Here is a 114,697-nt window from a genome sequence, read left to right as displayed (position 1 = left end):
ACAATGTTCGTGCGCACAGCCGGATGTGATTATTCCTGCTCTTGGTGCGATTCCAAATTCACTTGGGACGGCACCGGCACGAGCGTCTCGAAAAAGCCTGAACAAATCATAGAAGAATTGAAAGCAATCGGCGGCGGCGCTTTTTCGCACGTCACGATTTCCGGCGGCAATCCGGCACTCCATAAAGGCATCGGCCGATTGGTCGAGCTTTGCCATGAAAACGGCTGGAAAGTCGGCGTGGAAACGCAGGGTTCGTTTTGGCAGGACTGGATGCGCGAGATTGATGACATCACCTTATCGCCGAAGCCCCCAAGTTCCGGCATGCAGACCGATTTCACGAAACTCGATTACTTCATTGAAAACTTGGCCGATGCCAATGCGACTTTAAAAGTTGTCATATTCGACGAAGAAGATTTCAAATATGCAGAAGATCTCCACCTGCGCTATCCGGCAGTCCCTTTCTTTTTGCAGACGGGCAACAGCGACACCGCTACAACGGACGACGCCCGGTTGACTGCATCGTTATTGGAACGCTACGAATGGCTGATCGATCTGGCTGTCCGCTCCCATATTATGAATGATGCCAAAGTGCTCCCGCAGCTTCATACCCTGGTTTGGGGCAATAAACGCGGCGTCTAAATAAAAATGAACTTTTTACCCCGCTTTGGGCATGGCTCCCGCTATGAGCCGGGAAAAACACCCGTCTCATAGCTTCGCCCGGCCCGTGGACGCGCCGGCGCTGGTTTCGCTCTTTAAAAGCTGGTAACTTTATCCGTTTTAACAGTGCTAACTGAGATATGGAGCAAAACAGCGGAGAAAACCGTACTGCTCCTGCGCAAGCTCGTCGCAAAGACTTGCCCTCGCAGGCTTCGGGTAAGTCTTGCCTGCGGGACAGCGAGACAGCCGAGACCCCGCAGGGAATGGTTGAGCAAATGGAATTTGCTCAACCATTTGCGACGAAGCTAGCGAAGCGATGCAGGAGCACAAGGTTTTCGAAGCGACTGAGGAGGCTTGGCGCTCGCCAGCGGCAAAGAGATGGCTCTAAGGAAGTTTGAGCCATCTCTTTGCGACGAGCGCATAGCGCGCAGGAGCACAGGGGTTTTACGAAGCTGCTTTGCGAAATATCGATTAAGAGACAAGTATTTTATTTCTTTCTCAACAAGCTAAAAAACGTGAAATCAGCTTGCCGATTTCACGTTTTTCTATGTTCTGCTGCCGAAATAGTTTTTTGCTTGAAGAGAAAGGCTATACGCGGAGTAGCGACTCCGATGAGCGCCAGGATTCCGCCGAGAATTGAAAGCAGGGTTGGAAGTTCCCCGAGCCAAAGCCAGGAAATCATTATCGCCATGACAGGGACGAGGTAAAGGAAACTGGTCGCTTCAGATGCCCCTTGCCTGGAAGTCGCATACGCGATGGCGAAATAAGGGATCACTGTCGGAAAAAGGCCAAGATACAGGATGGTCAAAGTACTTTCAACGGAAGCCTGCCCGACGGCAGTACCTAAACCGCCTGCAAATGGAAGCATGAATAACGTTCCGGCAAAGATTGCATAAAATGTAAATGGCAGAAAACCGTATTTTTGAAGATAGGAAGACTGGAAGACAAAATAGAAGGCCTCTCCTAACGCCCCTGCTAAAATCACAAGTACTCCCCACTCAATCTGGAAAGTTCCGCCGGATAGTGAAATAACCCCAACGCCGATGAAAGCGATCAATGATCCAATCCAACCGGCAGCGCCAAATTTCTCTTTCAGAAAAATGACAGCGAGCAAAGCTGAAAGAAGGGGCACCAGCGAAATCAGCAAACTGGCTGTGCCTGCTTCTACAGTTTTTTCTCCGATACTGAGAAATGTATGATAAACCGAAAAACCAAGCCCGCCTAATAGAAGGATGGCCGGGACATCTCTAAGTGCCGGCGGTTTCATCTTCATTTTCAGCGCAATGAAAAACAGGACAAAGGAAGCGGTCCCCATGCGCAGAAGTGCGACATGTTCCGGACTATACGATTCCAGGGCGACCCTGATTCCTGGAAATGCCGAACCCCAAAGAATGATTGCCATTCCATAAGCGAATAAAATGCGAATATCCAATTTGGGCCTCCTTCTGTCAGTTGACGTACTCTTGCTAACAAAAAAAGGAACCTTAGCGATTCCTTTTTGCCTGTTTACCTAATCATTTAATGCTTTTCAGCGCTTGTTTTACAGTTGAAAACGATTCGATTTTCGACATGTTGATGCCGCTGTTGACGATGGTTTGGGCAAGGTCCGGACGGAGTCCTGCCGACAATACATGGATTCCCATCAAACGGAGTGTACCACCAATCTGCTGCATGGCTTCAGCCACTTTTTCATTGATTGTCACCACTCCGGAGAAGTCTGTAATGACGTAATCGATGTCCATATCTGCCACTTGCGGAATTACATTCTGCAGAATATGCTGTACCCTTTTTTCATCCAGAAAGCCGATCAGCGGAATGACCGCAACGCCGTCTTGGATCGGCACAATCGGAGCAGAAAGTTTAACAAGCTCCGCCTGGGTCTCTTCTTGCTTTTTCTTTGAAAGCCGTTCAAAAGCGGAGAATGTTTCAATCAAACTGACATCCAAGAGATTATTGATCCGTTTGATGACGAAAGCATTTTCCCGGACCGTCAATCCGAATTCGACAGACAGATCGGTAAACAACTCTGTAAAAACATCACGGGTCGGCGGATAACGGACAACGATCAATGAGATGTCTTCATCCAGCGAAACAACCATTTCGGCATTTTTTCTGCTCCACTCGATCAAGGCAGCCGGTACAGCTTCTGCTTGCTCCTTTTCCAGAACATCTGCAAGGAACTTCAGGAATGCTTCATACATGCCAACTGCTTGTCCGCGCTCTTCAGGCATTATTTCGATATTCAACCTCCCGATTACCTTGTTGACGATTTCATTGGCCATCGGTGCCAGATGTTCGTGTATGTGCTGCGTAAAATCGTTGAGTGCGTTCATCCAAAACCTTCCTTTGCAATATCTGATAATTGAATTCCTTAAGGGTCTTCATTCCAGCGGTCCGCGCATTCAGCCCATCCGCTTGAGAATAAAGGTTGAAGCAGTCCGCCCCGAATATAATGCTTGCTGAGTCCATAGTGCTATATTCAAAATTATAAGCTATCTCTCCAAATAAAGGAAATGGTTCTGCGTTACATTTCCACGGCTTTTGCTTTCATCCGGCGATTTCCCATGTATTTGACAAAAGGCACGACTACGGCGGACAAGAACAGGATGCGAAACAATTGAAAAGCCGTGACGACAGTTACATCCGCATGTACAGAAGCCGCGATAATGCCCATCTGGTCCAGCCCCCCGGGTACAACGCTCAAGAAACTTGTCGAGAAACTCAAACCGTATAAATCCTGCAATATGAAGCTTACCCCGTAGGCTGCAGCTATCAGCATTGCACTCGAGATAAAAGCATAGAGAATGAGCTTGTTTGAAAGCTTCAGGTTCTCTTTTTTCAGCAGCAGCCCGATATAGATACCGATCATCCCCTGTGCCAGATGCAGAAGCGAAGCAGGCATCAGCGGAACTTCGATGCCGGCCAAATTCAGCACCATGATGAAAAAGATCGGACCTAGAAGAAAAGCCGTGGGAACCTTCAACTTATGGCTCACCATGCCGGCTACATAACTGACGGCCAGAAGCCCGATCAGCGGGAACGAAATATGCGCCTCAGCCACATTCTGAGCATTTGCCGCATTTCCGCCAGCTACGATAAAAGGCACAATCGCCACAATCATCAGTACGCGCAGGAGATGATAAAAAGTGACCGCCGTTAAATCGATGCCCTTCTGTTCTTCGGCGAAAGCGATGATTTGGGAAAACCCGCCAGGAACACAGCATGTCATCGCTGTTCTTTTATCCACTTTCGTCCGGCGTTCCATCACGGAACTGATCAATAAAAACAGAAAGAAAAAAGCGATATTGATCACCAGCATCGCTGCAAAGTATTGCTTCATTCCTTGGATCGCCTGTAACGTAAAGGCGATGCCGATGACATATCCGGCTGCGACCAATCCCGCATTCCGGAACCCGCTGTACCATTTCAAAGGAATCGGCGTAAAGAGCTGTACCGCGAGGACCGCAAAAAGCGGACCCAAAAGATAAGGCATCGGCGCCCCCGCCAGATTAAACACCCAAGCACCTGCCAATCCGACAAGGAAAGCTGTAGCCAGAGGATAGTATTTCATTTGTTCATCTTCTTTCATTGTAGATAAAGTTCATATTCTATTATAGCGCTAAGCGCTTGGAGGAAAAGCGGTTCACATTAAAAACAAAAAAACCTGCCATAAAGGCAGGCAACGGACATATACCGGATGCTTCTCAGGAAATCGCTTGTTCCTCGCGATATGGCATTAAATCTTCTGTCATGTTGCGGCATTTCGCTAAAAACAACGCTGTTTCCCTCGAGAGCCTCATTTCTTGCCCGGCCATCTGCTGGCGCAGGCTATCAATGATCTTATAGCCGGTTTCTTCCCCGGGGTAGGATGGATTGACTGATAGATGCAAAATGACATAATGGCCATCTCTCTTTTCGACCCCAATCAGGCCGGTGATGTTCTCTCCTTCTTTCCAAAAGAACAGCTGCCGTTCAGGTTTTTCTTCATAAGATAAAATCAGTTCCTGCAAATCTTTTACGCTTTTTCGGGACGCTACTAAAGACAGGAGCCCCATTGCCACTTTTTTATATGTTTTCTTGTATTTGGTTAACATCTCTCATCTTCCCTCATTCTCTCTGTTGTCTTGCTGTTCATCTAGAACCGCATATCTACTGCAAGGCAAAAAAATTCAAACCTTTTTTGTTAATCCCCTTTTTGAATAAAAGCTAAACATAAATTACGGCTTTTTTTTATTCATTCAACTATATCATGAACGGCAAAGAGCCAAAAAGCTTCAACACTCTTCTCCCAGCCGCCAGCATCACTCATCCCGATTTAACATGTCTAAAAGAAACTCCGCACTTTTGCCCTCTTCAGCAGATTAGTCCCTTTACGTTTTTATCTTAAGACTCGACTTAAAAGCAAAACCTACGCACAAAGTAGTATACGAACTATCCTTAAGTTGAATAGACTGGGAGATTTTAAATTGTTCTAATGGAATTAGTTGAAAAATTAAATTTTTCCAGATGAAGGGATGAAGACGATGCCGAAGAAGAAAAGTTTAGCGTTGCTTAGCTCCATATTGATTGCAAGCTCTGTTTTTTCCATTTCCCCTGCCTTTGCAGTCACCGATGAGAATCAGAACAATAGTGATCCGCATGTACATGCAGATGAAATCGTCGATGTCCGAAAAGCGCTGTCCGAAGTCCTGCCCTCCCGCTCCCAACTTGAGGCTGCGGACAAAATCGTGGAAGCTGCAGGGACTGGAACAAAAATAAACTGGAATAGAAAGTTCGGCACTCCATCCAGCATCATGAAAGATAAGGGCTATTTATCGCCTGCAAATACTGGCAGTGCTGAAACGATTGCCCGTAATTGGCTTTCTGCAAACAAGGCAATCTTCGGTTTAACGGAGCAAGATGTTACGGAATTAGCAGTCATTCGGAGCCAAAAAGTTCCAGGCACCAATCTTTCCCCGGTCACCTTCCAGCAAACTGTTGCAGGCATTGAATCGGTTTTTGGCGGCCGTATAATCGTGGCAGTCAATGAACAAGGGCGCATTCTTTCAGTCGTAAGCGACGCTTCTCCTTCAGGTGAATTCACTGGAGAATTCCAATTGACTGCAGAAGAAGCACTAGAAGCTGTTGTCAGTACTTTTCTTCCGGGCCTCGATATTACTCCTAAAGCTTTAGAAGATGAAAAAGGATGGAAAGTGTTTGATGGGATGGGTGTGCTTCCGACAAAACAGCGTGTCAAACCTGCAGCCTTTTTCACTGCTGATGGCATTCGGCCTGCTTACCGCGTCTTGTTCATCGAGAAACTGAATGAAGCTTATGAAGTAATTATCGATGCTGAAAACGGCGAAACGTTATATCGCCGTTCACTGGTAGATTACCTGAATCCGGAAGGTCTTATTTTTGAAAACTATCCGGGTGCTCCTGCCGGCGGGCAGCAAACCGTGAAATCATTTAAAGGCGATCCTGCTGCATCTCCTAATGGCTGGCTGCTGCCAACTAGCGACCTCGGAGCTACGACATTGGGCAATAATGCAAGTTCTTATGCAAACTGGAGCAATTTCCTGGTTCCCGCTGACACATTAATCCGGCCGGTGAGCCCCCTTGGGAAATTCAATTATCCATTCTTGAATGCCTGGCAGAAAAACAAAGGAGCAATCCTCCCTCCTTCTTATGCGGAAGACGTCAACAGCGCAACAGCCAATTTGTTCTACCATCATAATTTGTTCCATGATTATTTCTATAAACTGGGCTGGACCGAAGACGCTGGCAATTTGCAGGCAGATAATTTCGGCAAGGGCGGCATGGGCGGCGACCCGATTTTAGGACTGGTCCAAGCCGGTGCAGCCAGCGGCGGAAATCCGACCTACACCGGGCGCGATAATGCCTATATGCTGACGCTGCCCGATGGCATTGCGGCTTGGAGCGGCATGTTTCTTTGGGAGCCGATCCCTGGTGCATTTGAAGGGGCGTACGCAGATGGAGATTATGATGCCGGAATCATTTACCACGAATATTCCCATGCCCTTTCATCGCGGTTGGTCGCAGGAGGAGAGGCGCTTGGCAGCCACCAGTCCGGCTCAATGGGAGAAGGCTGGGGAGACTGGTTTGGCATGAACTACTTGGTTAAAAAAGGATTGCAGGATGAGCCGGTCGTTGGCGCATACGTCACCGGAAATGCTGAACGCGGAATACGCAACTGGTCTTTGGCTGAAGCACCGATCAATTACGGAGATGTCGGCTATGATATTATCGGACCGGAAGTCCATGCGGATGGAGATATTTGGGCTGCCATCCTTTGGCATGCACGCGAAGCTTTAATAGCCCAATTCGGGGAAGCCGAAGCGATAACAGTGCTGGAGCAGCTGGTCGTTGATGCTATGCCGATTGCGGTTCCGAACCCTTCCATGGTCGACATGCGCTCAGCCATCATGGCTTCAGAGTTTGAACGGTACGGAGGCAAATACCAAGAGGTCCTATGGAAAGCCGTTGCCCAAAGAGGGCTTGGGGATGATGCCTACTCCAACGGCGGGGATGATACGGATCCGCAGCCAGCATTCAACCATCCGGACGACTCACTGAACGGAAAACTTTTAGGGAAAATTGTTAATGGCCAGACGAACAAGCCGATCGAGGATGTTCGTATCTTTGTCAGCCAATACGAAGCCCGTACTACGCCAGTAGCGACCACTTCCAATAAAGGAGGTTTTGCAATTGAACTGGCAGATGGCACCTATGATATCACGATCCAAGCAAGAGGCTATGGTTCACGGACGATTGAAAATGTCCGCATCACTGCCGGGGAAAGCGAACGCTGGAATGTCCAGCTTTCACCAAACGTTGCGTCTTCCTTCAATGGAGCCTCTATTGCAAGTGCATCTGATGTCTCTGCGAGCAATCCGGCAAAATTGGCGATTGACGATACCGAAGCTAGCGTATTTGCTTCCGAACAAAAAGAAGCTGGTTTCACTGGTTCTGAACTCATTGTGGATCTTGCAGGAGACGAACCGCTTTTCATTTCTGAGCTGCATATCAGTGCAATGAAAGACGTAGCGAAAGGGCGCTTTGCCACGCTGAAGGATTTTGAAGTCCAAGCATCTGTTGATGGAAAAACTTGGACCACGATTCTAGAGGATCGTTTCTCCGCCGGAAAACCGCGTCCTGCGACGCCGGACCTGGATTATCAAGAATACCAACTTGAACAGTCCGCGCAAGCAACGCAGCTGAAATTCATTGCAAAATCGGCGCAGGACAATGCTGCAGGCTATATCCAAGTTGCAGAAATTCAGGCGTTCACAACGGATAAAGCCAAAATTTCGCCACTTGATTTGGAAACTGAAGCGCCATTCACCGCTTCTGGAACGATTCAATTGGGAAATGCAGGAACTGGAGCAGGGTCGTTGGCAGGCGTTGACGAATTGTCCCTGGCCGCAACGCAGAACGAATTTGTCACTACCCAAAACCCTGAACCCGCTTCACAAGGCGTGGATGGATATGTAGTTAGCCTTCCAGAACAATATGGGGATGGCATCCATAACATTTCAGTAACCGGAACAAGTGAAACTGGGCATGATATCGACCTTTACTTTTACGATGCAGGCTTCAATGTCATCGGAAGCGTCGCCACTTCCGCAGCCGATGAATCAGGAGTTGTTCCAGGTGGTACAAAATATATCTATGTCGGTCTTTATAACGGAACGAATGTGAACTTCAACCTAAATGTGACGAGCCCCTATTAAGAAAACCGGAGACCAAAAACCCCTGGAAATGAAGAAATCCTTCATTTTCAGGGGTTTTTAATATTCCATCTAAGACCAGTAATTTCCGTTCACTTCCGCTTCAGCAAGAGTTCGAATTCCTCATGGACGAGGGCCGTGAACCTCTCCTGCTCTTTGTTGTCTTCCAGCAGCAAATCGGCATTTTTTTCATTGCTCAAATACTTCCGGATCTTCCCGTTGTGCTCAATGATATGATTATAGCGGTAATCTTCCCTCAGCGTCCGGAACCATACTTCTTGATCCAGCTTTTCAAGATTGGCATTCAGCTTGGATGGCGATGCCAAATAGGACTCGATTGTACCTCCCGCTTTCAATAACAACACGCCGCCCACAGCGCTGGCGATGAATTTAAGCATGGCCGATCCCCCTTACTCTCTTTATACAATCAGTATACCGCATCAAGTGTCTTCCTCCGCAAGGGGATCTTTCCGCTTTTCAGGCCAATTCACAAGGAAAATGCCGGCGAAAATCAGTGCTCCTCCTGCAAGGAGTGTAGTGCCGATCTTTTCATCAAGTATCAGCCAGCCGGAAATGATGCCGAAAAAAGGTGCCAGGAATAAGAATGCACTGACTTTCCCCGGATTGCCGTTTTGCAGCAAGTAGAACCAGACAGCAAACTGGACGATGGATGCCGGGATGGCAAGCCATAAAATAACCGCGACCGAAACCGGGTTGAGAGCCAATTGCTGATCTTCCAAGACCGTGCTCAGCAGCAACAGGACGAGTCCTCCGAAAAGCATCTGGTAAGCTGTCAGCACCCAGACATCATACTGCTGGCCCCACCGTTTGATCAATAATGTACCGACAGCCCAGAACACCGCACTCGAAAACCCGAAAACCGTTCCAATTTCAAATTGCAGCTGTCCGCCCATTGTGATGAAAACTCCGATAAAACCGAGCAGCACCCCTGCCCATTGAATAAACCGGTAGCTCAGCTTCAATGCAAGCGTTCCGAAAACGACTACAAGCAAAGGATTCATGAACGTCAGGATTGCCGATTCTCCGGCAGTAATGGTGCGCAAACTGAGAAAGATGCAGCCCATGACGCCGGCTGTCTGGCAAGCACCGATGATAAAGATACGGAGCCAATTCCGTGTGCCTATCGGATGTGGGCGTTTCAACAGCAAGACGAGGGCAATCATCAAGATTCCCGCCAGCACGAACCGCGTCCCAACCAAAAGAAGCGGTGAAACGTGTTCAAGCCCGATTTTTCCGACTGCAAAAGAGGAGCCCATCAAACTGGTGGTTAAAACGACTAAAAATGCGAAGGTGAATTTACTTTTGATATCGGCTGCCCCCTCTATGAAATACATTTTGGTTTTGTGCTAAAAGATGCTAGTTCTCTTTTATGTATTTTCTAATGGAGATATCCATTTCTTTAGCCAAAATCATGCCAATAAATGCGCTTTTTTCTGCTGTATATGATACCCGGCTTTCTGCTCTTTCAGCCAGATCCCTTTTCAACTTTCCGTATTCTATAGCACTATCTCTATGCTTGCGCAAATGGTTGCGGAATGCAATATGGCGCATGAATTCATCACTATCTGTTGAACAGACATAGAGGTGATGGTCCATTGCCTGCCTCCTGAAGGCTTCAAAAAACAAAGCTTGGTTCACTAATTTGAAAGCTTCACGGCCAGCTATGCCCAGGTCCCCTTCATGAAGGTATCCCATCCTGGCCATCTTCTCAATGACGGTCGGCAATCTGTCCCAGTCAGAGAGGACAATATCAATATCCAAAATCGGTTTTGCGCATAATCCCGGAACGGCCGTACTCCCGACGTGCTCGATCGCCACAACCTCACCAGCCAATGCTGAAGTGTACACCGAAGATAATTCTTGAAATTCTATTGGCCATAAAGGATTGTAATCTTCAATGGCAATTTTGGTTTTCATTTTTCTATTGGCCATCGGGCTGATCTGTGCTGATATAATTTCCGCCCATAACCTTGCCTTCACTTTCCTTCACTGCCTGGGGAGCATGGACTACCCGATTTGAGATCCTTGAGAGCTTGTCGTTGATTTTATTTAATAAATACAGCGCTCTAAACAAACAGCCTGCAAGGATTACAAATGCAAAAAAACTGCCTAAGGTAGGTCCTGCGGGAAGCAAAAGAAGAGCTAAAGATGCGCTGACTAACATGAAAAAGATTAAATTCATTTGATTTCTCCTTTTGTTTATTTTTGGTACTCTATTCCATCAGCCAGGCTTGATCTTTGGCTCGGACGGATCTTTAGTTGAATCGCGATGCATTCCTCACCGTTTGCCTATGCAAAATATAAGGGATTGTAGGACCCTGGCCTTGCTGTTTTCCTAGGAATGTATAATCTTTAGCCATCTCGATGTCCATCCACACCACTTCTTCAATCTCCTCTGGAAAAGCGATTTCCAGATGGCCTCCGACCACTTCGCCTATGAACGTAAAAAACACCGCATGGTGGTTCCGGTCTTCAAAAAACTTTTCACTGACGGAAAGGATGCCCCCGATCGAAACATCTAACCCCGTTTCTTCTTTGGCTTCCCTTATTGCAGCTTCTTCCAGGGTCTCCCCTTTTTCCACAGCACCACCCGGCAGCGTATAATACGAATCGCCCGCTCCGAAATTCTTCACCATCAGCACTTGGTCTTCAGTCTTATTTGACAGATAGACATACACAACATCGACTCTTTCCATGTGGGCCTCCTTCTTTTAGCTCGGCCGTCCATAAAGGACCCCGTGCCAATGTTCCAGATTTTCAGTGATCCGTTCTTTTGTATCCGGATTTTCGCCACGGAACACCAACCTGAAATAAAGGGTTTTGGCGAAGTTAAGGATATTGGTCTTGTTCCGGAAAAATTCTGCCGAGTATTTTTCTTTCTCATGGATTTCCTGCAGTTTTTCGAAAACAACGGCAATCCACTCTGCAAGCCGCTCGTCCGAAAGGCCTTTGGCGATCAAGGCTTCAATGACGAAAATGAGCCTGTCATCTTCTTCATTGTTGTATTGGCCTTGCTTGAAAAGGCAGGATTCGACCGCCGCCAACGATTCTTCGGCACAATCCAAATCAATTCCGGGATGCCCTGCCGCTTCTGCCAGCATGTCCGCGCCGTGCGCAATGCTGTGCGCCCAACCCTTTCCTTCAACAAACCCGCGGATGTCCTGTTCCCGCTGCAAATACTCTACGCTCCGGCGGAAAACTTGTTCCACCTTGGCTGTCGGCGGGAACTTCCGGGTTTTGTCTTGAAACAGCACCAAAGCGATCACTAGGGACGAGAAAGAACGCGTGAAAACCGCATCTTCCGAAGGTTCACTAATCTTGAGGAACAAATGGTTTTCATCCAGGCATACATCTAAAATGGACGCCAGCTCCCGATCCGTTAATACTTCCTCCGCAGCAAGCCTAAAAAATGTAGAATAAACGAGCTCATCCCGTAATTCTTCGTCTATAGAACCGATCTCTTCTAGCATAGCGGCCGTCAACTCGGCTCTTTGCTGCCCATTGAGGCGTTGCAGTTCCTCCATCGGCATGGCGTTGATTTCCTTTAAGCGCTCTTTCAGCATTGGCGTTCTCCTTTAAAATTCTACTCTTTTATATACTGCAAAGCAGTATGCAGATATGTCCCAATTTCTTCGCCAGAGTCCACCCGGATCCATGGTTGCCCTTCCGGTTTTTTGCTGCTGGCTAACGCTCTTGTGAAAATGCTCTCCGATTCCACTTCTGGAATCTGGCTCAGCAGCCGTTCCCGGTTTCTCAGCCGTTGGTTGATTTCCGTGAAATCGTTCAAATAGCATTCAACATATTTATAGGAAGCGCCGTATTTATGCGCCAGCTTTGTCCCTTTCTCGATCATTTCCTCATACAGGCAAGGACTGTCGAAAATGACGCTTTTTCCTTGTGCCAACTGGAACTCTATAGACGCCCAATCGACGCCGTAAGCTGCCTTCCCTAACGTCCGGGCGTCAAGCTTACTTTCGTCCAGTGAAGCCAAAAGCGCACTTTTGGAAGTATCGTGGTCGATGATGACTGCTCCCGTCTCAGACGCCAGCTTTTTGGCGAGCGTCGATTTTCCGGAGCCAGGAAATCCGGACATTTGCAGAAAAAACATGCTTCCCCTTCTTTCAATCTTTATTTTGCAGAGCAAAAAATTCATACACAGTCTTCAAATTCCGTTCCATGCCATTGATGCCCCGCCAAGCATGGTATTCAGCGGGGACCTGGAACGCCGAGATAAATTCTTCAACCGGCTTACCTGAAACAGCCGCTCCTCTTGAGGAATCGATCAGAAGATCCAAATAGCCGGCGAGCGGCGGCAGCAAGTCTTTGGTGCCGACGTTCCCATGGCCCGGGACAAACGTTTCTGCTTCCAACTTGGCCAGCGCCTCCAGAGCAGCGCGGAAAGCCGGTGGATCTGTGACCGGCACATGCAGGTTCTCTGTCACCAGGTCGCCTGCAAATAAAACCCCGGCATCCGGCACATACATGACTGCGTCGCTTGCCGTATGTCCGCTGAAACATTGTAATTCCACTCGGCGTTTGACTCCGTGGATCGTCAAGCGTTTTTCAAAAACCAGAGCGGGCTTCACCATTTTGAGTCTGTGCAAATCCGCTAGCAGCTGTTCCATTTCGAGGTGCTGATTGATCAGGCTTTCTCGGCGGATGCCGGGTTCGGCTGCTGAGATTTGCTTCTGCAGTACTGCCAAGTAGGCAGCTGTCTCTTTTTGCTCTTCCGCTGGATTCCCCATGATATTTTTTTCTTCAAACCATTCCCTGGTAGCTCATGTCGAAACAATTACAGCATCAGCGAAGGCCTGGTTGCCGAAAACATGGTCCCCGTGGTAATGGCTGTTGACAACATATGTCGCCTTTTTTCCGGTCAGGTTTTCAGCTTGCCTTTTCAGTTCTTCTGCAGCAGCCGGCGTGTTGAAAGTATCAAAGACCACGAGCTCAGCGCCCAGATCCACAAACCCCGAATTGCTCCATGCTCCCTGGCCGGGTTTGGCGACAGCGGCAAAGACTCCTTCTGAAAGTTCCTGCAAAATGAAATGGGGTGTTTCTCTTACGATTGGCATCCGGCTGCCCCCTTTGCGTCTGCGCTGCTGTTCAGAGCAAACGCTTCGATGATTTTCTCTGCTGTTTCTGCCGGTTCCAAGTATGTATTGTCGATCCGGATGTAGTTGTCCCCCCGGATTTCCCCGGGCAAAGAATTTAACCGGTGCTGCTCCATCGACTCAAGGAGGTTCTTCTCCGATTCTCCGATATTGCGTTTGGTCGGTTTGTGCTGAAGGCGGCGTTCAGTTTTATTGCGCCCGATACGGGTTTCTTTGTCCGCTTCGAGTTCTGCAAAATACACTTCGTGCCCTTCCTGTTCAAAGATGCTGCAGACCTTTTCGACAAACGCTTTATCCTCTTCCCTATCGAATGCCCAAACGTATGTGAATATGATGCCCCGAATATCACTTTTAGCCATCGATTTGAACATCTCCTCGCGTATCAGAGCCGAGAGCCGGAACGTTTCTGCGGTGAAGCCGAAAAAAGGATGCAGCAGTTCAAGCGTCATATGGTTATGGAACAATTTCAACCCTGTCCCTTTTTCAAGTTCCTGCCCGACCGTCATCTTCCCGACAGCTTGTGGTCCGAATAATAAAATGAGTTTCATGTCTGCTCCTTTCCTGCTCTCCATTCATCTTCCAGGATGCTGTACAGGAGCGAATCCCGCCAGCCGCCATTCATCCGGAGCGCATCGCGGATCCGCCCTTCCTGGAACATGCCGAGTTTTTCCAGCAATTTTTTTGAACGGGCATTGTGGGGCGAACAAGTTGCCTGGATCCGGTGAAGGCGCTTTTCCTCAAATCCGAATGCCAAAAGCAGGCCGGCAGTTTCCCTTGCGAGCCCTTTGCCCCAATGGTCCGGATGGAATACATAACCGATTTCGCCTGCCAGGTTGTCGTAATCGTGGAACCAGATTTCGCCTGCGCCGATGACTTCTTCCTCCTCTTTCAGGATGACGGCAAATACAAACCGGATCTGCGGCAGTTCTTCGGCATCAACGAGAACATCTTCAATATATGCTTTTGTTTCTTCCCAGGAATTCGGCCCCCACGGCTGGTGCTCGGAAACGCTTTCCAACGAGGCATAGCTGTGGACCGCGTCCAAGTCTTCTGCAGCCATCGGCCTAAGATAGATGCGCATCCCTTCGATTCTTCGGCTCATGCTCCCCCTCCATTCTTTAGAATCTTTCGCTATATAAGTTGAACTAATATTCTTTCACTACCGATATTCCGCAAAACAGCTGCGCTTGCCGCGGGCGAGCGCCAAGCCTCCTCAGTCGCTTCGAAAACCTTGTGCTCCTGCATCGCTTCGCTAGCTTCGTCGCAAATGGTTGAGCAAATTCCATTTGCTCCACCATTCCCTGCGGGGTCTCGGCTGTCTCGCTTTCCCGCAGGCAAGACTTACCCGAAGCCTGCGAGGGCAAGTCTTTGCGACGAGCTTGCGCAGGAGCAGTACGGTTTTCTCCGCTGTTTTGCTCCATATCTCAGATAGCACTGTTAAAACGGATAGAGTTATCAGCTTTTAAGATAGAAACCAGCGCCGGCGCGTCCACGGGCAAGGCGAAGCTATGAGACGGGTGCTTTTCCCGGCTCATGGCGAGAGCCTAGCCAAGAGCGGCCGAAGCGGAGTATTAAATTTTGACCTTTAAATTCAAATTATATAGTTTTTTTATTCTATCATAAGTTCTGTCCGTTTATTTCGACATCCGTTAAATTTTTCCAATAAAGCCCCTCAGCCAAAAGAGGCAGAGGGGCTTTGCATCAGGAGACATTGGACAGTTCAATTTCTGGCGCTTTTTCTTTCCGGACGAACAATCCGCTGTAAACCAGAGCTGTCCCAACCAGCAGCAGAACGCCCATATAGACGGACATCATCGCCGGTGCCAGATAGGCGCCGAGGATGATGGACGAACGGGCCAGCATATCTGCGCCGCTGAAAGAGATTCCTGAGAACGCGGAGTAGGAGCCCCGCTTATCATCCGGCATCATATTGGCTTGTTCCGTGTTGCGCACCGGCGAATAGACCAATTCCCCGATGGTCGCCAGCAGGTTGAACGCGAGTAGGACATACCAGACATTCGCAGACGTGATGGCAATATAGCCGATGCTGTAGAGAAGCAAGCCGCCTAGCAGCACGTGCTGTTTTTTGAACCGGTCTGCTGCCCTGCTGACCAGAAACGTGAAACAGACGACCAGCAGCATGTTCTGGATATTCAATAAGCTGAGCATGCGGACGCCATCCAGTTCAAAACTGCCGATGCTGACCGGTTTGAAGGTCTGTGCCAGCCGAACGCCGATATAGCTGTTCAACGTGAATTCGGCCGCAAAAATGAAAGTCGAACCTGCCACTACTTTGACAAATGGCGCGTCCCGAAAAGCGACCCTATAGCTTCCGATAACATCCAGCAACACGTTTTGATGCCGCTTTTCAAGAAGCCGCACATCCTTGTCGTCCGTCAGCCAGATGGCATAAGCGATCGGCAGGCAGACAGAAGTGAACGTCAGCAGCGCGAAAAGCTCCAGCTGGTGGCTGACATACAGCAGGCCGCCAAGCGCAGCACCGATCGCCATCGATAAATTCGTTAGCCAATATTCCAGTGTGTAGACCGCTTTCCGGTTTTCCGGCGTCGTCGAATCAATGATAATTGCGTGGATAGCCGGCCGGCCCAAGCTGCTGGTGACGATAAAGGCCGCATAGGCGAACGCGAACAGCCAAATCAGCGGCTCTTCCGTCACCAGGCTGATGGTCATCGCCAGGAACATCGCTGCACTGAGCGAAGCGGTCCAAATGACCACTTTCTTCCGTTGGAACCGGTCGGAGATATAACCGCCAATCAAATTGATGATAAAACTTATGGCCACGGTGAGCATCAGGAACGATCCGGCCCATACTTTTCCCATGGCGTCGGCAAAAAACAAGGCCATGAACGGCATGACTGCAGAAAAAACTGCCCGGTTGAAAAAAGATGTGATCAAGCGGACTTTGATATTACGGGGATATTGTTTCCAGTTCATATTGCCAACCTCCTCTTGTCTATGTATATTAAACTAGACTCATGATTCTAAAAATGGACAGTTTAATTCAATATGTCCAGTTTTATAAAAGGAGACGGCTTATGGACAAGAATTTATTGGCTCTGTGGCATTCCGTGCCTTCCGGGAATATTAAAAAAGAGGAAATGGCGGATGTCCTCGGCCTGAGCCTGAAACAGACCAGCCGCTATATCGGAAAATGGGCGTCTGAAGGCTGGTTCGATTACACTTCAGGTCGCGGCAGAGGAAAGATTTCGACGCTTCACTGGCGGAAGAATGTGGAAGAGGTTTTTGAACGGGAAGTGATGCACCTGATCGACCAGGAAGCGGTTGAGAAAAGCAGCAAATACCTGGTCTACGATTGGTCCCAGGATGCCAAGCTGCGTCTGCTCGACCGCTTCCGTTCCAAGTTCGGCTTTTCCCAGGATAGCCGGGAAAACGATAAGTTGATCATTCCGAGACGCTATAAATTGATGACCATGCATCCACAGGAAACCGCCGATGTCCATAGTGCCAATTTTGTCGCGACGGTCTTCAACCGGCTTGTCTTTGTCGATTCCTGCGGCGGTATCTTGCCGGAACTCGCACATAGCTGGGATCTCTCGCCGACGCGTTTGCGCCTTTATTTGAAAAAAGGTGTGAAGTTCCATGACGGCTCCACTTTAAATGCCGAAGATGCCGCTGCTTGCTTGAACCGGCTCCGGCAGCACCCAAATTTCACGGAGCTGTGGGCACCGATCAAGCAAATTTCTGCGCCAGCACCGCTCGTGCTCGACCTGGTGTTCCCGAATGGCTGCAGCTATTGCCTCCAACTGCTCGGGATGATCACTTCAAGCATCTACAAGGGAGCGAACGGCAAGCTTTTGGGGACGGGAAGCTTCTATGTGGATGATTCGCATGAGCTGAAAACGGTTCTGCTGGCGTTCAACGAGTTTTTCGGAGAACGGCCGCTCCTGGATGCCATCGAGTTTGTCCAAGTCCCTGAAGACTTCGATATCGCTTACCGGTCATCCCGGCACCAAAGCGAAGATGAGACATTCCTGGTCGAAAGCGATTCCGGCGTCGGCATGCTGTTCATGAACGTATTCCGCGATTCCCCGATTAACAGAAAAGAAGTGCGTGATTATATCCATTGGGCCATCGCAAAGCACCGCAGCACAATCAGCAAAATCGATTCCCGAATCTTGCCCAATGCCAATGGCATGCTGATCGGCCGAAGCAATGATTATGAAATGCCACCTTCTGAAAAGCCGGAGTTCGATATGCCGATTATGATCAAGACGACAGGCTATCTGGCCGGGAGTTCGGAATGGCTCCGCGACGTCCTGCTGCAGGAAGGGATTCCCGTGGAAATGTATGAGATGCCGTTCCATGAGTATTTGACGGATAACGGAACCGGACAGCAAGCGGACATCTTTCTACATGGGGAGGTTTTCGAGATGAACCAGGACTTTTCATTCTATTATTTCCTAATCAATGGACTGTCCCCCCTAAAACCGATGATTGCCAGCGACCCTTATCTATCGGATTTATTGAAGCAATATGTCGGCACACCTTTTCCGGAATGGTCGAGGCTGAACCTGGAAGTGGAAAAACATTTGATTGCTTCATCGGTCATGGTGCCGCTGTATTATGCCAAACGGCAAATTCCATTCTCAACCGATCTGAAAAACATCAATCTGTCCCATTTCGGCTATGTCGATTTTTCGAAATTATGGGTCCGGCCGAATTTATGATTTTTATAATAATATTATGTAATCTGAAGAAATGAAATAAAGCCCGAAACCATTCGGGCTTTATTTTTGTATCCAGCTATAATAAATAAAGTGGGCGTCTTCTTTTCCGCTACTGATTCCCCCAAGGCTGTTTTCGGTCATCTCAAAGCCATTTTTCTCCAGGACTCGCTGGGAGGCGACATTGTTCTGTGTGGTTTTTGCGTCCACTCTTTTCACGCCGAGGGCCGGGAGCTCATCGATCAACAATCCGACTGCTTTTGCAGCGATGCCTTTTCCGCATTGGTTTTCACTCATGCGATATCCCAGGCTCCCGCACCTTGCTTTCCTGTCGATATCAACCAAGTTGACCCTCCCCAAGATTCCACCTTTTTCATCTTTGATCAAGTAAAAAAACGACTCGCCTTTTTCTTGCTCATCAAGCAGCATTTGATGCCGTTCCAAGAAACCTTCCGGCTGATAGTAGCCATCGCCTCGCCCTGGCACCTGCGATTCAAAAAACGTCCGGTTTTCAAGCTCAAAAGCCAGCAGCGCTGCCGCATCTTCCTCGGCTAATAACTCCAACTGAATGTTCACTTTTCCTCACCTCTTTCTTCCAGCGCGACGTTGCCATCCGAATAGATGGCGAGCATTTCTTTCATCAGCCGCTCGATCTGATTGCCGTCTTGCACATGGGACATCATCCATTCAAGTTCCTCCGAAATGAATGCACACAGCATGACCACTGCTTCATGATGGCCTGCCGGTGTCGTCAAGTCGGCTATCGCCTTTGCCTGGCGGTATTGGGCTTCCGGCAAGTCCGTTTGCAATGCTTTCAATCCTAATTGGGCCCGACCAGGTGCATACCGGTACAGCAATGCCCGCGCCAGATGCTCCATGGAATTCGACAGCATTTTCGCAGCCCAGAGGCTGTTGCCGCGGGCTGCTGCCTTTTTGTATTGGAACAGGAACCATGCAATATCGTTGACGTGGTCCCGGTATTCTGATGGCGTCAGTTCCAAGCCTTGCGTTTCTGCAAACCCCTCCAAAATGCCTTCCGGATCGAAGAGCACTTTATAAAAGTCTTTCCCGGTGAACGTATCGGCTGTCACCGTAAAAAGGTCGATATGCAGAAAATCATCAAAAACTGCTATCAGCTGCGGCGCGACGATGAAAATATCATCCATGAAAATGATTTCGCGATAAGCGCTTAAATGGCGGAAACGCTCTGACAGGAAGCCATCTAGCCCTTTTCGGTCGACCAGGCAATAAAGGTCGATATCGGAATGCTCATCATGCTCTCCCCGTCCCATCGACCCTTTTAGAAATACCGCTTTAACGCGCGGATCGCCTTTCAGGCTTTCGCATATTTGTTGTACCGCTTTTTCTTGTGCCAGCATGGTTTCTCCCGCTTTCATCCTAAAAGTCTCTTGGTTTTTTTGCCCAATGCGCAGGCCGGACCAGCTGCACGGGCAGCTTCGTATTGCAATCGCCGATTGCTGCATTGGCCTGGGTCTGTGTCAGGAACAGGCTTGAGGACAAATCGGCGCCGCTGATGTCGGCATCCCGGAAGTCTGCCCCCAAAAGGTCTGCAGAAGTGAAATCCGCCTTCCGCAAATTCGCCGCGATAAAATAAGCTCCCCGAAAATCCACGCCAGAAAAGTCTGCCCCTTTCAGTTCGGCACCCATCAGATCCGCATTTCGCCGGTCCAATTTTTTCTTGCTTTTCTTAAACCGCTTCCGCACAACCCCGCTCGTCTCCATCAGTAGCGCGCTCACTTCCTGCCGATGCGCCGCGATGTCCACTCCGAGAATCCCTTCAGGGCCTAAAGAAGTTAGCCGCTCCGTTTCCTCTTCAAACTGGACCAGTTTCCCGGCCAGCGGCTCAGGTGGGCCAGCTTCGATTGCTTCCGCCAAATACCAGAGGATTTCATGCAGCTGGGTCATCAGCGGGAACACCCGGAACATCTGTGCAGCGGTATCCGGACTGCTGCGCCAATCCAGTCCCTGAAAAGTTTCCTGGACCATTTTCTGTCCGGAGCCGAAGCAGTCGAAAACGGTACATCCTTTAAAACCCGAACGGCGGAGCTCGCTATGGATGCCGCAGCGGAAATCAGACTGGAGGTTCGGGCATGGAACGCCCGCCTTTTTGCTGAACGCAAAATCCGCTGAAGCAGCATATGCCAGTCCAACACAGCAAAGGGCTGCACATTGGCTGCAATCCGCCCGCAAAGCACTCCGATCTCTAATCTGCTTCGGATCATTTACCATATCCGCCACCCCTTAAGAGAAGTCTCAAATCCACGCTTTATAAACAGTATAGATTAAAACCGCCCCAATGAAAGAGAAAAAACCGGACTCTCGCCTTCGGAATCCGGTCCTTAGCTATTCGGCAATTTCAGCCTTCTCCAAATGCTTGATGCAATTGTACAGCGGGCAATCCCAGTTGTTTTCACTGTACTGCAAAAGGGTGAGGGATGTGTTTTCAAGGTTTGTTTTCCTGAAACGCTCCGGCAGAAGTTTTCGCAGGGTGATGCCGATCCAACCGCCGTGGCTGACGACCAATACGCGTTTCCCTGCAAAATCAGCCGAAATGTTTTCAATGAATTCCACGCCGCGCTGGGCGACCGCTTCTTTGCTTTCCATGCCAAGGTCGAGCTGGCGCCAGTGAGCGCCCCATTTTTCCACGCGCTGCTCTTCCGTCGTCCCTTCGATTTCACCGCCGTTCATTTCCCGCAGCCGCGTATCAAAAAAACTGATCGGCAACGCTAATTTTTCTGAAATGATTTCAGCTGTTTCTTTTGCACGAGCCAGATCGCTTGAAACGATCATGTCCCACGGCTCTTCCCCTGCTAAACGCTGCGCAACTGCCATCGCCTGTTCTCTTCCAGCGTCATTCAAAGGCACATCTGCGCTGCCTTGGGCAATCCCTTTTATATTCCAGTCTGTAATGCCGTGCCGCACAATACCGATAATTGTCATATCCATTTCCCCTTTGCTTATTAATTTCCAGAATTCCAGTTTACAGTTCTTTCAAAAAACTTGCCACTACACAATACCGCATAAAAAAGCCCGGCGCTCGGCCGGGCTTTCCCATTACACGCCCATTTTGCGGCGGGTGTTGCTGACTTTTTTCGTTTGTTGGCTTTTCAGCTTTTTCGCTTCCTTTGAAGCACCGTTATTGCTTTTGCTGTTGGCCGCCTGGTTCTTTTTCGCTTCCAGCTGGCGCTTCACCGCTTCCTGCAAGCTAACTTTTTTTGGAGTTTCGTTTGTTTCTGTCACGTCGATCCCTCTTTTCTGATTGGAAATAATTGCGAGAGTTTTATGACCTCAATTATACCACAAAACTTGCCCCTCATTGCTTGTTTTCTTTAAACCACGCGCTGACTTGGCCGAAGAATTTGGCCATGCTGTTAGGGTTCGACATGTTTGGAACACGGGCCAGCAACACTTCTTTCGGCGCTTTGACGCCTTCTTTTTTCTTCTGAAGCACGAGGATCCCTTTGGCATGCGCCGAGTTCTTGAAGAGCGATTCCGGCAATTCCATCACCGCTTGGATATAAGCAGCTTTTTTCAGGAATGCGTGGAGCTGCGGCGCCTGTGGGGATTCAAACAAGGCTTTCGGCACGACGAAGAACAGATAGCCACCTTCAGCTGCATGCTTGATCGCTTGCTCGATAAAGAGATGGTGCGCATAGGACATGCCTTCTTCCGCTTTCAGTTCATATGCGGAAGCCGCTTCTTCGTCCGGATAATAGCCGACCGGAAGATCCGACACCACTGCATCGACGGGATCGATCAATAACGGCTGCAGGGCATCCTGCCGGTAGAATGTGACCGGCTGTTCCACAAGGTCCGCAGCAGATGCTGCCAACCGGATGAGCAAATCGTCGATTTCAACTCCGGTACCTGTTACGCGGCCGTCCAAATAATTCATGACGGTCAGCAGGAGGTTGCCGGTTCCAAGCGCCGGGTCCATCAACGTGAATTCCTTTTCCTTCACGAACAATTCCACCAGATAGCCGACAAGCAAACCGAGCGTGTCCGGCGTCATCTGATGATGCGGCTGGACATGTTCCTTCATGCCCTTTAAAACAGCCAGCTGGATGGCTTTCCGGATATCCTCTTTGCCGGGTTCCGCTTCAGGCTTGATATGGCCGTCAAGCCAGCTTTCAACCGTTTCGAGCAGGCTCTCCAAATACGGAAGGTCCCGCTCTTTCTGGTATTGCGTTGTGTGCTGGTCAATAAAATTAAAAACTTTTTCCATAGATGAATTCATGCAGTTCTCCGTCCTCAATAAGGAAACCCACTCGATTGGAGTGGGTTTCCGGTTTTAGTTTGTCAGTTCTTTTACTGCTTGGAGCGCTTTCTCATAGTTCGGGTGGTCGGTTCCTTCCGGCACGTATTCCACATACGCCACTTTGTCATTTTCATCGATGACAAAAATCGAACGGGCCAACAAGCGCAATTCTTTCATTGCCGTCCCGTAAGCCTGCCCGAAGGACAAATCGCGATGGTCTGACAATGTAGTGATTGAATCCACGTTATTGATCTCTGTCCAACGTTTTTGGGCGAATGGCAAATCTGCCGAAATCGTCAATACTTCTACGTTTTCCCCAAGTGAAGCCGCTTCCTCGCTAAACCGTTTTGTCTGATCCGAACATACTCCCGTATCCAATGAAGGAACAACACTGATCAACCGGACTTTCCCGGAAGTGTCCTCCAATGTCACAGGGCTCAAATCGTTTGCAAGTGCAGTGAAGTTCGGTGCCTGGTCTCCAACTTTGACTTCATTCCCCGGCAAAGTGACCGGGTTATTCTTAAACGTGATCTGTACCATCAAAACGCCTCCCTTTCTTTCTCCATCTTACTAGAACGCCCGGGTCTCATGCAACTCAGACCTTTCTTCCTGCGGTTTCCGAAACTCTTTATGCTTTTGGTAGGCCGCTTCATGGATGACGGTCGTATCCGCAATAAAGTCATGGACGCCTTGCTTTAATCGGGTGAATCCCACAATCCAATAAAGCGGCAGGATTGTCACCGACAAAAATCGTCCGATCCATTCCCTGAACAGCAGCGTCCCCCAGGACAGCCCTTCTTCCTTCAGAGAAAAAACCCGGATCCCGAAGATCATCTTGCCGACTGTCTGCGAGAAGAATTTCGTCATCAGCACGAAATAGCCATAGAAGAAAATTGCGGATACAATGGCATACGGCGCATACCAGGCGCCATCAGCCGTATCGATGCCAAGCAGCAGGAAAACCGGTTTCGCCAGAATGGATGTGACCGACGCTACAACCAGCAAATCGACCAGATACGCCCAGAACCGAATCCAGAAACCAGCCGGCATCCGTTCGTAATAAAGCACTTCTTCATAACGCTGAGGCTCAGGACGGGCTTGCCCGGTCCGCTCCTCAACGGAAGGTGTTCCGCTTGTTTGGTCCGCCATGCTTATCGCCCCTTCCTCAGTTCTCGCCATACAAATACATCATGCGCGGCGCGCTGTAATCTGTCAGCAATTTTGCAATCATTTCCGACTCCAAGTCCGGTTTGAACATCGATTTCACTTTCATCGAAAACAATGAGCCCAGTCCTTCGGAAGCTCCGTATTCAAACGCTTCAGCGTCCCCAAGATCGAAGTCCGCGCGGAGTGCAGCCAGAACGTCTTCTTCAAAACCGAAATCATCGGCCAAATTGGCTTCGACTGCCTGGCGGCCATTCATGATGCGGCCGTCTGCAACTGCCTTCACTTCCGCTTCTGTCATGCCGCGCCCTTCTTCAATGACATCGACAAACGACTCATAAGACTGGTTCAGCATATCTTGAAGAATCTTCTGCTCTTCTTCGGTCATATCCCGTGTAGGGCTGCCGATGTCTTTGTACGGGCCTGATTTGATCGTAACGAAATCGACGCCGTATTTTTCTGCTAAGCCATCGTAATTCATCAGCTGCATGATGACGCCGATGGATCCCGTGGTTGTTTCTTCGTTGACATAGATTTTTTCAGCCGGTGCGGAGATGTAATACCCGCCTGATGCTGCAGTAGCTCCCATCGAAACGTAAAACGGCTTTTGTGTCTCCGTCTGGATTTCCGTGATCTTGTCATAGATTTCTGCGGATTCCACTACGCCGCCGCCTGGCGAATTGACCTTCAGCATAACCGCTTTCACGGTATCGTCTTCTTTGATTTTCTCTAATTGCTCCATGAACAGGTCATGGTTGTAGCCGGTTGTCCCGAAAAAAGATGCGGCTTCGCCAGTATCCTGGATTGCCCCTTCTACGTTAAGGACCGCAATCCGGTTGTTCATATCTCCTGGCTCAATGACTGTTTCGGCCAGCTCGCCTTCAGCGGGCGCCACCCATTCATCCAGTCCTGTGCCGAAGCCGCTCTGGAAAATCGCGAATGCCGAGTTGATGACAATGGATACTCCCAGCAACACCACGGCCGCAATCACCGCAATCCATCTTTTTGTATTCATACGCCTTGATTCCCTCCTTTTGTTTCTACTCCATATTATACGGAGAACCGGTCCAAAAGTTTCGTCTCAACCCTTTTTGAAATCAATGCCCTGAATTGAGCCGGCCTCTTCTCACTGTCCGCGCCTCCATCACTTTGGAAGTTGTAAAGATGGCGAGGGCCACCCAGACAAAGGAAAATGAAATCAGGTTGATGCGGTTGAATTCCTCGCCGTAGACCAATACGCCCAAGATCAGCATCAGCGTCGGCGCAATGTACTGAAGGAATCCGACCATGTAAAGCGGGATCAACGGTGCACCTGTCGCAAACAGGAAGAGCGGAAGCGCCGTTGCGGCTCCGCTGATAATGAGCAGGATGTCCGTTGTCACGCCGGTATGCAGGAAATGCGCATCGCCGTTGGCAAACAGGTAGATATAATAAGCCACAGCAACCGGCATGACAAACAGCGTCTCAAGCGCTAGCCCGCGGAGCGCATTCAGTTTGATCGTTTTTTTAATCAGCCCATAGAAAGCGAAACTGAACGCCATCCCGAAAGCGAGCCACGGCAATGTCCCGTAGGAAACGGCCAGAATGGTCACTCCGGTCGCAGCCAGGATAAATGCGAATTTGATTGCAGGCGACAGTTTTTCTTTCAGGAAAATGACGCCAAGCAGCATCGAAACGAGCGGGTTGATGTAATAGCCGAGGCTCGTTTCAACGATCCGGTCGTTCGTTACTGCAAAAATGTAAAGGAACCAGTTTAACGTGATCAGGTAGGAGGCAATCATCAACGTGAAAAATGTCTTTTTTGATTTCCATAAATCCTTTAGATCCGATAAGAGCATCTTCCGCCCCTTGATCAGGAAAATGAATGCCACGGTCAAAAACAGCGACCAGACGATCCGCGATGCCAAAATTTCATCGCTCGGCACCTGGTCGAGCAGCTTCCAGTAGATCGGCAAAAATCCCCATATTGTGTATGTCATCGCTGTGTAGAGGATGCCTCTTTTTTCATCATTCATTGTCCGCTTTCACCATTCTCTCTAGATATTTTGTTGCACGAAATAATAGACTAATTATATGCCCGGGGAATTTCAAAGTAAACCTTCGAAGCCCGATTGGCCTCTTCGATTTTCAATCTTTCCAAAGGAGAGCAGGCAAAAGAAAAACAGCCGGTAAAACCGGCCGCCAGCATGTTGAGAAAGATATAGATTTAATTTCTTGTAAAATGATAAACCGATATTCCGCAAAACAGCTGCGAAGCTATTGGCCGAAGGTAGTTCGGCCGATAGCTTTGCGACGAAGCGCGTAGCGATGCAGGAGCATATATTTTAGCCGCGGGCTCGCGCAGGTGTCTCCGCTGTTTTGCTTCATATCTAAGAGAAGTTTAATGAACCAGGTTGAGGTGAGAAACATTTCTCTTCTAGAAAGCCTATCCAGCGCCGGCGCGTCCGTGGGCTAAGCGAAGCTATGAGACGAGTGTCCTTCTCGGCTCATGGCGAGAGCTAAAGAGGTGCACAATGTCTTTGGGCACCTCTTTTGCGACGAGCTTGCGCAGGAGCAATCGTCTTTGCCCTTCCCCAAGCGACCGAAGCGGTGTGAAAAGTTCATTTCTTTTATGAACTCGGCTATAGAAAGTTCTAGACAGCCTCACGGCCGGTAAAACCGGCCGCCGTTCATCGTTTATTATTTTCCTGCTGGCGCAGCTCCACGCGGCGGATTTTCCCGGATGCCGTCTTCGGCAGTTCCGGAATGAATTCCACAGCCCGCGGATATTTATAAGGGGCGGTCAATTCCTTGACGTGCTCCTGCAACTCCTTCACCAGTTCATCTGATGCCGCGTTCTCATCCACCAGGACGACGAATGCTTTGACGATCGTGCCGCGGATTTCATCTGGTGACCCGACCACCGCACATTCCTGGACAGCGGGATGTTTGACGAGCGCATCCTCCACTTCGAACGGCCCGATTGTGTAGCCGGATGAAATGATGATGTCGTCGCCTCTTCCTTCAAACCAGAAATAGCCGTCATCGTCCTTCGATGCTTTATCGCCGGTCACATAATAGTCGCCGCGGAACTGCATCTTGGTCCGTTCGTCGTCTTTGAAATAACCTTTGAACAGAGCAGGCGTATCGACGTGGACCGCAATATCGCCGACTTCTCCTGCCGCCACCGGCTTGCCGAATTCATCGATAATTTCCACTGTGTTCCCGGGTGTCGGCTTGCCCATGGAACCGATGCGGATTTCCATTTCTTTCATGACCCCGACAAGCAGTGTGTTCTCGGTCTGGCCATAGCCGTCGCGGACGTTCAAATTGAAGTTGTCCTTGAATACATTGATGACTTCGGCGTTCAGCGGCTCACCTGCTGAGACCGCACTCTTCAACGAAGACAAGTCAAAGGAAGCCAGGTTTTTCTGCTTCGCCATCAAACGGTATTCCGTCGGGGTGCAGCACAGTACGTTGATCTTGCGGCGCTCCAGAATCTGCAGGTAGACTTCCGGGTCGAATTTGCCGTTATAGACATAGCCGGTCGCCCCGCTGCCGAGCGTCGCCAGAAACGGACTCCAGATCCACTTCTGCCAGCCCGGGCTCGCAGTCGCCCATACAAGGTCTCCTTCTTTCGCCCCCAGCCAATGTTCAGCCGATGTCCGCAGATGCGCATAGGCCCAGCCATGGCTGTGGACCGCCCCTTTCGGATTGCCTGTCGTGCCTGAAGTATAAGACAGGAATGCCATATCGCCGCTTTTCGTCGCTGCCGCTTTATACTCATCGGATGCGCCTGCCATCTCGTCGGTCAATGATATCCATGAGCTATCGCTTTTTCCGATGACAAATTTGACGACGCGATCCATTTCCTTCACTTCGGCAAACTGGTCCATGAACGGCTCATATGCGATAACAGCCTTTGCGTCACTATGGTTCAGCCGGTAGGAAATGTCTTTTGCACGGAGCATCTCCGAACTCGGAATGACAGCAAGCCCGGCCTTCAGTGCGCCGATATAAGCCACGTACGCCTCGATCAGGCGCGGCACCATGACCAGCACGATATCGCCTTTCGCGAGGCCAGCTTTTTGGAAGCTATTGGCCGCTTTGTTCGCGCGTTTCATCAATTCGTCATATGTAACTTCCTGCGTTTCGCCTTTATCGTTTTCCCAGATGATGGCCTTCTTGCCATCCCCCACTGCGAACCGTTCGATTTCTTCCACTAAGTTGTACGATTCCGGTGCCAGCAATTCTTCTCGCTTCATCTAAAATCCTCCTTGGCGTTAGTTTAAATAAATCCTTTTCATTATATCGCAAAAATTTTAGTATTCAAAATAATTCCTCTATATCGAAGTGTGAAAAAAACGGCATGGAAAAGTTCCATGCCGCTCCCTTATGCTTCTTATTCGGTTGTTTCATTCCCGGTTACAGCAGGTCATCGAATGCGGCCGCTTTGGCCCGTGGAAATTTGATCGTTTCCCGTTCAGCTGCCGCTTCCCGGATCAGCTCGTCAAAATCCACGAAGTTCTCATAATACTCGACTTTCTCGAGCTTCGGCTTTGTTTTCGGATTCGCCGGCGTGAAAATGGTGCAGCAATCTTCAAACGGCCGGATTGAAATGTCATACGTATCAATGGCCTGGGCTGTTTCGATGATGTCCAGCTTGTCCATCGCAATAAGCGGCCGGAGCACCGGTGTTTTGGTGACCGCATTAATGGCATGAAGCGATTCAAGCGTCTGGCTGGCCACCTGCCCCAGGCTTTCCCCAGTGACAATGGCCTGGCACTTGGTTTCTTCCAATACCAGGTCCGCCACACGCATCATCATGCGCCGCGTCGAAGTCATCGTGATGTTATCCGGCACCTGCTTATGGACTTCCTGCTGCAGCTTCGTGAACGGGATGATGTGAAGGTTGACCGAAGAGCCGAACCCGCTCAGCTTTTCAGCCAGGTCGAAGACTTTTTCCTTCGCCCGTTCATTGGTGAACGGGGGGCTGAAGAAATGGATCAGCTCCAGGCGGACGCCGCGCTTCAGCATATGGTAGCCGGCAACCGGGCTATCAAGACCGCCTGACAGCATCAAAAGTGCCTTGCCGCCAGCACCGACCGGAAGCCCGCCTGCACCTTGGATCGTCTCGGCCATCATGAACGCGCCTTCTTCGCGCACTTCGATCTTCAAATCGATGTCCGGGTCTTTCATCTGGACAGACAAGCCAGGATAATTCCGCAGCACTTGGGAACCGACCGCTTGGACAATCTCCGGCTTTTCGTGCGGAAATGCTTTATTGGGCCGCTTGACGGAAACCTTGAAGCTTTTCTGGTCCGTATCCAGCTTTTCCATCACTTTCATCGCCGCTTCCTGCATCGATTCGAGCGACAGTTCGGCCTGGGTGACCGGACTGAACGTCTGGATGCCGAATACCCGGGGCAAGCGCGCCAAAACCTGTTCCATGGCAGCTTCATCATCCAGGTAGATGAACATCCGGTCGCGCTCCGCTTTGACGCGGAAGCCTTCGATATCTGAAAAGGTCTGGCGGACATTGTCGCGGAGCCGGCCGATGAACGAGCTCCTGTTTTTGCCCTTCGTTGACAACTCGCCGTAGCGCACGAGAATCTGGTTTGTTTTCATATATTAAACTCCTTCGATAATTTCATAGACTTTGGTGAATGCCCGTTTCAGGCTTTCAATTTCTTCCTGGGTAGTGAATGCGCCCATGCTGATCCGGATGACGCCATCCTTGAATTCACGCGGCAAGCCGATGGCCTCGATGACATGGCTGGTGCTTTTGCTTTTTGACGAGCAGGCGCTTGATGTGGAGACGATGACCCCTTCCTGCTGGAGCCCCGACACAAGCACTTCGCCTTTGACGCCTTTGACAGCCACCGATAAAATATGCGGCGCGGCTCCTTTCGGACTGACGAGACGCACTTTCGGAAAGCCTGCAAAGAAACTGCGGAGTTCCCGGTTCCAAGCCGCGTATTCATCTCGCGGCGCTGCGAGCCGCAGCGCTTTTGCCAAAGCTGCGGCGTTCGGCACGGAAACGGTCCCGCTCCGGATTCCCGCTTCCTGCCCGCCGCCGTGGATTTGGGGCGACAATTCCGCTTGGCCTCCAAATGCCAGGACACCGCTGCCCTTCAATCCGTGTATTTTATGGGCTGATACTGTAAACAAATCCGGCATTTCTTTCGGCAGAGCAATCTTCCCGATGCTTTGGACCCCATCGACATGCAAGAGCGTCCGCGTGCCGTCCAAGAGCTTCTTCACTTGTGCTACAGGGTGGATTGTCCCGATTTCATTGTTCACGTGCATCAAGCTCACAAGAATCGTATCCTGTCTGAGCGCGCTCTGCAATTCATCCAGCTTGATCTTGCCTTCCGCGTCCACAGAGAGGCGCGTGATTTCGAATCCCCGCACCTCGAGCACTTCCATCGCTTTCAGCACGGACGCATGCTCTGTCGCCGCAGTGATCAAATGCTTCCCGCGATGGCGGAGCGATTCAGCGGTGCCGATGATCGCCAGATTGTTCGACTCGGTGCCCCCAGATGTGAAGAGGACCCGAGGCATTCCTAAGAGGCCGGCGACTTGTGCCCGCGCTCCTTCCAGCAGATCTTCCGCTTTGTTTCCCAACGCATGGATCGAAGCCGGATTGGCATAAAAATCGTTGTTCGCCTTGACGAACGTGTCGAGCACTTCAGCTCTTGGTTTTGTCGTTGCGCTATTGTCCAAGTAAATCATTTGTCTACCTCCGAAAAGAAAACCACCAGCCCGGGGCTGGTGGTTTTTGTATGATTTTATACGCGCCATGCATCTTCTTTGACCAGCACTTCGATGCGCTTCATCGAGCCGGGTTCAAAGTTTTCGACTGCCGTCGCTGCTTCTTCCAATGCTTTTGAATATCGAAGCTGGCGGAACGATTCTTCAGCTTCCATCAACTTGGCATTCATTTGCGGGTTGGTTTTGCGGTAACGGTTTCCGTACTGGATGATCCGTTCGATCAGCAGTACATTCTCCACCATTTCCTTCGCTTTATCTTCCACTTCATCAATGCATTTTTCCGCTTTTGTCAAGTAGCTGTCAACGAGCTTCATGTTCAGCGGCACTTCCTGCAAGCCTTGCATTGCTACGAATAAATGCTCTTCGGCTTCTTCCAGGCGGACATCCATCTCTTCCGGAATCCCTGGCATGTTCGCTTTGTGGAGCAATCGATCCGTTTCCTGCAATTGGCGCTTCAGGCCTTCGACTTTCGTCCGGGCTGCCGTTTCATCGATGCGCAAGTTCTTCAGTGAAGAGGCGAATTCGCTTTGAGCCGTATCCGTTTCCGCCAATTCTTTGCGGATCGCACGCAATTCTTCTTCCAGGCTTGAATACGCGGATTGTTCTTCCTGCGTACGCGAGATCAAAAGGTCGAACCGGCGCTGCAGCTCTTCCAGCTTGTTCAAGCAAGTTCTTGGAATTGCCGCTTCGCTTTCCGTGATCTTATAGCTTTGCTGCACCACAGCACATTCGTCGAATGTATCGCGGGTTTCACGGGTGATCACTTCCAGCTGGCGTCCCGTCTCCCCTTTGTACTGATCGACATAATGCTTCGCAGCAACTTCTTTTTCAAGCAATTCGTAGAATGAATCGATCCGATCCTTCATTTCTTCGGCTTTCGCTTTGGTTTCAGCAATCTGGAGTGCGGCAATCTGGCCTTTCATTGCTGCGAGCTCCTGTTCCATTGCATCCAATTGGCCTGTCAGTTCAAGATGGTTCAGGTAATAGGACTGCGCTTCCATTTCACGCACGCCGCTGCGCAGCTCGTTGATGGATGCCGGGATTTTCGACTGGACATCCGCTAAAAGCGGCGGAATGTCGTCAATCAATGAGAAGACATAATCAGCTTCATCGGATAAGCTCATAACAATTTCACGAGCCTTCAAATAATTCCCTGATTCTGTCAACTCATCGTATTCAGCGAACATCGGTGTGAACGTTTCCAGCTTTTTCTCAAGCGGTCCGGCTGCTGCCCCATAGGAATGCTGATGGGCAAGCAGGTTCTTGCGGGCCTGGCGATAATGGTCTCTCATAATGTCCATTTCGCTGCGGTTCTTCTCTTCGCTGCCGATCAATTCACTCAATTCCGTCAGGATCTTATTCATCTCCTGATCGACATTTTCGATGCGGGTTTCAATATCGCGTTCGATCTTTGTCGCTTTTCCGAAGTTGAACCGGTCGATTGCGTCCTCTGCGTCGAACAGGGCTGCATCGATTTTCGGAATATGTACATCCATGATTTCAGTCCAAATGCCGCGCCAGCGCTCAAACATTTCTTCTGTCTGGCCGTTCATGTTCAGCTGTTTCACTTTTGTCAGTTCTTCGAGTATCGGTTTGTTTTGTATTTGCAGTTTTAACTGTTCCAAGCGTTCAATTTCCGCGTTGTGTTTCTTTCGAAACATGAATCCGACGATAATTACCGCTAATAGAATGATGACCGCAATGATGATATACTTCATCATAAGTCATTAGCCCCCTGTTCCAAATCACATTTCCTCTATATAAATGTATTCATGATTCTATTATTTTAACATGTATTGAAGTGTTATGTTGGCCAAAATAAAAGAAATGGCATAAAAATTTTTATTCCCTAAAGAAAGTTGGTTTTTTTATGAAACGAGACGGCCATATCCATACGCCTTTTTGTCCGCACGGCACGCCAGATGCCTTGGATGCTTATATTGAAAAAGCGATCCTTTCAGGTTTCAGCGACATTTCATTTACCGAGCACGCTCCCCTTCCACCTTCCTTTACGGATACGACCCCGATGAAAGACAGCGGGATGGACTTGGAGGTGCTGCCGCTTTATTTAGACGCCGTGGCAAAGGCAAAGGATGCATACAAAAACGACATCCGGATCCGCGTCGGCCTGGAAGTCGATTTCATCGAAGGCTATGAAGCGGAGACCCGCGCGTTTCTCGACAGCGTCGGCCCTTCGCTCGACGATGCCATCTTGTCCGTCCATTTCCTGAAAGCCGGGCCGTATTATTATTGCCTCGATTACAGCAAGGAGGTTTTCATGGAACTTGCATCCGCAGCCGGCTCTATCGAAGCAGCATACGATCTGTATTATGACACCGTCGAAGCGTCGATCGATGCCGATCTTGGCCCTTATAAGCCGAAGCGCATCGGCCACCCGACGCTTGCCCATAAATTCCAGTTGGCGCACGGCACAGCAGTCGACGACGGGGACCGGATCAAAGGAGTGCTCGAGCATATGGCGCGCGCCGGCTTCGAACTTGATGCCAACAGCGCCGGCTACTCAAAACCGGATTGCCTCGAGCCTTATCCGCCACTGAAATGGCTGGCATACGCTGAAGCATTGAGGATTCCGCTTGTATTCGGCTCCGATGCCCATAGCGTAAATGGCTTGCATAAAGATTACGGCAGACTTTATAATAAATGAATCTTATCCAACGAAAAGAGGGTTTTCATGTTCACTCAAACCGATTACAGCGGTACACGTGCCAGCCAATATGCATTGCTCGGCAAACAGCTCGACGCTTTACTAGAAGGCGAAACGAATCAAGTGGCGAACTTGAGCAACGCTTCGGCGTTATTGAACCAATTTCTTGACCGCATCAACTGGGTCGGCTTTTATCTGATGGAAGGCGGCGAGCTGGTTCTCGGTCCGTTCCAAGGATTGCCGGCTTGCGTGCGCATCCAAGTCGGGCGCGGTGTTTGCGGAACAGCGGTTTCTGAAAAGAAAACCATGCTGGTTGAAGATGTCCACGCATTCCCCGGCCACATTGCCTGTGATGCAGCTTCACGTTCTGAAATCGTCGTACCGTTGATCAAAGACGGAGAAGTGATCGGCGTCCTGGACATCGACAGCCCGGAACTCAGCCGTTTCACAGAAGAAGACCAGGACGGACTCGAAAAATTCGCAGAAGTTTTGATCAAACATATCTAATCTCAAAAGAACGCCCGGCTCTCTTTGGAGAGCCGGGCGTTTAGTTAGTTGAAAAAGATATAAAATGCTTGTCTTTTAAACGATATTCCGCAAAACAGCTGCGCTTGCCGCGGGCGAGCGCCAAGCCTCCTCGGTCGCTTCGAAAACCTTGTGCTCCTGCATCGCTTCGCTAGCTTCGTCGCAAATGAGTGGGCAAACCCCATTTGCCCACTCATTTCCTGCGGGGTCTTGGCTGCCTCGCTTTCCCGCAGGCAAGACTTACCCGAAGCCTGCGAGGGCAAGTCTTTGCGACGAAGCGCGCAGCGCTGAAGGAGCAGTACGGTTTTCTCCGCCGTTTTGCTCCATATCTCAAATAGCACTTCGAAAAAGGATAAAGTTACCAGATTTTAAAGAGCGAAACCAGCGCCGGCGCGTCCACGGCTAGGCGAAGCTATGAGACGGAGGTCCTTCACGGCTCATGGCGAAAGCCATGCCCAAAGCGGCCGAAGCGAAGTATGAAGTTTATTTCGTTTTTTAACTTAGCTAAAGAGGTTTATCTACAGCCTGAACGCCCGGCTCTGATTGAAGAGCCAGGCGATTTTTTTATGCTTCCTGGAGTTTCGGTTTGACTGCTTCAAATGCGGCAGCAAGGTCGCCGATCAAATCGTCGGAATGTTCTAGGCCGACAGATAGGCGCATCAGTGATTCGGTGATGCCCATCTTTTCCCGGCTTTCCGGCGGCACCACAGCATGCGTCATTGACGCCGGATGCTGGATCAGTGTCTCAGCGTCCCCGAGGCTGACAGCAATCTGAATCAGAGACAGTGCGTTCATGAAGGCTTGCGCTTCTTTTCTGCCGCCTTCGATTTCGAACGAGATCAAGCCTCCGCCTGCCCGCATCTGGCGTTTGGCGATGTCGAATTGCGGATGGTTTTCATCGAACGGATAAAAGATTTTCTTCACAAGCGGTTCCTGTTTTAAGAACTCCAGGACCTGTTTGGCATTTGAAATATGGCGATCCATCCGCACGTGCAAAGTTTTCATCCCACGCAGGAGGAGCCAGGCATCAAACGGCGACATGATTCCGCCTACATCTTTTTGCACCGTCATCCGGATTTCCTGCATTTCGTCCGCATCCTTGCCGACCAATATCCCGCCGACCACATCCCCATGGCCGTTCAGATATTTCGTTGCGCTGTGCAGGACGAAATCCGCTCCGAGCTGTAGCGGGTTCTGGAGATACGGGGAGCTGAATGTATTGTCCACCACTACCTGCAGGCCGTGCTTCTTGGCTACCTTGACAGCCGCTTCCAGATTGACCAGCTCCATTGTCGGGTTGATCGGCGTTTCAATGTAGAGGCAAACAGTCTCCGGCCGGACGGCGCTTTCGATCTCTTCTTCTGTCGTCATTGAAACCAGATCATGGCTGATGGCGTATTTTTCTTCCATCATTTCAAGCAAACCAAAAGTACAGCCGTAAATTCCGCGGGAACATAGTACGTGGTCGCCTGACTTTGTAAGGTGGATCAAAATGGCGCTGACCGACGCCATCCCTGATCCGAAAGCCAAAGCGCCGCCGCCAGATTCGAGTTCTGCCATCCGCTCTTCAAGCACACGGACTGTCGGATTTCCGAGCCGCGAATAGATGTTGCCCTCACAGTTCCCGGCAAACCGGTCCTCCCCTTCTTCCGCTGTTGAAAACGAAAATGTTGACGTCTGATAGAGCGGTGTGGCCAAACTGTCATGATGCTGCTTGCTGTCATATCCTTTGTGTATGATTGCGGTTTCCAAATTCACTGATGGTTTTTCCATTTCTGATACACCCCTTATTAAAAATAGAAAGCGCTTACATTCGATCTCCTTTCATTTTACCTTGAACAAATGAAAAAAGAAAGCCGGCTTCTAACCGTGACTTCTTTCTTTCCGTTGACTTTCCATATAAGATTCGGTTATACTATAATTTGTGTAAAATAATCGCAGCAGTTGTATGTGCGTGTTCGTCCATTTTGTTCCTATCTTAATGACTAGGTGTATCGCGTAACTCTTGGCTGCTGAGCGAAGGTACATGAAAACAAAATGGCTTGCAGCATGAATGCATCTGGTTTTTATTTTACTTCAAAAACCAAAAACAGAGGAGGAGACATATATGTCTCGTTATACAGGTCCATCATGGAAACTGTCCCGTCGCCTAGGAGTTTCTCTTAGCGGAACAGGTAAAGAATTAGAAAAACGCCCTTACGCACCAGGTCAACACGGTGCTAACCAACGCAGAAAAGTTTCTGAGTACGGTTTGCAACTTCAAGAAAAACAAAAACTTCGTTTCATGTACGGAGTAAACGAACGCCAGTTCAGAACTTTGTTCAACAAAGCCGGCAAAATGCCTGGCAAACACGGTGAAAACTTCATGATCTTGCTTGAAGCTCGCCTTGACAACGTTGTTTACCGCTTAGGCCTTGCGCGCACACGCCGCCAAGCTCGCCAAATCGTAAACCATGGCCACATCCTTGTTGACGGCAAACGCGTTGACATCCCGTCATACAGCGTAAAACCAGGACAAACAATTGCTTTCCGTGAAAAATCAAACAACCTTGATGTAGTAAACGAAGCAATCGAAGTGAACAACTTCGTTCCTGAATACGTTACTATCGACACAGACAGCAAAACAGGCACATTCACTCGCTACCCAGAACGCAGCGAATTGTCTGCTGAAATCAGCGAACAGTTGATCGTTGAGTACTACTCACGTTAATTGGTTCATAAGAAATGCTCCGAAGCGGCGACACCTCGGAGCTTTTTTTGTTTAAAACCCCTGTGCCTTCTTTAATAGAAGTTCAGGGGTTTTATATTTTTACCTTCTCAGCATTTACCGAAATGGGCTTCTAGGACCAAACGAGCAGCTCCCTTCAGTATTCAATTTGAAAAATCTCTAATTCCTCTCCATTATCCGTAAAACGAATCGTTCCATCATCGGTACGGATATAAGCGGAAGTCGATTCCAATATCCTATCCAAAACGTCTTCATCGGGATACTCAATGGCATTTTTGCCTACAGAAACGATCGAGTAAAACGGGTTCACTGCAGCCAGGAATTCGGCTGATGTCGCCCCAGCCCCACTGTGCCGAGAGACTTTCAACACATCTGCATGCAAGTCTGTTCCCTGGGCTAGTAATTGATCTTCCACTTCATAGCCGACGTCACTCGCCAATAGATATTCATGTTCTCCAAAAATGACTTTAAGTACAATCGATCCGTCATCTAAATTCCGGGCTTGCTGGTCGACAGATAACACTTGGACAGATGCATCACTGTACCCAGAGAAATCATCGCCAATTTCAGCAATGCTATGAGCCGCCCCACTTTGTTCGACCGCTTTTTTGTATTCCGCATATGACTCGTTTGCTGCTGTTTGTCCACTATCGATCACTTCACTCACTCCATAGTTTTCAATCACGTAGGCAGCACCGCCGATATGTTCTTCGTCGGGATGGGTCGCGATAAAGGTATCGATTTCCCTGATCCCATTTTCAATCAGCGCGTTTAAAATAGCACCGGATGAAGGACCCGCATCCACTAACGCATTTTCGCCGTTCGGATATTCGATATAAGTGGCATCCCCTTGGCCGACATCAAGAAAGATGACCTTCAAATCGCCAGTAGCAAAATTATCAGCGAATCTTTCCGGATCTATAGCCCGCGCTAAAAAAGCAGAAAACTGTTCTCGGTTCAATTCGGTCTCCGGATAAAAATTTCCATCCTCATATCCGCGGACCACTCCATAAGAGCCCAGGATGCCGATTGCTTTAAAAGCACGCATGTTTGTTCCGACGTCCGGAAAGCGCATATAATGGCCGCCCCTTGCTTCTGGATAGAAAGCTCGCTGAAGAACGATCGCCATTTCCCCGCGATTCATCGTGGCATCAGGCCGAAACAATCCGTCCGGGTACCCACTCATGATTCCATTCTCAACCGCTTCTGCAATATAGCCGCTTGCAGCTTGAGCCGCATTGACGTCCGGGAAGTCAGAATCCCGCGGTGTGCCATCATAGCCTAAAGCTCTTCCAAGCATAATCGCTGCTTGCCCCCGCGTCACTTCTGCTTTCGGCCTTAATGTTCGGTCTGGAAAACCGGAAATGACTCCTTTTTCGATAAGGAACTGGATTTCATCGTAAAAAAGGTTGTTCTCTTGCAGATCCGTAAAATTCCCCTGCCCTAAAACAACGGATGATGAAAAACCGCTGAAGAATAAAATAAATACCGTTGATACCGCAATCTTCTTCATTAAATTACCTCCTTTTTACCATCATAGACTGAAAAGATAATTTTTTCCAATTTTCAGTGAATGAGTCGAAGAAATAAAATCAGAGTGCCCGGAGCTTCGACTCCTTCCCAATATGAAAAAGTATCCGAAACCCCGATAGCCAAAGTTTTTCCCATAAAAAAACCCCTTGCGCTTAAAAAGCGAGGGGCCATTTCCTATAGGTTACTTCTCCAGAAATTCAATATCATTCTGCTTTAGCGCTTGGGCTAGCGTATTATATACTTCGATATCGATAAACTTGATGCCGAGATGAACTGCAGTTTGCGCAATTACTGGGCTGATACCTGATAATGCCGTATGGACGCCGATAATTTTCAAGCCGCTGATCAGCTGAAAAATTTGCTGGGCAACCATGGTATCGATAACCGGAACGCCGGATAAATCAATAAAAAGCTTTTCAAGATTATGCTTTGAACTTTGTTCCAAGGTTTTTTCGAAAACAATTTGTGCCCGGTGTGAAGTGATTTCCCCAATCAATGGCAACAAGCCGGTGCTCTTTGTCAATAAGATGACCGGTGAACTCATTTCAACAATGATCTGCTGCTGTTCCTGCAATCGTTTTTGAGCAGCACTGGTACTCTGTTTTGTGAATTTTAATATGATATCACTGATTGTCCTTACAACTGCTAAATTCCAAGTTCTCAATTGATCAAAAGTCACTTTATCCTTGTTTTGTGCTGCATAATCCCCTACTAGCTCCAAATATTGTTCTTGCGTCCGCAAGAATTCCCCCATTACACTAGCAAGCGGTGTGGATAAATGTTCTTCATCTTCTGCAATTTCTTGGATCCACTCCTGAAAATCCTGCAAGAAATCCTCTTTATCTTTAAAGAACATATCGCAAAAACGGACATGAAAAGCATGATTCTGCTGTTTCAATGTCTCAATTTTTTCGGGATCTTTTGAACTGTATATCCCGCCTTGGCTTTTATCCAAAGTTTCATACCATTGTTCTGTCAGGTCCCATGTTCGGTCACATATATATTCATGCAATTCTTTATCAATCAGCATAATTTCTCTCCCTTTGCTTGTCCGTTGGCACATTTCATCGAATCGGTCAGGCTTTCAGCATCGAGGAATTTATCGGCGAAAGTTCCTTTGCTTTACTATAATACATAATGCTAAAAGGTGCATTAATTTTAGCAATAATTGCTATTCATTCTGCAGTATACCGCACACCCACCGATTCAGCGGATATGCTAGACTAGAGTCAAGTGGAGGTGCTAACTTATGCGAATAGTTTCAATCTGTCCCAGCAATACCGAACTGCTCGCTTTTTTGGATGCGGAACATATGCTGGTCGGTATCGACGATTTTTCGGATTGGCCGAAAAACATTACCGGTTTGCCAAGGCTCGGTCCGGATCTATCCATCCGGATGGACGAACTGGAAGCTCTGGAGCCGAACTTAGTGCTTGCTTCCCTGAGTGTACCGGGCATGGAGAAGAATATCGAGGAATTGGAGAAACGCAAAATCCCCCATCTGATCCTCAATCCCCAGTCATTGGATGAAATCGGCGAAGACCTGCTCTCTGTCGGACGCGCCTGCGGCATTGATGCGGAAAAGGTGCACCAACAGTATCAGTCGGTGATTGAAGAAATCAAAGACCGTTCGAGTCAAGTGTCCGCTCGCCCTTCTCTTTACTGGGAATGGTGGCCAAAACCTGTTTTTACGCCCGGCCGCATAAACTGGCTCACTGAAATCAGCGATATTACAGGCGGACGCAATGCCTTCGCCGATTTGGAGTCAGCGAATATCCAGACCGATTGGGAAGATGTGCGGAAGCGCAATCCGGAGTTCATTCTCCTCGCCTGGGTCGGCATCATGACTTCGAAAGTCAAACCGGAATTGGTCCGAAAGCGCCCTGGCTGGGACGGCATGCAAGGATACGGCAACATCCACATCATGGAAGAAGAGCTGTTCTGCCGCCCCTCTCCACGCCTGATCGAAGGGGCGATCCGCTTAGGAAAGCTGATCCATCCGGCCCTTTACAAAGATATGGAACTGCCCGAATTCATCCGCAACAAACAATCGTGAAAAAAGCCAACCTGCGAAGGTTGGCTTTTCGTTTGCTTATAATCCTGCACGCCCACGTTTGGATGGGTCATCACGGTCATCGAACAACGGATCTCGATCGCCTCTGATCGTCGTATCGCCTTCGCCGCCGACCAATGGATCACGGTCGCTGCGATTGTCCGAACCAAGGCGCCGGTCGGTATCGCGAAGCAAGCCGTCATCGCTTCCTAGCCCGCTGCTCCGGTTGCTGTCATCCAGCATATCCCGATTGCTTCCAAGTCCAGCAGTCCGCGCCTCGTCGTCAAACAAGTCGTGGTCCTTGCGGCCGGTAAGACTGCTGTCGCCGCGTTCACGGCGGACATCGCCGTCGCTTCCGATAATCGTGCGGTCGGCTCCGAGCGTTGTATCACGATCGCTCCCTGTAAAGCGGTCGCGGTCATTATGGTCGGGAATTGATGAGCCGTCGTCATTGACCATGACCAAAATCCGGCCTTCATTGAAATGGCCTTCGTATTCTTTTGCCTCATCTTCCGGAATGCCAGCGCCGATCAAGGCACCCGCGAGACCGCCTACACCTGCTCCTGCTGCTGCGCCAGTCAATCCTGCAACAATCGGCCCGGCTGCGACAATCGGCCCGATTCCCGGAATTGCCAATGCGCCAATGCCTGCCAGCACGCCGCCAAGTCCGCCAAGCGCCCCGCCTGTCAAAGCGCCGGTTGCTGCACCTTCGCCTGCATGCGTCCCGGTTTCTTCTGTTACATGCCGGGTTTCTCCTTTATCTTTGCTGAGCACCGAAATATCTTCTGAGCGGTACCCTTGTGCTTTCAAATCTTCAATTGCGCGAATCGCTTCATTTTCTGAATTGTATGAACCTACCATTCTTGACATCTTCTTAACGCCTCCTATAAATTTGGATTTATTAATTTGTGCCTAGTGAATGGTTACCCGGCGATTGAATATTTAAAACATTCGGTTTCCAGAAAACAAGAAAAAGGGCAGGCTTTTAGGCCTGCCCCCCGTTCTGCAATCCGCTCAATTGAATTGGATCATATGGTATTTCTTCTTGCCGCGGCGGACGATGGCAAACGCATCTTCCAACCGGTCTTTTTCATCCACGATGTATTCAAGATTGGTAACTTTCTCGCCGTTGACTGAAATCGCTCCGTTTGTGACATCTTCGCGCGCTTGGCGTTTGGAAGATGTGATGCCGGCTTCAACGATCAGATCCACGATGGAAGTCGGGGATTTCGCCATTTCCACGGATGGCACGTCTTTGAAGGCTGCTTTCATTTCCTCGGCGGACAAAGCTTTCAAATCTCCGCTGAACAGCGCTTTTGTGATGCGCTGGGCATCTTGGAGTGCCTCTTCCCCGTGGATCAATTTTGTCATTTCTTCAGCGAGAACCGTCTGCGCTTTGCGCAGATGCGCTTCGTTCTGGACGGAAGTTTCCAGCGCCTCGATTTCTTCACGGCTGATGAACGTGAAGATTTTCAAGTACTTGATCACATCCGCATCAGCGGTATTGATCCAGAACTGGTAGAACTCGTACGGGGATGTCTTTTTCGCATCAAGCCACACTGCACCGCCTGCTGACTTGCCGAATTTTGTGCCGTCCGCTTTTGTCACCAATGGAATCGTGATGCCGAATGCTTTGGTATCTTCAGTGTCGTGCGTCTTGCGGATGACTTCTAGGCCCGACGTGATGTTCCCCCACTGGTCCGAACCGCCGATCTGCACGCGGCAATTGAAGTGGTCGTACAAATGATTGAAGTCGATCGCCTGGATCAGCGTGTACGAGAACTCGGTAAATGAAATGCCGGTCTCAAGGCGAGATGCCACTGAGTCTTTCGCCAGCATGTAATTGACCGAAATGAGCTTCCCGTAATCGCGCAGGAACTCGATGACGCTCATCGCGCCGATCCAATCCCGGTTGTTGACCATCTGTGCACCGTTCTCCGTCTGGAAATCGAAAATCTGCTGCATCTGCACTTTGATGCCTTCGACGTTCTGATCGATCTGTTCAGTCGTCTGGAGCTGCCGTTCCTCATTGCGGCCGGACGGGTCGCCGATCATTCCGGTTGCGCCCCCCACCAACAGGATCGGACGGTGGCCGTGCATCTGGAATCTGCGCAGCGTCAAAAGCGGCACGATGTGCCCGATATGCATGCTGTCAGCCGTCGGATCCACACCGCAGTACAACGAAATCTTTTCTTTCTCAAGCAAACTTGCAAGCCCTTCTTCATCGGTCTGCTGGTATAATAGGCCTCTCCATTTCAGATCATCCAATAATTCATTCGCCATTCTAATTCCTCCTTTTGATAATGAAACAATAAAAAAAGCCCCTGCATGAATGTTCATGCAGGGACGCTTTTGCGCGGTACCACCCAGCTTGGAGAATCCGATTCTCCCGACTCAAAATGTGCCGATCGGGGCACTTCCGCAAACTCCAAGCCTGTAATTCAGCCAATGCGCTTTGACCGGTTTGCACCACCCACCGGCTCTCTAGACAAAGATCACATGCCCTACTTCGGACTCTTCTTCGTTTGATTTAAAAACTATAAAATTTAGTTTACTTTATTTTGCCATCTTGTCAATCTTTTTCGTTGATATTACGAGAATATGCTATAATGGAACGAGATTTTAGGGGGGGAAAAACGTGCAAGAAAAGATGAAGAAATATCTCAGCCAAGCTGAAGCGGCATACAATAAATGGACGGCAACCAAATGGTATAGACGATTGAATATCACGACAGGCGTGTTCTGGAATCTCGCCGTACTCTTGGCGATTATCCTGGTCACCGGCGGCGTGTTTGCAGCTTCAGTCGGAGCCGGCTATTTCGCTTCCCTGGTGGATGAAGAAAAGCTCCGGTCTCCAGATGAAATGCGGACCGAAATCTACAGCTATGAAGAAACATCTGAAATGTTTTTCGACAATGAAGTCTATATCGGCAAGGTATCAACCGATTTGGAACGGAAGGAAACATCCCTCGACAAAGTGTCGAAAGTTGCTGTGGATGCAGTCCTAGCCACTGAGGATGAATACTTCAATGACCATGACGGCATTGTTCCGAAAGCGATCATGCGCGGGCTGTTCCAGGACGTATCGAACTCCGACAGCCAGACGGGCGGCTCTACGCTGACCCAGCAATTGATCAAGAACCAGATCCTGACAAATGAAGTCTCCTACGAACGGAAAGCCAAAGAGATCCTGCTTGCGCTCCGCCTGGAGAAATTCATGACCAAGGATGAGATCATGGAAGCCTACTTGAACATCATTCCGTACGGACGGAATTCTTCCGGCGCCAATATCGCAGGAATTGAAACCGCCGCAAATGGTTTGTTCAATGTATCGGCAAGCGAATTGAACTTGCCGCAGGCGGCATTCATCGCCGGCATTCCAAAGGCTCCTTTCCGGTACACGCCTTATTCTTCAGGCGGCGGACTGAAAGAAGCTGAAGGCCTGCAGCCCGGTATCGACCGGATGAAAACGGTCCTTTACCGGATGAAGGAAACCAATTACATCACTGAAGCGGAATATAACGAAGCTATAGCTTATGATATCGTCAAGGATTTCCGGTTGGATGAACAGCGTTCTTATGAGAAATATCCGTTCGTCACAGTCGAACTTGAAAAGCGCGCTGCCCGGATCATCATGGATGTTCTCGCAGAGCAAAACGGCATCGACCCGAAAGAATTGGAAGAGAACAACAAACTTTATGAAGAATATGCCATCTTGGCTGACCGCGCTGTCCGCTCGAACGGATACCGCATCCATTCTTCTTTGAACAAAGAGATGTACGATGCCCAGGAAAAAGCGAAAAATGCTTACCAGAGCTACGGCACCACATTGACGGTGCCTATCACGAATGAAGACGGCGAAGAAGAAATGAAGCCTCTTCCCGTCCAGGTCGGATCGATGACCATCGAGAACAAGACTGGCCGCATCCTGAGCTTTGTCGGCGGACGCGACCATGAAATCGAGAAATTGAACCACGCCACTCAGGCATACCGTTCAATCGGGTCAACGGTTAAGCCATTGCTCGTTTACGGACCGGCATTAGAATTTGGCAGCATCGGCGCAGGAAGCCCAGTGGTCGATGTGAAATTTACAGTGATGGATAACGGCACGCCTTATGAACCGGCGAACTTTGTGCCAACAAGCGAGCAAGGCATCATGCCAGCGCGTGACGCTTTGGCACAGTCCCAGAACTTGCCTGCTTTACGGCTTTATGCTCAAATCAAAGAAAAAATGCCGATTAATTATTTAATGAAAGCTGGATTCTCGACAGTTGAAGAAGCAGAGAATTACAATGCTTCTGCCGCACTTGGCGGCGGTATCGAAGGTTCCGTTGAAGAACTGACAAGCGGATACGCCACTCTTGCCAACGGCGGGAAGCGGATCGAACCGCATATGATCGACCGCATCGAGGACGCGGATGGAAACATCGTCTTCGAACGCAAAGTGGAACCGTCAGAGATTTACTCGCCGCAGACGGCGTATATCCTGACCGACATGCTGCGAGACGTATTCAATAACGACCGCGGGACAGCAAACCGCGCAAACGGCTTGCTTAAATTCAACAGCGATTTTGCCGGCAAGACCGGTACGACGCAAGAAACACGCGATGTCTGGCTGGTCGGATACAACCCGAACATCACCATGAGCGTCTGGCTCGGCTATGACAAGGAAAAATATTCCCTTGATAACTTCAAGAACTCGAATTTGATGCCATCTGTGCGCGTGAACCAATTATGGGCCAGCCTGGCGAACAGTTCTTATGATGCAAATCCTGAACTTGTCGGCACGAAAGACACCTTTAAAGCACCGAAAGGCGTCGTCACCCGTTCGTTCTGCGGCATCTCCGGACTTGCTCCGGGCGGTGCATGCTCGGCTGCAGGATTGGTCGAATCGGATCTGTTCAATGCCAACGTTATGGTACCGTCAAAACCGGATGACAGCTTGACGTCCGGAACGTATACGACGATCAACGGCAGCCGTGTCGCTGCGCTTCCTAGCACGCCTAGCGAGTTTGTCAGCGGCGGAGGCACCGGCGTTTCGAAAGACTTTGTGGAACGCATGCTGGCGCCATTCGGCGGAGACGGCAGCAAGCTATTCCCTGGAAACTCCAGATTCTCATCCGTTGTTTCCGCGACAAGCATTACACCGAACGGCGTAGCGCCTTCTGGCGTGAGCGCCAGCATCGACGGCCGCACCATCACTTGGAGCGACTCTTCGTCCAATGATGTTGTCGGCTACCGGATCTATCGAAGCGGCGGATCTTCCATCGCTTCAATCTCAGAAGCGCGCGGCAATTCCTATCAATTGCCGAGCCCTGGCAGCTATATTGTTGTAGCTGTCGACATCACCGGCAAACAATCCGGCCCATCCAATGCTGTGAGCATTGCTGAACCGAAGCCGGAACCAAAACCGGAACCGGAAAAACCGGAAGAAACGACTCCGCCAAGCAGCGGTACCCCCCCTCCTCCAGAAGAGGAGCCGGACGAGCCTGCTGAACCGGACGAGCCTGAACCAGAGCCGGAAGAACCGGAGGAACCGGAAACGGATGAGCCTGAAGAACCGGAAGAACCAGAGGATCCTGAAGCAGATGCAGCTTGATCCACAAAAAAAACGCCTCAGCTGAGAAATCAGCTGAGGCGTTTTTGCTTTTCGCTTAATCTTCCATTGTAGATAAGTCACCCGTCGGCAAGTCCAGTTCCCATGCTTTCAAGACGCGGCGCATGATTTTCCCGCTTCGTGTCTTCGGCAGCTTGTCTTTGAATTCGATTTCTTTCGGAGCTGCGTGTGCAGCCAGTCCTTTTTTCACGAATTGCTGGATGTCCTGCACCAGTTCCTCAGACGGCTCATAGCCTTCATTCAGCGCCACAAATGCCTTGATCACTTCACCGCGGACCGGATCGGGTTTTCCGATGACGCCCGCTTCCGCGACAGCCGGATGTTCCAGCAGCTTGCTTTCGACTTCGAATGGCCCGACACGTTCACCGGACGTCATGATCACGTCATCTACACGGCCCTGGAACCAGAAGTACCCTTCTTCATCCATGTAGGCGGAATCTCCTGACACATACCATTTATCGTTCAAGAAATATGATTCGTATTTGGCCGGGTTGTTCCAGATCTGGCGCATCATGGACGGCCAGCCTTTCTCAATTGCCAAGTTGCCCATCTGGTTCGGCGGCAATTCGTTTCCTTGATCATCGACAATCGCCACTTTGATGCCCGGCACCGGTTTGCCCATCGAACCTGGTTTGATGTCCATGGATGGGTAGTTGCAGATGGTTTGCGCCCCGGTCTCTGTCATCCACCATGTATCGTGGATGCGCTTCCCGAATACCTGCACACCCCAGCGGACAACTTCCGGATTCAACGGTTCGCCGACAGAAAGCACATGGCGGAGCGTTGAGAGATCATATTCTTTGACCAGTGCATCGCCAGCTCCCATAAGCATGCGGAAAGCGGTTGGGGCACTGTACCAGACCGTTACGCCGAAATCCTCGATCGCTTTGTACCAAGCATCCGGAGAGAAGCGGCCGCCCAAGATGACCGTCGTCGTCCCCGACAGCCACGGTGCGAATACGCCGTACGCTGTGCCTGTCACCCAGCCCGGATCAGCCGTGCACCAGTAAATATCCTGTTCTTTCAAATCAAGCACCCATTTTGCTGTCTGAAGCTGTTGGACCATGGCGTACTGGGCGTGAAGGACACCTTTCGGCTTGCCGGTCGATCCCGATGTATAATGCAGGACCAATCCGTCTTCCTTGTCCAGCCATTCCATTTCGAATTTGTCTGAAGCGCCTTCCAGATGCTTCATGAAATCGACCATCCGGTTATCTTCCTCGACTTCTTCGCCAACAATAAAGACCGTTTTCAGATTCGGCAGGCGATCGACCGGGATGCGCGGCAGGAGCTCAGGCGTCGTAATGATCGCTTTGGCATCACTGTCGTCCAGACGGTCGTAGATCGCCCCTTCCATAAAGGCCTCAAACAACGGCCCTACGATCAAGCCCATTTTCAAAGCGCCGAACATGGCAAAATACAGTTCCGGCGAACGCGGCATAAAGATGAACGCGCGGTCCCCTTTTTCCAGATCCGAATGGGCTTTCATCACATTCGCCGCCCGGTTCGTCATCCGTTTCATTTCGTAGAATGTATAAGCCTCATGGCGGTTTGCGTCTTTATAGTAAAGCGCAACTTTATTTTTCCGGTCTGATTCTGCATGGCGGTCAATCGCTTCATACGCCATGTTCACTTTCCCGGTAGCCGACCAGCTGAATTCTTTTTCGACATCCGCCCAATTGAAGTCCGATGAAACGTCTTCATAATTATGTAAGTTATGTTCACCTGGCACTGCTGCAATCGTTTCCACTTTCATCCCCATCATCCTTTCGTGTTGATTCTCTTTCATTCTACAACATTCTGCCAATTGATTGCGAATAATTTTAATTTTTTAGAATATTGGACAACCGTTTCGCTTTGCCTATAATTCCAATTGCGATTCATGTATAATGTACCTAATTGTACCTAATAGGCGGTGAAATGATGGAACATAAGAAGACCTATAACGCATTGGAACTGAAGACGAAGCACGGCCCGATCATCATTGAAGGACCCGTTCCTTCAAAAGAATTGAAAGCGCTTGAATTCCACGAAGACCTTGTTGCTTTCCGGCCACCCGCCCAGCAGCATAAGGCAATCACGGATATCGCCGATTTGCCTGAAGGGCGCATTCTGATCGCCAGGGACCGCAACATGATTGTCGGCTATGTGACGTTCCTGTACCCGGATCCGCTTGAACGCTGGTCTGAAGGAAATATGGAAAACCTAATTGAACTGGGCGCCATCGAAGTCATCCCGAAGTTCCGCGGCACAGGCGTCGGAAAATCCCTCCTGAGAGTTTCGATGATGGATGATGCTTTGGAAGACTTTATTGTCATCACGACGGAATACTATTGGCATTGGGATTTGAAAGGCACCGGATTGAACGTCTGGGAATACCGCAAAATCATGGAGAAGATGATGCAAGCCGGCGGATTGGAATATTATGCGACAGACGATCCGGAAATCAGCTCCCATCCGGCAAACTGCCTGATGGCAAAAATCGGCAAACGCGTCCCGCCGGAGTCGGTCCAGCAATTCGATCAGCTGCGCTTTAAGAACCGCTATATGTACTGAATCTGAGGAGGGGTAAATCCATGCTAATTGAAGAAATCATGAAAACGGATGTCCATACGCTCAATCCGGAACAGACGGTCCAGGATGTTCTGGATCTGTTTGAAAACGAACGGATTCGCCACGCACCAGTCGTGGACGGTGGAAAAGTGGTGGGAGTCGTAACTGAACGCGACTTGAAAGACGCCCTTCCCTCCCGGTTCTCAGTGGCCCCTAAAATCAATGCCTATGAAAAAACCGTGGCAGAGATCATGACCAAAAATCCGGTAACCGGCCATCCGATGGATTTTGTCGAGGAAACCGCATTGACGTTCTACCACCAGAAAATCGGCTGCTTGCCGATTGTCAGCCACGACAAGCTTGTAGGCTTTTTGACTGAAACGGATTTATTGTACAAATACATTGAATTGACCGGAGCCAATCAACCCGGCTCCCATATTGAAATTCGGGTGCCGAACCGCTCGGGTGTCCTATACGAAGTTTCAAAGGTCTTTTATCAGCACCACGTCAACGTATTGAGCGTCCTTGTCTACCCCGACAAAGGCAATAGCTCCAACAAAATCCTGGTATTCCGGATCCAGACCATGAATCCGCTTGCGATTATTGACGACTTACAAAAAGAAGGTTTCGATGTCTTATGGCCAAACACACCACAAATGAACGAATGAAACATGCGGTTTTTGTTTTTTCGGAAGACCAATTGGGGTATAAGTTTTCGGAAACTCATCCGTTCAACCAAAAGCGGCTAGTCCTGACCGTGGACTTGCTGAGAGAAATGAATGCGCTTCCAGAAGAACTGGTGGTTCCGGCGCGCATAGCGACAGATGAGGAATTGCTGCTCGCGCACGACCAACGCTATATTGAAATAGTGAAAAAAGCAAGTGCCGGAGAAATCACACCTGAAGAAGGCGAAAGCTACGGCATCGGCACAGAAGATACACCGATATTCGAGAATATGCATGAAGCGAGCGCACGACTTGTCGGCGGTACGCTCACGGCAGTCGATTGGGTCATGGAAGGCAAAGCCCAGCACGCCCTCAATCTTGGCGGCGGCCTTCATCATGGATTCCGCGGGAAAGCTTCCGGATTCTGCATCTACAACGACGGCTCCGTCGCCATCAATTACTTGAAAAAGAAATACGGTGCACGCGTCTTGTATATCGATACGGATGCCCATCACGGAGACGGCGTCCAATGGAGCTTCTACGACGACCCGGATGTCTGTACCGTGTCAATCCACGAAACCGGAAGATATCTCTTCCCCGGCACCGGAAACATCAATGAGCGCGGCAGCGGCCAAGGCTATGGAACAACCTTCAATTTCCCGATCGATGCCTTTACAGAAGATGAATCTTTCATTGAAATCTATCGCACCGCCATGAAGGAAATTGTCGAATTTTTCAAACCGGATGTCATCGTCAGCCAGAATGGCGCCGACGCCCATTATTTGGACCCTCTCACGCATCTTTATGGCACGATGGCGATTTACCGGGAAATCCCTAAAGTGGCCCATGAGCTTGCCCATGAGTATTGTGAGGGCCGCTGGATAGCTATTGGCGGCGGCGGTTACGATATCTGGCGGGTGGTACCGCGCGCCTGGTCGCTTCTATGGATGGAAATGAACAATATCCCCCTTCCAACTGGCAATTTGCCTGCCCGCTGGATTGAAAAATGGCAGCCAGAGTCACCGGTCAAACTAATCGGCACTTGGGAAGATCCTGAAAACATGTACCAGGCCATCCCGCGGAAAGAAGAAATCACTGAGAAGAATAGCGAAATGCTGAACAAAGCATTGTACATGATCCGCAACGCATAAAAGCTCCCTTTCGGGAGCTTTTATGCGCCAGCTTGTAGACAAAAGAATATTTATCCCTCTTTAAGAATGAAGGTGCATTTGAGAGAAGCTATCCCGGATCCTCCACTTCAGGCGGACGCTTTCCGCGGGCTCGCGCTGAACTAACTCGGACTAGCGTCCGAGTGGATTTCGGCACTTCGCTATCCCGCAGGCAAAACCGGTGCTCCTGTCTCTGCATCGCTGCGCTAGCTTCGAGACATGAAAGGGCGTTGCATCGCTTCGCTGCTTCGTCGCAAACAAGTCGGCCGAACTGCCTTCGACCAACTTGCTCGCCGCCTTCCGTTCCGGACTTGAAGCCAGTAGCATTTACTCAGCAGGTCAAAGCAGCTCAGCTTTCTTACCTTACCTATTTGATACAGGTGACGCTTCCGACCGGGCTGGCCACGGAGACTCCTGTGGGAGCAGCGAAGCGACTCGAGCTGAAGACACTGGACTGAGCGTAGCGAGGGAAGCGGCTGAAGCCGAGCCCACGGAAAGCGAAGTGGCCAGCCCGGTCGGGCTTATACATCTCTATTCATTATAATTAAACTTTGTACATAGTCTAACGCATAAAAGCTCCCTTTCGGGAGCTTTTATGCGTTCTTTGTCGATTGGCGTTCTTCGATCCGATAAGGCAGGATCACTTGTTTTTCTTCGATTTCCTCTTTGTTCATATACTTCGTCAATAAGCGCATGGAGACAGCACCGATATCGTAAAGCGGCAAAGCCACCGATGTAAGCATCGGGCGGGCCATACGGGACAATTTGGAGTTCTCATAGCTGATGATTTCAACGTCTTCCGGAATCTTCTTGCCGTTCGCTTCCACGCCGTGGATGACTCCGATAGACATTTCATCATTGCTGACAAAATAAGCTGTCGGATCTGCATCGGCCAAGGTTTTAACCGCTTCGATCGCTTCATCGTAAGAATTGTCGCATTCGACGATCAGCTTTTCATCATATTCGATGCCCGCATCGTTCAATGCATTCTGATAAGCTTTCAATTTATAGTCTTTGTTCACCTTGGATGTCAGCGGTCCGCTCAAGAAAGCGATCTTCTTGTGGCCGTTGCTGATCAATTTCTGCACCGCTTCGTAAGCTGCTCCGTAGTAATCGATGTTCACGGAAGCAATCGAATCGGAGTCGTCAATTGAACCTGCCAATACGATCGGTGTCGGCGATCTCTGCATCTCATACAGAAGCTCGCTGGAAATCACATCGCTCATGAATACAATGCCATCCACTTGCTTTCCAAGCATCGTTTCGAGCAATTGCAATTCCTTGTTCTCGTTTTGGTCAGAGTTCGACAAGATGATATTGTAGCGGTACATTGTCGCAATGTCCTCAATTCCACGGGCTAGTTCGGCATACATGCTATTTGAAATATCCGGAATGATGACGCCGACCGTGGTGGTTTTTTTGCTTGCCAACCCTCTTGCTACTGCATTGGGGCGGTAACCAAGCTCTTCAATCACTTTCAATACTTTTTTCCTGGTGGCAGGCTTGACGTTCTGGTTTCCATTCACTACACGCGAAACAGTAGCCATGGATACATTCGCTTCTCTTGCCACGTCATAAATTGTTACGGTCACGATGCGCCCTCCTTCCTCTATATCTTTTATCATACGATAAAAACTTTCATGATATCAACTAAAAAAAGAAAAGCCGGGTGGCATCCCGGCTCTTCGGTCTTACATTTTCAATTCGTATTGCTTCATGAACTTCATCAATGCATCGTAGTACTCATCGAATTGGTTCAAGTCCATTTGCTGAGCGGCGTCCGACAATGCAACTGCAGGATCCGGATGGACTTCGGCCATAACGCCGTCAGCTCCGATGGCGATTGCAGCTTTGGCAGCCGGCAGAAGAAGGTCACGGCGTCCGGTAGAATGCGTTACATCGACGAATACCGGAAGGTGCGTCTCTTGCTTCAAGATCGGCACTGCAGAAATATCGAGTGTGTTGCGGGTCGCTTTCTCGTATGTGCGGATACCGCGTTCACAAAGGATGATCTGGTCATTTCCGGAAGCGATGATGTATTCAGCAGCATTGATGAATTCGTCAATCGTTGCTGACATCCCTCTCTTGAGCAATACCGGTTTGTTGATTTGGCCGACTGCTTTCAACAATTCGAAGTTCTGCATGTTGCGCGCTCCGACTTGGACGACGTCAAGGTATGGCAGAGCTTCTTCTAAATGGTGAGGCGTTACGATTTCAGAGACAACAGCCAAATTATACTGCTCGGCTGCAGCTTTCAGCATTTTCAAGCCATCCAGCCCAAGGCCCTGGAAGTCATACGGAGATGTACGCGGCTTGTAAGCTCCGCCGCGGATCATGCGCAGGCCTTTCGCGCCGATCGCTTCAGCGACTTTCGAAACTTGCTCCTGTGATTCAACTGCACATGGTCCGAAGATGAACGAAGGTGTACCGTCTCCAACGCGCTCTCCGTTGATTGTGATGATGGTATCTTCCGCTTTCTTTTTACGGGAAACGAGAAGAGCTTTGCGGTGATCTTCTTCTTGCATATCCAAAGCGGATTTGAAAATCTCTTTAAAGATGTGGTCAACGGTCTTTTGGTCAAGCGGACCGTTATTATTTTCTTTCAGTAAGTTCAGCATATGGCGTTCGCGCAAAGGATCATAGCGGTTGACACCTTGTTTTTCCTTGATTTTACCAATTTCCTGGATCACTTTTGCCCGTTCGTTGATCAATGAAAGAATTTCCAAGTTGACTGCGTCTACTTTTTCTCTAAGTTGCTCTAAATCTAAATGGCTCATTCCATATTGCTCCCTTCGTATTTCACCGTGCTTTGTGCTTCATCTTAACACGTTTAAACTATTATAAGCAAAGGAACAAGGAAAGTCACGAATTTTATTTTAGCGCTTCAACGCGCTAAAGTGGTTTATGCAGCAAAAAGCCGAAGCACAAGGGCTTCGGCTCTTATTTAAGCGATAAATTCCTGCATCGCTTTGCTTGTAATACCTCCATGGGAAGCTTTCCAGTCAACCTTTTGGTTGGCAAAGTGGAAAAGCTGAGGCGATTCATGCTTGACTTGCGTCAATGCCTCGATATTTTTCGAAAGTTCACGGTCTTCCTGGACGACAAGGAACAGGAAGAGCTGGTTCGGGTGCAACGAACAGTATTCATTGTACTCGTTCCAAGCTGCTGCAGATACAGGGCATGTGCTGCTGTGCTTGAACAGCCAGTAATGCTCAGTATGGGCCGTGGCTTGTTTTAAACTGTCCAAATCTTGAACACGCACTAGATTTTCCATTCAATCCGCTCCCAGATTATTTCGATGATTTATTGTTCGGGTTGTTCTTGTTTGAATTATTGTTGTTTGAATTGTTATTGGAATTATTCTTGTTAGAGCTGCTTCCTGCAGAACCGGAAGTGCTGCTGTTTGAACTGCTTCCTGCACTGCCTGAAGTGCTGCTGTTCGATGTGTTTTTGTTTGAGTTGTTATTCGAGCTATTGCTTAAGCTGCCCGACGTCTTGTTCGAATTGCTGCCGGAAGTGTTCGAGCTGCTGCCAGAAGTATTCGGGCTGTTGCCTGTCGATTTATTCGCAATGCTTCCAGTAGTGGTTGTGCTGCTCGACGGGTTTGTTGAACCGCTCGTGTTCTGCGCTTTCTTCTCGTCTTTTACTTCTTCAACCGCTTCTTTCAAAGCATTGGCTGTCGATGTGAATGCTTCTTGGCCTGAAGAATGGGCTTGGTCCACAGATCCTTGGACCGTATCAAGCATTGCGATTGTCTCTTCGCCTTCGGAAGAAGCAGTGCCGTCGTCCATAGGAGACTGGCCGCCTTTCATGCCTTTAACCTTATCCACTACTTTTGAAGACTGTTCTTTGACTTGCTGTGTCAATCCGCCTGATTTTTCTTTTGCGGTTGATGTATAAGTCGATGTTTTCTCTTTTAGCGTTCCGGCATGTGTGTTCAGATCAGAACGCAATTCCTTGCCTGGTTTCGGAGCCAGCATCAATGCAGCTGCGGCACCGATGATTCCACCTACGATTGCGCCAAGCAGGAAGCCTGAAGATGAAGATTCTTCTTCATAATCGTAAAGGTCGTCATAGCGGTTGCCCATTCCATATGATTGCGGAACGAAAGCGCTTTGCTGAGAGCCGTATTCATTTTGGCCGGAATAATACGAATTTGTGTAATCAGGTTCATAGTTCGGTTTACGGTAATTATTGCTCTGGTAGTTGCCATTGTTATTGTTCTGAGTCATAAGTGATTCCTCCAATTTTTTGTTAGTCGATTAGAATCGATCGTTATGCGGCAATTGCTTCTGCCCTTCTACGGGTGCATATGAAGAAGCAGCGCGCGTTTCATAGATTTTGCGCTCTTTCCATTTGTCGCGGATGCCCAATGCAACATTGCCCCATTGAACAACTTGCGCAATCTTTTCCTCGTTATTTTCTACTTGCGACGACACGGTTGTCGTAATGCGGCGAACAGAGGCGTTCAAATCAGTAACTGCACTGCCGACTCCTCTTACAGCATCCACCACCGTATTCAATTTTTCTGATTTCACTTGGATATCCTCTGCCAATTCATTTGTCTTATGCAGAAGATTCGTTGTTTCCAACGTAACACCCTGTAATTGGTTTTCGAGTCCTGAAACAGTCCCGGAAACTTCCTTCAGTGTGTTTTTGAGGGAGTTTAATGTCATAGCGAGCGCTACGCATAAAATTAAAAATCCTACAGCTGCTACGATAGCCGCTATGTAAAGCAATATTCTCCAATCCATTCTGTTTCCTCCTTTTTAAATACTGGTATATCTCTTTTGTACCCTGAGCTATCGTGGTATAAACACAGGGTCTTTAGATTTATTCAACAATGTCCCGTTTTTTTCCTTCTTTCCTTATACAAAGACCTGCCGGAAAAAGTGCATGTGGCAAAAAAAAAGCAGTTCGACCCGAGGGTCAAACTGCTTTTTCCGAGTTGATCAAGTTCTCGAAGGCTTCTTGGAATTTCGTGACATCCCCTGCGCCCATGAATAAGAACACGGCGTTTCCATGTTCGAGAAGCGGTGCCACATTATCCGCCTGGAGAATGCGGCTGCCGGAAATCTTCTCTTCAAGGTCATGGATCGTCAAGACGCCCGCTTCTTCCCGGGCTGATCCGAAAATATCACAAAGATATACATAGTCCGCCTCACTCAGGCTGTCTGCAAACTCCTGCAGGAAAGTCTGTGTGCGCGTAAATGTATGCGGCTGGAAAATCGCGATGATTTCCCGGTCCGGGAACTTCTGGCGCGCCGACTGAAGCGTCGCCCGGATTTCCGTCGGGTGGTGGGCATAGTCATCGATCAGAATGCGTTCACCGAGCTCCGTTTGCGTAAAGCGGCGCTTCACTCCTTCAAAGTCGGCAAACTGCTGCTGGATGATTTCTGCCGGAATGTTCTCGTAATGGCACAGTGAAATCACGGCCAATGCATTCAGTATGGCATGGTCGCCGAACATCGGGATCGTGAACGTATGGAAAAATTCATTGCGGATCATGACATCGAACGTCGTTCCCGAAGTCGATTTGACGACATTGCGCGCCTGAAAATCGTTTTCCTGGCCGAAGCCGTAGTATACGACCGGCACAGGCGCCTGGATGCGCTGCAAATATTCGTCGTCTCCGCAAGCGATGATGCACTTCTTGACTTGCTTCGCCATTTCTTCAAAAGCGTTGAAGACATCGTCGATGCCTGCAAAATAATCCGGGTGATCGAAATCAATATTTGTCATGATGGCATAATCCGGATGGTACGCCAGGAAATGGCGGCGGTATTCACAAGCTTCAGCAACAAAGAAATGCGAATTCTCCTTGCCGTATCCGGTGCCGTCGCCGATCAGATATGATGTTGGTTTGAACCCGTCAAGCACATGGGCCATCAAGCCGGTTGTCGACGTCTTGCCATGGGCGCCGGTGATGGCGACAGAAACATACTGTTTCATTAAATCGCCTAAGAATTCATGGTAGCGGATGATGGTCGCACCTTGCTCCCGTGCCCGGATGAGCTCCGGATGGGCGTCGTTAAAAGCGTTTCCGGCAATGATGGTCATGTTCGGATGGATATTCTCAGGGTCGAAAGGCAGAATCGTGATGCCTCTGTCCCGAAGCCGCTCCTCCGTAAAGAAGTGCTGGGCAATATCGGATCCTTGGACTTGTGCGCCCATATCATGCATGATCTGCGCTAATGCACTCATACCCGATCCTTTGATTCCGGTAAAATGTAAAACTGTCATAAATGAACCTCCTGTGGAAGTTGAAAAAGCTTTCTGTTTTCCTGAAGGAATGTTTCCAGCTCGTCAACGCAACATAATCAATAGATTATATCATTATTTAATAGTTTGTCGATATACCCGATATTTCCTGTTATTGTGCGCCAGTTGGGCACTTTTTACTGAAAGACGGTTTCTAAATCTTCTTCTGTGATCAAAACAGTACGCGCTTTGCTGCCATTCTGTTCGGAAATAAACCCGTGCTGTTCAAGCAGATCCATAAGACGGGCTGCGCGATTATAGCCGATATGGAACTTCCGCTGCAAGAGCGAGGTCGATGCACTGCCTTGGGACATGATGAACCGGCAGGCCTCTTCGAACAGGTCGTCCTGGATATCTGAAGCATCGCTGCGCCGGATCAGTTCATCTTCTTTGAAAATGTATTCCGGTTCTCCTTGGGCGCGGACATGTTCGATGACGTCTTCAATCTCATCATCCGTAACGAACGTGCCTTGGATGCGGACCGGTGCGGACATTCCGTTTCCAAGATACAGCATATCCCCTCTTCCCAGCAGCCGCTCTGCTCCTTGTGAATCCAGGATTGTCCGGCTGTCCACTTGGGATGACACGGAAAAGGCAATACGGGTCGGGATATTCGATTTGATCAACCCGGTGATGACATCCACTGACGGGCGCTGAGTCGCAATTACCAGATGGATGCCACAGGCTCGCGCTTTTTGCGCAATACGGCATATCGCATCTTCTACGTCGGATGGCGACATCATCATCAAGTCGGCCAGCTCGTCGATGACGATCAAAATATATGGAAGGTGCTGGGCATGATCCCCTTTTTCTTTAACCATCTTATTGTAGCGGCTGATGTCCCGCACCCCTGTATGGGCAAACAATTGATAGCGGCGCTCCATTTCCTCGACCGCCCATTTCAAAGAGGCCGTTGCCGCTTTGACGTCCGTGATGACCGGGCTGATCAGATGAGGGATATGGTTATACGGCGCAAGCTCCACCATCTTCGGATCGATCAAAAGCATTTTCAAATCTCTTGGCGACGATTTGTACAATAAACTGACCAATAAAGAATTGATGCACACGCTTTTTCCAGAACCGGTCGCTCCGGCAATCAGGCCATGCGGCATCTTGCGCAGGTCCAGCGTCACCGGTCTGCCAGTCAGATCCAGGCCGAGTGCCGCTTCGAGCGGAGAATCCGACTCCTGGAAAACACGGCTTTCGATAACTTCCGAAATGCGGACTGCCCGCGACTTGCGGTTCGGGATTTCGATGCCGATCGAGCTTTTGCCTGGTATCGGCGCCTGGATCCGGATGTCTTTTGCGGCCAGCGCCAATTTCAGATCGTCCGCCAAGTTGCGGATTTTACTGACTTTGACCCCTTGTGCAACGGTAAGTTCGAATTGCGTCACGGCCGGCCCCTGGACAATGCCCAAAATGGAAGCCTGAATCTGGAAATGTGAAAGGGCTTCGATCAGCCGCTCCCCTTGCTCTTCCATCCATACTTCGTCAATCAGATCATTTTCTGGCGCACGCAAAAAACTGCTTTTCGGCTGTTCATAGACCGCAGGTGCTGCCGGCTCTTCACTTGTTGCTTCCTCTTGGATGGCGGCTGGGGCTGCCGAATTTCCGGACTCCGCAGGAATAGCCGCTTCTGTCACTCTTGCCGGTTCATGTATTTTTATTGGTTCAGGCTCAGTTTCCTCTTTTTGCTGCGGCGCATCAAAATCGGACATCATCTGTTTTTGCACTTCCATCTTCTTCGGCTGGGCTTCTGTGCGCTGAGCAGGTTTAGCAGCCGCTGGTTTGGAAAGCCGCTGCTTATCCGACTTCAGCATTAGCACATTGAATGGAACCGTCTTTTCTTTTTTCTCTGCCGGCTTCGCTTCTGCTGTCGTCTCCGGGCGTTTCGTTTCTTCAGCCACATCCGGTCCGGGAAGTGTGGATACCGGTTCTATGCTTGTTTCCGTAAGTTCCGTCGTGCGTTCTTCCGCTGTTTTCGGTTGCGCGCTTGGCAGCTCCTCTGTATCAGCATCCACTACCGGCACTTGTTCCGTTTCGATTTGTAAGACCGGCTGTTTTTGTTCAATTGCTTTCTCCGGCTTTTCCGCTTCAGCCGGTGCTTGATCCTGCGCAGGAAGGATTGCCTCTTCGATCTGATCAGTCTGTACCGTTTCTTCGGTGCTTAGCTGAATTGGGTCTGCAGTTTGCTGAATTGGCGCTGCCGCTTTCGGAAGGGCACCCTCCAATTCCAATGAGGAAGAAATCTTTTTGTTCGTCAAAGAAGCTTCTATTGCGGAAGCTCTTGATGACAAATAAGGTTGTTCATTTACATATGCTTTTTTCTCAAGCAGGTTCATGACTGGTTCCGGGCGTGTCTCGTTATAGCCGTGAATCGGCGAAGGGACACGCGTCGGCTCAAATGGCCGTGTCTTTTTCATGGCCGGTTCCGCTGTCCGGCTTTTCGGCAATTTAGGTGTTTCTGAAATGCGCGGCCGATATGGGCGCGGTGCGAGTGTTGACTGCGGTTTCCGCGGTGCCGGCGCATTGTATGTACGCGGTGCTCTTGGTTCTAGCGGCTTTGGTTCGCGCACAGGCGGCACGTCCCGCGGCACAAAGGCATTCGTTTTGGGCGGTTCATAGCCTCTTGCCTTGTTCAAGACAGGGCTTGACGGCCGCCGTCTCGGCGCCGGGGGTACCGGTGCCGATTCCGATTTCACGAATTTCTCTTTTTCATTGTCCGAAATCAACGGGAAACGGAACGGCGCCTTTTTCGGGCGTTCAAGTTCGGCAGGATGCGGCTCGCGGACCGGCTCCACTGCGTCTTCTTCCGTCCCTTCGGTAAACAGGCGGCTCCAGACTTTTTTAACCCAGCTCATCGGGCGTCACGCCCCTACTTCGAAAGCGGAACCGACTTCTGCATCTTCCGGCAGAACAAGGATCCCTTTTTCTTGAGGTGCGTCCGGCAAAGCCAGTTCCTTGGCAGAACAAATCATGCCGCTTGACGGCACGCCGCGAAGTTCCGCATCTTTGATCAACATTCCGGATGGCATGACCGCTCCGACTTTCGCCACCACCACTTTCTGCCCCTGCTCAACGTTAGGGGCACCGCAGACGATCTGCAGTTCTTCACTGCCGACGGAAACCCGGCAGACATTCAACTTGTCAGCATTCGGATGCTTTTCTTTTGATTCAACATATCCGACGACGAATTTCGGCGAGAGATCGACTTCCAGCGTAAAATCCACGCCGTTTTTCTCCAACGCATTTTGGAGCGCTGTGACCAGGGCTTCTGAAACTTCGACTTTGTCGCTTTCAGCCAATTCGATATAAGCCGAGGCATTGAACAGGTTGAACCCGGCAATTGTGCCTTCCGCGTCTTTGATCAACGTAATATCGCCGAATTGCTCGGTATGGATTTTTTCAGGTGTTTCCGTCTGCAATTGAACCAATAGGACATCGCCTATTCCGTGTTTATTGTAAAATGCATTCATTTTTTATCCTGCTCCTTGGTCGGTTGATTTTTTGCCATGATGAATATCGGCTCCAGTTCCCCATTTTCATAGATGAACGACAATGAGGTAATCGGCACTATGCCGTTGGTGAAAAAGTGCATTGCCATCTGGGCCAGGACATCATAGCCGGTTTCGTTGCGGATGTCGCCGATGATCAGCACATCCTGATGGGGTACAGAGACGGTCATGTCTCCGGTAATTTTCGATTTCATGTCTTTCAGGAAATTTTCATTTAATATGCGGGAAGCGTCGTACCCGTCGTTTTCGTTCAGGAAATAGAAAACATTTCCTGCCACTCGATCTTCTTTTACTGCAGTCTTCAGTTTCTTCACCTGGAATCTGGCGATTTCTTTGACCTGCTCGTCTGTCAGACTTAATGAATTTAACATATTTTCATCAATTAAGCGATAGGTAGTGCCGGCATCAAGAGCATAAAAGATGCGAGTTTCGGCGGTATGTTCGCTTGTCAGGAAGGCATGGCCTTCCTTGGATTCCTGCGGAAATGACGTTGACCGGATCACAGGATAGATGTGTTCTGACGATTTCAGGTGCCCTTTCGCTTCCAGCTCCATGGCATTGAACGTTTCGTTGATGGTATAGGCGATTTCATCGATTGCACCATCCCCTTTTGCCGTTACGCGGTTGAGTGCCTGGGGCAGAGCGATCGTCGTACTGTTTTTCAGCTCCGTGTGCCGGATGTTCAATTGGTCTTTTTCCCGGTCGTAATGCCAAACGAGTTTCGGATTCTGTATGCGTTCTTTCAGCTTGTTTACCAGTTCAGTCGATTTCATGACAGATTCCTCCTTTTCAAAAATAAACGGCTCGGCCAACGAATGGCGAACCGTCATGGATTTATTTGGGCAGATTCGACAGGAAATTCTCGATTTCCTGCTGTGTTTTGCGGTCCTTGCTGACAAACCGGCCGGCTTCTTTGCCGCCGTTATACACCAGAAAGCTTGGAATGCCGTAGATATTCTTTTCGATGCAAAGATCGATGAATTCATCCCGGTCCACTGAAACAAAGGTATATTCGTTGAATGATTCTTCAATCTCCGGCAGAACCGGTTCAATCACCCGGCAATCCGGGCACCAATCAGCGGTGAACATGAATACGACCCTTTCACTTTCCACGAGGTCATTGAATTGCTCAAGCGATGACAATGTTCTCATTCCTGCTCCTCCTCTTTCGGATTGATTGAACGGACAGTTTTCATCATCCATTCCATATTGCTGTCAATCTTCTTTTTTTCGGAAATCGTTGTTAGCTTGGCTCCACCTGCACTTGCGACCACTTCAAACAGATTTTCAGCCACTTGCCGGACTGTCACGAAACCGAAACGGCCATTCTGCTCGAACGTCTCGTCCACGACCCATTTCCGTTCAGTGTCCGCTTTCTGCAGATCATAAAATAACGTGCTGTCGCCTGCTTCGTTCGGATTTACAAACAGTACGAACGAATCGCTCCCTTTGGTGATGATGATATTGTATTCGTCAGAAGGCTCTTCTACCTTATAGCCGCCAGGCAAGTAAAAGTCCGTCTTCTCTGAAGTTTCGTTCGTATTTCTCGGTTCGGCTTCGAATGCTTTCGCTGCCTGGGCCACGCCGTTTGCAACCTGCTCTTCAGCAGAAGCTACACAGCCTGACAAGCCGACTGCAGCCGCTATCAATAAAACCAGTAATCCTTTACGAGGCACTTCCATTCCTCCCTAACTTTGCTTGTTCTTATTTTAAAGATGTTTGGAGGCACATGCAACTTCTTCGCTGCTGCGCATGTATTGGCCGAGCAGAAGTTTGACGACATGGCTGAACATCTCGTCCCGGTTTACTGCTCCGTTGGTCAAGATTCCGACTGCTCCTTTGTGCTGGCGGGTGCCGGTTTCTTCTGCGTATTCATCCATCACCGGGCCCAGCTCTCGGCCTTCACGGAGCTTTCCGGCAATGCTTTCCGGAAGGGGGATCTGTGCCCCAGCCGCAGTCCATAGTCTTCCTTCCGGCGTTGCAAGTGCGCCCCAATTGCACACATACATCACTCCGCCGATTTCATAAACTCCGCCTTCGAGTCCGATGGCAAAGTCTAAAGGCTGTTCAGCCAAGGCTTTGGCCCGGTTGATGGCACCCTTCCGTGTTTCCTCAAGCGAACGCGGCTGGTCGGCTACGCCAGATGCGGCTTTTTTGGAATGAAGTTCGAACGCGAGCCCGAATTCTTCTAGGGCAGACGATACCGCTTTTATTTTCGCTTGGTTTTTGGAGGCGATGGCCGCCTGAATTTTTTTCATAATACCCTTCCTTTCAAAAAAAAAAGCCCGGAGGCCTTTTCTTAGACATTTTGTTTGATTGTTTCGAGTGTTGTCTTGTCTGCCGTTTTTACAAGTTTCACCAATAACTCCTTCGCCGCTGCGTAGTCATCGGTGTGGATGATGGAAGCGGACGTATGGATGTAACGGCTGCAGATGCCGATGACCGAACTCGGCACTCCTTCATTAGCCGTGTGGACCCTTCCGGCATCGGTGCCTCCCTGAGACACGAAATATTGATACGGAATGCCATTGGATTCCGCAGTATCCAAAATGAACTCGCGCATGCCGCGGTGTGTGACCATGCTCTTGTCGAGAATGCGCAAAAGCGTGCCTTTGCCCAGCTGCCCGAATTCGTTCTTGTCGCCAGTTGCGTCATTTGCCGGACTTGCATCCAAAGCAAAGAACAGATTCGGCTGGATCAGATTGGCTGCCGTCTGGGCACCGCGCAATCCGACTTCTTCCATAACTGTGGCCCCTGAGAACAACTGGTTCGGCAATTTTTCGCCGTTCAATTCCTTCAGCAATTCAATTGCCAGGCCGCAGCCGTAGCGGTTGTCCCATGCTTTGGCCATGATTTTCTTTTCATTGGCCATGACAGTGAACGGGCTGTAAGGGACGATTTGCTGGCCCGGCTTGATGCCCATAGCCAACGCATCTTCTTTGTTGTCGGCGCCCACATCGATGAGCATGTTCTTGATTTCCATCGGCTTGCTCCGAAGTTCTTCATTCAAGAGATGCGGTGGGATCGAACCGATGACGCCAGGAATCACTTTTTCCCCGGCAATGACCTCGACGCGTGTCGCCAGCATCACCTGGTTCCACCAGCCGCCAAGCGGTTGGAAGCGCACCATGCCGCTATCGGTGATCTGGGAAACCATGAAGCCCACTTCGTCCATATGCCCGGCTACCATGATTCTCGGGCCGTCAGGATCGCCGTCCTTGACGCCGAAAACGCTGCCCAGATTGTCTTGGATCAGGCGGTCTGAATATTTCTCGAGCTCCTGGCGCATAAATTTGCGTACAGCGTGTTCATTTCCCGGCGCGCCCGGGAGCTCAGTCAAAGTTTTAAATAAATTTTGTGTTTCACTGTTCATATGTACAATTCCTCCTAAAATGGGGTATCTCCATCTAGTTTAGAGCTTTTATCTGACATTTTCCAGTCTTATATTTCGCATCGCGAAAGAATCGGCGCTTTTTTGAGTCCAAAGTTTCTAGCCACTGGCACTTTATGGTACACTTTATCCATTAAATATAGGAGGGATTTCATTGAAAAATCGTGATTTACTGATCGGATTCGCAACAGGCGCAGCGGCGGCTTTCATCGCCAAAGAAGTCTATGACCGCAAAGAGAAGCTTTACCCGGCTGATGACGTGCTGAAAAGCGTCAAAACCGCTTTTAAAGAAGAAGGGCCGATCGACGGCTCATGGATTTATATGAAAACCGAACCCTATAAGCAGCATGCTGTCGAGACCGAAGTTTATAAAGGCGGCATCACGCGCCACCGCGATGACGAGCTTGAACAATTCGAGTTTGTCGCAGACGCTTATACCGGCGCCATCCTTGAAGTTTCCAAAGCTTGATCCATCAATGAACTCAGCCGCTTCACCGAGAATAGAAATACCTTTCTTACTTATGCCTTAGAAAAGAGCCGACGCGAGTCGGCTCTTAAGTTTATAGAAAAAGGAATATTTGCTTCTCTTAAAGAATGAACATATATTTTGAATATGATATACCGGTTCCTCCACTTCAGGCGGCCGCTTTCCGCGGGCTCGCGCCGAACTAACTAAGAACCTGTGCTCCTGCGCAAGCTCGTCGCAAATACTTGCCCTCGCAAGCTTCGGTCAAGCATTGACTGGCGTCCGAGTGGATTTCGGCACTTCGCTATCCCGCAGGCAAAACCGGTGCTCCTGCATCGCTTCGCTGCTTCGTCGCAAACAAGTCGGTCGAACTGCCTTCGACCAACTTGCTCGCCGCCTTCCGTTGCGGACCCTGAAGCCAGCAGCTTGTTCCAAGCTGAATCAGTATCCTAACTTCACCTTTTAGATAAAAGTGACGCTCCCGACCGTGTTGGCCACGAGACTCCTGTGGGACCAGCTCGAGCTGAAGGCCCCGCAGGAACGCAGTGACGAGGAGACTGAAGCCGAGCCCACGGAAAGCGAAGTGGCCAGCCCGGTCGGGCTTATACATTTTTATTCATTTTAATTTGACTTTGTCTACAGTCTGAAGAGCCGACCCGAGTCGGCTCTTTTTCTTTGCGGCCTTCCTTTATTTGGAATGCAGCTTTATTATTTATTGAACCCGTAAGCGGTTATCCCTTTTGTTTTTTATAAGCGAGGGATTCGATGATTTCCTTGCCGTCCGGGCTCCATTTCACTAGCCGGTGGAACGCATCGTGGTAGAACGTGAAATAATAACCGTTCTCCAGCGCTTCTTTCACAAACTTTTCCTTGGCATAGATCGAATCCATCGGATAATCGTCGTATGCCAGCACCCAAAGCGGATTCTGGTGGGCATGCGTCGGCATGAGGTCCGCCATATGGATTATCGTCTCGCCGCCTCTTTGTAGCTTGATCACGGCATGGCCGTTCGAATGTCCGCCGGTATGGATCATCGTGATTGCGCCGAACAAGTTTTTCTCCCCTTCGAAGGTTTCCACCTGGTCCACGATTGCTTCCCAATTTTCTTTGAAATACGTGTTGCGGGAGCGGATATTCGGATTTTGCATTTCTTCCCACTCAATCCCAGAAACATGGATTTTCGCGTTCGGGAAAACCGGGACATATCCATTCCCCTCCGGTTTTGTCAGCCCGGCGGCGTGGTCGTTATGGAGATGCGTCATGATCACCGTATCGATATCTTCCGGCGTCAAATCCAGCTGTGCCAGCTCTTCCTCGATCCGGGATTCGGCGGAAACGCCGAGGTTGCGCTTTTGGCGGTCGTTCAGCTTCCCCTTGCCGATGCCGCTGTCAATCAGGATATTATGCCCTTCAAACCGGACGAGGATCGGATGCGTCGGCAGCTCGATCTGATTCATTTCATTCGCCGGGTATCGCTTGGACCAGACGACCCGCGGAACGACGCCGAACATTGCTCCGCCGTCCAGCCAGGTCGTCCCTCCATCAAGCCAAGCTAATTGCATATCGTGAAATTGAAATTTCTCCATCCAAAATCCCCCTTGTGCTTATTTTGTTTGGTACTGGGCCTCAAGCCGGTAGATCGGCTGCCCTTTCTTTGAAAACTTCTCTTCGTACTCGGTCATGATGTTCCATTCCGGTTCGTTTGCATGCAGATCGAGCGAGACGTCCTTCAAGAGCATGCCGTATTCCGAAATACTCGTCAGCGAGTATTCGAACAAGCCGCGGTTATCTGTCTTGAAATGGATCTCTCCGCCTTCCGGCAGCACGGCTTCATAAAGCTTCAAAAATGTTTCGTGGGTCAAACGGCGTTTGGCGTGGCGCGTTTTCGGCCAAGGATCTGAAAAGTTCAAATAAAGCCGGTCCACTTCTCCTTTTTCGAAGAAGCTTTCGAGTTCTTTCGCATTTACGCGAAGAAGGCGCAAATTCGGGATGCCGCCCTTTTCTTCCAGCACTGTTTCCAGTGCGGTGACGATGACACTGTCAAACAGTTCGATGCCGATGTAGTTGATGTCCGGGTTCTGCTTCGCCATTCCCGTGATAAAACGGCCTTTGCCGGTTCCTGCTTCAATATGGAGCGGATTTGCATTGCCGAAAACTTCGTGCCATTTGCCTTTTTGGTTTTCCGGATCCGGAATAACGATTTCCGGATGGGCGTCGATCAAATCCGCAGCCCATGGTTTATAACGTGATCTCATTGTTCATCCTCTTTCTTTCCTTTATTTGCAGCTTTCCAATAATCTTGGCTGACGGCATATTCGACTTCCTGTCCGGCTGACGTCCTGCCGGCTGTGTCGCCGTCGACATGCCTGTATACTTCCCTATCCGCCGTCAGGAGGAAACTTTTCCCGCTCATCTGTACGACTTCTTTGAATTTTGTATGGCTTCCGCTAAAAACCGTACCAAAGACCAGCAACAGTTTCAAGCGCGATATGCCGTGGACGACCGTCAATTCCAAAAGGCCGTCATCGGTCCTCGATTTCGGGGAGATTTTCATGCCGCCGCCGAAATACGGCTGGTTGCTGACTGTGGCGAACCAGACGTCCCGATAAACCGTTTCTGTTCCGCCATGCCTGACCGTCAGCCCGAACTTGCCGAATCCCACGAGCGTCCGGACGACATAGACCAGATAGACGAGCTTTCCGGCGCCGATCCGGTTCAGCATCTTCTTGGCTGCAGAACGGTTTACGAGTACGGAAATCTCCGCGTCGAAACCGATGCCTGAGCTGCTGACAAAACGGAAAGGCACCGGGCTCTTGATTTCGCCCAGGTCTTCTTTCGAAAAAACCGGGTTTTCGATAAAATGTTCGATGGCCCTTCCGTCGCGGAATGAATAAAACCCCCGGCCGAAATCATTGCCTGACCCTGCCGGCACTGATCCAACCACGATATTGGCAGCACCCGCCGCGCCGGCAATGATTTCCCGCAGCGTGCCGTCGCCGCCGACACCGATGATCAAGCATGGTTCCTCTATTGAATGAAGGTTCCCGACCATATCGGTTGCATGGCCCGGGTATTCTGTAAGCAGGGCTTCATACGGGAAAGCCAGCCCCTTTTTGAATTGGTTCCATTTTGCCAGCGATTTTCCGTTGCCGGCTGCCGGATTTATGATGAATATCGTTTTCATAAGAACCTTCTTCAGCCTTCTCTCAGTTGGTATGTAGACACCGGAATGTATTTGCGCTCACCGATCGGATCGATTCGGAACAGCGAGAACTCTGTCACTTGGAAAGAGATGGGCTCAAGTTCCATACGGACGTCAATCGGCGGCCCCCCTGCCCATTTGCCGGCAAGAGTCACATGGGGGACAAATCGTTTCTGGTCCGGATTCATGTCGAACTGCAGCATCTTTTCCCGGATGTCCGATTGCAGCTCCGCTAACTCACGGCTATCGGCGACTGACGCATAAACGATCCGGGGCGTGGCAGGGTTGCCGAAAGTTTCCACGCCGTCCAGTGTGAGATTGAACGGGGCATGGAGGATCTCCTCCAAGGCTTTTGCCGCATCCTCGATTTCGCCGTGCGGATCATCTCCGATAAACAGCAGCGTGATGTGCATGTCTTCGGGTTTCGTGTATTTTTTATGGCTGCGCATTTTCCATTGCTTCCGCTCTTCCGCTAACTTGTGGGCAACCGGTTCCGGAATCGCGATGCCGATAAAATAATGAGCCTGCATTTTCATCACCTTCTTTCAGTTTACCATTTGCCGCGCTACAAAAAAACAGGAATCGGAACGCCTGAATCCCAGCATATTGCTTATAGGGCTTCTCCGTCTTAAGAATCAACAGCTCCTCCGGCATGGAAAAAGCCGCCGAGTTTCCTCGACAGCTTTTGTGCTTCGCTTGGAACGGAGTTCTTACATCTTCACCGTCAGCTTCAAGTTCGCTTCAAACGCCTGCTGAAGTTTTCTTGTCGCTTCTCCTGGTGAACCGCTTCCTATTTCCTGTCCATCGATCCGGACAATCGGCATGATTTCGGCTGTTGTGGACGACATGAAAAATTCGTCCATTTCAAGCGCCTGTTCTTTCGTAAAGGCAGTTTCCTGAACTTCGATGCCCAGATTGCGGCACAGGTCCAGGATGACGCTGCGGGTGATGCCGTTCAAAATCAAATTAGTCGCCGGATGGGTATAAAGGATGCCATTTTTTATTCCATACATATTGGATGAAGATCCTTCCGTGACGACTTCCCCGCGGTGCAGGATGGCTTCATAGCTTCCCGCTTCATGCGCTTCCTGTTTCGCCATGACATTCCCGAGCAAATTCAGGCTCTTGATGTCGCAGCGCAGCCAGCGCATATCTTCGATGAATGTCCCATGCACACCTGCTTCCATCATTTCTTTCGGGCGTTCCACCGTTTTGGTGTAGGCCACCATGACTGGCGATGTCTCCTGCGGGAAATGGTGCTGACGCATCGCATCTCCACGGGTGATCTGGACATACACTTGCCCGTTATTGATTTCATTTTGCTCAACCAGATCGTAGAGCAATTTATGCAAGACGTCTTTTGTATATGGAATGACGATCTTGATTTTTTCCGCGCTCGCGTAAAAACGGTCGATATGCTCTTTTGCGGTAAAAAGGTTCCCCTCGTAGATCCGGATCACTTCGTAGATGCCGTCTCCGAACTGATAGCCCCGGTCTTCTTTCGAAATCGCCAATTCCTCTTCCTGAATCAATGTATCATTGTGCAAAATCCAAGCCATACTGCATCCCTCTTCCTTTATTGTTTGCAAGCCAGTCCATAAATCGCTTCAGCGTAAATGGCTACAGCCTTGACCAAATTATCGATATCCACAAATTCATCTTTCTGATGGGCTACGTCTTTCTCTCCTGGGAACAGCATGCCGAACGCCACGCCTTTATCGAGGACGCGGGCATAGGTGCCGCCCCCGATTGCCAAAAGCTCCGCTTTTTCCCCAGTCTGTTTTTCATAGGCAGACTGCAGAGCCTTGATGAACGGATCTTCCGCATCAACATGGTGCGGCGGAGAATTCGACTGGACGGAAAGTTCGAAACCGGCCGTTTCAGCACCCGCCAACTTCTCATCGAACGGAAAGCTGATCGAATAGCGCATGCTTGCTTCAATCCGCGCTTCCCCTCCGCGCTCAAAACGGATCACGCCCGGGTTGAACGTCGTGTCGCCGGATACATCGTCCGAAAAGGCAAGACCCAGCTTATGGCCTCTGGAATCACCGAAGAAATGATCTGCCAGAAAAGCGGTGAACGTTCTGCCGCTGCCGTTTAAGCGGTCTTTCAGGAACAGTGCCAAGAGGATCCCGGCATTGACGCCTTCATCCGGTTCCATGGCATGTGCCGATTTGCCGTTCAACGTCAGCTTCGTTCCGTTCCCGATGATTTCAACAATGCCGCTCGCATCGTGCTTGCTGCAGAACGCCTCGAATTCATCCAGCCATCCGGTCACATCGCCATCGACAATCGCTTCGGCAAGGTCGGGAACCATATTGGTCCGCTGGCCCGCCGCGAATGTCTGCAGCGCGGTTTCGCCTTCTGACGCTTCAGCCGCAAATTTGATGACCGCAATGCCTTTTTCAGCATTGATGATTGGAAAATCAGCATCCGGCGCAAACGCGATGCCCGGCATTTCTTCTGTTTCAAAATAGCGCGACACACAGCGGAAGCCGCTTTCCTCATCGGTACCGATAATCAGGCGGACGCGTTTCGTAAATTCAACGCCGGCATCTTTGACGATATTCAGCGCCGCCCATGCAGCGATGGTCGGTCCTTTGTCATCGATCGCCCCGCGGCCATATAGCTTGCCGGCTTCGATTTCACCGCCGAACGGATCTTTCGTCCACCCTGCCCCTGCCGGCACAACGTCGACATGGCCCAGGATTCCGAGCAGCTCCTGCCCGGCCCCGACTTCGATATGGCCTGCTACATCCGCTACGTTCTTGGTGGCGTAGCCCCGTTCATCCCCTTTTTCCAAAAACCAATCCAGCGCTCTTTTGACATCTTTCCCAAAAGGCGCGCCCGGAGCCGGTTCTTCGCTCAGCACACTGGGAATTGCAATCAATTCCTGCAACTCGGCGAGGATGCTGTCTCTTCTTTTTTCCGCTTCCAATTGCCAATCCATGGTTCACGCCCCTTTTTTGTTAAAGCTATTGTACACCTTTTCAAACTTTTTTAAAGAACTTCGCGGTTTTTTTATTAAAATGGCAGCTAAAAAGATTGTTAAGATTCGATTTACAAAGGGAAAATGATAGATATCCCCAGCATTTTTCGTTATAATCAAGTTGTCAGAAAAATCAACTGACAGATTTTTTAAGAAAAGGGGATGTCATTGGCATTTATTACCAGAAAACTGAGTGAACCTCAGCGCATCGTCCGCTAGTCTTTGCCTATTGGAAAAAAGATGAAGGAGTGGTTCTTTAATTGAAACCAACAACTGACCGCATGCTAATTCGTATTAAAGATATGTATAAGTACATCCGTGATAACGGAACTGTAACTACGCAAGATCTTGTCGATGAATTCGGCATCACTCCTCGCACCATTCAAAGAGATTTGAATGTGTTAGCCTTTAACGACTTGGTAGAAAGCCCAACTCGCGGCAAATGGACTACGACGCAAAAAAAGGTGAAACTGACATCCTAGAAACCTCTTAAAAAACAAAGAAAATGACCGCAGCTTATGCGGTCATTTTCTTGTTTTCAAAAGCTCGATTTCTTCCTCTGTCAGATGGCGGTATTCGCCGAGGCCCAGTTCCGGGTCAAGCTCGAGCGGCCCCATCGACAAGCGCTTCAGGTAGACAACTTCTTTGCCGACGCTCTGGAACATGCGCTTGACCTGATGAAATTTTCCTTCTGTGATGGTCAATTCGATTTCGGACTCCGGTCCGCTTTTGAGGATTTGGAGCTTTGCAGGCTTTGTGACATAGCCATCGTCGAGCATCACCCCTCGCTCAAATGCTTCTCCGTCCTCCTCCGTCACCAAACCTTCGATTTTCGCAAAATAGCGTTTATCGACATGTTTCTTCGGTGACAGCAATTCATGCGCCAGCACCCCGTCATTCGTCAGCAGCAGGAACCCTTCGGTATCCTTATCAAGCCGGCCGACCGGAAACGGTTCGAAATGCCGCTCTTCTTCTGCCAAGAGCTCGACGACAGTCGGATCGTATTTGTCCTCCGTCGCAGATATGACGCCCGGGGGCTTGTTCATCAACAAGTAGATGAATTCGGCATATTCGACGCGTTCACCGGCAACCGTCACTTCATCGGCCAATTCGTTGACATGCACTTTCGGATCGCGCACCGTCTCCCCGTTCACTTCCACTGCTTTAGACTTCAATAAAATCTTCACTTCTTTGCGTGAGCCATAGCCCATATTCGATAAAAACTTGTCAATGCGCATGTTGGCCTCCTAGAACCCGAATTTTTTCGTGTATTTGGTCAACCGTTCGCCGAGCAGTTTTTGTGCAATGCCGGTTCTGAGTCCCAGATAGCCGTACACCGCTCCGCCGACAGCGCCGATGATCAGGATTCGCGCGATCGAATGGAATTTCGAATCCATGCCGAGGAACAGATCCAAGCCTGATGCCGTCAGCCAGACAGCCGCTGCCATCACGGCACTCATCAGCACAATCAGGAACAGGCGGCGCAGCACCATGTTGGACTGGTAATTCATCGTCACTTTGATGACGGCCAAGTTCATGCCGATGGCCGCTACATAGCCGATGACCGTCGCCGCAATCGCTCCGTCCGTTTCGAACAGGCGGATCAGCGGAATGTTCAGCGCCAGTTTCAGCAGCAAGCCCACCAACAGATTCAGGATGATCCATTTCTGTTTGTTGATGCCCTGGAGAATCGAAGCCGTTACCGGGAACATTGCGAACAAGATGGCCACTGGCAGGTAATGCGCCAGGATCTCGGAGCCGATGTCGCTGATCTCATAGAAGATGTGGTAAAGCTCATCAGACAGCATCGTCATGCCGACAACCGCCGGGAGCGTCAGGAACAACAGGATCTGGAACGTCTGGTCCAGCGTCCGGTTGACTTGCTGGAATTCATTTTTCGTATAGTACCGTGTGATCAGCGGAATCAGCGCCATCGAGAAACCAGTCGCAAGCATGACTGGAATCATCACCAGTTTATGGGCAGTGAAGTTCAGGACGCTCAAGTAGATTCCAGATGCTGCTGCATTTTCCGAATCGCCCATCGCCCGGTTGAATGTCAGCATGTCGACAAACTGGAAGAGCGGATTCGCGATGCCGAGGAAGACGACCGGAATGGCGTAGAGGATGATTTCCTTGTACATATCGCTGAGCTTCACATCGTATGATTCGACGGAACTTGCACGAAGCTCGTTGTACTCCCCTTTTTTCTTCTTCCAATAATAGAACAGCACGAGCACGCCGCCGAGCGAGCCGACAAATGCGGACAGGACCGCCACTTCGACTGCGGTCTTCTCGGAGCCGCCAAATATATTGAGGACGGCATACGCTCCGGCCAGCAGGAAGACGATGCGGACGATCTGTTCGATCAGCTGTGATACCGCAGTCGGCATCATGAAGTTATAGCCCTGGAAGAATCCGCGGAACAAGCTCATGAACGGCACGACGATCAAGGCGAATGAAACCCATTGGATCACTTCTTTGACGTCCTGCACGGAGTGGATTTTTTCATTTTCATCAATCGTCAGTTCCGCAAGCGGCCCAGCGAAGAAATACAGCAAGAGGAATGAGACGAAGCCGGTGACCATCATCGTCATCAAACCGGACTTCAAGAGACGGCGGCCGGTCTCATAATCGCCTAGCGAATTATACTTCGCTACAAATTTGGAGAAAGCGATCGGCGCGCCGGAAATGGCGAGCGACAGCATCAAGTTATAGGGTATGTACGCGTATTGGTAAAGGCCGATATTCTCTTCCCCCACCATATCGTAAAACGGGATGACATAGATGATCCCAAGGACTTTCGATAAGAATAAACCAAGCGTTAAAATGGCGGTTCCTTTGATGAGTGTTGACATTTTGCACTTCCTGACATGAAATGATAAAAAAACAATCTACACGATAGTTTACACCTATAAACCGAATTACTCAACGAGTTTTGCCGCATCGTGTATACTGAAAGAAAAACGAAAGCGAGTTCTTATTATTATGTATGACGTAATCATTATCGGCGGCGGCCCCTCAGGCTTGATGGCTTCCATCGCTGCGGCTTCACAAGGCGAAAAGGTTTTATTGATCGAAAAAGGCAAGAAACTTGGAAAAAAACTGATCATCTCCGGAGGCGGGCGCTGCAACGTAACCAACCGGCTGCCGCTTGAGGAAATCGTGAAACACATTCCGGGCAACGGGCGCTTCCTTTACAGCCCGTTTTCCGTATTCAATAACGAAGACATCATCGCCTTTTTCGAAGGGCTTGGCGTGGCGCTGAAAGAAGAAGACCACGGGCGCATGTTCCCGGTTTCGAACCGGGCGCAGGACGTGGCCGATGCCATGTTCCGCGAAATGGACCGGCTGGGCGTCAAAGTGCTGCTTGATTCCCCGGTCAAGAAATTATTGATGACTGACGAGAAAGTGACCGGCGTGCGCCTCCACTCAGGAGACGAATACACGGCGAAAGCAGTCGTTGTCGCGGTCGGCGGAAAAGCGGTGCCGCAAACCGGTTCGACGGGCGACGGCTATCCATGGGCAGAACGTGCAGGCCACACCGTCACCGACCTTTATCCGACGGAAGTTCCGCTGTTGTCGAAAGAGGCTTTCATCACCAGCCGCGAATTGCAGGGGCTCGCATTGCGCGACGCAGCGGTCTCCGTACTGAATAAAAAAGGGAAACTGCTCGTCACCCACCAGATGGACATGCTGTTCACCCATTTCGGGCTGAGCGGTCCGGCTGTGCTGCGCTGCAGCCAGTACGTCGTCAAGGAAATGAAGAAAAATGGCGGCGTGCCGGTCGAAATGCGCATCAACACGCTGCCCGGCGAAAATGCCGAATCAGCGTTCCAAATGCTCCTTAAGATGATGAAGGACGAACCGAAAAAAGCCGTCAAGAATGTGTGGAAAAGCATCACCCAGGAACGTTGGCTGCTGTTCTTGCTGGAGCGCTCCGGCATCGATCCGCAGGCGGTCGGCGCAGAACTGGCGAGCGAACGGGTGCGTGTGCTGGCCCAGCAACTCACGGCGTTCTCGATGTTCGTCAATGGCACGCAGCCGATCGAGAAAGCGTTTGTCACGGGCGGCGGCGTTTCCATCAAGGAAATCGAACCGAAAACGATGGCATCGCGGAAAATGCCCGGCCTTTATTTCTGCGGTGAAATCCTCGATATCCACGGCTATACCGGCGGTTACAACATCACTTCCGCTCTGGTTACCGGCAATGTCGCCGGCCAAAGCGCCGCCGCCTTTGCACGGGAAATATTAGTATGAGTTCCAGCGTCCGCTTTTTAGCGGGCGTTTTTTATTAGGACGGAAATTTTTGGAAGAGGATGCACGGTTGCGGATATTTCGTCGGTTTTTTTCGTTTATCTGTGATTTTTTTTATTTTATTTGCGATTTTGGAAATATATCTGCGATTCTGGCGGTTTATCTGCGATTTTAGAGTTTTATCTACGATTCTGGAGTTTTATCTACGATTCTGCCGATATATCTGCGATTCTCGGAATATATCTCCGTTCCGCACCTTTCATCTGGTGTTCCCCTTCAAATAGTTAATTTACTTGCAGCAAATGCGCCTTTACTTGCAGCAAATCCATTTTTACTTGCAGCAAACAAAAAAAGCCTGTCCGTCGCCGGACAGGCTTTCATCTTTTACCCAATTACCACATTGACCAATTTCCCTGGAATCGCGATCACTTTGCGGACTTGTTTGCCTTCTGCCGCTTTCACGATTGCTTCGTCAGCAAGCGCTGCCGCTTCCAATTGCTCTTTTGTAGAATCTTTTGCCACAACGATTTTCGTGCGGACTTTTCCGTTCACTTGGACGACCACTTCGACTTCGTCTTCGACCATTTTCGACTCATCGAATTCCGGCCATGCTTCGTACGTGATTGTTTCCGTATGCCCGAGTTTTTCCCATAGCTCTTCTGCCAAATGCGGTGCAACCGGCGACAAGAGTTTGACGAAACCTTCCGCATATTCTTTCGGAATAGCATCCGCTTTATAGCCTTCATTGATGAAGACCATCATTTGCGAAATCGCTGTGTTGAAACGGAGGCCTTCGTAATCCTCGGTCACTTTTTTGACGGTCTGGTGGAAGACTTTCTCCATTTTGCCGTCATTCGCTTCGGTGATTTTCGCGCTCAAGCTGCCGTCTTCGATGAACAGGCGCCATACGCGGTCAAGGAAGCGGCGTGCGCCGTCAAGGCCGTTTGTCGACCAGGCGATCGATGCTTCAAGCGGCCCCATGAACATTTCATACAAGCGCAATGTATCCGCGCCGTGGCTTTCGATGATCTGGTCCGGGTTGACGACGTTGCCTTTGGACTTCGACATTTTCTCGTTGCCTTCACCCAGGATCATCCCTTGGTTGAACAATTTCTGGAACGGCTCTTTTGTGGAGACCACGCCGATGTCGTAAAGCACTTTGTGCCAGAAGCGCGCATACAATAAATGAAGTACCGCATGCTCTGCTCCGCCGATATAGACATCAACCGGAAGCCAGTGCTTCAACAATTCCGGATCCGCCAACGCTTCTTCGTTGTTCGGATCGATATAGCGAAGGTAATACCAGCAGCTGCCTGCCCATTGCGGCATCGTGTTGGTTTCGCGGCGCCCTTTCATGCCGGTTTCCGGATGGACCACGTTGACCCATTCCGTAATATTAGCAAGCGGCGATTCGCCCGTGCCGCTCGGCTTGATGTCGGTCGTCACCGGCAGCATCAACGGCAAGTCTTTTTCGTCGACCGGCGTCATCGTACCGTCTTCCCAGTGGATGATCGGAATCGGCTCACCCCAATAGCGCTGGCGGCTGAACAGCCAATCGCGCAACCGGTACGTGATTTTCTTCTCGCCCACACCGTGCTCTTCAAGCCACGAAATCGCGCGTGCGATCGCTTCTTTTTTGTTTAAGCCGTTCAAGAAGTCAGAGTTGATCAACTCGCCGTCGCCTGCATAAGCTTCCGTTGAAATGTCGCCTCCTGAAACCACTTCGACGATTGGCAGATCAAATTGCTTCGCGAATTCGTAGTCGCGTTCGTCATGCGCCGGAACCGCCATGATGGCGCCCGTTCCGTATGTCGCCAACACGTAATCCGCAATCCAGATCGGCATTTTCTCGCCGCTGACCGGATTCACGGCATAAGCGCCCGTGAATACGCCCGTCTTCGATTTCGCCAAATCCGTACGCTCCAAGTCGCTCTTCGTTTTCACGTCGTCGATGTATTTCTCGACGGCTTCTTTCTGTTCGGTAGTCGTGATCGACGCCACCAGTTTATGTTCAGGCGCCAAGACCGCGTAAGTCGCCCCGAAAATCGTATCCGGGCGCGTCGTGAATGCGCGGAAGGAATGCTCCGTGCCGTCGACTTTGAACTCCAGCTCCGCCCCTTCGGATTTGCCGATCCAGTTGCGCTGCATGTCTTTCAAGCTTTCCGGCCAATCCAAGTCGTTCAGGTCTTCCAGCAAACGGTCTGCGTATTCCGTGATGCGAAGCACCCATTGGCGCATCGGGCGGCGCTCCACCGGATGGCCTCCGCGTTCAGAAACGCCATCGACCACTTCTTCGTTCGCAAGGACCGTTCCAAGCGCCGGGCACCAGTTGACTGCCACTTCGTCGACATATGCCAAGCCTTTATTGTAAAGCTGGATGAAGATCCATTGCGTCCATTTATAGTATTTCGGATCCGTCGTGTTCACTTCACGGTCCCAATCGTACGAGAAGCCAAGTTCCTGGATTTGGCGCTTGAATGTCGCGATATTCTTCTCGGTGAATTCGGCCGGGTCGTTGCCCGTATCCAATGCGTACTGTTCAGCAGGAAGGCCGAATGCGTCCCAGCCCATCGGGTGAAGCACGTTGAAGCCCTGCATGCGCTTGACGCGGCTCAAGATGTCCGTCGCCGTATAGCCTTCAGGATGCCCGACATGAAGCCCGGCGCCTGATGGATATGGGAACATATCCAGCGCATAGAATTTCGGCTTTGAAAAATCCGTCTCCAATTTGAATGTTTTATTGTTATCCCAATGCTTCTGCCATTTTTTCTCGATTTCCTTGTGCTTGAATGTCATGTCCTGTTCCTCCTTGGTTTAAAACGGATGCGGCCGGAGCCCATCCAATAACAACTTCAGTACTGGGGAAAAATAAAAACTCCCGTCCCTCATAAAAATAAGGGACGGGAGTTTTCCCGCGGTACCACCCAAATTAGCGGTCGCCCGCTCAACTTGATTCCTTAACGCGGAAAACGGTGCACCTTACTTGGGTTCGGATGCACAGACTCCGAGGCGAGTTCGACTGGTTTACACACCGGCTTGCACCTGCCGCCGGCTCTCTTGGGAATAAACGCAATCTACTGATCCTCTTCACTGTCATTAGCTATTGTCCTTTATTTTAACGGACCCGCCGTTTTTTGGCAATAGATTACGAGACTTTCACATTGTCGGTGTTCAGCGGCGCATCCGTCGAATCGATGATGTCCTGCACCGAGTAGCCGTCGAACACTTCCGACAGCACGAGGCCGTTCTCCGTCACTTCGATGACGGCGCGCTCCGTGATGATCTTGTTGACGACGCCTTTGCCAGTCAACGGCAAGTCGCATTGCTTCTTAATTTTCGCAGAGCCGTCTTTTGCCACATGGTCCATGATGACGATGACTTTCTTCGCGCCGTGGACCAGGTCCATCGCGCCGCCCATGCCTTTGATCATTTTCCCTGGAATCATCCAGTTCGCCAAATCGCCGTTCTCAGCCACTTCCATGCCGCCGAGGATAGCCACATCGATGTGCCCGCCGCGGATCATCGCGAACGATTCTGCACTCGTGAAGAATGCCGCTCCGGGAATGGTCGTAACTGTCTCTTTTCCGGCATTGATCAGGTCCGGATCGACCTGGTCTTCCGTCGGGTACGGCCCAATGCCGAGCAGTCCGTTTTCAGATTGCAGCACAACGCTTTTATTGTCAGAAATGAAGTTCGCCACCAAAGTCGGCATGCCGATGCCCAGGTTGACGTAGTCGCCGTCTTTGATTTCTTGCTCCGCACGGCGGGCAATCCGTTCTCTCACTTGGTTCTTATCCATTCTATTCCCCGTCCTTCCTTATACAGATCGAGTGGTCAATCGTTCGATGCGTTTTTCCTGTTTCGCTTGCAGCAGCCCTTGCACGTAAATGCTCGGCGTCTGTACATGGTTCGGGTCGATATCGCCTGTTTCGACGATTTCCTCGACTTCCGCGATCGTCACTTTGCCTGCTGCCGCTGCTAGCGGATTGAAGTTCTGGGCCGTCTTGTTGTAGACCAGGTTCCCCATCTTGTCGGCTTTATGCGCACGCACCAATGCGAAATCGGCTTTCAAGGCATGCTCCAGCACATATTCCTTGCCGTCGAATTCACGGATTTCCTTGCCTTCGGCAACCGTCGTACCGACGCCGGCCGGTGTGAAGAATGCCGGAATTCCAGCGCCGCCTGCACGCATTTTTTCAGCAAGCGTGCCTTGCGGCGTCAATTCCACTTCGATTTCGCCGGACAGCACTTGGCGTTCGAATTCTTTGTTCTCGCCGACATATGATCCAATCATTTTCTTGATTTGTTTGTTTTTCAATAGGAGCCCGAGGCCCCATTCATCGACGCCGCAGTTGTTGGAAATCACGGTAAGGTCTTTGACCCCTTTGTCCACCAATGCCAAAATCAATTGCTCAGGGATTCCTACCAAACCGAATCCGCCGACCATGATAGTTGACCCGTCTTCAATCTGGGCGACTGCTTCTTTTGCAGATCCATAAATCGGTTTCATTTCTAATGGCCTCCATTTCATCTATGTACAGAATTGTTGAAAATAAAGCGCTTCCTTTTTAATTTAAACAAACTCCTCCCTAAAACGCAATATTAAGAAAAAAGGCAGGCCTACCGGTTCTTCAAAAAGAAAAGCCGGAAGACGGGTTTTCCGTCTTCCGGCTCCGAGTTAGAGAATCGGAGTTTCCTGCATCGCCTGCGCCTGTTCCCTCTTCAACGGGCGGTCATACAGGAGCGACGTGATTATAGCAATTGACACCAAACCGGTGATCAACGCGAACAAAGCCGGCATGCCGTACAGATCGACCATGACGCCGCCGAGCAGCGGGCCGACCATGCGCCCGCCTGTTGCGACGCTGTTGACGATGCCCTGGTAGAAGCCCTCCCGCCCTTTTGGCGCCAATTGGTTGGCAAGCGCCGGAACTGCCGGCCATACGAACATTTCACCGATCGTCAAGATGGCCATCGCGGCGATGAACATGCTGAAATCCTGTGCAAATGCCACGACAATATACGACACGATCATAATCAGGATGCCGATGATCAGCTGCTGCTTGATGTTGTCTTCAATCTTTTTCATGATCGGTCGGATGAATGGCTGCCCGGCGACAATCAGAATGCCGTTCAGCGTCCACAGGAAACTGTATTGCGGCAAGGTGATGCCGATTTCCTGCGTATAGGCGGAAATGGTCGATTGCCACTGCACGTAGCCGACCCAGCACAGGAAATAGCCGGCTGAAACGATCAGCAAAGCGTAAAGCGGCGCGCGCTTGCGGATCTTTTTCTTTTCATTGAAGACGGATGTGTGCGCCGTCGGCGAGATGCTCATCGACTTGAACCCGAACAGCGCAATGAAGAAGAACAGAATATACATCGCCAGATTGGCGGTAAAAATATAATCGAAACTATAGGCGGCAAGCACCCCGGCCATGGCAGGCCCAAGGGCGACACCGACATTTTGGGCAAGGTAGATCGCATTGAACGCTTTGCGCCCGCCTTCCGGCCAGACCGTTCCGACCATGGCATACATGCTCGGGAAGACGATGCCTCCGCTGAACCCGATGATGGTGTAGAAGACGACAAATGGCAAAAAGCTATGCCAGATTGTCAGCCCAGTTAGCGCGAATAGCGTAAAAACGATTCCAGCCATGATCGAGCGGTAGCCGCCGAATTTATCGAACAGCGCTCCGCCCAGCAAGTTGCCGATGACCGCCGCTCCGGCGTTCGCCATCAGGACCAGTCCGGCGAGCGACAGCGATTTCCCGAGGTGGTCGTGCATATATATAGTAGTCAATGGCCATAAAAAGGAATTTCCCGTCACGTTGACGAGCATTCCAATGATCAAAAGCCAGACGCTTTTCGGCATGGTGTTCTCTCCTCTTATCTCAATTCCAAAAGCAATTGTATTCCTTTTCCAGCATGGCGACAAGCTAAATTTTCCGCCTTGCTAGAAATCGGCATTCCCGCCGTTGTAGCGCCTTTTGGCCCCATGCTACAATACGGGTTGAGGAGTTGTTTTGAATGGATATGAATTTGCCTTTTTCTTCGGATGGCAAGCGCTATTATACATGGAACCGCCACTTGCGCGACCATTTCGGCTTCAAGGTGATGAAGATTGCGCTCGATGCCGGTTTTGACTGCCCGAACCGCGACGGCACGGTCGCTTTTGGCGGCTGTACGTTCTGCAGCGCAGCCGGTTCCGGCGACTTTGCCGGAGACCGCGCCGAACCGATCGACGTCCAATTCGAAGAGATCAAGACGAAAATGCACCGCAAGTGGAAAGACGGCAAATACATGGCCTATTTCCAGGCCTATACGAATACCCACGCACCGCTCCCTGTTCTCAAGGAGAAGTTCGAAGCGGCACTGGCACAGGAAAATGTCATCGGCCTCAGCATCGCGACGCGGTCCGACTGCCTGCCGGACGACGTCGTCGATTATTTGGCAGAATTGAACGAGCGGACGTATCTGTGGGTCGAACTTGGCCTGCAGACCGTGCACGAAAAGACCGCACGCCTCATCAACCGGGCACATGACTTCCCATCGTACGTCGAAGGCGTCAATAAACTCCGCAGCCGCGGCATCCGCGTCTGTACGCACATCATCAACGGCCTGCCGCTGGAAGACCGGGAGATGATGATGGAGACGGCACGCGAAGTGGCGAAGCTGGACGTGCAAGGCATCAAGATCCACCTGCTGCATTTGCTGAAAGGAACTCCGATGGTCAAGCAATACGAAAAAGGCATGGTGGAATTTCTCGAAAAAAACGAATACATCGGTCTCGTCGCGGATCAATTGGAAGTGCTGCCGCCGGAAATGGTGATCCAGCGCATCACCGGCGACGGACCCATCGACCTGATGATCGGTCCGATGTGGAGCGCCAATAAATGGGACGTCCTGAACGGCATCGACTCCGAACTTGCAAGTCGTGAAAGCTGGCAAGGGAAATTTTACGGAAAGAGCGTGAAAATATGACGTTGCAACGGGTTCTGCCATTTACCAAGAGTTTATTGGAAGAAGCAGTTTCAGAAGGCGATACGGTCGTTGATGCCACGGCAGGCAACGGCCATGATACCCTCTTTCTCGCCGGGCTTACCGGGCCGGACGGCAAGGTGGTTGCATTCGACATCCAGGAAGAGGCGATCGAAGCGACGCGCCTTCGCGTCCAAGGCCATCCGCAAGTCCAACTGGTCCACGGCAGCCACGCGGAAATGGACCAGCATGTGGATGCTCCCGTTTCCGCAGTGGTCTTCAACCTCGGCTATTTGCCGAAAGGCGACCACACCATCATCACCAAAAGCGACAGCACGCTCGCTGCCATCGAACAAAGCATCGGGCTGCTGAAAGAAAACGGCCTGGTGCTGATTGTCATCTACTCGGGACATGAAGGCGGCGGCGAAGAGCGGGATGCCGTCATGGAATATGTCCGCGAATTGCCGCAGGCGTTCTTCGATGTCATGAAATACGAGTTCATCAACCAGCGCCACTCGCCGCCGTTCCTTGTGGCAATTGAGAAAAAGCCGAAGAAAAATAAACAGAGGACAGAAGGCAGATCATAAGCCTTCTGTCCTCTTCTGTTTTTCCGTACCAGCTCCAGCCCCTGGCTCCGCTCCAAGTTCATGCCTTCAATAATTTCGCATTGATGGCCACAATGATTGTGCTCAAGCTCATGAAGACTGCGCCGACCGCCGGGCTGATGACGATGCCCCACGGCGCAAGGACACCGGCGGCAAGTGGAATCGCGAAGATATTGTAGCCGGTAGCCCACCATAAATTCTGGACCAATTTCCGGTACGTCTTTTTCGAAAGGTCGATCAAGGCCACCACGTCATTCGGGTTGCTCTTCACGAGGACGACATCGGCTGTTTCCATCGCGACGTCCGTGCCTGCACCGATGGCGATGCCGAGGTCGGCTGTAGCAAGTGCCGGAGCGTCATTGACACCGTCGCCGGTCATCGCCACCTTCCAGCCTTTCGCTTTGATTTTTGAAATCTGATTGGCTTTGTCGTCCGGCAAGACTTCAGCATACACTTCCTCTATCCCTAACTGTGCCGCAACCCAGTTCGCCACTTTCTTGTTGTCGCCTGTCAGCATGATGGAATGGATGCCTTTGGCTTTCAATGCGGCCACAGCTTCTTTGGCCGTATCCCGCACCAGATCGGCCAGGGCAATCATGCCTGCAAGTTCGTCTTCAACGAGAACAAAGACGACCGTTTTTCCTTGTTCTGATAATTGATTGAACACGTCCTGATTGAAGTTTAGCTGCTGGCTGTTGACATATCCCGGACTTACAACATTCACTTTCTGCCCGTCCACCCATCCCTGGATGCCTTTGCCAGCAATCGAACCGAAATCGCCCACCCGGCCAATCGGCAGGCCTTTTTCTTTAGCCGACGAAACGATGCCCGCTGCAATCGGATGCTCCGAATTCTGTTCAATCGCCGCAGCGAGCTCCAGCACGCGATCCTTGGTATAACCGCTTTCGGGCACGATATCCGTCACACCGAATTCCCCTTTTGTCAGCGTGCCGGTCTTGTCGAACACCACCGCATCCAGATTGCGCGCACCTTCGAAGTCCGCGCGGTTGCGGATCAGAAGCCCTTGTTTCGCGGAGATGGACGTCGAGACGGCCACCACCAATGGCGCGGCCAGCCCCAGTGCATGCGGGCAAGCGATGACCATGACCGTAACCATCCGTTCAATGGCAATATCGAAGGCATAACCGAGTGCGAGCCATGCGCCCAACGTGGCAAATCCCGCCCCTAATGCCAGATAGAACAGCCATTTTGCAGCCCGGTTCGTCAGATCCTGCGTTTTCGATTTGGATTCCTGCGCTTCCTTGACCATCGTGATGACTTGCGACAAATAGGATTCTTCCCCGGTCTTTTCCACCATGACGACCAGCGATCCTTCTTTGTTCACTGACCCGCCGATGACTTTGCTGTCTTTCTCTTTTTCGATAGGGATCGATTCGCCTGTCAGCATCGATTCATCAATCGCCGATTTCCCCTCGATGATCACGCCGTCGACCGGAATCTTTTCACCTGGCTTCACAAGGACCCGGTCCCCATTCCGGATAGTTGAAAGTGGAACGTCGTGGACTTCCCCTTGCGCATCCATTTTATGGGCTTCGCTCGGCATGAGTTTCACCAGTTGCTCCAGTGCGTTGGAAGCTCCCATGATTGACCGCATCTCAATCCAATGGCCAAGCAGCATGATGACGACCAGCGTCGCGAGCTCCCAGTAAAGCTGGTTGCCGTCCCAGCCGAATACCACTAGCGTGCTGTAGCTGTAAGCAATCGTGATTGCCAGTGCAATCAGCGTCATCATGCCCGGGTTCCGGTCTTTGAGTTCGGCAATGCCGCCCGTCAGGAATGGCCAGCCGCCATAGAAAAAGACGATGGAGGACAAGGCGAACAAGATATAAAGATCGTTGGCGAAGCGCCAATCGACGCCAAGAAAATGCTGGATCATCGGCGACAGGGCCAGAATCGGGATGGTAATCACCAAAGAAATATAAAAGCGCTTCTTGAAATCTTCCACCATATGGCCGTGGTGTCCGTTGCCCCCGTGCTCTCCATGTCCGTGCTCCATGGGCTCTTGCTGCATCGTCGAATCCGGACGGTACTCGTGTGTCTCATGATCCATGCTGTGGTGTTCATGCTCATCATGATTCATGCCGTGGTGTCCTTGCTCTTCGTGATTCATGTTGTGGTGTTCATGCTGGGTATGCTGGTCTCCTTCTTTGTTTGCCATGATTACCCACCTCTTGAGAGATTTTTTGACAAATGGATTTTTTGATGCAATAAACACGTTTCCGAGCGGCTATTGCTGTTTTCGGATTTCCTTCCGACATTTTTCTGAATAATTCGATTATAATCAAATCATACATCAAACTCTTCATTAATACTGCTGGTTTTATTCCATCAGGCTATTTCTCCATCCATAAGCAAGGAGTGATGAACGTGATAACGTTGACAGGCGTCACCAAGACTTACCGGAGCGGCGACATCGAAACGGCTGCGTTGAAAAGCATCGATCTGGAAATCGCGGGAGGCGAATTCGCCGTGATTCTCGGGCCGAGCGGCAGCGGAAAAAGCACGCTCCTTAATGTCATCAGCGGGCTCGATACGGTGACATCAGGGAAAATCAGTTTTCGCGGCAAGGAATTGACCCGCCTGTCCGAAAGCGGCATGACGCGTTTCCGGCGGCAATACCTCGGCTTCATCTTCCAACAGTACAACCTGCTGCAAAATCTGACGGTCTATGAAAATATCCAGATCGGCTCGGATATCGGGACCGATCCGCTCGACATCGACGAACTGCTATTGAAAATCGGCTTGGAAAAAACCCGCAATAAATACCCGAGCCAGCTTTCCGGCGGTGAACAGCAGCGGGTGTCCGTCGCCCGAAGCCTGGCTAAGAACCCTGCAGTCATCTTCTGCGATGAGCCGACCGGTTCGCTCGACGAGGCAAACTCCAAGAATGTGCTGAAGCTGCTGCAGGACCTCAATCAGGAGTATAAGAAAACGATCGTCACCATTACCCACAATACAGGCATTTCCGAAATGTCCGACAAAGTGATCAAGATGAATTCCGGAAAGATTGTAGACATTACCATAAATCCAACCAAAAAAGATGCCAACGATATTCACTGGGGATAAGGAGGAATCCAGATGCTGCTGAAAAATGTGATCAGGGCTTTTCGCAGAAAATGGATGCAGCTTGCCGCCATCGGCATCATCATCATTCTCAGTTCCTTCACGTATACGATGATGTTTTATGGCATCAGCGGCATCGAAGAACCGACGGAACGCTACCTTGAAGAAGCCAACCAGGAGGATTTTTCGGTCGAGATGCTGAATACGGTTTCGGAAAATGAAGTGCGTGATCCCGAAGTGGCAGCTTACCTGTCCCATGGGGCTTTTTCGTTGAGCGGAATCAAAGGGGCCGATCCCGGGCTTTTTCAGCGCTTGATGGACCGGCGCATCGAAGACTTCAATCGCGAGTACCCCAATTCATCTTTGGAATTGCGGGAGTTTAAGATTGCCAACTACACACTCGGCGGCGAAAGCCATACTGCTCTGGCTGCCAAAGACGCCGAACGGATCAACCTCTCCTTTATCGAACAAGGACGCAAGCCGGAAAGCCCCACGGAAATCGCTGTCAATAAAATCTATGCAGAAAAAAACCGCCTGCAGATCGGCGGGCCGTTGCCAATCGCCGGCAAAGATTATACGATTACCGGATTTGTGCTTTTTCCGGATTACACGCTGCCGATGTTCGATGACAGCTTCAATATCGATGCCGGCCTTAAAGCGCTGCTGCTTTTCCCTTCTTCAGCCTACGAAGAACTCAATGCTCCTGAAAGCTTCAGACTTGCAGGGACGCTTCCGGATACAGAAGAGTTGGACACCTCGTTTGACAGAGCAGCACTTCCCTTTGTCGCGCAAATAGCCGCCACCGAAAAACTGCGCGCAGCGGCGCCGTATACGGCGAATTGAACGAAGGCAAGACGGTGTCGCTCGGTCTCAGTGTGTTCATTGCTTCAATCGCGGTCATTATCGTATCGATCATGATCTTCAACCTGCTCCATGCGGAGCGGAGCCAGATCGGCATATTGAAAGCGCTCGGCTATAGCCGGTCCAAAATCGCGGCCCCTTATTTATTGGCAATATCGGCTTTCGCCCTTGTCATGCTTGCGATCGGCTATGTGTTCGGATGGCTGGCAGCTGAACCGCTGAAATCTCTGTATCTGGACTTTTACCTTTTGCCGTCGGCAGCCATCGGGCAAAGCTGGTCTGTTTTCGCGACTGCCATTCTGGTGCCGCTGCTGTTTTTTTCCGCCGTTTCCGGCTTTATCATCTACCGGATTCTCGGCGAGCGCGCCTTGGCGCTGCTCACCCCGCCCATCCATTCCTCCATTAACCGCCTCAGCCGTGCAGTCAGCAGGCTCTTGTCGGGGAGGTCAGGCGCCACAAAGTTCAAATACCTGCAGGCTATTCGGAGCACCGGCAGTTTTCTGATTTTCTTTATCGGCATCCTGTTTTCCACCTTATTGATTTTCTTTGCCTTGATGCTCGACGGAACAGTGGAACGATTGACGGTCGGCTATCTGGAAAAAACCGAATATGAATACGAAGCCTATCTGGATACCGCAACGGCTCCGCCTCCGCTCCAAAATGGAGAGGAAAAGTTTCTGTCCTACCCGTTTGCGGGGCTGAACGATGAAACCGTCATGCTCCAAGGACTTTCGCCGGACAACCGCTTGTACCGGCTTTATGCGGAATCGGGCGAGGATGTCACTTCCGCTCTAGAGAACGGCGTTGTCATCAGTGAACGCTTGCGGGCAACTCAAGGGATCAAAGACGGCGACTCCATGACGGTCGAGATCAATAACAAGGAAAGCGAATTCGTTGTCCGGGGAGTTGTTGAGGAGTATACGGCAGAAAAGATTTACATCGACCGGGAGGCCCTGAGCCTGCTGCTGACTGACGGCCAAACGCCCAGCCTTTACAACGGGATTTATTCTTCAGACCCGCCTTCTTCGGAAGCTTATCAGACCGTCATTTCCAAAGAAGGGTTTATGGAGCAGTCGGAGGCGCTGGCCAGCTATTCAAGCCTGATGTTCAATGTCCTGATCGCGGGAGCAGCCATCATAGCCGCAAGCATCCTGTTCGTGCTCACTTCTTTCACGGTCGAAAAAAATTATTACGCGATCTCCTTGCTGAAAGTGCTCGGCTATAGCCGGCGCGAAGTGAATTCGATGATCCTGAGCAGTTATTTCGTGTATGCCCTGATTTCCTATTTAATCAGCATACCGCTTGCACTTTTTGTGCTTCGGCGGCTGATTGTCGTTTTTGCGCTGGATTACGGCATTGTGCTGCCTATGGTGTTTGAACCGGTCTACATCTTGATCGTGCTCGTTATCCTGCTGGCCATCTATTTTGCCAGCACTTTCCTCAGCCGCCGGAAAATCGAACGGATCCCGCTTCAGGAAGTACTGAAAACCTACGGGGAATAAACCCATAGAAAACGCCGGACAGATTAGACTGTCTGGCGTTTCAGACTGTAGAAAAAGTCTGCTTAAGTTGAATAGAATGAATAAGCCCGACCGGGCTGGCCACTTCGCTTTCCGAGGGCTCGGCTTCAGCCGCTTCCCTTGCTCCTGCGATTACTCGTCGCAAATTGAAAAAACATTCGCTTCGCTCAGTCCAGGGTCTTCAGCTCGAGCTTGGCCCACAGGAGTCTCGTGGCCAGCACGGTCGGGAGCGTCACCTGTATCTAACAGATAAGGTAAGATGCGGATTCTGCTTTGACCTGCTGGGTACAAGCCGCTGGCTTCAGGATCCGGAACGGAAGGCGGCGACTCCAGTGGGATAGCGAAGTGCCGAAATCCACTCGGACGCCAGTCAATGCTTGACCGAAGCTTGCGAGGGCAAGTATTTGCGACGAGCTTGCGCAGGAGCACAAGTTCTTTGTTAGTTCGGCGCGAGCCCACGGAACGCGTCCGCCTGAAGTGGAGGATTCGGTATCGCTTCTTGTACAAGCATAATCATTCACTACGAAAAATAAATATTCTTTTGTCTACAAGCTCAAACGCCGGACAGATCAGCCTGTCCGGCGCTTTTCCATTTCTTCTGCAATCAGCCTGTACGACTCCAATTTGTCTTCGAAATCATACGCAATGGTCACGAGCATCACTTCATCCGTTGCATATTCTGCAGCAAGCCTTTCAAGCGCATCCACGACTCCCTTCGGCGTGCCGACAATCGCGCGCTTGCGGTTTTCCTCGACAAGCAGGCGCTCGAATTTGGTATAAGGATAAGCCAACGCTTCCTCCGGAGGCGGCGTCCCTTTGGACGGCTTGTTCTGCGCCCCCATCGCCAACGCCAGATCCATCGAAGAGGCCATACGCTCCGCCTGTTCTTCGGTTTCCTGGCACACAACGAAAATCGCGACGCCCTGGTACGGCTTGCTCCCGTTATAAGAAACAAACCGGTCCCGGTAACTTTTTGCGAAACTCTGCCCGCCTTCGCCGTTGATAAACTGCGCAAACATATACGGCAGCCCTTTTTCTGCAGCCAGGAGTGCCGAACTTTGGCCGGACCCGAGCATCCAGACCGGCGGTGCAGTTTCGGTTACAGGAGTCGCTTTCATGCCGTAATAAGGATGTTCTTCCGGAATGGCATCCTCCAGATACATGCGGAGCTCGTCGATCTGCTCCGGAAACTTCGCCGCGTCGCGCGGCTTGCCGTTGTTCAGCGCATAACTGGCCCGCGGCATACCGCCCGGCGCCCGTCCCATTCCCGCATCAATGCGCCCCGGATAGAGCGCCTCCAGCAGCTTGAAATTTTCCGCCACTTTGAAAGCGGAATAATGCGGAAGCATGACACCTCCCGAACCCAGCCGGATGGTGTTTGTCACCGCACCCAAATGGGCAAGCAGCACTTCCGGACTGGACCCGGCAAGCGTCGGCGCATCGTGGTGCTCGGATACCCAGAAGCGGGTATAGCTCCACTTCTCCGCATGCCCGGCAAGCATTGCCGTTTCCTTTAATGCCTGCTGCGGCGTGCTTCCTTGCGATATCGGCGACTGGTCTAAAATACTGTATTTCAATGCCACATTATTCCTCCTTGCCTATGCTCAATTGACGACATACCCGAGCGTACGGAGCGAACTTCGTATAAAGAAATCCGTCGCCGCCAGAATATCCTCGCGCTCCGGTTCCTGGAACAGATCATGGCTGCAGCCGCTCCATTCCTTATAGCTGAAATCTTTCAGCTCCTGGCCCTTCAGCCAGCGTTTGGCGTATTCCTTATCGGCAATCCGGTCCCTTTCGCCTGTGTGCAATAGCACCGGAATATCCGGGAAGTTCCCTTTGCCCGAAGCTGTCTTCCGCATGTAGGTTTGCAGATCATGATACCATCCGACAGTCATCTGGGTCCTGTAGAAAGGATCATTTTTCTCCGACTCGATGACATCGGGATTGCGCGTCAGGTCCCCGATTTTTATCCCATGGTCGATTTTCATTGCTGCCGTCAATTGGTGGAGCCCTGAAAGAGCGGAAGACAATTTTGATGGTGTCTTCAGCAAATGCAGCCATGGCGACGTGAAAATCGCGCCGGCAATCGGATATGCTTTTTTGCTTAGGACATTCATGGCGATGGTTGCCCCGAGGCCGTGGGCAGCGATGAAAATCGGCAGGTCGTTTCCCTGGGCGACGACGATGCCCAGCTTGACGGATTCCTCGAATTCATCGAACGGTTCATGGTGAGGCTGCCCGCCCGGCACGCCTCTGCCATGGCCCGGCAAGTCTCCCATGATGACGTGATAGCCTGCCGTCCTCCATTGTTCGATAAGCCACGCATATCTCAGGTGATGTTCGTAAGCACTATGTACGAGCACGATCACTGCTTTCGGCTGGACTTTCGCTTCCCATTTCCACAAAGCCATCATCTCCCTTTTCTGTAACTGTACACATTGTTTGGAGCTTTTGCCCGTATTTGATAGGATGGAAGATATCCATATTCCATTTCATCGGAGGTTCCACATGATTTATCCTTATAATGGCAAGCAGCCTTCCATCCATCCTTCCGCCTTTATCGCGGACCATGCCGTCGTCACTGGCGATGTCACCATCGGCGCAGAATCTTCTGTCTGGTTCAATACGGTTATCCGCGGCGACGTTGCCCCGACCATCATCGGCAACCGGACCAATATCCAGGATCTGTGCATGCTCCACCAGAGCCCGAACAATCCATTAGTGCTCGAAGATGAAGTAACCATCGGCCATCAAGTCACATTGCACAGCTGCAAGATCCGCAAAGGCGCCCTTGTCGGCATGGGGTCCATCATCCTTGACGGCGCGGAAGTCGGCGAGGGTGCATTCATCGGTGCCGGAAGCCTTGTTCCGCAGGGCAAAATTATTCCACCGGGCACATTGGCATTCGGACGGCCTGCCAAGATTGTCCGCGAACTCCGTGACGACGACAAGCAGGACATGGAACGCATTGTCCGGGAATACGCAGAAAAAGGCGCATATTACAAATCGCTCCAAAAGAAATGATTGCATAAAGAGCCGGCATCCTGCCGGCTCTTTTCTATGAGATCAGCCCGGATCTCACCGCTACTGCTATCGCCTGCGCCCGGTGGCGGACGCCAAGCTTCTTCATGGCCGAACTAATATAATCCCTTGCCGTAAACTCACTGATTTCCATCTTATCTGCCATCTCTTTTGTGCCAAGCCCGATGGACAGCATTTCAAGCACCTCGATTTCCCGGTTGCTCAGCTTAGCGTGATGGACTTTCGCTTCCTTCGATACAATCGAATTAAAAGCAAGCCGGAAATATTCCTCGATTTTCTTCAGCATGGGCTCTTGAAATGGCTTTTTGCCTGTATAGCCGTCGATCAAAACACAGCCGATCACCATCGAGCCTTTCTTCAAAGGAACGACGAGAAGCGATGATAATTTGTATTTCTCCACGTACTTCTCCGGAAACGATGTACTCTCCGGATTCAGCTCGATATAGGACGCTTTCCGGTTATGTATTGCCGAAAAGACCGGAGGTACATTCCTTACATCTTCCCTTATTTTTTCGGACGGAAACAAGGATCCGTCGCTTTGCAGGAAGAACAGCAGTTCACTCATGTAATTGATTGGCGAATAAGAAAACAGCGATAACCGGGAAAAAGGGAAAAATGAAAAGAAACCCTTCAGGCTCTTCAGAATCTGCTGTTCCTGGTTTTTTTCTTCCGATAATTCGGCCAGAAATTGTTCAAGGTTCAAACTGCTTGCGGGCATGGAGCATCCTCCTCTGATTCCCCTACATTTTCAGGGATATGAAACCGGCGTCAAGTCAATTAAACTGGTGAAGAAAGTCTAGCATCTCCACAAATATTATTTTTTGAATATTAAATCTTTTACAGTTTCATCTTACCTGCCGAACCGCTAAAATTCAATGACTTTAGGAGGGGAAACATGTCTATTCAAGTAGAAGTGCCTGCATATTCACATTTCATAAACGGCCAGCGCCAACCCGCTACGTCCGGTGAAACGTTCGAAGTCTTCAATCCGGCGACCGGCGAAATCGTGGCCCAAGTTTCCAAAGGAAGCGCGGAAGATATCAATAAAGCCGTCGAAGCAGCCCATGCCGCTTTTGAACAAGAGGGCTGGCGAGATATGCCGCCGGCACAGCGCGCAGAGGTCCTGCATAAGATTGCAGATGCCATTGCCGCGAATAAAACCGAATTGATCTATTTGGAATCCCTCACCTCAGGCGGAACAGTCCGCCGCGTCGCCGGTAACGACATCATGATGATCATCGACTTGTTCCAGCAGATGGCGAATTTCGTCAAAGCCTATCCTTTTTCAGAGACATTACCGAATCCCTTGTTTCCCGGACCTGCCCACAATTTTGTCTGGCGCGAACCGATTGGCGTATGCGCCGCAATCACCCCTTGGAATATGCCTTTATTGATCGCTTCCTGGAAAATTGCGCCTGCTCTGGCGACAGGCAACACGCTGGTTTTAAAACCGGCGAGCCATACGCCTGTGTCCACACTGCGCCTGGCGGAAATCATTTCTGAAGTCGTGCCTCCCGGTGTCATTAATGTGGTGGCGGGATCAGGTGCTGAAATCGGCGAAACGCTTGTGCGCCATCCGAAAGTCGGGAAAGTGGCATTCACCGGCTCGACCGAAGTCGGCCGGGGCATCATGAAACAGGCTGCAGATACGATCAAGAACATTACACTCGAACTTGGCGGCAAGTCGCCGAATATCCTCCTGGAAGATGCGGATCTCGAAATTGCATTGCCGGGCACCCTGTTCGGCGTCTTCCTCCACTCAGGGCAGCTATGCGAATCCGGCACCCGGCTGTTTGTGCCAAGTTCCATTTACGATACCGTCATCGAAGGATTGGAAGCGCTTTCAAAAACATTGAAAATCGGCAATCCGTTGGATGAAAACACCGGCGTCGGACCCGTTATTTCACAGCGGCAAAAAGAGACCGTGCTCGAATATATCGAGAGCGGCCTCAGCGAAGGTGCCCGCCTGGTCTGCGGCGGGAAAGAAGCTGTCGTGGAAGGATTGGAAAACGGCTATTTCATCGAGCCGACAATCTTTGCCGATGTCACCAAAGACATGAAAATCGCGCGGGAAGAAATTTTCGGCCCTGTGCTATCCGTCATCCGCTATGACCACATTGATGAGGCGATCGCCATGGCCAATGACACGATATACGGGCTTGCGGGCGGCGTTTGGACCCGAGATGTCAACAAAGCCTATGAAGTCGCGCGGAAAATCAAGGCTGGTGTCATCTGGATCAACGATTGGCATATGCTCCGCAACGACGCACCATTCGGCGGCTACAAGCAAAGCGGCATTGGCCGCGAGATGGGCAAATATTCGCTGGATGCCTATACACAATTGAAACATGTCCATACATCGATGGTGCCTGAACTTGAACGGCGCGTTGCGTACGGGCTGCTGTTCACAGAACCTGGAAAATCGGAATGACCCAATCTGACAAAAGAGGTGAACGACTGTGATTACTACGTATTCAAATTTCGCTTTGACCACTTCAATCCACAGCGGCTCCAATACGCGAGCGATGATTCCAGCCCTGTTTCAGGGGCTTGGCGCCAAACGGGTGGTTTTGTTCAGCGACAAAGGCCTGCTGGATGCTGGCATCGTCGAGAAAGTCGCGGATATTTTCCGCCTGGCACATAATGGCATGGGGCCGGAACTGGTCGGCATCTTTACCGATATCCAGCAGGATGCCGGCAGCGAATCGGTGAACCATGCCATCCGCTATGCACGCGAAATGGCGGCCGATTCCCTCCTCGCACTTGGCGGAGGAAGCGTGCTCGACACGGTTAAAGGCGTCAAGTTTGCCCTTCACCACGGTTTGGCGGATATTAAACAGGCCATACCCGGCGGGCTCGCTTACTACAGCTGGCCGGAAGCGCAATTCATTCCGATCCCGCATATCGCGGTGCCGACCACTGCCGGAACCGGTTCGGAAGTGTCGCCGATCGCCGTCATCTATAATGAAGAAAAGCACGTCAAAACGAACATCATCCATCCGTTCATTGCGGCGAACATAGCCGTTCTCGATCCTGATTTGACGACCGGGCTGCCTCCGTTCATTACGGCTTTCACCGGATTCGATGCGCTGACGCATGCCATCGAAGCACTGGCCTCGCCTACAGCCACCGGTTTCACGGATGCATTCGCGCTGCAGACGATCCGGATGTTCGAAAAGAACATTTCCGAAGCCGTGCACAACGGCCAAAACGTAAAAGCACGCATGGAAATGCTGCAGGCCAGCACGATGGGCATCACGGCGTTCAGTTTCGCCTTGAACGCCATCCCTGTCCACAACCTGGCCCATGCCTACGGGGCGCTGTTCCGCATACCGCACGGCCTTGCCAATGCCGTGTTCCTGCCGCACGTCCTCGAATTGGTCCAGGACCTGTATCTGCCGAAGATCGAAGCGCTTGCTCAAGCGTTGAACCTGGATACACGTGATAAGACGCCGCAGACTCTGCTGATGGACGTTGTCGCAAAAATCCGTGACCTCCAAGCGGATGTCGGGCTGCCGGACGATTTCGCTTCCTATGACATTCCGGAAGATTCGCTTGAAATGACCATTGCCGCTGTCCAAAGTGATCCGGCCGCCATGAACTTCCCGCTGCCGGCACCGTTGATCGAAGCCATCGCGCACCGTGTGTCGAGCATCAAATCACCGCAGGAAACATAAAAAAGACGGCCAGCATTTCGCTGGCCGTCTTTCAGATTGTTGAGAAACCCTCTTTAGATAAGTTAATAAACGAAATAAACTTCAGACCTCGCTTCGGCCGCTTAGGGCATGGCTTTCGCCATGAGCCGCGAAGGACACCCGTCTCATAGCAAAACCCTTCTGCTCCTGCACCGCTGCGCTAGCTTCGTCGCAAATAAAATGGCCCAAACTGCTTTTGGGCCATTTTATTGCCTAGCCCGTGGACGCGCCGGCGCTGGTTTCACTCTTAAAAAACTTGTCGCTTTTTCCGTTTTAGTAGAGCTATCTGAGATATAAAGCAAAACAGCGGAGACGCCTGCGGGACAGCGAGATAGCCGAGACCCCGCAAGTCGCGTAAGCGACTGAGGAGGCTTGGCGCTCGCCCGCGGCAAGCGAAGCTGTTTTGCGGAATATCGATTAAGAGACAAGTATTTAATTTCTTTTTCAACAATTTAAAAAAGACGGCCAGCATTCCGCTGGCCGTCTTTTCTTGTTATTAAGCTTGGTTCTTGAAGATGCCTGACTGTTCTCTAAGAGCTTCCACTTTGTCAGTGCGCTCCCAAGGAAGGTCGACATCCGTGCGGCCGAAGTGGCCGTAAGCTGCTGTCTGTTTGTAGATCGGGCGGCGAAGATCAAGCATCTTGATGATGCCGGCCGGGCGCAAATCAAAGTTCGCACGGACAAGATCGATCAATTCCTCTTCGCTGACTTTTCCGGTTCCGAACGTATCAAACGCCAATGATACCGGGTGAGCTACGCCGATTGCGTAAGCCAATTGCACTTCACAGCGGTCAGCAAGTCCTGCTGCCACGATGTTCTTCGCTACGTAGCGGGCAGCATAAGCTGCTGAACGGTCAACTTTCGTTGCGTCCTTGCCGGAGAATGCCCCGCCGCCGTGGCGTGCATATCCGCCGTACGTATCAACGATGATCTTGCGTCCTGTAAGTCCCGCATCTCCTTGTGGTCCGCCGATAACAAAACGGCCAGTCGGGTTGATGAAGTATTTTGTTTCTTCGTCCATCAATTCAGCAGGAACCACTTCATTGATGACAAATTCCTTGATGTTGCGCTGGATCTGCTCAAGCGTCACTTCCGGATGGTGCTGAGTCGAGATGACAATCGTATCCACACGAAGCGGCTTGTTGTTCTCATCGTACTCGATCGTCACTTGTGTTTTGCCGTCGGGGCGCAAGTATGGAAGGATTTCTTCTTTGCGCACTTCAGCCAAGCGGCGAGCCAATTTATGTGCCAATGAAATCGGAAGCGGCATCAATTCTTCGGTTTCGTTTGTAGCGAAACCGAACATCAAGCCTTGGTCCCCTGCTCCGATATCGTCCAATTCTTTATCAGTCATTTGCCCTTCACGCGATTCAAGCGCTACGTTGACACCTGCAGCGATATCCGGCGATTGCTCGTCGATTGCTGTCAGGACTGCACTTGTTTCAGAGTCGAAGCCGTATTTAGCGCGTGTATAGCCGATTTCACGGACTGTTTCACGCACGACTTTCGGGATATCTACATAAGTAGTAGTCGTGATTTCGCCTGCCACTAGGACAAGGCCTGTCGTTACAGTTGTTTCGCACGCTACACGTGCATTTGGATCTTCTGTTAGGATGGCATCCAAAATGGCATCTGAGATTTGGTCACAGATTTTATCCGGATGTCCTTCTGTTACTGATTCTGATGTGAATAATCGACGGTTTTTCAAAATGTGTTTCCTCCTTATATCCTGCGAGATTGCTCTCGAAATTGATACGGTACTCGTTTCCCATGTCAAGTCCGTTCCGTGAGGATTGAACTTCAAGCCGTTGTGGCCTTTGTACACGAGGATTAAGGGCAATTTCATAAAAAAATCCCATCCAGCATCTGCATGTGGAAAGGAGAAATCATCATAAGCACCTTTCACTCTTATCGTCCAAGGTTGAGACCTTGCTTCAGGTTTGGCACCTTCTCTGCATGCAGCAGCAGGTTGCCGGGTTTCATAGGGCCTGTCCCCTCCACCAGCTCGGAATAAGAGTATCCGTTCAATGTTCCATCTTACGGAAAGTGCAAAGTGATGTCAACGATTTTAATCGAATAAAAACAGGTTCTTCTATTAATTGAACCTGTTCGCACCCAACATGGGGAAAATATGTTACTTTTTCGTGTCAACAGGGTATTAGTATAGACTAATGACCATAATGTGTTATACTAATTTACGAAATATACAACCTCCCCATCTTTATGGGAATAACCGAAAAGGAAGGTACATATAAATGAATCCAGTGAACTTCGCAAACAACTTAAAGGATCTTTTAAATGGCCAAAACGTCCGTGTCCAATTATCCGTCCCACAATTAATCGAGGCGGCAACATCCCGCGGAGAAGCTGTATTGACTAAAGACGGAGCGGTGAAAGCCGAGACCGGGAAATACACCGGCCGTTCGCCTAAAGATAAGTATATAGTAGAAGAGCCGATTTCTAAAGACAAAATCGACTGGGGTTCAGTAAACCGCCCGATTTCTTCTGAAGTCTTCGAAAACCTTTACGCTAAAGTGATCGACCATATGAAGCAAAAAGATGAACTATACGTATTCAAAGGCTATGCAGGGGCTGACCCTGAATCCCGTTTGGGCATCCAGACGATCAACGAATACGCTTGGCATAACCTTTTCGCCCACCAGTTGTTCATTCGTCCGACCAAAGAGGAATTGGCGAGCCACGAATCGCAATTCACGGTCGTATACGCTCCGACGTTCCATGCAGACCCTACTGTGGACGGTACTGACTCAGAAACTTTCATCATCGTTTCGATGGAGAAAAAGATCATTTTGATTGGCGGAACAGAGTATGCTGGCGAAATGAAAAAATCCATCTTCTCGATCATGAACTACCTGCTTCCTGAACAAGGCATCCTTCCTATGCACTGTTCAGCAAACGTTGGCGAAGAAGGCGATGTCGCATTGTTCTTCGGCTTGTCCGGAACAGGGAAAACGACTCTTTCCGCAGATGAAGACCGCAAGCTGATCGGCGACGATGAGCACGGCTGGTCGGATAACGGCGTCTTCAATATCGAAGGCGGCTGCTATGCAAAAACCATCAACCTGACGCGCGAAAACGAACCGCAAATCTATGATGCCATCACATTCGGCGCTGTACTTGAAAACGTGGTAGTGAATGAAGAAACGCGCATGCCGGATTATGCAGATGGTTCATTGACAGAAAACACGCGTGCAGCTTACCCGATCCATGCAATCAAGAATATCGTCTACCCTTCTGTTGCAGGACATCCGAAAACGATCGTCTTCCTGACAGCTGATGCATTCGGCGTATTGCCTCCAATCAGCAAATTGACAAAAGAACAGGCAATGTACCACTTCCTGAGCGGCTACACTTCAAAGCTTGCCGGAACTGAGCGCGGCGTCACTTCACCTGAAGCGACTTTCTCGACATGCTTCGGATCGCCTTTCCTTCCATTACATGCTACAGTTTATGCTGAAATGCTGGGAGACAAAATCGATGAGCACGGCGCGGATGTCTTCCTTGTCAACACAGGCTGGACGGGCGGCGAGTACGGCGTCGGAAGCCGCATGAAGCTGTCTTACACGCGCACAATGGTTCGTGCAGCGATCAAAGGCGAACTCCACAACATCGAAACTGAACAGGAAGCTGTCTTCGGCCTTCAAATGCCGAAAGAAGTACCTGGTGTGCCGACTGAAGTCTTGAACCCGCGCAATGCATGGGCTGACAAAGCAGCATACGACCAAAAAGCGAAAGAGCTTGCAGAGAAATTCCAGGAAAACTTCAAGAAATTCGGTACTGTCTCCACTGACATCAGTGTCCAAGGCGGACCGGTCCAGAAATAATACCAAAAAAGCTATCCTCCGGGATAGCTTTTTTTATTGGTGCCAACTCAGACAAATCGCTGTCGTTGCTCGATTCTTTAAGATTTTATCAATCCTTTTCCATCTTTTTATCACTGATAAACCATGCTCCTGCATCGCTTCGCTAGCTTCGTCGCAAAGACTTGACCTCGCAAGCTTCGGTCAATGTCTTTCCTGCCTTCTCATCCACTCCGCCAATGCGCGCGCTGTCTTGCGGTTTGCCGCAGGCGGGAAGAAATGCGTATACTCCGGAAAATACCAGGTCTCGTGTGGCTGTCCGTTCATCTTCAAAGCCTCTTCAAGCAGATAGGCTTGCCCTGGTGAGACATTCTCGTCCTTCAAGCCATGGATGATCAGAAACGGCGCATCCGTTTCATTAAGCCGCAGCAAGGGGTTCCGCTCCTCGTATGCGGAAAGTGCCGTATTCGGCGTGCCGTCATACAGGCGCTTCATCATCCGCCGCATATCCGGCCGCTCTTTATACGTCAGCACGGTATCTGTCACCCCTGCCCACGTAACCACAGAGGTGATGTCATCCCGCAGGACGGCTGTCCATAAGGCCATGATGCCGCCCCGCGAGAAAGCCAGCACATGGATGCTTCCTTTGCAGAATTGTTTCAGCACATCGACGCCGTAAACTGCGTCCCATCTGTCCGCACCGGCAAATTCATCCCGCCCTTCCCCGCCGCGGTTGCCGCGGTAATACGGCGCGAAGATGATAAATCCTTGCGATGCAAACTGGGCGATACGGGCCGGGCGGACCATGCCAATCGATTGGATGCCGCCGCGCAGATACAGGATGCCGCTGTAGTTTCCCTGCTTTTTCGGTTCCGCCAACAAGCCCTTCACTTTCAAGCCGTCTGACCAATAGACGATTTCTGATAGCCGCACGTGCGGGTTCGGGGAAGGATAGATTTTCTTTGACTCAATCGTTCCATTTTCCAAGCTGCTCCACCTTCTTTATGATTTCTTTCATGCCTTCATCTTTCATTAAAAAGCTGAAGGTTTCACCAAGCTCCAGCCGTTCTGCCAGTACAAGCCCGTCTGTCTCCATCTGCTCGATCCGATCCAGCCGCTCGATGTCACCGAGAAAGACGGTCTTACAGAACGGCGGCTCCGCGGCCACCACGTATTCGGCGAACCAAGCCAATCCGGATACGACCGCTCCGGTTTCTTCATATACTTCCCTTACTGCCGCCTCCGTTAAACTTTCGTCCGGTTCCTGTTTGCCGCCTGGAAATTCCAAGCCCCGCTCTTTGTGCTTGGTCAGTACCCATTGCCCCCGGTATTTAGCAATGACCAGTACATGCCTGCTCGGTATGTCGAATGCCCCCGGCGCAAACGACAGCCGGCATTCCACGCCATTCAAATCTGTGTATCTCATCGAGTTCACTCCTAGTATCAAAAAAAGCGTACACTGAGTGGTCAGCGTACGCTCCAGTATGTTCATTTTACTTCTTTTCACCAAGAAATGCAGACAACATCCATGAATGTTTCTCCAAGTTCTGATGGATGGCGTTTAGAAGATCTTCTGTCATGTCATCGCCGTCTTCAGCCGCAAGTTCCATCCCTTTTTTCAAGGATTTCATGATCTTGTCATAATCCGTAACGACGGTATCCACCATTTCTTCTGTGCTTTCCTTGCTCGTCGCCTCTTTGACTACCGACAGCTCGAGCTGCTCTTTCATCGTCGCCACCGGCTTGCCGCCAAGTGCAAGTAGCCGCTCTGCGAGTTCGTCCATATGCTGCGTTGCTTCGTTATACAGCTCCTCGAATTTGACGTGGAGCGTAAAGAATGACGGCCCTTTCACATACCAATGGAAATTATGTAATTTCGTATAAACGACCGACCAAGTTGCGACTTGTACATTCAATTCCTTGTTCAATTCTGCTGACATCCAAAACCACTCTCCTAATTTATTAGTAAGCTCTTATGCTTTATTTATACCTCTCCGGCTCTTACAATAAACATAACGACATTTCTAGCGAAAGAAGATGACCCCCTTTGAAAACCTTATTGCTGAAGATTTTCCGCTTTTACCAGCGGTTCATCTCTCCATTGTCCCCTCCGAGCTGCCGGTTTTACCCGACATGTTCCCATTACGGGATCGAGGCGGTCGAGAAGCACGGAGCACTCAAAGGCGGCTATCTGGCCGTCCGGCGGATCTTGAGCTGCCACCCGTTCAATAAAGGCGGAATCGATTTTGTCCCTGAAGAATGGCCACCAAAAAAATAATTTGGTGGTTTTTCTTGTGTTTTGAAACGTTATCCTGTAATATTCTTTGAGTACACAAAACGTAATCGTTACTATTTGGAGGTTAATCAATGAAAAAGCTTATAGCACTTTTATCTTCGGTTTTACTGCTGGCTGCTTGCGGCGAGCCGGCAATCGACAACGGGGCCGAAACGGAACCTGTCGATGAGTCGAAACTTCAGGTTTACACAACCGTCTATCCCCTCACGTATTTCACGGAACGGATCGGCGGCGAACACGTCCAAGTCCAGTCGATCTATCCGGCTGGCGCGAACGAACATACCTTCGAACCGACCCAGCAGGATATGATCAAGTTGGCGGAAGCGGATCTTATGTTTTATGTCGGCCTCGGACTTGAAGGCTTTATCGGCAAAGCGGAAAGCACCTTGAAAGATGAAAAGGTGGAATTTGTTGCAGCTGCTGACGCCATTTCCGACGAAGAACTGGAATCTGCCGGCGAGCCGCATGAGGAAGATGCACATGAAGAGGAAGCTCATGAGGACGAAGCCCACGTAGAAGAAGCTACTGAAGAAGAAGGGCACGATGGGCATGACCACGGAACGGTCGATCCCCATGTCTGGATGTCCCCGGTGCTTAGCCAGAATCTTGCTGAATCGATCAAGAATAATCTCGCTGAAGCAGATCCGGAAAACTCCGAAGCCTACGAGAGCAATTACGCCCAGCTGATCATCGAGCTTGAGGAACTGGACCGGTCGTTTGAAGAATTGTCCGAGCGCGTCGACAATAAAACTTTCTTTGTATCGCATTCGGCTTTCGGCTATATTGCAGAGCCCTACGGTTTTGAGCAAGTTGCCGTAGCCGGCCTTAATAGCCAGGACGAGCCTTCCCAGAAGGAGCTCGCAGAAATTGTCGACTTGGCAAAGGAAAAGGAAATTCAATACATTGTCTTCGAACAAAATGTCTCTTCCAACCTGACCGAGGTCATCCAGAATGAAGTCGGCGCAGAATCGATCCAAATGCACAATTTGGGTGTTTTAACGCAGGAAAACATCGATAACGAAGAAACCTATTTCACCCTTATGGAAAAGAACTTGCAAGTACTTGAAACGGTATTGAAATAAGAAATGCGCGCCGGAATTCCTTTCCGGCGCGCATTTTTCATTCCGTCAATTTCACTAGCTTTTTTTCCAGCCAGTCCTGCCATTCAGGCGCCAATGCTTCAGCTTCAAGCACCCGCCGGATGGCTTCGGCATTGCGGGATTGATGAAAATTCACATCATTGGCATACAGCACGGATACTTCTCCTTTTCCGCGCTCGACAAGCCGAATCTCCGAATCCCTGCGGATCGTCCCTTCTTCAATGACACGGCACATATAGCCGGTAAAACCGGTTTTCACCATTGCTTTCATCAATGGCGCCATATCCATCCGCCGGTCAATGGTATGGCAAGGAACACGTCCCTGCGTCACTTGGATCACCGCTTCTCCTATTTGAAAAACATCGCCAATAAAAACATCCGCTTCGACCATCTGAGTGACTGTCAGATTTTCGCCGAATGCCGAAGCGGGAAGGCGCTGGACGAATTGCTCTTCCCATAACGAGTAATGTTCGAACGGATAGATGCATACTGCCCGATCCCTTCCACCGTGGTGTTTCTTGTCGGCCACGCCATCGCCTTCGAAGCTCTCTGTGGATAGATAGGCTTCAGCGACAGTCTGTTTCCGGATCGCGGTCAGCATTTCACGGCCCTCTCCATAGACCATTTTCTCCGGCAAGCCGACAGCAAAATTCATGATCCTTGCTCCTTCAAATTCCCCCATGCTAATCGCCTCTCCTCTGAATCTGTTATCTTATTTTAACACAGGCTGGAACTCTTGAAGCTTCATTGTCCGCTCCAATGCCGCTTCCTGGTTCAACCCGGTTCCCGGTTGATGCAGCCCTCACAGATAAACTTTCCCTCGTTATGCAGATACGCTTTTATTTCTGTGAATCCCTTCTTCTTTGGATATCGCATCTGCACGTATACCATCTCTTCCGGATAGACCTCTTTGCCGCAGCGGCTGCATGATGGTTTTTCTGGCCACATAATCCTCGCCCCTTTTCTAGTCACTTAAGATGTCTTTCAAAAACTTCTCCCGGTGGTCGAGAAAATATTTGGTGATTTTAAAGTGGTCTGTTTCTTCATAGCCGATTTCTTCGATCGGGCCGTCGGTGAAGTGGAGAATCTGTGCGCCCGGATACCCTAGAAGAATCGGCGAGTGGGTGGCTATGATAAACTGGCAGCCTTCCTCTTCTGCCAAATCATGCAAAATGCGAAGGAACGCCAACTGCCGCTGCGGCGATAAAGCCGCTTCCGGTTCATCCAGCAGATACAGCGCCTGTCCTCTGAAACGGTTCTGGAACAGCGAAAAGAACGATTCGCCGTGCGATTGTTCATGGAGAGAGCGTCCTCCATAGCTTGCATAGGCACCGGGATTTTCTTCCTCCAATTGATCGATATGCGTCGCAAAGTGGTAAAAGGATTCCGCCCGCATAAAAAAGCCGTTTGTGATTTTCGGCATCCACGACAACCGGATGGAGTCCGCCAAAGAAGCGCCGGACGCATGAACTTCATATGTATTATTCCTTCCGCCGCCCGCCGGATGGAAGCCGCATCGATCGGCAATCGCTTCCAGCAGCGTTGATTTTCCTGATCCGTTTTCCCCGACGAAAAACACAACAGGACTTGCCAAATCGATTTTTTCAAGATGGCGGATAGCCGGAATCGTATATGGATATTGTTCCATTGCCGCTCCGTTATCCCGCAGCAAACTGATCCTCTTCAAGAACATCGCGCTCACACTCCCGTCTCCTATTTCGTTGTCCGTCCTGTGGACGCTTCCGCGTTATCTCCCTGCCTTCATCCGCCTGACTTCTTCTTCCAAGGCTGCCACCCGCTGTTCCAAGCCCCTTTCCGGTTTGCTGCGCTTAGCCAATAAATAGAATCCGAAACCGATCCCTATTGCTAGGGCGGCCATCAACAGGATCGGCGAAAGTGCAATCAATACATTCATAGCCATTCCTCCTTTTTCTCGTTTTATTTCTTCTTATTGTATACGATGCAGCTGGCAATCGGTTCCACATCCTGAAATCGTCTATAGATTTTCCGATAAAAAAAGCACCGCCGCAGCGATGCTAAAAAACCAACGGATTTTATTGCAGCGGACCGTTTTCAAAGTGGACTTCATAGCCGATGCCGGCCCGTCCGCTCAATTCTACACGGCCATTTTCAACCTTTATTTCCGGTTCAATGATATCCCGTTCCCAGAAATGGCGTGAATCCGAAAAGTCACCGGGCAATGTGATTCCCGGCAAGGAAGCAAGAGCCAGATTATGCGCTTTGGAGACCCCGAATTCAATCATGCCTCCGACCCACATGCCAATGGCGTGGCGTCTGCACAGTTCCATCGTCTTCAGCGTTTCGCTCCAGCCGCCGAGCCGTCCCATCTTCAATACCACCACATCACCGGCTCTTTCATCGATCATCCGCTGGACATCGTCGCTGCTCTTGATGCTTTCATCCAAGCAAATCGGTGTCTTCATTTCCTTTTTTGCCCGTGCATGAAGCTTCCATTCCTGTTCGCCGAAAGGCTGCTCAATCAAGGAAAATCCAGCCCGGTCCAATTCCAGCAGATCTCCGAAGCTCGCTTCATCAAATGCACCGTTGGCATCCGCAAAAAAGAGCAGCTGCGGATGGTCTGCCACTACTTTTTTCAGCAGCCCGATTTCCGATGCTGGACTGACTTTGATCTTGATGCGCCGGTATCCGTTCAACGCAGCTTCTGCCACCGCTCCGCCAATCTCCGCTTTATCCGCCGCCACAACCACTCCGGCAGGCACCGCTTGCGGCGATCCGCCCAATAATTGCCATAGCGGCATGTTTTGGCGTTTCGCATACAGATCCCATACGGCCGTCTCGACCGCCGCTTTTGCCATGCGGTTGCCTTTTACGGCTTTGAAAAGCTCCCATACTTCCGCCGGATGGTTGAGCGTCCGGTCCATCAAGAGAGGAACCAGCACCGTTTCAATCACAAACCGGCAGCTGGCGACTGTTTCTTCCGTATACCAAGGCGTTGTAAACGCCACGCATTCCCCGTATCCTTTCATTCCGCTCGCATCAGCCACTTCTACCAACAAGCTTTCACGCTCGGTCACGGTCTGCAGAGACGTCTTGAACGGTGTTCTTAGCGGCATTTCAATCCGCTCTAACCGGATTGAAGCAATTACAAATCCCATGTTTTCAGCTCCCTGCGCAGGAGCTTGTTCGAAGCATTCCGCGGCAGCGCATCAACAAACCGCAGGTGTTTCGGCACTTTATACGAAGCGATTTGTTCTCTGCAGTGAGCAAGCAGCTCATCTGCCTTTGCAGGTGCGTTCAGGACAACAAAAGCGACCGGCACTTCCCCCCATTCGTCGCTCTGCATTCCGCAGACGCCCGCTTCCCGAACAGCCGGGTGCGCCAGCAAGGTTTTCTCGATTTCTGCCGGATAGATGTTCTCCCCTCCGGAGACGATCAAATCCGAACGGCGGTCGACGACGAATAAAAACCCTTCTTCATCAAGATAACCCATGTCGCCCGTATGCAGCCAGCCCTCCTGCCGGACTTCGCGGTCCGCGAATTTCCCGATATAGCCGGGCGTCACTTGCGGGCCGCGGATCTGGATTTCACCGATGTCCCCGGCTTTCTCCACATCTCCGATCCGCACTTGGTAAAGGAACAGCGGCTTGCCGGAAGAGCCGGCTTTGCGGTCTGCATCATCCGGCTGCAAGGTTGTCGTCTGGGAGGAAGTTTCCGTCATCCCGTAAGTCTGGAGCACCGACATGCCATAGCTCCCTGCACGGTGAATGTAGTTCGTGGGAATCGGGCCGCCCCCGGCGAGCATCACTTTAAAGCGCGGCGACACTTCCAGATCCAACTCCTTCAATGCGGCCAAGATGCGTTCGAGTGTCACGCCAACCACCGACATGTGCGTGACACGCCCTGACTGCAGTTCATAAGCGCATTGTTCCGCATCGAATTTCGGATGCAGCCGGACACCCATTCCGTAAATGAGCGAGCGCATCAAAATCGAAAAGCCACTGATGTGGAAAAGCGGGACCGCACACAGCCAGACATCATCGGGTGCGATGCCGATGTTCAGCGCAGAAGAAACGGCACTGGAAAAATGGTTTTCCGCTGTTTGGCGCACGCCTTTCGGATTGCCGGTCGTACCCGATGTGTACATGATGGAAATCGTTCGGTCGGAATGCCATTCAGGTTCCGGCGTGAATGGCATCCTTTCCTTTTTGTCGATTTCACTGAAGAGCATTTTTCGCGGGCTGCTGATTTTATCCGTCAGCGCATCGTCGACAAACGCAAAATCCGCTCCCGAATCCTCCAGCTGATAGGCAAGCTCCGCTTTCGACAAGCGTTCATTGAGCATAACCATCTCACAGCCGGCATGGAGGCAGGCATACATCAGCACGACGAAACGGGGATGTGATTTTGACAGAAAAGCCACGCGGCTGTCTTTCGTCACCCCTGCTGCCCTAAGCTTGCCCGCATACTCCAATGCCATGCCATCCAGTTCTGCAAACGTCCATTGCTTATCCCCAAACGACAGCGCCATCCGGCTGCCGTTCAAGTAGGCGCGCTGGGAGAGCCAATTCGGATACATCATAAGAAAAATCCTTTCTTTAAAAAAAGCTGTCCCCGGGAGGACAGCTTTCAATTATTAAGAATCAAGGGAAACGCGGGAATTGGCCGAAATCAGGCTTGCGTTTTTCTTTGAACGCATCGCGTCCTTCTTTCGCTTCATCCGTTGTGTAGTAAAGCAATGTTGCGTCTCCAGCCATTTGCTGAAGTCCGGCAAGGCCGTCTGTGTCCGCATTCATTGCCGCTTTCACAAAGCGCAATGCTGTCGGGCTCATTTCAAGCATCTCTTCACACCATTTGACGGTCTCGTCTTCCAATTGGTCCAAAGGCACAACTGTGTTGACCAAGCCCATATCAAGCGCTTCCTGAGCGTCGTACTGGCGGCATAGGTACCAGATTTCACGGGCTTTCTTATGGCCGATGATGCGTGCCAAGTAGCCTGAACCGTATCCGGCGTCAAACGAGCCGACGCGCGGGCCTGTTTGGCCGAAGCGTGCATTGTCAGCAGCAATCGTCAAATCGCAAACTACGTGCAGGACGTGTCCGCCGCCAATTGCGTATCCAGCCACCATCGCAACAACCGGTTTCGGGATAACGCGGATCAAGCGCTGAAGATCCAATACATTCAAACGTGGAATCTCGTCTTCGCCTACGTATCCGCCGTGGCCGCGCACCGATTGGTCGCCGCCTGAGCAGAATGCTTTTTCGCCTTCGCCTGTAAGAACGATGACGCCTACTTTCGAATCGTCCCGTGCGCGTGAAAACGCATCGATCAATTCGTGGACCGTTTTCGGACGGAACGCATTGCGCACCTCCGGACGGTTGATGGTAACTTTGGCAATGCCGTTATACGTTTCATACTTGATGTCTTCATATGTACGTTCTGTAACCCATTCGCGTGTCATGATTTTCCTCCTCGATAATATGAACTTAAATACTCCTTTACCATTGTAGCAAATTCAGCAGGTTTTTCCACGTGAATTGCATGGCCTGCTTGTATTACACGATGTTCAGCATTCGGCAGCCGCTCCGCCATGCGTTCAGCGATGGCGCAAAACTTCTCATCAAGGCTGCCTGTTACCAGCAGGACCGGGAAATCGAGCCTCGCAAGATCTTCCCAATACGATGCTTGTGACCCGGTCCCCATACCGATGAGGCTGTTTGCAAGCCCGAGCGGCTTTTGCTGGAGGCGTTCAGCGCGGATCATTTTCCGCTTCGCATCGGAAAGCATCTTTTGGCTGTCAAACAGCGGAATCTTTTCCCAGAAATCAACAAACTCCAGTACACCGTCAGCCAAAATGCGTTCTGCCAGTTTTTCATCCCGTACGCGGCGTTCCTGCTGTTCCGCGGCATTCTTGAGTCCGGGTGATGCACTTTCCAGTATCAGCACTTCCACTCTTCCAGGATAGGTACAGGCATAAGCAAGCGCTGTTCGCCCTCCCATCGAATAGCCGGCCAGCACAAAACGGGATAATTCCAGCTCTTCGAACAGACTGTCGAGATCCCGGATCTGCATTTCCATCGAATAACGGCCGGCCCCTTCCGGACTTCCGGATTGGCCATGCCCAATCAAATCCACCAGGACGATTTTATATTCCTGGAATTCCGCTGCAACCCTGCGCCAAGTTTCAGTGCTCCCTGTAAATCCATGGAGAAGGACCATCGTTTTGGTTTTTTCCGGATTCAGCACTTCCACATGGTATTTGACACCATTGATTTCACGTTCCATTATTTCCCCAGCTCCTCGTTTAGCCGATTCCATAATTTGCGGTGCGTGGCGGTATTATGCGCGCGGTCAGTAAACACTTCAATAATTCTCACCGGTTGTTGCTTCGGTTGGCGAAGCGCTTCCGCCAATTCTTCTTTCGTTGCGGCTGCACTGTATTCAGCACCATACATACGGGCAGCATCTTCGAATTTCAAGCCGGTCGGCGTCCCGAAGAGCGCTTCAAAATGGCGTTCTTCCTCTGACTGCGGCAAATAGGAAAAGATGCCGCCGCCGTCATTGTTCATGACCACTACTGTCAAATCGGTGTCCTGCATTTTCGAAGCAATCAACCCGTTCATGTCATGCAGAAACGACAGATCTCCGATCAGCAGGTAAGTCGGACGCTTGGCTGCCGCCTGTACACCGAACGCCGTTGAAACGACGCCGTCGATGCCGTTTGCGCCGCGGTTCGCAAAGATTCTGATATCTCTGCCGGTCGTTCGGAAAAATGTATCCGTATCACGGATCGGCATGCTGCTTCCCACCACTAGATGGCAGCCGTCCAATTCATCAAACAGCACTTTTGCCAGAACCCCTTCATCCACTTCTTCCGCACAATGCTCTTCAGCCAGCTGCCAGAACAAGCCGGATGCTTTCTGCCACACAGCGGCATAGGCATTGCCGTCTTTCGGAGCCACCGGCACTTGCCACAGGCACGCGGCCGGAGCCTGGATATGATGTGTGACGACAGATTGCGCATCGCGCAGCATCGGGCTTTCATCAAACGCCACGTAGGCTGCAGGCTTGGCTGAAGCCAGGAACAGCGCCAAGGGTTTTGAAACCGGCTGCGGACCGAAACGAATGACCGCTTCCGGCATAGCAGAACGTTTGAACCACTCGTTCTTCAGCAAGGCATCGTAGGAATCAATGATCAAATGCTGATGCTTTGGCTCTACATTCGCCCGCAGGTTTGAAAGCGGGTCGGCCAGGATCGGCCACTGCAGTTTCTCGGCAAATGCCCAAAACTCGGGCGGCGCCGGAGACGCCATCTCCCCGGCAATCAGCAACCCTTTATCTTTTTCCAATAAACCCTGTAGAAATGCTTCTGTCTCTTCATCGAGCACCGTCCGGCCCGTGAAATGGGCCATTTCTCCGCGCGTCGTGTAGGTTTGCTCAAAATCGATGCGGAGCGGTTCCCGGAACGGGACATTCAAGTGGACAGGCCCTTTCGGTTCGGTCTTGGCAGAAGCCACAGAGCGATGCAGATGGCGAGAAAGGAAGTCCAGCCGGTTGTCTTCTTCAGGCATCGGCAAATCTGCCGCCCATTTCACATGGGACCCGAATAAATTGATTTGATTGATCGCTTGGGGAGCCCCGACTTCCCGCAGCTCATGCGGCCGGTCGGCGGTGACCACCAACAACGGCACACGCGCATAAAAAGCCTCGACAACGGCAGGGAAATAATTGGCAGCTGCTGTTCCTGATGTGCAAAGGAGCATCACAGGATTCCCGGACACTTTTGCCAATCCGAGCGCAAAATATGCGGCCGAACGCTCATCAATCTGCCGGTAGACTTCGAGCCCGTCCTGCTTCATGCAGGCATATGCCAGCGGCGTCGAACGGGAGCCCGGGCTGATAACCACTTGTTCCACACCAAGATGGACAAGCGAATGGGTAAAAGCTGATACATATTCCGTTAAGATTTCACGATTCGTCACTCAATTGCCCTCCAAGCGCACGCAGCATGGGTCTGAATTTCACCCAGGTTTCGTCGTATTCCGCTTCTGGCGTCGAATCTTCCACAATGCCTCCGCCTGCATACAAATATGCTTCTGTTTCATGAAGAAGCGCAGAACGGATAGCGACTGCAAATTCTCCGTTGCCTTTTGCATCAATCCAGCCGACCGGTGCAGCGTAATAGCCGCGGTTCATCGTTTCGTATTGGCGGATTAAACTCATCGCTTCCTGCTTCGGTTCGCCGCCTAGTGCTGGTGTCGGATGCAAATCGCGCACCAAATCCAAAAGCGTGGAGCCTGGCATTAATTCGCCTTCCACCGGCGTGTATAAATGCTGGATGTCCCGTATCTTCATCAATTTCGGTGTTTTGGGCACAGACACCTGAGTTGAATGCGCGCCGAACACTTTGCTGATCATGCTGACCACGTATTGATGTTCCGACCGGTTCTTTTTATCGCTCAGCAATTCCTCGCCCAGCTGGGTGTCCCGCTCGACCGTCCATCCCCGGGGGATTGATCCGGCCAAGCACGTGGACAACGCTTGGCGGTCTTTGACTTTTACAAGGCGTTCGGGAGTCGCACCGAAAAAGAACTGGTTCCCTGCCTCCAAGCCGAACAGAAAGCTTTCCGGCTGTTCTTCAGACGCCTGGTAAAGTGCGGAAGCAGCTGACAGCGGTTTTGCAAAGTCCAGTTTCAAAGCACGTGAAATGACCACTTTCTCGGCCTGTTTCGCTTTAATGACGTCCGTAACTTTCTGGATGGATGACAAGTAATCGTCTTTTTTGATTTCCGTACGCTTGATCACCAACGGCTTTTCATATTTCTTCAATTCGGAAACCTGGGCGGCGTGGATCAACCGGTCCCGCTCTTTACGCAGCGCTTCAAAATCATTGAAGGTTTCCGTCTTCTTCGTTACCAGATGGATGCTGACATATGCTCGGTCATCCTTGATCACCAGCTGGAACGACGGAACCGCAAAATAAGCCTCGGGAAAATTCGTCCAGACACTTTGAGTTCTATTCAATGGATCGAATGAAAAACCACCGAATAAGATCGGCTGGACATCCGGTTCTTCATTGACAATTTGACGGCACAAGCTTTGCCACTCGCTTTTCACTTCTTCAAACCGGCCGTGCGGATTAAGCGCTTCTAGGACATGCGCATGTCCTAGACCAACCATGGTGAATGTCTTTTCGCGGTTTTGCCAAAACATCCGCTTGCCTTTATGCTGTTTTTCTCCCGCTTCAAAAAAGGCCAAGGCCGACATGCGGGAAACTTCGATTGTTTCTGTATAAAATTGGTATTTCAAATAGCGGGTATCCGCTATTTTGCTGGTCGATGAATACTGCTGTGGATTCATCTTTTTCCCTCCGTTTTTCTAAAGATGCGCCTACCGGGCGCAGCCTGTTTCACTTTTGAGTCTCTACCCTCTATCATACCCCTTTCTGCTAAAATCAGCACAACATATGCTGTATTTCCTTTCAAATTGCAGTACAATGTAGGTTGGAATGAATTAAAGGAGAGGTAAAAATGGCACATACATTACAAGCAGACAGCGGCTGGCGAGTATGGTGGCAATTGACCCGCCCCCATACATTGACCGCTTCATTCGCTCCTGTCTTTCTAGGAACGATGATTGCGCTCGGCCATACAGCTATCAACTGGAGCCTTTTTTCAGCGATGTTGATTGCCAGCCTGTTGATCCAAGCTGCTACCAATATGTTCAATGAATATTATGATTTTGCACGCGGGCTCGATAACGAGAATTCAGTCGGGATTGGCGGTGCCATCGTACGGAACGGTGTCACTCCTAAAACCGTTCTGACACTTGCGCTTGTGCTTTACGGCATTGCCGGAGCGATCGGCATCTGGATCTGCGCCCAGACAAGCTGGTGGCTGCTCGTTGTCGGCGGTGCGGCCATGGCGATCGGCTACTTGTATACAGGCGGCCCATACCCGATCGCTTACACGCCATTCGGTGAATTGTTCTCAGGTGTCGTCATGGGCTTCTTGATCGTCATCATCGCTTTCTATATCCAAACGGGCGAAGTGACAGTAGACGCGGCCATGCTTGCCGTTCCCAGCACATTGCTAGTTGCAGCAATCATGATGACGAACAATATCAGGGATATGGTAGGAGATGCAGCAAGCGGCCGGCGTACACTTGCCATCCTGGTCGGACGCAGCAAGGCAGTCACCATCCTGCTCGCTTTCTTTGCACTATCTTACGGTTGGATTTTGCTGTTAGTGCTCTTCGCTTCCCTGACCCCATGGGCGTTACTGGTCTTCTTAAGCGCTCCCAAAGCGATACAGGTGGTCAAAACGTTTAAACGTTATACGGAACCCCTTCAGGTCATGCCCGCTATGAAAGCAACTGGGGTAACCAATACCTTATTCGCATTCCTGCTCGGAATCGGCCTGCTCATCCATTATTTGCTTGCCTAGACTATTATTCTGGGAGTTTCATTCAAAACTTTATGGACCTTTTACAGGCTCTGCAAATTGCAGAGCCTTTTTTTATTGAATGCGGGTTTTCCCAATCTATCGATAGAAAGAAAAAAAGCGTAATATCGGCGTATTCGAATTCTCATTGACCTTCATTTTTTTAAGCGGTACCCTATATAGAAAGATAAGACGATGAACGAGGTGAATATTATAAAACCGATACTTATTGGAATAGCAGCTGCGTTCTTTTTTGCATTCACATTTGTTTTGAATGCCAGCATGGAAGCGACTGGAGGCAGCTGGATCTGGAGTGCTTCCTTGCGCTACCTATTTATGATCCCGTTTTTACTGCTGATCGTTGCAGCCAGGAAGAACCTTCAGCCGCTCCTGCAGGAAATGAAAAAGGCCCCAAAACAATGGCTGCTTTGGAGCTTTGTCGGATTCGGATTGTTTTATGCCCCACTTTGTTTCGCTGCAGCCTATTCACCCGGGTGGCTGATTGCCGGAACTTGGCAGATCACCATCATTTCCGGTTCTCTGTTGGCGCCTTTCTTTCTTACAACCGTCTATACCAAGAATGGTCCACTGATGGAAAGGGGAAAAATCCCTTATAGAAACATGCTCATGTCTTCAATCGTTTTGCTTGGAGTATTGCTGCTTCAGATGGAACATGCTCGGGATATATCATTAGGAGTGTTTCTACTGGGGTTCATCCCTGTGTTGCTCGCTTCTTTTGCCTATCCTTTAGGGAATCGCAAAATGATGGCGCTTTGCAGCGGCCGTCTGGATGCTTATCAAAGAGTGCTCGGCATGACCTTGGCTAGCCTGCCATTTTGGCTGTTGCTGTCTTTGTATGGCCTTTTCACAGAAGGAGCACCAAGCGCCTCGCAGACTTGGCAGTCCCTTCTAGTAGCCGTAAGTTCGGGAGTCATCGCCACTGTCCTCTTTTTTCAAGCGACTGATTATGTCCGCAACGATCTGAAAAAGCTAGCTTCCGTTGAAGCTACTCAATCCATGGAAGTAATTTTTGCATTGGCAGGAGAAATTCTATTTCTTTCTGTTGCCTTCCCTTCTCCGCTCTCCTGGATCGGAATTTTGACTGTGGTTGGCGGAATGATTCTCCACAGCATAGCTTCCAATCGTCCGGATCCCAATACTGTAAAAATGATGTCGAACCCATAAAAGCAGCCGCCCTTTAAAAGAGTGGCTGCTTTTTTAAGTAGATATTAATTTTTACATAGAAAAAGAGCCTCGCATAAATGCGAGACTCTTTTCATTATGACCCCTACGGGATTCGAACCCGTGTTACCGCCGTGAAAGGGCGGTGTCTTAACCGCTTGACCAAGGGGCCAAATACTGGCGGAGAAGGAGGGATTTGAACCCTCGCGCCGGTTTCCCGACCTACACCCTTAGCAGGGGCGCCTCTTCAGCCACTTGAGTACTTCCCCAGTATGGCTCCGAAGGTAGGACTCGAACCTACGACCATCGCATTAACAGTGCGGTGCTCTACCACTGAGCTACTTCGGAATGGTGGGCCTAAATGGACTCGAACCATCGACCTCACGCTTATCAGGCGTGCGCTCTAACCAGCTGAGCTATAGGCCCATATGTATAGAAAATAAAATGGAGCGGGTGAAGAGAATCGAACTCTCATCATCAGCTTGGAAGGCTGAGGTTTTACCACTAAACTACACCCGCAAAAAATGGTGGGTCAGGACGGAATCGAACCGCCGACACTTAGAGCTTCAATCTAATGCTCTACCAACTGAGCTACTGACCCACATTTTTAAAAAATGGCGGTCCCGACCGGGATCGAACCGGCGATCTCCTGCGTGACAGGCAGGCATGTTAACCGCTACACCACGGGACCATTTGGTTGCGGGGGCAGGATTTGAACCTGCGACCTTTGGGTTATGAGCCCAACGAGCTACCGAACTGCTCCACCCCGCGACAATAATATAGGTGATACTTTGCTTCTCTTACGCTTGTTTCGCAATGGACATCTGCATCGCCTTCGGCTGCTTCGATGTTACTTCGCCGTCTTCATACGGCTCGTTGCTCCACCCCGCGACAATAATATAAGAGTTTCTTCTATTATATATAGAAGTTTTAAAAAGGATAGTCCACACATTTTTTAAAAATGGAGGAGGAAGAGGGATTCGAACCCCCGCGGGATTTGACTCCCCTGTCGGTTTTCAAGACCGATCCCTTCAGCCAAACTTGGGTATTCCTCCGTGATAATATATAAATGGTGGACCTTGCAGGACTCGAACCTGCGACCGGACGGTTATGAGCCGTCTGCTCTAACCAACTGAGCTAAAGGTCCTAAAAAAGTGGCGGCAGAGGGGATCGAACCCCCGACCTTACGGGTATGAACCGTACGCTCTAGCCAGCTGAGCTACGCCGCCAGGATCTTTAATATAATAGTTGGTGGAGCCTAGCGGGATCGAACCGCTGACCTCCTGCGTGCAAGGCAGGCGCTCTCCCAGCTGAGCTAAGGCCCCGAGAAATGGTCGGGAAGACAGGATTCGAACCTGCGACCCCTTGGTCCCAAACCAAGTGCTCTACCAAGCTGAGCTACTTCCCGAACTGTAAATGCTGAGTATAAAAGATGGCGCGCCCGAGAGGACTCGAACCTCTAACCGCTTGATTCGTAGTCAAGTACTCTATCCAATTGAGCTACGGGCGCGTATGAATTTTTGCAAGAATGGTGCCGAGGACCGGAATCGAACCGGTACGGTAGTCACCTACCGCAGGATTTTAAGTCCTGTGCGTCTGCCAGTTCCGCCACCCCGGCGAGGGTCGGCATCTGTGCAAAAAAAATGGAGCGGAAGACGGGGGTCGAACCCGCGACCTCCACCTTGGCAAGGTGGCGTTCTACCACTGAACTACTTCCGCAAAAAATGGTGCGGGTGAAGGGAGTCGAACCCCCACGCCCGAAGGCGCTAGATCCTAAGTCTAGTGCGTCTGCCAGTTCCGCCACACCCGCGTGGCAATGAAATTGTAAAATGGTGAGCCATGAAGGATTCGAACCTTCGACCCTCTGATTAAAAGTCAGATGCTCTACCAACTGAGCTAATGGCTCGTAAGAGAAGTGGTGCCGGAGAAAGGACTTGAACCCTCAACCTACTGATTACAAGTCAGTTGCTCTACCAGTTGAGCTACTCCGGCGAAAGAGAAAAAATGGTGGAGGATGACGGGATCGAACCGCCGACCCTCTGCTTGTAAGGCAGATGCTCTCCCAGCTGAGCTAATCC

The 114,697-nt window shown here is 50.5% G+C and carries 105 protein-coding genes, 19 tRNA genes, 1 riboswitch and 1 other annotated feature (1 of these 126 cut by a window edge); of the genes, 27 read left to right on the top strand and 97 right to left on the bottom strand.

Annotated elements, in window-relative coordinates:
- A protein-coding gene (gene queE / locus ACTL32_RS06935; RefSeq protein ID WP_441341194.1) for a 7-carboxy-7-deazaguanine synthase QueE crosses the window boundary here: on the top strand, positions 1–639 show its 3' portion. 54 nt of this gene lie to the left of the window's left edge; 639 of the gene's 693 nt are visible here — the last part of the coding sequence; its start codon lies beyond the left edge, outside the window; it ends in the stop codon at positions 637–639.
- Between the two features lie 553 nt (positions 640–1,192).
- On the opposite strand, the gene ACTL32_RS06930 is transcribed toward queE, so the two are convergent.
- The 4 genes from ACTL32_RS06930 to ACTL32_RS06915 form a co-directional block, all read right to left on the bottom strand.
- Positions 1,193–2,059: a DMT family transporter gene (locus ACTL32_RS06930; protein WP_441341193.1), complete on the bottom strand. Its 867-nt coding sequence runs from the start codon at positions 2,057–2,059 to the stop codon at positions 1,193–1,195.
- A 112-nt stretch (positions 2,060–2,171) separates the two neighbouring features.
- The gene (locus tag ACTL32_RS06925) at positions 2,172–2,990 is read right to left on the bottom strand and encodes an STAS domain-containing protein (protein ID WP_441340783.1); all 819 of its coding nucleotides are present in this window, start codon (positions 2,988–2,990) and stop codon (positions 2,172–2,174) included.
- Between the two features lie 191 nt (positions 2,991–3,181).
- Positions 3,182–4,228 carry an AbrB family transcriptional regulator gene (locus tag ACTL32_RS06920; RefSeq protein ID WP_441340782.1) on the bottom strand — a complete coding sequence of 349 codons (1,047 nt, stop codon included), beginning with the start codon at positions 4,226–4,228 and terminating at the stop codon, positions 3,182–3,184.
- 133 nt (positions 4,229–4,361) lie between these two features.
- A complete protein-coding gene (locus ACTL32_RS06915) occupies positions 4,362–4,751 on the bottom strand; it encodes a GNAT family N-acetyltransferase (RefSeq protein ID WP_441340781.1) in 390 nt (129 codons plus the stop codon).
- A gap of 429 nt (positions 4,752–5,180) precedes the next feature.
- Between ACTL32_RS06915 and ACTL32_RS06910 the strand changes: the two genes are divergently transcribed.
- The gene (locus tag ACTL32_RS06910) at positions 5,181–8,390 is read left to right on the top strand and encodes a M36 family metallopeptidase (protein ID WP_441340780.1); all 3,210 of its coding nucleotides are present in this window, start codon (positions 5,181–5,183) and stop codon (positions 8,388–8,390) included.
- 89 nt (positions 8,391–8,479) lie between these two features.
- On the opposite strand, the gene ACTL32_RS06905 is transcribed toward ACTL32_RS06910, so the two are convergent.
- The 12 genes from ACTL32_RS06905 to ACTL32_RS06850 form a co-directional block, all read right to left on the bottom strand.
- Positions 8,480–8,785, bottom strand: a complete 306-nt coding sequence (locus ACTL32_RS06905) for a hypothetical protein (RefSeq protein WP_441340779.1) — start codon at positions 8,783–8,785, stop codon at positions 8,480–8,482.
- A 42-nt stretch (positions 8,786–8,827) separates the two neighbouring features.
- Positions 8,828–9,742 (bottom strand): DMT family transporter, encoded by a 915-nt coding sequence (locus tag ACTL32_RS06900; RefSeq protein ID WP_441340778.1) that lies wholly within the window; start codon positions 9,740–9,742, stop codon positions 8,828–8,830.
- Positions 9,743–9,764: 22 nt separating this feature from the next.
- Complete coding sequence (locus ACTL32_RS06895) at positions 9,765–10,325, bottom strand: GrpB family protein (protein WP_441340777.1); 561 nt, start codon at positions 10,323–10,325, stop codon at positions 9,765–9,767.
- Positions 10,326–10,329: 4 nt separating this feature from the next.
- Complete coding sequence (locus ACTL32_RS06890) at positions 10,330–10,590, bottom strand: hypothetical protein (protein WP_441340776.1); 261 nt, start codon at positions 10,588–10,590, stop codon at positions 10,330–10,332.
- 73 nt (positions 10,591–10,663) lie between these two features.
- On the bottom strand, positions 10,664–11,104 hold the full coding sequence (locus ACTL32_RS06885; RefSeq protein ID WP_441340775.1) for an NUDIX hydrolase: 441 nt from the start codon (positions 11,102–11,104) through the stop codon (positions 10,664–10,666).
- Between the two features lie 15 nt (positions 11,105–11,119).
- A complete protein-coding gene (locus tag ACTL32_RS06880) occupies positions 11,120–11,971 on the bottom strand; it encodes a DUF2785 domain-containing protein (protein WP_441340774.1) in 852 nt (283 codons plus the stop codon).
- A gap of 20 nt (positions 11,972–11,991) precedes the next feature.
- Positions 11,992–12,516: an AAA family ATPase gene (locus ACTL32_RS06875; protein WP_441340773.1), complete on the bottom strand. Its 525-nt coding sequence runs from the start codon at positions 12,514–12,516 to the stop codon at positions 11,992–11,994.
- Positions 12,517–12,529: 13 nt separating this feature from the next.
- Entirely contained in the window at positions 12,530–13,153 is a 624-nt protein-coding gene (locus ACTL32_RS06870) for an MBL fold metallo-hydrolase (protein ID WP_441340772.1), read from the bottom strand.
- A gap of 33 nt (positions 13,154–13,186) precedes the next feature.
- A complete protein-coding gene (locus ACTL32_RS06865) occupies positions 13,187–13,480 on the bottom strand; it encodes an MBL fold metallo-hydrolase (RefSeq protein WP_441340771.1) in 294 nt (97 codons plus the stop codon).
- Positions 13,468–14,067, bottom strand: a complete 600-nt coding sequence (locus ACTL32_RS06860) for a shikimate kinase (RefSeq protein WP_441340770.1) — start codon at positions 14,065–14,067, stop codon at positions 13,468–13,470. The genes ACTL32_RS06865 and ACTL32_RS06860 overlap by 13 nt, the downstream gene beginning before the upstream one ends.
- Complete coding sequence (locus ACTL32_RS06855; protein ID WP_441340769.1) at positions 14,064–14,621, bottom strand: GNAT family N-acetyltransferase; 558 nt, start codon at positions 14,619–14,621, stop codon at positions 14,064–14,066. Before ACTL32_RS06855 ends, ACTL32_RS06860 begins: the two co-directional genes overlap by 4 nt.
- 599 nt (positions 14,622–15,220) lie before the next feature.
- Entirely contained in the window at positions 15,221–16,474 is a 1,254-nt protein-coding gene (locus ACTL32_RS06850; RefSeq protein ID WP_441340768.1) for an MDR family MFS transporter, read from the bottom strand.
- A 101-nt stretch (positions 16,475–16,575) separates the two neighbouring features.
- Between ACTL32_RS06850 and ACTL32_RS06845 the strand changes: the two genes are divergently transcribed.
- Positions 16,576–18,228, top strand: coding sequence for an ABC transporter substrate-binding protein (locus ACTL32_RS06845; RefSeq protein ID WP_441340767.1), 1,653 nt, complete (start codon positions 16,576–16,578; stop codon positions 18,226–18,228).
- Positions 18,229–18,288: 60 nt separating this feature from the next.
- On the opposite strand, the gene ACTL32_RS06840 is transcribed toward ACTL32_RS06845, so the two are convergent.
- The 14 genes from ACTL32_RS06840 to ezrA form a co-directional block, all read right to left on the bottom strand.
- On the bottom strand, positions 18,289–18,801 hold the full coding sequence (locus tag ACTL32_RS06840) for a GNAT family N-acetyltransferase (RefSeq protein ID WP_441340766.1): 513 nt from the start codon (positions 18,799–18,801) through the stop codon (positions 18,289–18,291).
- On the bottom strand, positions 18,798–19,622 hold the full coding sequence (locus tag ACTL32_RS06835) for an aminoglycoside 6-adenylyltransferase (RefSeq protein ID WP_441340765.1): 825 nt from the start codon (positions 19,620–19,622) through the stop codon (positions 18,798–18,800). The genes ACTL32_RS06840 and ACTL32_RS06835 overlap by 4 nt, the downstream gene beginning before the upstream one ends.
- 1 nt (position 19,623) lies before the next feature.
- Positions 19,624–20,475: a pentapeptide repeat-containing protein gene (locus ACTL32_RS06830; protein ID WP_441340764.1), complete on the bottom strand. Its 852-nt coding sequence runs from the start codon at positions 20,473–20,475 to the stop codon at positions 19,624–19,626.
- 114 nt (positions 20,476–20,589) lie between these two features.
- Entirely contained in the window at positions 20,590–21,186 is a 597-nt protein-coding gene (locus ACTL32_RS06825) for a histidine phosphatase family protein (protein WP_441340763.1), read from the bottom strand.
- A 114-nt stretch (positions 21,187–21,300) separates the two neighbouring features.
- Positions 21,301–21,486 carry a hypothetical protein gene (locus ACTL32_RS06820; protein WP_204890235.1) on the bottom strand — a complete coding sequence of 62 codons (186 nt, stop codon included), beginning with the start codon at positions 21,484–21,486 and terminating at the stop codon, positions 21,301–21,303.
- Positions 21,487–21,559: 73 nt separating this feature from the next.
- The gene (locus tag ACTL32_RS06815) at positions 21,560–22,483 is read right to left on the bottom strand and encodes a class I SAM-dependent methyltransferase (RefSeq protein WP_441340762.1); all 924 of its coding nucleotides are present in this window, start codon (positions 22,481–22,483) and stop codon (positions 21,560–21,562) included.
- 54 nt (positions 22,484–22,537) lie between these two features.
- Positions 22,538–23,044, bottom strand: a complete 507-nt coding sequence (tpx, locus tag ACTL32_RS06810; RefSeq protein WP_441340761.1) for a thiol peroxidase — start codon at positions 23,042–23,044, stop codon at positions 22,538–22,540.
- 30 nt (positions 23,045–23,074) lie between these two features.
- The gene (locus ACTL32_RS06805) at positions 23,075–23,653 is read right to left on the bottom strand and encodes an RDD family protein (protein ID WP_441340760.1); all 579 of its coding nucleotides are present in this window, start codon (positions 23,651–23,653) and stop codon (positions 23,075–23,077) included.
- A 16-nt stretch (positions 23,654–23,669) separates the two neighbouring features.
- Positions 23,670–24,683 (bottom strand): signal peptide peptidase SppA, encoded by a 1,014-nt coding sequence (gene sppA, locus ACTL32_RS06800; protein WP_441340759.1) that lies wholly within the window; start codon positions 24,681–24,683, stop codon positions 23,670–23,672.
- 82 nt (positions 24,684–24,765) lie between these two features.
- Positions 24,766–25,683, bottom strand: coding sequence for an EamA family transporter RarD (gene rarD / locus ACTL32_RS06795; RefSeq protein ID WP_441340758.1), 918 nt, complete (start codon positions 25,681–25,683; stop codon positions 24,766–24,768).
- A 654-nt stretch (positions 25,684–26,337) separates the two neighbouring features.
- Positions 26,338–27,912, bottom strand: coding sequence for an acyl-CoA synthetase MbcS (gene mbcS, locus ACTL32_RS06790; RefSeq protein WP_441340757.1), 1,575 nt, complete (start codon positions 27,910–27,912; stop codon positions 26,338–26,340).
- A gap of 160 nt (positions 27,913–28,072) precedes the next feature.
- The gene (gene thiI / locus ACTL32_RS06785; protein ID WP_441340756.1) at positions 28,073–29,275 is read right to left on the bottom strand and encodes a tRNA uracil 4-sulfurtransferase ThiI; all 1,203 of its coding nucleotides are present in this window, start codon (positions 29,273–29,275) and stop codon (positions 28,073–28,075) included.
- 3 nt (positions 29,276–29,278) lie between these two features.
- Positions 29,279–30,382 (bottom strand): cysteine desulfurase family protein, encoded by a 1,104-nt coding sequence (locus ACTL32_RS06780; RefSeq protein WP_441340755.1) that lies wholly within the window; start codon positions 30,380–30,382, stop codon positions 29,279–29,281.
- Between the two features lie 56 nt (positions 30,383–30,438).
- Positions 30,439–32,142 carry a septation ring formation regulator EzrA gene (gene ezrA, locus ACTL32_RS06775; protein WP_441340754.1) on the bottom strand — a complete coding sequence of 568 codons (1,704 nt, stop codon included), beginning with the start codon at positions 32,140–32,142 and terminating at the stop codon, positions 30,439–30,441.
- A 149-nt stretch (positions 32,143–32,291) separates the two neighbouring features.
- Here ezrA and hisJ point away from each other — a divergent pair, with 149 nt between their 5' ends.
- Positions 32,292–33,086, top strand: a complete 795-nt coding sequence (gene hisJ, locus ACTL32_RS06770; protein ID WP_441340753.1) for a histidinol-phosphatase HisJ — start codon at positions 32,292–32,294, stop codon at positions 33,084–33,086.
- A gap of 27 nt (positions 33,087–33,113) precedes the next feature.
- Positions 33,114–33,593 (top strand): GAF domain-containing protein, encoded by a 480-nt coding sequence (locus ACTL32_RS06765; protein ID WP_204890224.1) that lies wholly within the window; start codon positions 33,114–33,116, stop codon positions 33,591–33,593.
- A gap of 582 nt (positions 33,594–34,175) precedes the next feature.
- On the opposite strand, the gene megL is transcribed toward ACTL32_RS06765, so the two are convergent.
- On the bottom strand, positions 34,176–35,384 hold the full coding sequence (gene megL / locus ACTL32_RS06760; RefSeq protein ID WP_441340752.1) for a methionine gamma-lyase: 1,209 nt from the start codon (positions 35,382–35,384) through the stop codon (positions 34,176–34,178).
- Positions 35,385–35,718: 334 nt separating this feature from the next.
- Here megL and rpsD point away from each other — a divergent pair, with 334 nt between their 5' ends.
- The gene (gene rpsD / locus ACTL32_RS06755) at positions 35,719–36,321 is read left to right on the top strand and encodes a 30S ribosomal protein S4 (RefSeq protein WP_441340751.1); all 603 of its coding nucleotides are present in this window, start codon (positions 35,719–35,721) and stop codon (positions 36,319–36,321) included.
- Positions 36,322–36,475: 154 nt separating this feature from the next.
- Here rpsD and ACTL32_RS06750 read toward each other — a convergent pair whose 3' ends face one another.
- Complete coding sequence (locus ACTL32_RS06750) at positions 36,476–37,852, bottom strand: S-layer homology domain-containing protein (protein ID WP_441340750.1); 1,377 nt, start codon at positions 37,850–37,852, stop codon at positions 36,476–36,478.
- A gap of 201 nt (positions 37,853–38,053) precedes the next feature.
- Positions 38,054–38,902, bottom strand: coding sequence for an STAS domain-containing protein (locus ACTL32_RS06745; RefSeq protein WP_441340749.1), 849 nt, complete (start codon positions 38,900–38,902; stop codon positions 38,054–38,056).
- Between the two features lie 219 nt (positions 38,903–39,121).
- Between ACTL32_RS06745 and ACTL32_RS06740 the strand changes: the two genes are divergently transcribed.
- On the top strand, positions 39,122–39,928 hold the full coding sequence (locus ACTL32_RS06740) for a cobalamin-binding protein (RefSeq protein WP_441340748.1): 807 nt from the start codon (positions 39,122–39,124) through the stop codon (positions 39,926–39,928).
- 36 nt (positions 39,929–39,964) lie between these two features.
- Here ACTL32_RS06740 and ACTL32_RS06735 read toward each other — a convergent pair whose 3' ends face one another.
- Both ACTL32_RS06735 and tyrS read right to left on the bottom strand, forming a co-directional pair.
- A complete protein-coding gene (locus tag ACTL32_RS06735; protein ID WP_441340747.1) occupies positions 39,965–40,795 on the bottom strand; it encodes a general stress protein in 831 nt (276 codons plus the stop codon).
- Positions 40,796–40,939: 144 nt separating this feature from the next.
- Positions 40,940–42,208 carry a tyrosine--tRNA ligase gene (gene tyrS / locus ACTL32_RS06730; RefSeq protein WP_441340746.1) on the bottom strand — a complete coding sequence of 423 codons (1,269 nt, stop codon included), beginning with the start codon at positions 42,206–42,208 and terminating at the stop codon, positions 40,940–40,942.
- A 355-nt stretch (positions 42,209–42,563) separates the two neighbouring features.
- On the opposite strand from tyrS, the gene ACTL32_RS06725 reads away from it, so the two are divergent.
- The gene (locus ACTL32_RS06725) at positions 42,564–45,524 is read left to right on the top strand and encodes a transglycosylase domain-containing protein (RefSeq protein ID WP_441340745.1); all 2,961 of its coding nucleotides are present in this window, start codon (positions 42,564–42,566) and stop codon (positions 45,522–45,524) included.
- Between the two features lie 55 nt (positions 45,525–45,579).
- Here the strand turns inward: ACTL32_RS06725 and acsA are convergent, their stop codons facing one another.
- The gene (gene acsA / locus ACTL32_RS06720) at positions 45,580–47,298 is read right to left on the bottom strand and encodes an acetate--CoA ligase (RefSeq protein WP_441341192.1); all 1,719 of its coding nucleotides are present in this window, start codon (positions 47,296–47,298) and stop codon (positions 45,580–45,582) included.
- Positions 47,299–47,465: 167 nt separating this feature from the next.
- On the opposite strand from acsA, the gene ACTL32_RS06715 reads away from it, so the two are divergent.
- The 3 genes from ACTL32_RS06715 to ACTL32_RS06705 are packed head-to-tail and all read left to right on the top strand — an operon-like array spanning position 47,466 to position 49,911.
- The gene (locus ACTL32_RS06715) at positions 47,466–48,098 is read left to right on the top strand and encodes a GNAT family N-acetyltransferase (protein ID WP_441340744.1); all 633 of its coding nucleotides are present in this window, start codon (positions 47,466–47,468) and stop codon (positions 48,096–48,098) included.
- A gap of 20 nt (positions 48,099–48,118) precedes the next feature.
- On the top strand, positions 48,119–48,763 hold the full coding sequence (locus ACTL32_RS06710; RefSeq protein WP_441340743.1) for an acetoin utilization AcuB family protein: 645 nt from the start codon (positions 48,119–48,121) through the stop codon (positions 48,761–48,763).
- Positions 48,733–49,911 (top strand): acetoin utilization protein AcuC, encoded by a 1,179-nt coding sequence (locus ACTL32_RS06705; protein ID WP_441340742.1) that lies wholly within the window; start codon positions 48,733–48,735, stop codon positions 49,909–49,911. Before ACTL32_RS06710 ends, ACTL32_RS06705 begins: the two co-directional genes overlap by 31 nt.
- A gap of 611 nt (positions 49,912–50,522) precedes the next feature.
- On the opposite strand, the gene ccpA is transcribed toward ACTL32_RS06705, so the two are convergent.
- The 13 genes from ccpA to ACTL32_RS06640 form a co-directional block, all read right to left on the bottom strand.
- Positions 50,523–51,521 (bottom strand): catabolite control protein A, encoded by a 999-nt coding sequence (gene ccpA, locus ACTL32_RS06700; protein WP_441340741.1) that lies wholly within the window; start codon positions 51,519–51,521, stop codon positions 50,523–50,525.
- Positions 51,522–51,620: 99 nt separating this feature from the next.
- The gene (locus ACTL32_RS06695) at positions 51,621–52,706 is read right to left on the bottom strand and encodes a bifunctional 3-deoxy-7-phosphoheptulonate synthase/chorismate mutase (protein WP_204890213.1); all 1,086 of its coding nucleotides are present in this window, start codon (positions 52,704–52,706) and stop codon (positions 51,621–51,623) included.
- Positions 52,707–52,873: 167 nt separating this feature from the next.
- The gene (gene ytxJ / locus ACTL32_RS06690) at positions 52,874–53,203 is read right to left on the bottom strand and encodes a bacillithiol system redox-active protein YtxJ (protein ID WP_204890212.1); all 330 of its coding nucleotides are present in this window, start codon (positions 53,201–53,203) and stop codon (positions 52,874–52,876) included.
- 16 nt (positions 53,204–53,219) lie between these two features.
- Entirely contained in the window at positions 53,220–54,161 is a 942-nt protein-coding gene (locus tag ACTL32_RS06685) for a YtxH domain-containing protein (RefSeq protein WP_441340740.1), read from the bottom strand.
- 30 nt (positions 54,162–54,191) lie between these two features.
- A complete protein-coding gene (locus ACTL32_RS06680; protein WP_204890210.1) occupies positions 54,192–54,683 on the bottom strand; it encodes a DUF948 domain-containing protein in 492 nt (163 codons plus the stop codon).
- A 175-nt stretch (positions 54,684–54,858) separates the two neighbouring features.
- Positions 54,859–56,172 (bottom strand): UDP-N-acetylmuramate--L-alanine ligase, encoded by a 1,314-nt coding sequence (gene murC / locus ACTL32_RS06675; protein WP_441340739.1) that lies wholly within the window; start codon positions 56,170–56,172, stop codon positions 54,859–54,861.
- 155 nt (positions 56,173–56,327) lie between these two features.
- On the bottom strand, positions 56,328–59,051 hold the full coding sequence (locus ACTL32_RS06670) for a DNA translocase FtsK (RefSeq protein ID WP_441340738.1): 2,724 nt from the start codon (positions 59,049–59,051) through the stop codon (positions 56,328–56,330).
- A 6-nt stretch (positions 59,052–59,057) separates the two neighbouring features.
- Positions 59,058–59,666: a YtpR family tRNA-binding protein gene (ytpR, locus tag ACTL32_RS06665; protein ID WP_441340737.1), complete on the bottom strand. Its 609-nt coding sequence runs from the start codon at positions 59,664–59,666 to the stop codon at positions 59,058–59,060.
- On the bottom strand, positions 59,663–60,478 hold the full coding sequence (locus ACTL32_RS06660) for a DUF1444 family protein (RefSeq protein ID WP_441340736.1): 816 nt from the start codon (positions 60,476–60,478) through the stop codon (positions 59,663–59,665). Before ACTL32_RS06660 ends, ytpR begins: the two co-directional genes overlap by 4 nt.
- Positions 60,479–60,539: 61 nt before the next feature.
- Positions 60,540–60,857 carry a thioredoxin family protein gene (locus ACTL32_RS06655; RefSeq protein WP_441340735.1) on the bottom strand — a complete coding sequence of 106 codons (318 nt, stop codon included), beginning with the start codon at positions 60,855–60,857 and terminating at the stop codon, positions 60,540–60,542.
- Positions 60,854–61,381: a hypothetical protein gene (locus ACTL32_RS06650; RefSeq protein WP_441340734.1), complete on the bottom strand. Its 528-nt coding sequence runs from the start codon at positions 61,379–61,381 to the stop codon at positions 60,854–60,856. Before ACTL32_RS06650 ends, ACTL32_RS06655 begins: the two co-directional genes overlap by 4 nt.
- 33 nt (positions 61,382–61,414) lie before the next feature.
- Entirely contained in the window at positions 61,415–61,963 is a 549-nt protein-coding gene (locus ACTL32_RS06645; protein WP_441340733.1) for a DUF84 family protein, read from the bottom strand.
- Between the two features lie 41 nt (positions 61,964–62,004).
- Complete coding sequence (locus tag ACTL32_RS06640; RefSeq protein ID WP_441340732.1) at positions 62,005–63,078, bottom strand: M42 family metallopeptidase; 1,074 nt, start codon at positions 63,076–63,078, stop codon at positions 62,005–62,007.
- Positions 63,079–63,250: 172 nt separating this feature from the next.
- Here ACTL32_RS06640 and ACTL32_RS06635 point away from each other — a divergent pair, with 172 nt between their 5' ends.
- Positions 63,251–63,565: a PepSY domain-containing protein gene (locus tag ACTL32_RS06635; RefSeq protein ID WP_441340731.1), complete on the top strand. Its 315-nt coding sequence runs from the start codon at positions 63,251–63,253 to the stop codon at positions 63,563–63,565.
- A 728-nt stretch (positions 63,566–64,293) separates the two neighbouring features.
- Here the strand turns inward: ACTL32_RS06635 and ACTL32_RS06630 are convergent.
- The 6 genes from ACTL32_RS06630 to pepV form a co-directional block, all read right to left on the bottom strand.
- The gene (locus ACTL32_RS06630; protein WP_441340730.1) at positions 64,294–65,148 is read right to left on the bottom strand and encodes a YtnP family quorum-quenching lactonase; all 855 of its coding nucleotides are present in this window, start codon (positions 65,146–65,148) and stop codon (positions 64,294–64,296) included.
- An 18-nt stretch (positions 65,149–65,166) separates the two neighbouring features.
- Complete coding sequence (gene trmB / locus ACTL32_RS06625) at positions 65,167–65,817, bottom strand: tRNA (guanosine(46)-N7)-methyltransferase TrmB (RefSeq protein WP_441340729.1); 651 nt, start codon at positions 65,815–65,817, stop codon at positions 65,167–65,169.
- A complete protein-coding gene (locus ACTL32_RS06620) occupies positions 65,814–66,746 on the bottom strand; it encodes a diacylglycerol/lipid kinase family protein (protein ID WP_441340728.1) in 933 nt (310 codons plus the stop codon). The genes trmB and ACTL32_RS06620 overlap by 4 nt, the downstream gene beginning before the upstream one ends.
- An 11-nt stretch (positions 66,747–66,757) precedes the next feature.
- A complete protein-coding gene (gene thpR, locus ACTL32_RS06615; protein ID WP_441340727.1) occupies positions 66,758–67,294 on the bottom strand; it encodes an RNA 2',3'-cyclic phosphodiesterase in 537 nt (178 codons plus the stop codon).
- Positions 67,295–67,474: 180 nt separating this feature from the next.
- Positions 67,475–68,323: a D-amino-acid transaminase gene (dat, locus tag ACTL32_RS06610; RefSeq protein ID WP_441340726.1), complete on the bottom strand. Its 849-nt coding sequence runs from the start codon at positions 68,321–68,323 to the stop codon at positions 67,475–67,477.
- Positions 68,324–68,340: 17 nt separating this feature from the next.
- The gene (pepV, locus tag ACTL32_RS06605) at positions 68,341–69,714 is read right to left on the bottom strand and encodes a dipeptidase PepV (RefSeq protein ID WP_441340725.1); all 1,374 of its coding nucleotides are present in this window, start codon (positions 69,712–69,714) and stop codon (positions 68,341–68,343) included.
- Positions 69,715–70,013: 299 nt separating this feature from the next.
- On the opposite strand from pepV, the gene ACTL32_RS06600 reads away from it, so the two are divergent.
- Positions 70,014–70,235, top strand: coding sequence for a DeoR family transcriptional regulator (locus ACTL32_RS06600; RefSeq protein ID WP_204890194.1), 222 nt, complete (start codon positions 70,014–70,016; stop codon positions 70,233–70,235).
- A gap of 42 nt (positions 70,236–70,277) precedes the next feature.
- Here ACTL32_RS06600 and ACTL32_RS06595 read toward each other — a convergent pair whose 3' ends face one another.
- Both ACTL32_RS06595 and ACTL32_RS06590 read right to left on the bottom strand, forming a co-directional pair.
- Entirely contained in the window at positions 70,278–70,991 is a 714-nt protein-coding gene (locus ACTL32_RS06595) for a pseudouridine synthase (protein WP_441340724.1), read from the bottom strand.
- A 9-nt stretch (positions 70,992–71,000) separates the two neighbouring features.
- On the bottom strand, positions 71,001–72,608 hold the full coding sequence (locus tag ACTL32_RS06590; RefSeq protein WP_441340723.1) for a putative polysaccharide biosynthesis protein: 1,608 nt from the start codon (positions 72,606–72,608) through the stop codon (positions 71,001–71,003).
- A gap of 130 nt (positions 72,609–72,738) precedes the next feature.
- Between ACTL32_RS06590 and ACTL32_RS06585 the strand changes: the two genes are divergently transcribed.
- The gene (locus tag ACTL32_RS06585; RefSeq protein WP_441340722.1) at positions 72,739–74,010 is read left to right on the top strand and encodes an NAD(P)/FAD-dependent oxidoreductase; all 1,272 of its coding nucleotides are present in this window, start codon (positions 72,739–72,741) and stop codon (positions 74,008–74,010) included.
- Positions 74,011–74,391: 381 nt separating this feature from the next.
- Here ACTL32_RS06585 and leuS read toward each other — a convergent pair whose 3' ends face one another.
- The 4 genes from leuS to ACTL32_RS06565 form a co-directional block, all read right to left on the bottom strand.
- Positions 74,392–76,803: a leucine--tRNA ligase gene (gene leuS / locus ACTL32_RS06580; RefSeq protein WP_441340721.1), complete on the bottom strand. Its 2,412-nt coding sequence runs from the start codon at positions 76,801–76,803 to the stop codon at positions 74,392–74,394.
- A gap of 97 nt (positions 76,804–76,900) precedes the next feature.
- Positions 76,901–77,107: a binding site (T-box leader), on the bottom strand.
- A 45-nt stretch (positions 77,108–77,152) separates the two neighbouring features.
- A complete protein-coding gene (locus ACTL32_RS06575) occupies positions 77,153–77,806 on the bottom strand; it encodes a 3-oxoacid CoA-transferase subunit B (RefSeq protein WP_441340720.1) in 654 nt (217 codons plus the stop codon).
- An 18-nt stretch (positions 77,807–77,824) separates the two neighbouring features.
- The gene (locus tag ACTL32_RS06570) at positions 77,825–78,517 is read right to left on the bottom strand and encodes a CoA transferase subunit A (RefSeq protein ID WP_204890188.1); all 693 of its coding nucleotides are present in this window, start codon (positions 78,515–78,517) and stop codon (positions 77,825–77,827) included.
- A 168-nt stretch (positions 78,518–78,685) separates the two neighbouring features.
- Entirely contained in the window at positions 78,686–79,882 is a 1,197-nt protein-coding gene (locus ACTL32_RS06565; protein ID WP_441340719.1) for an MDR family MFS transporter, read from the bottom strand.
- A gap of 155 nt (positions 79,883–80,037) precedes the next feature.
- Here ACTL32_RS06565 and ACTL32_RS06560 point away from each other — a divergent pair, with 155 nt between their 5' ends.
- Entirely contained in the window at positions 80,038–80,991 is a 954-nt protein-coding gene (locus ACTL32_RS06560; RefSeq protein WP_441340718.1) for a TIGR01212 family radical SAM protein, read from the top strand.
- The gene (locus ACTL32_RS06555) at positions 80,988–81,575 is read left to right on the top strand and encodes a class I SAM-dependent methyltransferase (protein ID WP_441340717.1); all 588 of its coding nucleotides are present in this window, start codon (positions 80,988–80,990) and stop codon (positions 81,573–81,575) included. Before ACTL32_RS06560 ends, ACTL32_RS06555 begins: the two co-directional genes overlap by 4 nt.
- A 58-nt stretch (positions 81,576–81,633) precedes the next feature.
- On the opposite strand, the gene ACTL32_RS06550 is transcribed toward ACTL32_RS06555, so the two are convergent.
- Positions 81,634–83,772 (bottom strand): copper-translocating P-type ATPase, encoded by a 2,139-nt coding sequence (locus tag ACTL32_RS06550; protein WP_441340716.1) that lies wholly within the window; start codon positions 83,770–83,772, stop codon positions 81,634–81,636.
- A 203-nt stretch (positions 83,773–83,975) separates the two neighbouring features.
- Here ACTL32_RS06550 and ACTL32_RS06545 point away from each other — a divergent pair, with 203 nt between their 5' ends.
- Genes ACTL32_RS06545 through ACTL32_RS06535 form a run of 3 tightly spaced genes read left to right on the top strand, consistent with a single transcriptional unit; the run spans position 83,976 to position 87,040 of the window.
- Positions 83,976–84,680, top strand: coding sequence for an ABC transporter ATP-binding protein (locus ACTL32_RS06545; RefSeq protein WP_441340715.1), 705 nt, complete (start codon positions 83,976–83,978; stop codon positions 84,678–84,680).
- Positions 84,681–84,692: 12 nt separating this feature from the next.
- A complete protein-coding gene (locus ACTL32_RS06540; RefSeq protein WP_441340714.1) occupies positions 84,693–85,520 on the top strand; it encodes a hypothetical protein in 828 nt (275 codons plus the stop codon).
- Positions 85,517–87,040 (top strand): FtsX-like permease family protein, encoded by a 1,524-nt coding sequence (locus tag ACTL32_RS06535; RefSeq protein WP_441340713.1) that lies wholly within the window; start codon positions 85,517–85,519, stop codon positions 87,038–87,040. Before ACTL32_RS06540 ends, ACTL32_RS06535 begins: the two co-directional genes overlap by 4 nt.
- A 587-nt stretch (positions 87,041–87,627) precedes the next feature.
- Here ACTL32_RS06535 and ACTL32_RS06530 read toward each other — a convergent pair.
- A complete protein-coding gene (locus ACTL32_RS06530) occupies positions 87,628–88,641 on the bottom strand; it encodes an LLM class flavin-dependent oxidoreductase (protein ID WP_441340712.1) in 1,014 nt (337 codons plus the stop codon).
- A gap of 21 nt (positions 88,642–88,662) precedes the next feature.
- Positions 88,663–89,472, bottom strand: coding sequence for an alpha/beta fold hydrolase (locus ACTL32_RS06525; RefSeq protein ID WP_441340711.1), 810 nt, complete (start codon positions 89,470–89,472; stop codon positions 88,663–88,665).
- 97 nt (positions 89,473–89,569) lie between these two features.
- Between ACTL32_RS06525 and ACTL32_RS06520 the strand changes: the two genes are divergently transcribed.
- Positions 89,570–90,085, top strand: a complete 516-nt coding sequence (locus ACTL32_RS06520; protein ID WP_441340710.1) for a gamma carbonic anhydrase — start codon at positions 89,570–89,572, stop codon at positions 90,083–90,085.
- A 34-nt stretch (positions 90,086–90,119) separates the two neighbouring features.
- On the opposite strand, the gene ACTL32_RS06515 is transcribed toward ACTL32_RS06520, so the two are convergent.
- On the bottom strand, positions 90,120–90,821 hold the full coding sequence (locus tag ACTL32_RS06515) for a response regulator transcription factor (RefSeq protein ID WP_441340709.1): 702 nt from the start codon (positions 90,819–90,821) through the stop codon (positions 90,120–90,122).
- Positions 90,822–90,998: 177 nt separating this feature from the next.
- Here ACTL32_RS06515 and ACTL32_RS06510 point away from each other — a divergent pair, with 177 nt between their 5' ends.
- Both ACTL32_RS06510 and ACTL32_RS06505 read left to right on the top strand, forming a co-directional pair.
- Positions 90,999–92,534 (top strand): aldehyde dehydrogenase family protein, encoded by a 1,536-nt coding sequence (locus tag ACTL32_RS06510; protein ID WP_441340708.1) that lies wholly within the window; start codon positions 90,999–91,001, stop codon positions 92,532–92,534.
- 28 nt (positions 92,535–92,562) lie between these two features.
- A complete protein-coding gene (locus tag ACTL32_RS06505; RefSeq protein ID WP_441340707.1) occupies positions 92,563–93,780 on the top strand; it encodes an iron-containing alcohol dehydrogenase in 1,218 nt (405 codons plus the stop codon).
- A 514-nt stretch (positions 93,781–94,294) separates the two neighbouring features.
- On the opposite strand, the gene metK is transcribed toward ACTL32_RS06505, so the two are convergent.
- A complete protein-coding gene (gene metK / locus ACTL32_RS06500) occupies positions 94,295–95,509 on the bottom strand; it encodes a methionine adenosyltransferase (RefSeq protein ID WP_204890669.1) in 1,215 nt (404 codons plus the stop codon).
- 194 nt (positions 95,510–95,703) lie between these two features.
- A riboswitch (SAM riboswitch) is annotated at positions 95,704–95,815 on the bottom strand.
- 238 nt (positions 95,816–96,053) lie between these two features.
- Here metK and pckA point away from each other — a divergent pair.
- A complete protein-coding gene (gene pckA, locus ACTL32_RS06495) occupies positions 96,054–97,643 on the top strand; it encodes a phosphoenolpyruvate carboxykinase (ATP) (protein ID WP_441340706.1) in 1,590 nt (529 codons plus the stop codon).
- Positions 97,644–97,823: 180 nt separating this feature from the next.
- Here the strand turns inward: pckA and ACTL32_RS06490 are convergent, their stop codons facing one another.
- From ACTL32_RS06490 to ACTL32_RS06480, 3 genes are all read right to left on the bottom strand, one after another.
- The gene (locus ACTL32_RS06490; RefSeq protein ID WP_441340705.1) at positions 97,824–98,606 is read right to left on the bottom strand and encodes an alpha/beta hydrolase family protein; all 783 of its coding nucleotides are present in this window, start codon (positions 98,604–98,606) and stop codon (positions 97,824–97,826) included.
- Entirely contained in the window at positions 98,587–99,045 is a 459-nt protein-coding gene (locus ACTL32_RS06485) for an NUDIX domain-containing protein (protein ID WP_441340704.1), read from the bottom strand. The genes ACTL32_RS06490 and ACTL32_RS06485 overlap by 20 nt, the downstream gene beginning before the upstream one ends.
- 67 nt (positions 99,046–99,112) lie before the next feature.
- Positions 99,113–99,559, bottom strand: a complete 447-nt coding sequence (locus ACTL32_RS06480; protein ID WP_441340703.1) for a Dps family protein — start codon at positions 99,557–99,559, stop codon at positions 99,113–99,115.
- Positions 99,560–99,666: 107 nt separating this feature from the next.
- Between ACTL32_RS06480 and yidD the strand changes: the two genes are divergently transcribed.
- Both yidD and ACTL32_RS06470 read left to right on the top strand, forming a co-directional pair.
- Positions 99,667–99,897: a membrane protein insertion efficiency factor YidD gene (gene yidD / locus ACTL32_RS06475; protein WP_204890173.1), complete on the top strand. Its 231-nt coding sequence runs from the start codon at positions 99,667–99,669 to the stop codon at positions 99,895–99,897.
- 89 nt (positions 99,898–99,986) lie between these two features.
- Positions 99,987–100,997, top strand: a complete 1,011-nt coding sequence (locus tag ACTL32_RS06470; protein WP_441340702.1) for a metal ABC transporter solute-binding protein, Zn/Mn family — start codon at positions 99,987–99,989, stop codon at positions 100,995–100,997.
- A 37-nt stretch (positions 100,998–101,034) separates the two neighbouring features.
- Here ACTL32_RS06470 and ACTL32_RS06465 read toward each other — a convergent pair whose 3' ends face one another.
- From ACTL32_RS06465 to ACTL32_RS06425, 9 genes are all read right to left on the bottom strand, one after another.
- Entirely contained in the window at positions 101,035–101,697 is a 663-nt protein-coding gene (locus ACTL32_RS06465; protein ID WP_441340701.1) for an MOSC domain-containing protein, read from the bottom strand.
- Between the two features lie 282 nt (positions 101,698–101,979).
- Positions 101,980–102,708 carry an AAA family ATPase gene (locus ACTL32_RS06460; protein WP_441341191.1) on the bottom strand — a complete coding sequence of 243 codons (729 nt, stop codon included), beginning with the start codon at positions 102,706–102,708 and terminating at the stop codon, positions 101,980–101,982.
- Positions 102,709–102,762: 54 nt separating this feature from the next.
- Positions 102,763–102,930, bottom strand: a complete 168-nt coding sequence (locus ACTL32_RS06455; RefSeq protein ID WP_441340700.1) for a hypothetical protein — start codon at positions 102,928–102,930, stop codon at positions 102,763–102,765.
- A 139-nt stretch (positions 102,931–103,069) separates the two neighbouring features.
- Positions 103,070–104,152 (bottom strand): o-succinylbenzoate synthase, encoded by a 1,083-nt coding sequence (menC, locus tag ACTL32_RS06450; RefSeq protein ID WP_441340699.1) that lies wholly within the window; start codon positions 104,150–104,152, stop codon positions 103,070–103,072.
- Positions 104,140–105,576, bottom strand: a complete 1,437-nt coding sequence (locus ACTL32_RS06445) for an o-succinylbenzoate--CoA ligase (RefSeq protein ID WP_441340698.1) — start codon at positions 105,574–105,576, stop codon at positions 104,140–104,142. The genes menC and ACTL32_RS06445 overlap by 13 nt, the downstream gene beginning before the upstream one ends.
- A 61-nt stretch (positions 105,577–105,637) precedes the next feature.
- Entirely contained in the window at positions 105,638–106,456 is an 819-nt protein-coding gene (gene menB, locus ACTL32_RS06440; protein ID WP_204890165.1) for a 1,4-dihydroxy-2-naphthoyl-CoA synthase, read from the bottom strand.
- A complete protein-coding gene (gene menH, locus ACTL32_RS06435; protein WP_441340697.1) occupies positions 106,453–107,280 on the bottom strand; it encodes a 2-succinyl-6-hydroxy-2,4-cyclohexadiene-1-carboxylate synthase in 828 nt (275 codons plus the stop codon). The genes menB and menH overlap by 4 nt, the downstream gene beginning before the upstream one ends.
- Entirely contained in the window at positions 107,280–108,977 is a 1,698-nt protein-coding gene (menD, locus tag ACTL32_RS06430) for a 2-succinyl-5-enolpyruvyl-6-hydroxy-3-cyclohexene-1-carboxylic-acid synthase (protein WP_441340696.1), read from the bottom strand. The genes menH and menD overlap by 1 nt, the downstream gene beginning before the upstream one ends.
- A complete protein-coding gene (locus ACTL32_RS06425) occupies positions 108,964–110,355 on the bottom strand; it encodes an isochorismate synthase (protein ID WP_441340695.1) in 1,392 nt (463 codons plus the stop codon). Before ACTL32_RS06425 ends, menD begins: the two co-directional genes overlap by 14 nt.
- Before the next feature lie 170 nt (positions 110,356–110,525).
- Here ACTL32_RS06425 and ACTL32_RS06420 point away from each other — a divergent pair, with 170 nt between their 5' ends.
- Both ACTL32_RS06420 and ACTL32_RS06415 read left to right on the top strand, forming a co-directional pair.
- Positions 110,526–111,440 (top strand): 1,4-dihydroxy-2-naphthoate polyprenyltransferase, encoded by a 915-nt coding sequence (locus ACTL32_RS06420; RefSeq protein ID WP_441340694.1) that lies wholly within the window; start codon positions 110,526–110,528, stop codon positions 111,438–111,440.
- A 210-nt stretch (positions 111,441–111,650) separates the two neighbouring features.
- Positions 111,651–112,622 (top strand): DMT family transporter, encoded by a 972-nt coding sequence (locus ACTL32_RS06415; protein ID WP_441341190.1) that lies wholly within the window; start codon positions 111,651–111,653, stop codon positions 112,620–112,622.
- Between the two features lie 97 nt (positions 112,623–112,719).
- On the opposite strand, the gene ACTL32_RS06410 is transcribed toward ACTL32_RS06415, so the two are convergent.
- From ACTL32_RS06410 to ACTL32_RS06320, 19 genes are all read right to left on the bottom strand, one after another.
- Positions 112,720–112,791 (bottom strand) — tRNA-Glu (locus ACTL32_RS06410).
- A 6-nt stretch (positions 112,792–112,797) separates the two neighbouring features.
- Positions 112,798–112,888, bottom strand: a tRNA-Ser gene (locus tag ACTL32_RS06405).
- 4 nt (positions 112,889–112,892) lie between these two features.
- Positions 112,893–112,967 (bottom strand) — tRNA-Asn (locus tag ACTL32_RS06400).
- A 1-nt stretch (position 112,968) separates the two neighbouring features.
- A tRNA-Ile gene (locus ACTL32_RS06395) sits at positions 112,969–113,045 on the bottom strand.
- 19 nt (positions 113,046–113,064) lie between these two features.
- Positions 113,065–113,138, bottom strand: a tRNA-Gly gene (locus tag ACTL32_RS06390).
- 6 nt (positions 113,139–113,144) lie between these two features.
- Positions 113,145–113,220 (bottom strand) — tRNA-Phe (locus tag ACTL32_RS06385).
- 14 nt (positions 113,221–113,234) lie between these two features.
- Positions 113,235–113,310 (bottom strand) — tRNA-Asp (locus ACTL32_RS06380).
- A gap of 3 nt (positions 113,311–113,313) precedes the next feature.
- Positions 113,314–113,390: transfer RNA gene (locus ACTL32_RS06375), tRNA-Met, on the bottom strand.
- Positions 113,391–113,581: 191 nt separating this feature from the next.
- Positions 113,582–113,674, bottom strand: a tRNA-Ser gene (locus ACTL32_RS06370).
- 15 nt (positions 113,675–113,689) lie between these two features.
- Positions 113,690–113,766, bottom strand: a tRNA-Ile gene (locus ACTL32_RS06365).
- Between the two features lie 8 nt (positions 113,767–113,774).
- Positions 113,775–113,848 (bottom strand) — tRNA-Met (locus tag ACTL32_RS06360).
- Positions 113,849–113,868: 20 nt separating this feature from the next.
- Positions 113,869–113,944, bottom strand: a tRNA-Ala gene (locus tag ACTL32_RS06355).
- Between the two features lie 6 nt (positions 113,945–113,950).
- Positions 113,951–114,027: transfer RNA gene (locus tag ACTL32_RS06350), tRNA-Pro, on the bottom strand.
- Between the two features lie 25 nt (positions 114,028–114,052).
- Positions 114,053–114,129, bottom strand: a tRNA-Arg gene (locus ACTL32_RS06345).
- Between the two features lie 19 nt (positions 114,130–114,148).
- A tRNA-Leu gene (locus tag ACTL32_RS06340) sits at positions 114,149–114,237 on the bottom strand.
- Between the two features lie 26 nt (positions 114,238–114,263).
- Positions 114,264–114,338, bottom strand: a tRNA-Gly gene (locus ACTL32_RS06335).
- A 6-nt stretch (positions 114,339–114,344) separates the two neighbouring features.
- Positions 114,345–114,429, bottom strand: a tRNA-Leu gene (locus tag ACTL32_RS06330).
- Positions 114,430–114,449: 20 nt separating this feature from the next.
- Positions 114,450–114,525, bottom strand: a tRNA-Lys gene (locus ACTL32_RS06325).
- 10 nt (positions 114,526–114,535) lie between these two features.
- Positions 114,536–114,611: transfer RNA gene (locus tag ACTL32_RS06320), tRNA-Thr, on the bottom strand.
- Positions 114,612–114,697: the final 86 nt, after the last annotated feature.

This window comes from Planococcus sp. FY231025, assembly GCF_052078085.1.
GTDB lineage: Bacteria > Bacillota > Bacilli > Bacillales_A > Planococcaceae > Planococcus.
This window is presented reverse-complemented; position numbering and strand designations above follow the sequence as displayed.

Excerpts from the sequence above, each read along its gene's own strand:
- ACTL32_RS06870 (WP_441340772.1), bottom strand. The coding sequence starts at position 13,153 with ATGGGGAATCCAGCGGAAGAGCAAAAAGAGACAGCTGCCTACTTGGCA.
- ACTL32_RS06925 (WP_441340783.1), bottom strand. The coding sequence starts at position 2,990 with ATGAACGCACTCAACGATTTTACGCAGCACATACACGAACATCTGGCA.
- mbcS (WP_441340757.1), bottom strand. The coding sequence starts at position 27,912 with ATGAAGCGAGAAGAATTGCTGGCACCGGAATCGTACAACTTAGTGGAA.
- ACTL32_RS06875 (WP_441340773.1), bottom strand. The coding sequence starts at position 12,516 with ATGTTTTTTCTGCAAATGTCCGGATTTCCTGGCTCCGGAAAATCGACG.
- tpx (WP_441340761.1), bottom strand. The coding sequence starts at position 23,044 with ATGGTACAGATCACGTTTAAGAATAACCCGGTCACTTTGCCGGGGAAT.
- ACTL32_RS06740 (WP_441340748.1), top strand. The coding sequence starts at position 39,122 with ATGCGAATAGTTTCAATCTGTCCCAGCAATACCGAACTGCTCGCTTTT.
- ACTL32_RS06520 (WP_441340710.1), top strand. The coding sequence starts at position 89,570 with ATGATTTATCCTTATAATGGCAAGCAGCCTTCCATCCATCCTTCCGCC.
- ACTL32_RS06460 (WP_441341191.1), bottom strand. The coding sequence starts at position 102,708 with ATGTTCTTGAAGAGGATCAGTTTGCTGCGGGATAACGGAGCGGCAATG.
- rarD (WP_441340758.1), bottom strand. The coding sequence starts at position 25,683 with ATGAATGATGAAAAAAGAGGCATCCTCTACACAGCGATGACATACACA.
- ACTL32_RS06745 (WP_441340749.1), bottom strand. The coding sequence starts at position 38,902 with ATGCTGATTGATAAAGAATTGCATGAATATATATGTGACCGAACATGG.
- ACTL32_RS06885 (WP_441340775.1), bottom strand. The coding sequence starts at position 11,104 with ATGGAAAGAGTCGATGTTGTGTATGTCTATCTGTCAAATAAGACTGAA.
- menC (WP_441340699.1), bottom strand. The coding sequence starts at position 104,152 with ATGGGATTTGTAATTGCTTCAATCCGGTTAGAGCGGATTGAAATGCCG.
- ACTL32_RS06855 (WP_441340769.1), bottom strand. The coding sequence starts at position 14,621 with ATGAGCCGAAGAATCGAAGGGATGCGCATCTATCTTAGGCCGATGGCT.
- sppA (WP_441340759.1), bottom strand. The coding sequence starts at position 24,683 with ATGAATACAAAAAGATGGATTGCGGTGATTGCGGCCGTGGTGTTGCTG.
- ACTL32_RS06845 (WP_441340767.1), top strand. The coding sequence starts at position 16,576 with ATGGACAAGAATTTATTGGCTCTGTGGCATTCCGTGCCTTCCGGGAAT.
- ACTL32_RS06570 (WP_204890188.1), bottom strand. The coding sequence starts at position 78,517 with ATGAAACCGATTTATGGATCTGCAAAAGAAGCAGTCGCCCAGATTGAA.
- acsA (WP_441341192.1), bottom strand. The coding sequence starts at position 47,298 with ATGAAAGTGGAAACGATTGCAGCAGTGCCAGGTGAACATAACTTACAT.
- ACTL32_RS06900 (WP_441340778.1), bottom strand. The coding sequence starts at position 9,742 with ATGTATTTCATAGAGGGGGCAGCCGATATCAAAAGTAAATTCACCTTC.
- ACTL32_RS06915 (WP_441340781.1), bottom strand. The coding sequence starts at position 4,751 with ATGTTAACCAAATACAAGAAAACATATAAAAAAGTGGCAATGGGGCTC.
- ACTL32_RS06510 (WP_441340708.1), top strand. The coding sequence starts at position 90,999 with ATGTCTATTCAAGTAGAAGTGCCTGCATATTCACATTTCATAAACGGC.
- ACTL32_RS06825 (WP_441340763.1), bottom strand. The coding sequence starts at position 21,186 with ATGACAATTATCGGTATTGTGCGGCACGGCATTACAGACTGGAATATA.
- ACTL32_RS06865 (WP_441340771.1), bottom strand. The coding sequence starts at position 13,480 with ATGCCAATCGTAAGAGAAACACCCCATTTCATTTTGCAGGAACTTTCA.
- ACTL32_RS06655 (WP_441340735.1), bottom strand. The coding sequence starts at position 60,857 with ATGAGAACATTGTCATCGCTTGAGCAATTCAATGACCTCGTGGAAAGT.
- ACTL32_RS06910 (WP_441340780.1), top strand. The coding sequence starts at position 5,181 with ATGCCGAAGAAGAAAAGTTTAGCGTTGCTTAGCTCCATATTGATTGCA.
- ACTL32_RS06555 (WP_441340717.1), top strand. The coding sequence starts at position 80,988 with ATGACGTTGCAACGGGTTCTGCCATTTACCAAGAGTTTATTGGAAGAA.
- ACTL32_RS06930 (WP_441341193.1), bottom strand. The coding sequence starts at position 2,059 with ATGGCAATCATTCTTTGGGGTTCGGCATTTCCAGGAATCAGGGTCGCC.
- thpR (WP_441340727.1), bottom strand. The coding sequence starts at position 67,294 with ATGCAGGCTCATTATTTTATCGGCATCGCGATTCCGGAACCGGTTGCC.
- pckA (WP_441340706.1), top strand. The coding sequence starts at position 96,054 with ATGAATCCAGTGAACTTCGCAAACAACTTAAAGGATCTTTTAAATGGC.
- ACTL32_RS06880 (WP_441340774.1), bottom strand. The coding sequence starts at position 11,971 with ATGCTGAAAGAGCGCTTAAAGGAAATCAACGCCATGCCGATGGAGGAA.
- dat (WP_441340726.1), bottom strand. The coding sequence starts at position 68,323 with ATGGCTTGGATTTTGCACAATGATACATTGATTCAGGAAGAGGAATTG.
- ACTL32_RS06550 (WP_441340716.1), bottom strand. The coding sequence starts at position 83,772 with ATGGCAAACAAAGAAGGAGACCAGCATACCCAGCATGAACACCACAAC.
- ACTL32_RS06890 (WP_441340776.1), bottom strand. The coding sequence starts at position 10,590 with ATGAATTTAATCTTTTTCATGTTAGTCAGCGCATCTTTAGCTCTTCTT.
- ACTL32_RS06860 (WP_441340770.1), bottom strand. The coding sequence starts at position 14,067 with ATGAAACTCATTTTATTATTCGGACCACAAGCTGTCGGGAAGATGACG.
- ACTL32_RS06540 (WP_441340714.1), top strand. The coding sequence starts at position 84,693 with ATGCTGCTGAAAAATGTGATCAGGGCTTTTCGCAGAAAATGGATGCAG.
- ACTL32_RS06670 (WP_441340738.1), bottom strand. The coding sequence starts at position 59,051 with ATGAGCTGGGTTAAAAAAGTCTGGAGCCGCCTGTTTACCGAAGGGACG.
- ACTL32_RS06525 (WP_441340711.1), bottom strand. The coding sequence starts at position 89,472 with ATGGCTTTGTGGAAATGGGAAGCGAAAGTCCAGCCGAAAGCAGTGATC.
- ACTL32_RS06645 (WP_441340733.1), bottom strand. The coding sequence starts at position 61,963 with ATGAAAAAAATTCAGGCGGCCATCGCCTCCAAAAACCAAGCGAAAATA.
- murC (WP_441340739.1), bottom strand. The coding sequence starts at position 56,172 with ATGACAGTTTTACATTTTACCGGAATCAAAGGATCGGGTATGAGTGCA.
- rpsD (WP_441340751.1), top strand. The coding sequence starts at position 35,719 with ATGTCTCGTTATACAGGTCCATCATGGAAACTGTCCCGTCGCCTAGGA.
- ACTL32_RS06465 (WP_441340701.1), bottom strand. The coding sequence starts at position 101,697 with ATGGGGGAATTTGAAGGAGCAAGGATCATGAATTTTGCTGTCGGCTTG.
- ACTL32_RS06585 (WP_441340722.1), top strand. The coding sequence starts at position 72,739 with ATGTATGACGTAATCATTATCGGCGGCGGCCCCTCAGGCTTGATGGCT.
- ytpR (WP_441340737.1), bottom strand. The coding sequence starts at position 59,666 with ATGAATGCATTTTACAATAAACACGGAATAGGCGATGTCCTATTGGTT.
- ACTL32_RS06480 (WP_441340703.1), bottom strand. The coding sequence starts at position 99,559 with ATGTCAGCAGAATTGAACAAGGAATTGAATGTACAAGTCGCAACTTGG.
- ACTL32_RS06850 (WP_441340768.1), bottom strand. The coding sequence starts at position 16,474 with ATGAACTGGAAACAATATCCCCGTAATATCAAAGTCCGCTTGATCACA.
- ACTL32_RS06750 (WP_441340750.1), bottom strand. The coding sequence starts at position 37,852 with ATGAAGAAGATTGCGGTATCAACGGTATTTATTTTATTCTTCAGCGGT.
- megL (WP_441340752.1), bottom strand. The coding sequence starts at position 35,384 with ATGGAAAAACCATCAGTGAATTTGGAAACCGCAATCATACACAAAGGA.
- ACTL32_RS06835 (WP_441340765.1), bottom strand. The coding sequence starts at position 19,622 with ATGAAAGCGGGAGAAACCATGCTGGCACAAGAAAAAGCGGTACAACAA.
- ACTL32_RS06595 (WP_441340724.1), bottom strand. The coding sequence starts at position 70,991 with ATGCGCATTGACAAGTTTTTATCGAATATGGGCTATGGCTCACGCAAA.
- ACTL32_RS06630 (WP_441340730.1), bottom strand. The coding sequence starts at position 65,148 with ATGGAGAAATTTCAATTTCACGATATGCAATTAGCTTGGCTTGATGGA.
- ACTL32_RS06660 (WP_441340736.1), bottom strand. The coding sequence starts at position 60,478 with ATGAAATCGACTGAACTGGTAAACAAGCTGAAAGAACGCATACAGAAT.
- hisJ (WP_441340753.1), top strand. The coding sequence starts at position 32,292 with ATGAAACGAGACGGCCATATCCATACGCCTTTTTGTCCGCACGGCACG.
- ACTL32_RS06780 (WP_441340755.1), bottom strand. The coding sequence starts at position 30,382 with ATGATTTACTTGGACAATAGCGCAACGACAAAACCAAGAGCTGAAGTG.
- trmB (WP_441340729.1), bottom strand. The coding sequence starts at position 65,817 with ATGAGATCACGTTATAAACCATGGGCTGCGGATTTGATCGACGCCCAT.
- leuS (WP_441340721.1), bottom strand. The coding sequence starts at position 76,803 with ATGACATTCAAGCACAAGGAAATCGAGAAAAAATGGCAGAAGCATTGG.
- ytxJ (WP_204890212.1), bottom strand. The coding sequence starts at position 53,203 with ATGGAAAATCTAGTGCGTGTTCAAGATTTGGACAGTTTAAAACAAGCC.
- ACTL32_RS06565 (WP_441340719.1), bottom strand. The coding sequence starts at position 79,882 with ATGCCGAAAAGCGTCTGGCTTTTGATCATTGGAATGCTCGTCAACGTG.
- ACTL32_RS06695 (WP_204890213.1), bottom strand. The coding sequence starts at position 52,706 with ATGAGCCATTTAGATTTAGAGCAACTTAGAGAAAAAGTAGACGCAGTC.
- ACTL32_RS06640 (WP_441340732.1), bottom strand. The coding sequence starts at position 63,078 with ATGAACAGTGAAACACAAAATTTATTTAAAACTTTGACTGAGCTCCCG.
- ACTL32_RS06715 (WP_441340744.1), top strand. The coding sequence starts at position 47,466 with ATGGAACATAAGAAGACCTATAACGCATTGGAACTGAAGACGAAGCAC.
- ACTL32_RS06765 (WP_204890224.1), top strand. The coding sequence starts at position 33,114 with ATGTTCACTCAAACCGATTACAGCGGTACACGTGCCAGCCAATATGCA.
- thiI (WP_441340756.1), bottom strand. The coding sequence starts at position 29,275 with ATGAAAACAAACCAGATTCTCGTGCGCTACGGCGAGTTGTCAACGAAG.
- ACTL32_RS06920 (WP_441340782.1), bottom strand. The coding sequence starts at position 4,228 with ATGAAATACTATCCTCTGGCTACAGCTTTCCTTGTCGGATTGGCAGGT.
- ezrA (WP_441340754.1), bottom strand. The coding sequence starts at position 32,142 with ATGATGAAGTATATCATCATTGCGGTCATCATTCTATTAGCGGTAATT.
- ACTL32_RS06485 (WP_441340704.1), bottom strand. The coding sequence starts at position 99,045 with ATGAGATACACAGATTTGAATGGCGTGGAATGCCGGCTGTCGTTTGCG.
- ACTL32_RS06685 (WP_441340740.1), bottom strand. The coding sequence starts at position 54,161 with ATGACTCAGAACAATAACAATGGCAACTACCAGAGCAATAATTACCGT.
- ACTL32_RS06420 (WP_441340694.1), top strand. The coding sequence starts at position 110,526 with ATGGCACATACATTACAAGCAGACAGCGGCTGGCGAGTATGGTGGCAA.
- ACTL32_RS06445 (WP_441340698.1), bottom strand. The coding sequence starts at position 105,576 with ATGATGTATCCGAATTGGCTCTCCCAGCGCGCCTACTTGAACGGCAGC.
- ACTL32_RS06620 (WP_441340728.1), bottom strand. The coding sequence starts at position 66,746 with ATGAAAACGATATTCATCATAAATCCGGCAGCCGGCAACGGAAAATCG.
- ACTL32_RS06705 (WP_441340742.1), top strand. The coding sequence starts at position 48,733 with ATGGCCAAACACACCACAAATGAACGAATGAAACATGCGGTTTTTGTT.
- pepV (WP_441340725.1), bottom strand. The coding sequence starts at position 69,714 with ATGGATTGGCAATTGGAAGCGGAAAAAAGAAGAGACAGCATCCTCGCC.
- menB (WP_204890165.1), bottom strand. The coding sequence starts at position 106,456 with ATGACACGCGAATGGGTTACAGAACGTACATATGAAGACATCAAGTAT.
- ACTL32_RS06905 (WP_441340779.1), bottom strand. The coding sequence starts at position 8,785 with ATGCTTAAATTCATCGCCAGCGCTGTGGGCGGCGTGTTGTTATTGAAA.
- ACTL32_RS06895 (WP_441340777.1), bottom strand. The coding sequence starts at position 10,325 with ATGAAAACCAAAATTGCCATTGAAGATTACAATCCTTTATGGCCAATA.
- ACTL32_RS06710 (WP_441340743.1), top strand. The coding sequence starts at position 48,119 with ATGCTAATTGAAGAAATCATGAAAACGGATGTCCATACGCTCAATCCG.
- ACTL32_RS06545 (WP_441340715.1), top strand. The coding sequence starts at position 83,976 with ATGAACGTGATAACGTTGACAGGCGTCACCAAGACTTACCGGAGCGGC.
- ACTL32_RS06830 (WP_441340764.1), bottom strand. The coding sequence starts at position 20,475 with ATGGTAAATGATCCGAAGCAGATTAGAGATCGGAGTGCTTTGCGGGCG.
- ACTL32_RS06515 (WP_441340709.1), bottom strand. The coding sequence starts at position 90,821 with ATGCCCGCAAGCAGTTTGAACCTTGAACAATTTCTGGCCGAATTATCG.
- tyrS (WP_441340746.1), bottom strand. The coding sequence starts at position 42,208 with ATGGCGAATGAATTATTGGATGATCTGAAATGGAGAGGCCTATTATAC.
- ACTL32_RS06455 (WP_441340700.1), bottom strand. The coding sequence starts at position 102,930 with ATGAATGTATTGATTGCACTTTCGCCGATCCTGTTGATGGCCGCCCTA.
- ACTL32_RS06590 (WP_441340723.1), bottom strand. The coding sequence starts at position 72,608 with ATGTCAACACTCATCAAAGGAACCGCCATTTTAACGCTTGGTTTATTC.
- ACTL32_RS06560 (WP_441340718.1), top strand. The coding sequence starts at position 80,038 with ATGGATATGAATTTGCCTTTTTCTTCGGATGGCAAGCGCTATTATACA.
- ACTL32_RS06680 (WP_204890210.1), bottom strand. The coding sequence starts at position 54,683 with ATGGATTGGAGAATATTGCTTTACATAGCGGCTATCGTAGCAGCTGTA.
- ACTL32_RS06425 (WP_441340695.1), bottom strand. The coding sequence starts at position 110,355 with ATGAATCCACAGCAGTATTCATCGACCAGCAAAATAGCGGATACCCGC.
- ACTL32_RS06735 (WP_441340747.1), bottom strand. The coding sequence starts at position 40,795 with ATGTCAAGAATGGTAGGTTCATACAATTCAGAAAATGAAGCGATTCGC.
- ACTL32_RS06805 (WP_441340760.1), bottom strand. The coding sequence starts at position 23,653 with ATGGCGGACCAAACAAGCGGAACACCTTCCGTTGAGGAGCGGACCGGG.
- ACTL32_RS06815 (WP_441340762.1), bottom strand. The coding sequence starts at position 22,483 with ATGAATTCATCTATGGAAAAAGTTTTTAATTTTATTGACCAGCACACA.
- ACTL32_RS06470 (WP_441340702.1), top strand. The coding sequence starts at position 99,987 with ATGAAAAAGCTTATAGCACTTTTATCTTCGGTTTTACTGCTGGCTGCT.
- menH (WP_441340697.1), bottom strand. The coding sequence starts at position 107,280 with ATGGAACGTGAAATCAATGGTGTCAAATACCATGTGGAAGTGCTGAAT.
- ACTL32_RS06575 (WP_441340720.1), bottom strand. The coding sequence starts at position 77,806 with ATGGATAAGAACCAAGTGAGAGAACGGATTGCCCGCCGTGCGGAGCAA.